The 113,307-nt window shown below is 72.6% G+C and carries 110 protein-coding genes and 2 tRNA genes (2 of these 112 cut by a window edge); 41 read left to right on the top strand and 71 right to left on the bottom strand.

Annotated features, from left to right (window positions below; genetic code table 11):
* From QQX13_RS02520 to QQX13_RS02535, 4 genes are all read right to left on the bottom strand, one after another.
* Positions 1-2,095, bottom strand: partial view of a protein kinase domain-containing protein gene (locus QQX13_RS02520; RefSeq protein ID WP_301152403.1) — the 5' portion only. 110 nt of this gene lie to the left of the window's left edge; only the first 2,095 of its 2,205 coding nucleotides appear in the window; it begins with the start codon at positions 2,093-2,095; the stop codon falls past the left edge of the window.
* 91 nt (positions 2,096-2,186) lie between these two features.
* Complete coding sequence (locus QQX13_RS02525; RefSeq protein ID WP_301152405.1) at positions 2,187-2,633, bottom strand: helix-turn-helix domain-containing protein; 447 nt, start codon at positions 2,631-2,633, stop codon at positions 2,187-2,189.
* Between the two features lie 666 nt (positions 2,634-3,299).
* Positions 3,300-3,500, bottom strand: coding sequence for a hypothetical protein (locus tag QQX13_RS02530; RefSeq protein WP_301152407.1), 201 nt, complete (start codon positions 3,498-3,500; stop codon positions 3,300-3,302).
* A gap of 259 nt (positions 3,501-3,759) precedes the next feature.
* Positions 3,760-3,833: transfer RNA gene (locus tag QQX13_RS02535), tRNA-Ile, on the bottom strand.
* Positions 3,834-3,933: 100 nt separating this feature from the next.
* Here QQX13_RS02535 and QQX13_RS02540 point away from each other — a divergent pair.
* Positions 3,934-4,009, top strand: a tRNA-Asn gene (locus QQX13_RS02540).
* 48 nt (positions 4,010-4,057) lie between these two features.
* Here QQX13_RS02540 and QQX13_RS02545 read toward each other — a convergent pair.
* The 7 genes from QQX13_RS02545 to dnaG form a co-directional block, all read right to left on the bottom strand.
* Positions 4,058-4,462, bottom strand: a complete 405-nt coding sequence (locus QQX13_RS02545) for a hypothetical protein (protein ID WP_301152409.1) — start codon at positions 4,460-4,462, stop codon at positions 4,058-4,060.
* A gap of 49 nt (positions 4,463-4,511) precedes the next feature.
* Positions 4,512-4,937 carry a VOC family protein gene (locus QQX13_RS02550; RefSeq protein ID WP_301152411.1) on the bottom strand — a complete coding sequence of 142 codons (426 nt, stop codon included), beginning with the start codon at positions 4,935-4,937 and terminating at the stop codon, positions 4,512-4,514.
* Positions 4,938-4,978: 41 nt separating this feature from the next.
* Complete coding sequence (gene phnE, locus QQX13_RS02555) at positions 4,979-5,860, bottom strand: phosphonate ABC transporter, permease protein PhnE (protein WP_301120389.1); 882 nt, start codon at positions 5,858-5,860, stop codon at positions 4,979-4,981.
* On the bottom strand, positions 5,857-6,663 hold the full coding sequence (gene phnE / locus QQX13_RS02560) for a phosphonate ABC transporter, permease protein PhnE (RefSeq protein WP_301152413.1): 807 nt from the start codon (positions 6,661-6,663) through the stop codon (positions 5,857-5,859). The genes phnE (QQX13_RS02555) and phnE (QQX13_RS02560) overlap by 4 nt, the downstream gene beginning before the upstream one ends.
* Positions 6,660-7,430, bottom strand: coding sequence for a phosphonate ABC transporter ATP-binding protein (gene phnC / locus QQX13_RS02565; RefSeq protein WP_301152414.1), 771 nt, complete (start codon positions 7,428-7,430; stop codon positions 6,660-6,662). Before phnC ends, phnE (QQX13_RS02560) begins: the two co-directional genes overlap by 4 nt.
* Before the next feature lie 82 nt (positions 7,431-7,512).
* On the bottom strand, positions 7,513-8,538 hold the full coding sequence (gene phnD / locus QQX13_RS02570; protein ID WP_301120383.1) for a phosphate/phosphite/phosphonate ABC transporter substrate-binding protein: 1,026 nt from the start codon (positions 8,536-8,538) through the stop codon (positions 7,513-7,515).
* A gap of 179 nt (positions 8,539-8,717) precedes the next feature.
* Complete coding sequence (gene dnaG, locus QQX13_RS02575; RefSeq protein ID WP_301152415.1) at positions 8,718-10,718, bottom strand: DNA primase; 2,001 nt, start codon at positions 10,716-10,718, stop codon at positions 8,718-8,720.
* A 118-nt stretch (positions 10,719-10,836) separates the two neighbouring features.
* Between dnaG and QQX13_RS02580 the strand changes: the two genes are divergently transcribed.
* The 4 genes from QQX13_RS02580 to QQX13_RS02595 are packed head-to-tail and all read left to right on the top strand — an operon-like array spanning position 10,837 to position 13,086.
* A complete protein-coding gene (locus tag QQX13_RS02580; protein ID WP_301120379.1) occupies positions 10,837-11,292 on the top strand; it encodes a DUF6941 family protein in 456 nt (151 codons plus the stop codon).
* A 3-nt stretch (positions 11,293-11,295) separates the two neighbouring features.
* Entirely contained in the window at positions 11,296-11,718 is a 423-nt protein-coding gene (locus QQX13_RS02585; RefSeq protein WP_301152416.1) for a hypothetical protein, read from the top strand.
* Positions 11,715-12,122 carry a hypothetical protein gene (locus QQX13_RS02590; protein WP_301152418.1) on the top strand — a complete coding sequence of 136 codons (408 nt, stop codon included), beginning with the start codon at positions 11,715-11,717 and terminating at the stop codon, positions 12,120-12,122. Before QQX13_RS02585 ends, QQX13_RS02590 begins: the two co-directional genes overlap by 4 nt.
* The gene (locus QQX13_RS02595) at positions 12,115-13,086 is read left to right on the top strand and encodes a DUF368 domain-containing protein (protein WP_301152420.1); all 972 of its coding nucleotides are present in this window, start codon (positions 12,115-12,117) and stop codon (positions 13,084-13,086) included. Before QQX13_RS02590 ends, QQX13_RS02595 begins: the two co-directional genes overlap by 8 nt.
* Here QQX13_RS02595 and QQX13_RS02600 read toward each other — a convergent pair.
* The 5 genes from QQX13_RS02600 to QQX13_RS02620 form a co-directional block, all read right to left on the bottom strand.
* Positions 13,083-14,360 carry a deoxyguanosinetriphosphate triphosphohydrolase gene (locus tag QQX13_RS02600; protein WP_301152421.1) on the bottom strand — a complete coding sequence of 426 codons (1,278 nt, stop codon included), beginning with the start codon at positions 14,358-14,360 and terminating at the stop codon, positions 13,083-13,085. The two genes, QQX13_RS02595 and QQX13_RS02600, sit on opposite strands and share 4 nt — an antisense overlap.
* A 9-nt stretch (positions 14,361-14,369) precedes the next feature.
* On the bottom strand, positions 14,370-14,936 hold the full coding sequence (locus tag QQX13_RS02605) for a dihydrofolate reductase family protein (protein WP_301152423.1): 567 nt from the start codon (positions 14,934-14,936) through the stop codon (positions 14,370-14,372).
* Between the two features lie 161 nt (positions 14,937-15,097).
* On the bottom strand, positions 15,098-16,261 hold the full coding sequence (dusB, locus tag QQX13_RS02610; protein ID WP_436968546.1) for a tRNA dihydrouridine synthase DusB: 1,164 nt from the start codon (positions 16,259-16,261) through the stop codon (positions 15,098-15,100).
* 261 nt (positions 16,262-16,522) lie between these two features.
* Entirely contained in the window at positions 16,523-17,710 is a 1,188-nt protein-coding gene (locus QQX13_RS02615) for a YibE/F family protein (protein ID WP_301120365.1), read from the bottom strand.
* Between the two features lie 13 nt (positions 17,711-17,723).
* A complete protein-coding gene (locus QQX13_RS02620; protein WP_301120359.1) occupies positions 17,724-19,109 on the bottom strand; it encodes a glycine--tRNA ligase in 1,386 nt (461 codons plus the stop codon).
* A 158-nt stretch (positions 19,110-19,267) separates the two neighbouring features.
* Between QQX13_RS02620 and QQX13_RS02625 the strand changes: the two genes are divergently transcribed.
* From QQX13_RS02625 to QQX13_RS02645, 5 genes are read left to right on the top strand one after another with little or no spacing between them, the layout of a single operon-like run.
* Complete coding sequence (locus tag QQX13_RS02625) at positions 19,268-20,200, top strand: metal ABC transporter substrate-binding protein (RefSeq protein ID WP_301152427.1); 933 nt, start codon at positions 19,268-19,270, stop codon at positions 20,198-20,200.
* Complete coding sequence (locus QQX13_RS02630) at positions 20,193-21,020, top strand: metal ABC transporter ATP-binding protein (RefSeq protein ID WP_301120355.1); 828 nt, start codon at positions 20,193-20,195, stop codon at positions 21,018-21,020. The genes QQX13_RS02625 and QQX13_RS02630 overlap by 8 nt, the downstream gene beginning before the upstream one ends.
* Positions 21,017-21,853 carry a metal ABC transporter permease gene (locus tag QQX13_RS02635; RefSeq protein WP_301120353.1) on the top strand — a complete coding sequence of 279 codons (837 nt, stop codon included), beginning with the start codon at positions 21,017-21,019 and terminating at the stop codon, positions 21,851-21,853. The genes QQX13_RS02630 and QQX13_RS02635 overlap by 4 nt, the downstream gene beginning before the upstream one ends.
* Positions 21,850-22,266, top strand: coding sequence for a Fur family transcriptional regulator (locus QQX13_RS02640; RefSeq protein WP_301152428.1), 417 nt, complete (start codon positions 21,850-21,852; stop codon positions 22,264-22,266). Before QQX13_RS02635 ends, QQX13_RS02640 begins: the two co-directional genes overlap by 4 nt.
* Positions 22,266-22,802, top strand: coding sequence for a DedA family protein (locus QQX13_RS02645; RefSeq protein WP_301152429.1), 537 nt, complete (start codon positions 22,266-22,268; stop codon positions 22,800-22,802). Before QQX13_RS02640 ends, QQX13_RS02645 begins: the two co-directional genes overlap by 1 nt.
* 154 nt (positions 22,803-22,956) lie before the next feature.
* On the opposite strand, the gene QQX13_RS02650 is transcribed toward QQX13_RS02645, so the two are convergent.
* From QQX13_RS02650 to QQX13_RS02670, 5 genes are all read right to left on the bottom strand, one after another.
* On the bottom strand, positions 22,957-23,844 hold the full coding sequence (locus QQX13_RS02650; RefSeq protein WP_301152431.1) for a fructose bisphosphate aldolase: 888 nt from the start codon (positions 23,842-23,844) through the stop codon (positions 22,957-22,959).
* Positions 23,845-23,949: 105 nt separating this feature from the next.
* Complete coding sequence (locus tag QQX13_RS02655) at positions 23,950-24,708, bottom strand: isoprenyl transferase (RefSeq protein WP_436968547.1); 759 nt, start codon at positions 24,706-24,708, stop codon at positions 23,950-23,952.
* Positions 24,709-24,718: 10 nt separating this feature from the next.
* Positions 24,719-25,393: an HAD family hydrolase gene (locus QQX13_RS02660; RefSeq protein WP_301152433.1), complete on the bottom strand. Its 675-nt coding sequence runs from the start codon at positions 25,391-25,393 to the stop codon at positions 24,719-24,721.
* A 71-nt stretch (positions 25,394-25,464) separates the two neighbouring features.
* The gene (gene recO / locus QQX13_RS02665; RefSeq protein ID WP_301120343.1) at positions 25,465-26,211 is read right to left on the bottom strand and encodes a DNA repair protein RecO; all 747 of its coding nucleotides are present in this window, start codon (positions 26,209-26,211) and stop codon (positions 25,465-25,467) included.
* A 51-nt stretch (positions 26,212-26,262) separates the two neighbouring features.
* Positions 26,263-26,934, bottom strand: coding sequence for a TetR/AcrR family transcriptional regulator (locus tag QQX13_RS02670; RefSeq protein ID WP_301152434.1), 672 nt, complete (start codon positions 26,932-26,934; stop codon positions 26,263-26,265).
* A 111-nt stretch (positions 26,935-27,045) separates the two neighbouring features.
* Between QQX13_RS02670 and QQX13_RS02675 the strand changes: the two genes are divergently transcribed.
* Both QQX13_RS02675 and QQX13_RS02680 read left to right on the top strand, forming a co-directional pair.
* Positions 27,046-28,134: an NAD(P)-dependent alcohol dehydrogenase gene (locus tag QQX13_RS02675; RefSeq protein WP_301152435.1), complete on the top strand. Its 1,089-nt coding sequence runs from the start codon at positions 27,046-27,048 to the stop codon at positions 28,132-28,134.
* A gap of 40 nt (positions 28,135-28,174) precedes the next feature.
* Complete coding sequence (locus tag QQX13_RS02680; RefSeq protein WP_301120333.1) at positions 28,175-28,918, top strand: DUF4386 domain-containing protein; 744 nt, start codon at positions 28,175-28,177, stop codon at positions 28,916-28,918.
* 55 nt (positions 28,919-28,973) lie between these two features.
* Here QQX13_RS02680 and QQX13_RS02685 read toward each other — a convergent pair whose 3' ends face one another.
* Complete coding sequence (locus QQX13_RS02685; protein ID WP_301120331.1) at positions 28,974-29,504, bottom strand: hypothetical protein; 531 nt, start codon at positions 29,502-29,504, stop codon at positions 28,974-28,976.
* Positions 29,501-31,264: a 2-isopropylmalate synthase gene (gene leuA, locus QQX13_RS02690; protein ID WP_301152437.1), complete on the bottom strand. Its 1,764-nt coding sequence runs from the start codon at positions 31,262-31,264 to the stop codon at positions 29,501-29,503. The genes QQX13_RS02685 and leuA overlap by 4 nt, the downstream gene beginning before the upstream one ends.
* Before the next feature lie 256 nt (positions 31,265-31,520).
* On the opposite strand from leuA, the gene QQX13_RS02695 reads away from it, so the two are divergent.
* Positions 31,521-31,676: a hypothetical protein gene (locus QQX13_RS02695; RefSeq protein WP_301120327.1), complete on the top strand. Its 156-nt coding sequence runs from the start codon at positions 31,521-31,523 to the stop codon at positions 31,674-31,676.
* An 80-nt stretch (positions 31,677-31,756) separates the two neighbouring features.
* Here the strand turns inward: QQX13_RS02695 and era are convergent, their stop codons facing one another.
* From era to hrcA, 8 genes are read right to left on the bottom strand one after another with little or no spacing between them, the layout of a single operon-like run.
* Entirely contained in the window at positions 31,757-32,656 is a 900-nt protein-coding gene (gene era, locus QQX13_RS02700) for a GTPase Era (protein WP_301120325.1), read from the bottom strand.
* On the bottom strand, positions 32,649-33,965 hold the full coding sequence (locus QQX13_RS02705; RefSeq protein ID WP_301152439.1) for a hemolysin family protein: 1,317 nt from the start codon (positions 33,963-33,965) through the stop codon (positions 32,649-32,651). Before QQX13_RS02705 ends, era begins: the two co-directional genes overlap by 8 nt.
* 4 nt (positions 33,966-33,969) lie before the next feature.
* On the bottom strand, positions 33,970-34,425 hold the full coding sequence (gene ybeY, locus QQX13_RS02710; RefSeq protein WP_301120321.1) for an rRNA maturation RNase YbeY: 456 nt from the start codon (positions 34,423-34,425) through the stop codon (positions 33,970-33,972).
* A complete protein-coding gene (locus tag QQX13_RS02715) occupies positions 34,426-35,421 on the bottom strand; it encodes a PhoH family protein (RefSeq protein ID WP_301120549.1) in 996 nt (331 codons plus the stop codon).
* A gap of 38 nt (positions 35,422-35,459) precedes the next feature.
* Positions 35,460-35,795 (bottom strand): HIT domain-containing protein, encoded by a 336-nt coding sequence (locus QQX13_RS02720; protein WP_301120319.1) that lies wholly within the window; start codon positions 35,793-35,795, stop codon positions 35,460-35,462.
* Positions 35,792-36,553, bottom strand: coding sequence for a 16S rRNA (uracil(1498)-N(3))-methyltransferase (locus tag QQX13_RS02725; RefSeq protein WP_301120317.1), 762 nt, complete (start codon positions 36,551-36,553; stop codon positions 35,792-35,794). Before QQX13_RS02725 ends, QQX13_RS02720 begins: the two co-directional genes overlap by 4 nt.
* A gap of 3 nt (positions 36,554-36,556) precedes the next feature.
* Positions 36,557-37,693 (bottom strand): molecular chaperone DnaJ, encoded by a 1,137-nt coding sequence (dnaJ, locus tag QQX13_RS02730; protein ID WP_301152441.1) that lies wholly within the window; start codon positions 37,691-37,693, stop codon positions 36,557-36,559.
* On the bottom strand, positions 37,694-38,701 hold the full coding sequence (hrcA, locus tag QQX13_RS02735; RefSeq protein WP_301120313.1) for a heat-inducible transcriptional repressor HrcA: 1,008 nt from the start codon (positions 38,699-38,701) through the stop codon (positions 37,694-37,696).
* Positions 38,702-38,907: 206 nt separating this feature from the next.
* Between hrcA and QQX13_RS02740 the strand changes: the two genes are divergently transcribed.
* Together QQX13_RS02740 and QQX13_RS02745 are read left to right on the top strand one after the other, a co-directional pair.
* Positions 38,908-39,285, top strand: coding sequence for a DUF4870 domain-containing protein (locus QQX13_RS02740; protein WP_301120311.1), 378 nt, complete (start codon positions 38,908-38,910; stop codon positions 39,283-39,285).
* Between the two features lie 83 nt (positions 39,286-39,368).
* Complete coding sequence (locus QQX13_RS02745) at positions 39,369-39,824, top strand: DUF4870 domain-containing protein (RefSeq protein ID WP_301120309.1); 456 nt, start codon at positions 39,369-39,371, stop codon at positions 39,822-39,824.
* A 73-nt stretch (positions 39,825-39,897) separates the two neighbouring features.
* Here QQX13_RS02745 and QQX13_RS02750 read toward each other — a convergent pair whose 3' ends face one another.
* The 3 genes from QQX13_RS02750 to lepA form a co-directional block, all read right to left on the bottom strand.
* Positions 39,898-41,916 carry an acyltransferase family protein gene (locus tag QQX13_RS02750; RefSeq protein ID WP_301152443.1) on the bottom strand — a complete coding sequence of 673 codons (2,019 nt, stop codon included), beginning with the start codon at positions 41,914-41,916 and terminating at the stop codon, positions 39,898-39,900.
* Between the two features lie 133 nt (positions 41,917-42,049).
* A complete protein-coding gene (gene hemW, locus QQX13_RS02755) occupies positions 42,050-43,237 on the bottom strand; it encodes a radical SAM family heme chaperone HemW (RefSeq protein ID WP_301120305.1) in 1,188 nt (395 codons plus the stop codon).
* 40 nt (positions 43,238-43,277) lie between these two features.
* Positions 43,278-45,131: a translation elongation factor 4 gene (gene lepA / locus QQX13_RS02760; RefSeq protein ID WP_301120303.1), complete on the bottom strand. Its 1,854-nt coding sequence runs from the start codon at positions 45,129-45,131 to the stop codon at positions 43,278-43,280.
* A 160-nt stretch (positions 45,132-45,291) separates the two neighbouring features.
* Here lepA and QQX13_RS02765 point away from each other — a divergent pair, with 160 nt between their 5' ends.
* From QQX13_RS02765 to QQX13_RS02780, 4 genes are all read left to right on the top strand, one after another.
* Complete coding sequence (locus QQX13_RS02765) at positions 45,292-46,992, top strand: putative bifunctional diguanylate cyclase/phosphodiesterase (protein WP_301120301.1); 1,701 nt, start codon at positions 45,292-45,294, stop codon at positions 46,990-46,992.
* Entirely contained in the window at positions 46,989-47,513 is a 525-nt protein-coding gene (locus QQX13_RS02770) for a type II toxin-antitoxin system PemK/MazF family toxin (protein WP_301120299.1), read from the top strand. The genes QQX13_RS02765 and QQX13_RS02770 overlap by 4 nt, the downstream gene beginning before the upstream one ends.
* A gap of 75 nt (positions 47,514-47,588) precedes the next feature.
* Positions 47,589-47,849, top strand: a complete 261-nt coding sequence (gene rpsT / locus QQX13_RS02775; RefSeq protein WP_062299184.1) for a 30S ribosomal protein S20 — start codon at positions 47,589-47,591, stop codon at positions 47,847-47,849.
* 123 nt (positions 47,850-47,972) lie between these two features.
* Positions 47,973-48,653, top strand: coding sequence for an EAL and HDOD domain-containing protein (locus QQX13_RS02780; protein ID WP_301152444.1), 681 nt, complete (start codon positions 47,973-47,975; stop codon positions 48,651-48,653).
* Between the two features lie 21 nt (positions 48,654-48,674).
* Here the strand turns inward: QQX13_RS02780 and holA are convergent, their stop codons facing one another.
* From holA to leuS, 5 genes are all read right to left on the bottom strand, one after another.
* Positions 48,675-49,664 carry a DNA polymerase III subunit delta gene (gene holA, locus QQX13_RS02785; protein ID WP_301120292.1) on the bottom strand — a complete coding sequence of 330 codons (990 nt, stop codon included), beginning with the start codon at positions 49,662-49,664 and terminating at the stop codon, positions 48,675-48,677.
* Positions 49,665-49,669: 5 nt separating this feature from the next.
* Positions 49,670-51,994: a ComEC/Rec2 family competence protein gene (locus QQX13_RS02790; RefSeq protein ID WP_301152445.1), complete on the bottom strand. Its 2,325-nt coding sequence runs from the start codon at positions 51,992-51,994 to the stop codon at positions 49,670-49,672.
* Positions 51,991-52,671, bottom strand: coding sequence for a ComEA family DNA-binding protein (locus QQX13_RS02795; RefSeq protein ID WP_301120288.1), 681 nt, complete (start codon positions 52,669-52,671; stop codon positions 51,991-51,993). Before QQX13_RS02795 ends, QQX13_RS02790 begins: the two co-directional genes overlap by 4 nt.
* A gap of 135 nt (positions 52,672-52,806) precedes the next feature.
* Positions 52,807-53,667: a DegV family protein gene (locus QQX13_RS02800; RefSeq protein WP_301120286.1), complete on the bottom strand. Its 861-nt coding sequence runs from the start codon at positions 53,665-53,667 to the stop codon at positions 52,807-52,809.
* Between the two features lie 3 nt (positions 53,668-53,670).
* Positions 53,671-56,172 (bottom strand): leucine--tRNA ligase, encoded by a 2,502-nt coding sequence (gene leuS / locus QQX13_RS02805; RefSeq protein WP_301152447.1) that lies wholly within the window; start codon positions 56,170-56,172, stop codon positions 53,671-53,673.
* A gap of 218 nt (positions 56,173-56,390) precedes the next feature.
* Between leuS and QQX13_RS02810 the strand changes: the two genes are divergently transcribed.
* Both QQX13_RS02810 and QQX13_RS02815 read left to right on the top strand, forming a co-directional pair.
* Positions 56,391-57,782 carry an S-layer homology domain-containing protein gene (locus QQX13_RS02810; protein WP_301120282.1) on the top strand — a complete coding sequence of 464 codons (1,392 nt, stop codon included), beginning with the start codon at positions 56,391-56,393 and terminating at the stop codon, positions 57,780-57,782.
* An 80-nt stretch (positions 57,783-57,862) separates the two neighbouring features.
* A complete protein-coding gene (locus tag QQX13_RS02815; protein ID WP_301152449.1) occupies positions 57,863-59,569 on the top strand; it encodes an S-layer homology domain-containing protein in 1,707 nt (568 codons plus the stop codon).
* Between the two features lie 28 nt (positions 59,570-59,597).
* Here the strand turns inward: QQX13_RS02815 and QQX13_RS02820 are convergent, their stop codons facing one another.
* The 4 genes from QQX13_RS02820 to QQX13_RS02835 are packed head-to-tail and all read right to left on the bottom strand — an operon-like array spanning position 59,598 to position 66,413.
* On the bottom strand, positions 59,598-63,023 hold the full coding sequence (locus QQX13_RS02820; RefSeq protein WP_301152450.1) for a glycosyltransferase: 3,426 nt from the start codon (positions 63,021-63,023) through the stop codon (positions 59,598-59,600).
* Positions 63,024-63,058: 35 nt separating this feature from the next.
* The gene (locus QQX13_RS02825) at positions 63,059-63,895 is read right to left on the bottom strand and encodes a transglutaminase family protein (RefSeq protein ID WP_301152451.1); all 837 of its coding nucleotides are present in this window, start codon (positions 63,893-63,895) and stop codon (positions 63,059-63,061) included.
* Positions 63,892-64,815 (bottom strand): alpha-E domain-containing protein, encoded by a 924-nt coding sequence (locus tag QQX13_RS02830; RefSeq protein WP_301120274.1) that lies wholly within the window; start codon positions 64,813-64,815, stop codon positions 63,892-63,894. The genes QQX13_RS02825 and QQX13_RS02830 overlap by 4 nt, the downstream gene beginning before the upstream one ends.
* Positions 64,809-66,413, bottom strand: a complete 1,605-nt coding sequence (locus QQX13_RS02835; RefSeq protein ID WP_436968548.1) for a circularly permuted type 2 ATP-grasp protein — start codon at positions 66,411-66,413, stop codon at positions 64,809-64,811. Before QQX13_RS02835 ends, QQX13_RS02830 begins: the two co-directional genes overlap by 7 nt.
* Positions 66,414-66,526: 113 nt before the next feature.
* On the opposite strand from QQX13_RS02835, the gene QQX13_RS02840 reads away from it, so the two are divergent.
* Genes QQX13_RS02840 through moaA form a run of 9 tightly spaced genes read left to right on the top strand, consistent with a single transcriptional unit; the run spans position 66,527 to position 73,716 of the window.
* A complete protein-coding gene (locus tag QQX13_RS02840) occupies positions 66,527-67,147 on the top strand; it encodes a PH domain-containing protein (protein WP_301152452.1) in 621 nt (206 codons plus the stop codon).
* Between the two features lie 38 nt (positions 67,148-67,185).
* Positions 67,186-68,778, top strand: coding sequence for a helicase HerA-like domain-containing protein (locus tag QQX13_RS02845; RefSeq protein WP_301152453.1), 1,593 nt, complete (start codon positions 67,186-67,188; stop codon positions 68,776-68,778).
* 40 nt (positions 68,779-68,818) lie between these two features.
* Positions 68,819-69,220, top strand: a complete 402-nt coding sequence (locus QQX13_RS02850) for a TOBE domain-containing protein (protein WP_301120268.1) — start codon at positions 68,819-68,821, stop codon at positions 69,218-69,220.
* A complete protein-coding gene (gene modA / locus QQX13_RS02855) occupies positions 69,217-69,987 on the top strand; it encodes a molybdate ABC transporter substrate-binding protein (protein WP_301152454.1) in 771 nt (256 codons plus the stop codon). The genes QQX13_RS02850 and modA overlap by 4 nt, the downstream gene beginning before the upstream one ends.
* Positions 69,984-70,748, top strand: coding sequence for an ABC transporter permease (locus QQX13_RS02860; RefSeq protein WP_301152456.1), 765 nt, complete (start codon positions 69,984-69,986; stop codon positions 70,746-70,748). Before modA ends, QQX13_RS02860 begins: the two co-directional genes overlap by 4 nt.
* Positions 70,745-71,803 (top strand): sulfate/molybdate ABC transporter ATP-binding protein, encoded by a 1,059-nt coding sequence (locus tag QQX13_RS02865; RefSeq protein ID WP_301152457.1) that lies wholly within the window; start codon positions 70,745-70,747, stop codon positions 71,801-71,803. Before QQX13_RS02860 ends, QQX13_RS02865 begins: the two co-directional genes overlap by 4 nt.
* A gap of 10 nt (positions 71,804-71,813) precedes the next feature.
* Positions 71,814-72,305 carry a MogA/MoaB family molybdenum cofactor biosynthesis protein gene (locus QQX13_RS02870; RefSeq protein ID WP_301120260.1) on the top strand — a complete coding sequence of 164 codons (492 nt, stop codon included), beginning with the start codon at positions 71,814-71,816 and terminating at the stop codon, positions 72,303-72,305.
* Positions 72,305-72,724, top strand: a complete 420-nt coding sequence (locus tag QQX13_RS02875; RefSeq protein WP_301120258.1) for a molybdenum cofactor biosynthesis protein MoaE — start codon at positions 72,305-72,307, stop codon at positions 72,722-72,724. Before QQX13_RS02870 ends, QQX13_RS02875 begins: the two co-directional genes overlap by 1 nt.
* Positions 72,721-73,716 (top strand): GTP 3',8-cyclase MoaA, encoded by a 996-nt coding sequence (gene moaA / locus QQX13_RS02880; protein ID WP_301152458.1) that lies wholly within the window; start codon positions 72,721-72,723, stop codon positions 73,714-73,716. The genes QQX13_RS02875 and moaA overlap by 4 nt, the downstream gene beginning before the upstream one ends.
* Before the next feature lie 5 nt (positions 73,717-73,721).
* Here moaA and QQX13_RS02885 read toward each other — a convergent pair whose 3' ends face one another.
* On the bottom strand, positions 73,722-74,939 hold the full coding sequence (locus tag QQX13_RS02885) for a mechanosensitive ion channel family protein (protein WP_301152459.1): 1,218 nt from the start codon (positions 74,937-74,939) through the stop codon (positions 73,722-73,724).
* Positions 74,940-75,116: 177 nt separating this feature from the next.
* Here QQX13_RS02885 and QQX13_RS02890 point away from each other — a divergent pair, with 177 nt between their 5' ends.
* Positions 75,117-76,694, top strand: a complete 1,578-nt coding sequence (locus tag QQX13_RS02890; RefSeq protein WP_301152460.1) for an HNH endonuclease signature motif containing protein — start codon at positions 75,117-75,119, stop codon at positions 76,692-76,694.
* Positions 76,695-76,734: 40 nt separating this feature from the next.
* On the opposite strand, the gene QQX13_RS02895 is transcribed toward QQX13_RS02890, so the two are convergent.
* From QQX13_RS02895 to QQX13_RS02995, 21 genes are all read right to left on the bottom strand, one after another.
* Positions 76,735-76,998, bottom strand: a complete 264-nt coding sequence (locus QQX13_RS02895) for a MoaD/ThiS family protein (RefSeq protein WP_301120251.1) — start codon at positions 76,996-76,998, stop codon at positions 76,735-76,737.
* Positions 76,995-77,252: a DUF6457 domain-containing protein gene (locus tag QQX13_RS02900; protein ID WP_301152462.1), complete on the bottom strand. Its 258-nt coding sequence runs from the start codon at positions 77,250-77,252 to the stop codon at positions 76,995-76,997. The genes QQX13_RS02895 and QQX13_RS02900 overlap by 4 nt, the downstream gene beginning before the upstream one ends.
* Positions 77,249-77,836 (bottom strand): molybdenum cofactor guanylyltransferase, encoded by a 588-nt coding sequence (gene mobA, locus QQX13_RS02905; protein ID WP_301152463.1) that lies wholly within the window; start codon positions 77,834-77,836, stop codon positions 77,249-77,251. Before mobA ends, QQX13_RS02900 begins: the two co-directional genes overlap by 4 nt.
* Positions 77,833-78,306: a cyclic pyranopterin monophosphate synthase MoaC gene (gene moaC / locus QQX13_RS02910; protein ID WP_301152464.1), complete on the bottom strand. Its 474-nt coding sequence runs from the start codon at positions 78,304-78,306 to the stop codon at positions 77,833-77,835. The genes mobA and moaC overlap by 4 nt, the downstream gene beginning before the upstream one ends.
* Positions 78,303-79,502 (bottom strand): molybdopterin molybdotransferase MoeA, encoded by a 1,200-nt coding sequence (locus QQX13_RS02915; RefSeq protein WP_301152465.1) that lies wholly within the window; start codon positions 79,500-79,502, stop codon positions 78,303-78,305. The genes moaC and QQX13_RS02915 overlap by 4 nt, the downstream gene beginning before the upstream one ends.
* Before the next feature lie 5 nt (positions 79,503-79,507).
* Positions 79,508-80,227: a HesA/MoeB/ThiF family protein gene (locus QQX13_RS02920; protein WP_301120239.1), complete on the bottom strand. Its 720-nt coding sequence runs from the start codon at positions 80,225-80,227 to the stop codon at positions 79,508-79,510.
* The gene (locus tag QQX13_RS02925) at positions 80,217-80,909 is read right to left on the bottom strand and encodes a sirohydrochlorin chelatase (protein WP_301120237.1); all 693 of its coding nucleotides are present in this window, start codon (positions 80,907-80,909) and stop codon (positions 80,217-80,219) included. Before QQX13_RS02925 ends, QQX13_RS02920 begins: the two co-directional genes overlap by 11 nt.
* Complete coding sequence (locus QQX13_RS02930) at positions 80,906-82,021, bottom strand: uroporphyrinogen-III synthase (RefSeq protein ID WP_367281252.1); 1,116 nt, start codon at positions 82,019-82,021, stop codon at positions 80,906-80,908. Before QQX13_RS02930 ends, QQX13_RS02925 begins: the two co-directional genes overlap by 4 nt.
* A 24-nt stretch (positions 82,022-82,045) precedes the next feature.
* The gene (gene cobA / locus QQX13_RS02935; RefSeq protein ID WP_301120234.1) at positions 82,046-83,260 is read right to left on the bottom strand and encodes a uroporphyrinogen-III C-methyltransferase; all 1,215 of its coding nucleotides are present in this window, start codon (positions 83,258-83,260) and stop codon (positions 82,046-82,048) included.
* Complete coding sequence (locus QQX13_RS02940) at positions 83,257-83,640, bottom strand: nitrite reductase small subunit NirD (protein ID WP_301120232.1); 384 nt, start codon at positions 83,638-83,640, stop codon at positions 83,257-83,259. The genes cobA and QQX13_RS02940 overlap by 4 nt, the downstream gene beginning before the upstream one ends.
* Entirely contained in the window at positions 83,637-86,207 is a 2,571-nt protein-coding gene (nirB, locus tag QQX13_RS02945; protein ID WP_436968554.1) for a nitrite reductase large subunit NirB, read from the bottom strand. The genes QQX13_RS02940 and nirB overlap by 4 nt, the downstream gene beginning before the upstream one ends.
* Positions 86,207-87,700, bottom strand: a complete 1,494-nt coding sequence (locus QQX13_RS02950; RefSeq protein WP_301152468.1) for an FAD-dependent oxidoreductase — start codon at positions 87,698-87,700, stop codon at positions 86,207-86,209. Before QQX13_RS02950 ends, nirB begins: the two co-directional genes overlap by 1 nt.
* Positions 87,697-89,895, bottom strand: coding sequence for a molybdopterin oxidoreductase family protein (locus QQX13_RS02955; RefSeq protein WP_301152469.1), 2,199 nt, complete (start codon positions 89,893-89,895; stop codon positions 87,697-87,699). The genes QQX13_RS02950 and QQX13_RS02955 overlap by 4 nt, the downstream gene beginning before the upstream one ends.
* A 1-nt stretch (position 89,896) precedes the next feature.
* Positions 89,897-91,297 carry an MFS transporter gene (locus QQX13_RS02960; protein WP_301120224.1) on the bottom strand — a complete coding sequence of 467 codons (1,401 nt, stop codon included), beginning with the start codon at positions 91,295-91,297 and terminating at the stop codon, positions 89,897-89,899.
* 490 nt (positions 91,298-91,787) lie between these two features.
* The gene (gene hemL, locus QQX13_RS02965; RefSeq protein WP_301152470.1) at positions 91,788-93,092 is read right to left on the bottom strand and encodes a glutamate-1-semialdehyde 2,1-aminomutase; all 1,305 of its coding nucleotides are present in this window, start codon (positions 93,090-93,092) and stop codon (positions 91,788-91,790) included.
* A complete protein-coding gene (gene hemB, locus QQX13_RS02970; RefSeq protein WP_301152471.1) occupies positions 93,089-94,060 on the bottom strand; it encodes a porphobilinogen synthase in 972 nt (323 codons plus the stop codon). The genes hemL and hemB overlap by 4 nt, the downstream gene beginning before the upstream one ends.
* Positions 94,060-94,857 (bottom strand): uroporphyrinogen-III synthase, encoded by a 798-nt coding sequence (locus QQX13_RS02975; protein ID WP_301152473.1) that lies wholly within the window; start codon positions 94,855-94,857, stop codon positions 94,060-94,062. The genes hemB and QQX13_RS02975 overlap by 1 nt, the downstream gene beginning before the upstream one ends.
* Positions 94,854-95,771 carry a hydroxymethylbilane synthase gene (hemC, locus tag QQX13_RS02980; protein WP_301152475.1) on the bottom strand — a complete coding sequence of 306 codons (918 nt, stop codon included), beginning with the start codon at positions 95,769-95,771 and terminating at the stop codon, positions 94,854-94,856. The genes QQX13_RS02975 and hemC overlap by 4 nt, the downstream gene beginning before the upstream one ends.
* 26 nt (positions 95,772-95,797) lie before the next feature.
* Positions 95,798-97,018 carry an MFS transporter gene (locus tag QQX13_RS02985; RefSeq protein WP_301152477.1) on the bottom strand — a complete coding sequence of 407 codons (1,221 nt, stop codon included), beginning with the start codon at positions 97,016-97,018 and terminating at the stop codon, positions 95,798-95,800.
* Between the two features lie 7 nt (positions 97,019-97,025).
* Positions 97,026-97,694, bottom strand: coding sequence for a metal-dependent transcriptional regulator (locus QQX13_RS02990; protein WP_301120212.1), 669 nt, complete (start codon positions 97,692-97,694; stop codon positions 97,026-97,028).
* 2 nt (positions 97,695-97,696) lie between these two features.
* Positions 97,697-98,311, bottom strand: coding sequence for a copper resistance CopC family protein (locus QQX13_RS02995; RefSeq protein ID WP_301120210.1), 615 nt, complete (start codon positions 98,309-98,311; stop codon positions 97,697-97,699).
* 117 nt (positions 98,312-98,428) lie between these two features.
* On the opposite strand from QQX13_RS02995, the gene QQX13_RS03000 reads away from it, so the two are divergent.
* From QQX13_RS03000 to QQX13_RS03010, 3 genes are read left to right on the top strand one after another with little or no spacing between them, the layout of a single operon-like run.
* Complete coding sequence (locus QQX13_RS03000; protein ID WP_301120208.1) at positions 98,429-99,550, top strand: glycosyltransferase family 4 protein; 1,122 nt, start codon at positions 98,429-98,431, stop codon at positions 99,548-99,550.
* Entirely contained in the window at positions 99,547-100,671 is a 1,125-nt protein-coding gene (locus QQX13_RS03005; protein WP_301120206.1) for a glycosyltransferase, read from the top strand. Before QQX13_RS03000 ends, QQX13_RS03005 begins: the two co-directional genes overlap by 4 nt.
* Positions 100,668-101,462, top strand: a complete 795-nt coding sequence (locus QQX13_RS03010; RefSeq protein ID WP_301120204.1) for an SGNH/GDSL hydrolase family protein — start codon at positions 100,668-100,670, stop codon at positions 101,460-101,462. The genes QQX13_RS03005 and QQX13_RS03010 overlap by 4 nt, the downstream gene beginning before the upstream one ends.
* Before the next feature lie 21 nt (positions 101,463-101,483).
* Here QQX13_RS03010 and QQX13_RS03015 read toward each other — a convergent pair whose 3' ends face one another.
* The 3 genes from QQX13_RS03015 to QQX13_RS03025 all read right to left on the bottom strand — a co-directional run bounded on the left by QQX13_RS03015 (position 101,484) and on the right by QQX13_RS03025 (position 103,514).
* Positions 101,484-102,038 carry a DoxX family protein gene (locus tag QQX13_RS03015; protein ID WP_301120202.1) on the bottom strand — a complete coding sequence of 185 codons (555 nt, stop codon included), beginning with the start codon at positions 102,036-102,038 and terminating at the stop codon, positions 101,484-101,486.
* A 170-nt stretch (positions 102,039-102,208) separates the two neighbouring features.
* Positions 102,209-102,790 (bottom strand): DoxX family protein, encoded by a 582-nt coding sequence (locus QQX13_RS03020; RefSeq protein WP_301120200.1) that lies wholly within the window; start codon positions 102,788-102,790, stop codon positions 102,209-102,211.
* A gap of 133 nt (positions 102,791-102,923) precedes the next feature.
* Positions 102,924-103,514, bottom strand: coding sequence for a TetR family transcriptional regulator (locus QQX13_RS03025; RefSeq protein ID WP_301120543.1), 591 nt, complete (start codon positions 103,512-103,514; stop codon positions 102,924-102,926).
* Positions 103,515-103,639: 125 nt separating this feature from the next.
* On the opposite strand from QQX13_RS03025, the gene QQX13_RS03030 reads away from it, so the two are divergent.
* The 3 genes from QQX13_RS03030 (at position 103,640) to QQX13_RS03040 (ending at position 108,000) form a co-directional block, all read left to right on the top strand.
* Positions 103,640-105,883, top strand: coding sequence for a glycoside hydrolase family 3 N-terminal domain-containing protein (locus tag QQX13_RS03030; protein ID WP_301120198.1), 2,244 nt, complete (start codon positions 103,640-103,642; stop codon positions 105,881-105,883).
* A gap of 29 nt (positions 105,884-105,912) precedes the next feature.
* Positions 105,913-107,154 carry an MFS transporter gene (locus QQX13_RS03035; RefSeq protein WP_301120196.1) on the top strand — a complete coding sequence of 414 codons (1,242 nt, stop codon included), beginning with the start codon at positions 105,913-105,915 and terminating at the stop codon, positions 107,152-107,154.
* A 75-nt stretch (positions 107,155-107,229) separates the two neighbouring features.
* Positions 107,230-108,000, top strand: coding sequence for a fructosamine kinase family protein (locus QQX13_RS03040; protein ID WP_301120194.1), 771 nt, complete (start codon positions 107,230-107,232; stop codon positions 107,998-108,000).
* A 36-nt stretch (positions 108,001-108,036) separates the two neighbouring features.
* Here the strand turns inward: QQX13_RS03040 and QQX13_RS03045 are convergent, their stop codons facing one another.
* The 3 genes from QQX13_RS03045 to QQX13_RS03055 all read right to left on the bottom strand — a co-directional run bounded on the left by QQX13_RS03045 (position 108,037) and on the right by QQX13_RS03055 (position 110,770).
* Positions 108,037-109,662, bottom strand: a complete 1,626-nt coding sequence (locus QQX13_RS03045) for a SulP family inorganic anion transporter (protein WP_301120192.1) — start codon at positions 109,660-109,662, stop codon at positions 108,037-108,039.
* Between the two features lie 11 nt (positions 109,663-109,673).
* The gene (locus tag QQX13_RS03050) at positions 109,674-110,027 is read right to left on the bottom strand and encodes an ArsR/SmtB family transcription factor (RefSeq protein ID WP_301120190.1); all 354 of its coding nucleotides are present in this window, start codon (positions 110,025-110,027) and stop codon (positions 109,674-109,676) included.
* A 98-nt stretch (positions 110,028-110,125) separates the two neighbouring features.
* Positions 110,126-110,770 carry an MBL fold metallo-hydrolase gene (locus QQX13_RS03055; protein ID WP_301120188.1) on the bottom strand — a complete coding sequence of 215 codons (645 nt, stop codon included), beginning with the start codon at positions 110,768-110,770 and terminating at the stop codon, positions 110,126-110,128.
* A gap of 129 nt (positions 110,771-110,899) precedes the next feature.
* On the opposite strand from QQX13_RS03055, the gene QQX13_RS03060 reads away from it, so the two are divergent.
* The 4 genes in view from QQX13_RS03060 to QQX13_RS03075 are tightly spaced (at most 10 nt apart) and all read left to right on the top strand, a layout consistent with a single transcriptional unit that may run on beyond the window.
* Positions 110,900-112,087, top strand: coding sequence for an LLM class flavin-dependent oxidoreductase (locus tag QQX13_RS03060; RefSeq protein ID WP_301120186.1), 1,188 nt, complete (start codon positions 110,900-110,902; stop codon positions 112,085-112,087).
* A gap of 10 nt (positions 112,088-112,097) precedes the next feature.
* Positions 112,098-112,568 carry a MarR family winged helix-turn-helix transcriptional regulator gene (locus tag QQX13_RS03065; protein WP_301120184.1) on the top strand — a complete coding sequence of 157 codons (471 nt, stop codon included), beginning with the start codon at positions 112,098-112,100 and terminating at the stop codon, positions 112,566-112,568.
* Positions 112,565-113,266 carry a CE1759 family FMN reductase gene (locus QQX13_RS03070; protein WP_301120164.1) on the top strand — a complete coding sequence of 234 codons (702 nt, stop codon included), beginning with the start codon at positions 112,565-112,567 and terminating at the stop codon, positions 113,264-113,266. Before QQX13_RS03065 ends, QQX13_RS03070 begins: the two co-directional genes overlap by 4 nt.
* Positions 113,266-113,307, top strand: partial view of a GNAT family N-acetyltransferase gene (locus QQX13_RS03075; RefSeq protein ID WP_301120161.1) — the beginning only. 246 nt of this gene lie beyond the right edge of the window; 42 of the gene's 288 nt are visible here — the first part of the coding sequence; it begins with the start codon at positions 113,266-113,268; its stop codon lies off the right edge, out of view. The genes QQX13_RS03070 and QQX13_RS03075 overlap by 1 nt, the downstream gene beginning before the upstream one ends.

Below are 113,307 nucleotides of genomic sequence, written 5' to 3' on the forward strand. Positions count from 1 at the left end.
TGCTCGCTCCGCTTGCTGTCGCACGAGGCGCAGGTCGCGCTCCACCTGCAGCACGATTGGTTGCGCCTCCGGCATGCACGCCCAGAGGGATGCAAGCCGGGTCGTCCTCCTTGTGTCGTTTCTGGACGTGCAGGCCCTTGTTCTCGTAGAACTCAACCTGTCCGTAGGTCAGGAAAGGTTTGCCGCAGCGATCGCAAACGCGGCTCTCATCCACACTTCGGCGCTTCTCCTGCCGGCACCTCCCGCAAAGCCCGTTAGTGAGCTCACTGGATTGCTTCGGCCGGTGGCAGTTGGCGCAGGTCGGAAGATCCTGCATGCAGTCGATGCAGATCTTATGCTTGATGAAGTCCTGCTTCGTCTCGGACCATGTTCCGCACATCGAGGTCTTGCACTTCGCGCACCTGTATAGGGGAGCGCCGTCCTTGGCCTTGTTCCTGGTCGGAAACACATCGTTCGACATCGGGTCGTAGAGCGAGCCGTCGGCCAGCAGGTTCTTATAGCGGTGGAAGGCCTCCAGCCACTCCGCGATCGTCGGACGGTTGTTGTAGCGCGTGCCGTCTCGGTGGAAGGTGTTCCAGAACAGTTCCTTCACCTTGAACGGGATGTGGCTCCACATGTACTTCCAGGCACCCAGGGGCTGGTCCTGCTTGGATCGGCCATCAAACTGGAAGGCGAAGTAGCCCTCCTTGATCAGTTGCGTGCGCTCGCCGGGGCCTCCGACCCGCGAGTAAGGGAATGTACCCGTCACGAGAATCTCGAAGAGCATGGTCGCGATCGCGAACCTCTCGTGATCTAGGCTCCGAAGGAACTCCGGGTAGCGCTTGTCGATGATCTCGGGCGCGGTGAAGTCTGGCCAGCCGACCGGGCAGGGGTAGCCTTCGAGCTGCCACGAGTCGCAATCGATGATCGTGACCTGCTTCTGATCGTCGACGAGCAGGTTCTTGGGGTTGATATCGCCTACGACGATGTTGAGTGAATGCAGATACGCGACCTTCTCGAGGAACGAGATGCATACGTCGACGAGATCCGCCTTGGTCCACGCAGGTGAGGCCTCGCGCAGAATCCGCGGCCGGAAGATGGTCCGGTGGAGCTCCTTGCCTTGGGCCCTTGGCATCATGTAGCCCACGAAGTCGCCGTCGCTGTTGGTCACGATTGCGCTTGGGAAGCAGATGCCGGGCGAGGAATATTCTCTCTGGACGAGCAACTTGACCTTGGCCTTGCGGTGCTCAGTCAAGTGGTGCTCATCGAAGACCTTCACCACCTGTCCGTCGCCGACATCGTAGACGCGACCTTCGCCGCCCTTGCCGACTATGCCTAGCAGGGTGACCTCGCCGCTCGCCGACGGAGACTGGTAGCGCACGACGTCGCCCGTTCCGGGAAGTTCGTCGATCTCAACCACATTGTCAGGGCCCTTGAACGAAGGCTTCTTGCTGAACGGCCGGAATCCCGAATTGACGTCGCGGGGCTTGCGCGCGGTGTTGCGGGGCCGCGTCGGCTTAGTGGTCGGGTTGTGCGAGGGGAACGGCCCGGCGAGTCGCAGGAACTCCGGCAGCAAGCTCTCAAGCTTTGCGATCTCGTGGGCATCCTTGCGCGAGCGCGTCTCCCGCTGCTTGAGGTGGTTGAGCTTTCGGCGCGCCTTCCGGTAGAGCTCCTGGTCGCCAGTGATCGCGACGAGGCCTTCGCGTGTGAGCCCGCCCGCGACGAGCAGTCGAGCGTGACGAGCATTGATGATGCGGACGCTGAGCTGCACGGTGATGTCGAGCGTGAGGACGCACATGTCGTACTTGTCGCCGAACGCGTCGAGAACCAGATCGAAGGAGTCGTCAGCCTCGCGCATGCCGTCGTCGCCGAGATCGGTGCGCACCAGGCGCTGCTGCTGAGGGTCATCGAGGAGTGCGAGGACCTTGCGTGCGCGCTCAATCTGAAGGACGGCGCGTGCGTCCGTCAGGGCATTGACATCGCGCCGGCTGTTATAGGTCAGTTCGTCGATGACCTTCCTCGCGACTACCAGGCGATTGCCATGCTCGAGGATCGGACCCTTGATGCGCTGGAAGAGTCCGTAAAGACTGCCTTCGTTCTTAGGGTCTGGGTCCATGAAGACGTTGGTATCGATGAACAGCCTTGCGCCTGGCGCTACGAACGTAGTCGGGTCAAGCACCTCGAGTGATCCCCCCTCGGTCACAGGACTACTTCCCTTCCTCTGGTGGGTTTGCCGCTTCGCTACGGCTGCCGAATCTGACGTTGCTTCGGAATGCTGCGGTGGCGTCTGAGGCGAACGCGTTGAGCGACTCGGCCGCGCTGCTTCGGCTCTCGTGGCGCATCAGTTGGTACTCGCGTATCGCCGATGCCGGTATCCGGTGATGCGTTCCGACCATCACGTGCTCGATGTCGCCCATGTCGATGAGCTTCATGAGGGTTGGGCGTGACACGCCAAGCAAGTTAGCGGCCTCGGTCGTCGTGAATAGTTCCTTGAGGGGCACTACTACGGCTCCCACGGACTGCTCGATGGTTAGCAGTGTGAGCACCTTCTCTGCGGTCTCGCGAGGCAGTTGGAGTGAGGCCTCGACGCTCCCGCTCGATGCGTCGAGCGCGGCGCGCAGGGAGTCGGCACTCCTCGCAAGTTCGTCTGACACAACTGCCTCCAACTGAAGCGTCAATGTGTAACTGAAATAACCGTAACCGATGGTCGTCGTTCTGGCTAGCCTGATTCCGCACCGTCCTTCCTGGCCCTCGCGCGCGTGAGGTGTGTGCCGCGTCGTGACAGGGCGGCAGGCGCACGGGCTGGTGCGGCAGGGGTCGCCGGCTGGCTCGACTGCGGGCCAGGGGCGGTATGCGTGCGCGGCGTGGCCAGTCTGAATCTGGCGCGTTCCATCGTGGCGTGGCCCTTGGGTCGGCAGGACGCCTTCGCGGGCTCCGCCGCCTCCGTGCGGTCCGTCGGAGAGCCTCCGTGCGCGTGACTGGCGTGCGTGGGAGTCTGAGGCCCGTCATCCACACCTCCATCCACACGAGGTCGCGAACGACCGGTGACAACACCGGCCAACCATGGAGGACTGAGCACGGCGGAGTCGAACGACCGTGGACGACCACAAGTGACCAAAGTGGGCCAACGTTAGCCAAATACAAGGAATAACGCTCTCCCAAAGCAGTTCTCAGCGCTTCAGCTCCATCCGCCACTGCACACCGGGTTGGCGTAGTCGCCAGAACCGTCCCGCCGACTCAGGTGCCGCCGATCTCGCAAGCGCACGCGTCCGACTCCGCGCCGGCCCGCTATTGGCCGCGGCACGCCGGAACGCGGAGTGCTATTCGGAGTCGTCGCCCCTGTAGCTCGCGACGAGCTCGCGAACCGCGTCAGCGTCCTTCGCCGCGCGTTCGATCGCCTTGACGTCAGCCTCCACCGAGAGCGACGCCCCCATGTAGATGACGCGGTCGGCGATGGTGCGAGCGATGTCCGCGCGCTCGGCAACGGCGACCTCGAGGGCTTTCTGCACGGTGTCGTGCATAGCCATGTACCTCAGCAGTGCGACGGCATCCGACTCGTTCACAAGTCGTTCTAACAGGGCGTCGTACGCGGGGGCTGCATTGGACATCATGATCGCCCTCTCTCGGCCTCGACTCCCGCCTGCGCGCCGCGACGCGCTGCGGCCTGTGGCGACGCTGGTTCACCAAGCCTCGCAAGACCGCCGGGGCGGCTTGGCTACAGCTTTGGCTACAGTCGACTCCGACATTTGGGATATTTCGAGAAAGATTGCAGGTAAATCGTGGGCCAGGCGGGACTTGAACCCGCGACCGATGGATTATGAGTCCACTGCTCTAACCGGCTGAGCTACTGGCCCGCGGCCCCCGAGGAGGCCGCCGGACAGTCTAGCCGGGGCCGCGGGCGCCCCTGCGGTGTCATCACCACGCCCGAAGATCCGGTACAGTATTCGAGCGCGATCCTCCGTAGCTCAATTGGCAGAGCAGCCGACTGTTAATCGGCAGGTTACTGGTTCGAGTCCAGTCGGGGGAGCCACCGGAGCCGGTCCTCATCGAGGGCCGGCTCCTTCTGTTTCCAGGCCTTTCACCGCGCCAGGCGATGCGCCCGCTCGACCAGCGCATCGGCCACCGTGTTGCGGTAGACGGTGAGGAGCTGCTGCCGCTCGACCCGCTCGCGGCGGTTCAGCCGCGGCTCCGCGAGCACGCCCCACCCCAGCAGCGCGGCACCGACCAGCCCCACGCCGGGGTCGCCGAACACGATCGCGTATGCGAGCACCAGGGGCGCCGCAAGGATCAGCAGCGGCGAGCGGTCCCACCACGGGCGCAGGGAACCCTCGTCCCGCATCGCGCGGCGCACCACCCCCGGCGCGTGCCGGGTCAACGCCGCGACGCGCACGTCGCGCAGGGCCCGGGTCGAGGGCACGAGCGACTCGTCGAGCGCGGCCACGTCGTGGCGCGCCCGCGTGCGGACCGTGCGCACGGCGTCCATATTCGGGACGTTACCAGCGGCGCCCCCGAACGCAAGTGGAGCACCGGCGCTATCCCCCGAACGCCACCGTGCCGTCCAGGCCCACGGGCGAGAAGGGGTTCATCGCGACCTCCCACACGTGGCCGTCGGGGTCGGCGACGTACCCGCTGTAGCCGCCCCAGAACACCTTCTCCGGTCGCTTCAGCAGGGTCGCGCCGGCGGCCAGCGCCTGGTCGACCACCGCGTCCACCTCGGCCTCCGTCGGGTAGTTCTGAGCGAGCGTCATGGCGCCCGTCCCGAGAGCGGCGCCGGGCCTCCCCTGGTCCGCGGCGAGATCCTCGCGCCCGAACAGCCCGATCACCACGCCGTTCGCCTGGAAGAAGACGATGCCCTCCTGCGCCTGCGCGGGCCTCCAGCCCCAGGCCTCGTAGAAGGCACGGGAGCGGGCGAGGTCGGCGACCCCCAGGGTGATGAAGGACACGCGCGGGGCAGGCATGCGGGCTCCTCTCGAGGCTGCTCCCACCCTACGCGCGCGACCTACAGCGTGGCGGCGTCCTGCTCGACCTTCGCGTCCGAGGTCCCGGTGCCGGAGATGATCCGGTGACGGACGGCACCGGACACCGTGTCGACCAGCACGGTCACCACGATGATCACGAACAGCAGGATCCCGATGAAGTCCCATTCGCGGTACCGGAAGGCCTGCGACAGCACCGAGCCGATGCCTCCCGCGCCGATGATGCCCAGGATCGCCGAGGCGCGGATGTTGATCTCGAAGCGGTAGAGCCAGAACGCGAGCACCTCGGGCAGCACCTGCGTCCAGTACGTCCAGCGCAGGATGGCGCTGCCGGGCGCGCCCGATGCGCGGGCCGCCTCCACGGGGCCGGGGTCGATGCCCTCCAGCGCCTCCGCCGTGAGCTTCCCGAGCGTCCCGACCGCTCCGATGCCGAGCGCCAGCGCGCCCGCATTGGCGCCGAAGCCGAAGATCGGGAGCAGCAGGATGATCGCGAACACCAGCTCGGGCAGCGTGCGGATCGCGTTGAGGATCACGCGCGTGACCTGCACCACGACGGGATGCGAGACGTTCCGCGCGGCGAGGAAGCCCATCGGGATCGACAGCGCCGCCCCGATCATGGTGCCGATCCACGCCATCGAGATCGACTCGAGCATGCCGCCCAGCGCGGCGGACCAGTACTCGCTGTACGGCTCGGAGAACGGGTTCTGCACGAGCCCCTTGAGCATCAGGTAGAAGTACCGCCAGCCCTCGGTGAAGATGTCCGGCAGCTTGCCCCAGTCGGCGTTGGACAGCCAGCCCCCGCCGACGACGAGCAGGACGAGCACGATCGCGCCGATGGTGGCGCGGGCCTTGCCGGGCTCCTCGGGGCGGACGGTACGCGTCGGCGACGCGGTCTCGGCGCTCACACGAGCCTCCTTCGCAGGTACTGGGAGACCTGGTCGATGATCAGCACCACCACGAACATGCTGATGACGATCGCCGAGACGTTCTCGTAGTTGAAGCGCGCGAACTGCACCTGGATCAGCTGGCCGATGCCGCCACCGCCCGCGTAGCCGATGACCACAGACGAGCGGATGTTGAGCTCGAAGATGTAGAGCGCGTAGGACAGGAAGTTCGGCAGGATCTGCGGCTGCACCGCCCAGCGGGCGCGCGAGAACGTGCCCGCGCCGGAGGCGTCCGCGGCCTCGAGCGGCCCGGGCTCGACGGCGTCGATGGTCTCCGCCGTGAGCTTGGCCGCGATGCCGATGTTGAAGATGAACAGCGCGAGGATGCCGGCGAGCGAGCCGACGCCGACCAGCGCGACGAAGATCAGCACGTACGCCACGTCGGGCAGGGACCGCAGCACCGCGAGGAACCACTTGGTCGCCCGGTAGAGGGCGTTCGACCGGTTGGTCACCTTCGACGCCATGTACGCGAGCACCAGGCCCACGATGATCCCGAAGAAGCTCGCGACGAGCGCGATCGAGATGGTCTCCACCCACGCGTTCCACGACCTGCCGAGGTACGCCCAGTTGGGGCGCAGGAACTGCTCGACCACCACCCAGCCGTTGGCGAAGTCGGTGAACAGCGGGCGGAGCGTGAAGTCGATCTCCCACGCCGCCCACACCGTGATGGCCGCCGTGATGAGCAGGCCCACGACCAGCGGCCGGCTCACCGGGGGCTTGCGGGGACGCGACGGCGCCGGGGCGCCCGCGGACGTGGCCGTCATGCGTGCCCGGGCAGGACGTCGTCGGCGGTCAGCGAGCGGCCGTAGATGTCCTCGAACACCGCATCGTCCGCCTCGGCGCCCGTGCCGTCGAACACCATCTTCCCGGCGCGCATCCCGATCACCCGGTCGCCGAACTGGCGGGCCAGGTCAAGGAAGTGCAGGTTCACGAGCGTGGTGATGCCCAGCTCGCGGTTGATGCGCTGCAGGTCCTTCATGACCATCTGCGCGGTGGGCGGGTCCAGCGACGCGACCGGCTCGTCCGCGAGCATCACGCGCGGGTCCTGCGCGAGGGCCCGGGCGATCGCCACGCGCTGCTGCTGACCGCCGGACAGCTGCGAGGCCCGCGTCCAGGCCTTCTCGACGATCCCGACGCGCTCGAGCGACTGGTAGGCGCGCTCCTTCTCGTCGGCGGTCCACGCGCCGAGCAGCGAGCGGTACGCGGGGATCCCGTGCATCTGGCCCATCATGACGTTGTTCATGACGGAGGTGCGCTTCACCAGGTTGAACGACTGGAAGATCATCCCGATCCCGGAGCGGACGTCGCGGAGCTTGCGCTGCGAGGCGCCGGCGACCTCGACCCCGTCGACCTTGAGGCTGCCCTCGGTGACGGGCACCAGCCCGTTGATGGTGCGGATCAGCGTCGACTTGCCGGCACCCGACAGGCCGACGACGACCACGAACTGGCCGTCGGGGATGGTGAGGGACACGTCGTCCAGGCCGACCACCCCGTTGGGGTAGCGGACGGTGACGCCTGAGAGCTCGATCATGTGACTTGCCTATCAAGAAAGGGGCGCCGGCGGCCAGCCACAGGGCCGACCGCCGGCGCGTTGGACGGACGAACGCTTCTGCTTACTCGGAGCCGAAGTTCTCGTACGTCGGAGCGACGAAGTTCTCGAACGCGTCCTGGTTCGCAGCCTCGAGGCCCTCGATGTCGTACACGGCGGCGAGGGCGGCGAGGCCGTCCTCGGTCGCGGCGACGTCGAGCAGCGCCTGGGTCAGGGTCTCCTGGACCGAGGCGTCGAGGTCGCCGGAGAGGACCACGCCGTCGTTCGGGATGTTGTCGGTGTAGGCGAACACCACGACCTTCTCGCCGACGTCCGAGAACTCCTCCGCGAGGTTGGAGCGGGCGTCGTTGTAGGAGAGGCCGATCGCCGCCTCGCCGTCGTAGACCGCCTGGACGGTCTGCGAGTGGCCGCCGGCGAAGAAGCCGCCGGTGAGGTCGTTGATCGGGTCCACGCCGAGGATGGTCGCGAGCTGGGTCGCCGGGAAGTAGTAGCCGGAGGCCGAGGTGGCGTCGGTCCACGCGATGCTCGCGTCGGCCGGGACGAGCGCGAGCGCGTCCTCACCCTGCGGGCCGGAGTAGCCGGTGGCGCCGTTGCAGTACGAGTAGTTGATGCCCTCGTCGTCGGCCTCGGTGGTGACGTCGTCGAGGCAGTAGGTGCCGGGGTCGTTGGTGAACCACTGGCCCACGTACTCCGACGAGCCGTAGCGCAGCGCCTGGAGGACGATCTCCGCGCCGGCCTCCTCGTGCGCCTGCCACATGGCGATCGGGCCGAGGAAGCCGATGTCGGCCTGGCCCGTCTGCAGCGCGACGACCACCGCGTTGTAGCTGTCGGGGACGAACACCTCGACGGGGATGCCGAGCTCGTCCGACAGCACGCCCGCGAGCGCCTCGCCGTCGGTCGTGATCTGCTCGACGTCGTCCGACGGCACCAGCGCCAGGGTGAGCGACTCGGGCAGGCCCGAGCCCGCGTCCATGGTCGCGTCCGCGCTCGCGGTGGCCTCGTCGGTGGTGTCGCCCGAGCTCGAGCAACCCGCGACGGCGATCGCGAGGCCCGCCGCGACGGCGGCCGAGGCGAAAATCCGGTTCTTCACAGCTTCAACCCTCCAGGTCAATCCTGAGCCGCCCTGCCGGCGGCGAGGCCGCCCGGGGACGGACGGCCTCCTGGCAGGCTAATCGGGTTGAGGCGCCGAGTGCCGCTATGTCGTCAAGAGTTCTTCGCATGGTTACATGCCGTTCATCGGCACTTTGCCATTTCGAGACAATTGGCGAGTCACCCTGCGTCGCGGAGCTCCCGCCGACGCTGCTCGAGACGGATCATCTCGGCGAAGGCCTCCTGGGCGCCCTCGCTTCCCGCCCCGGCCCGCTGCATCCGGCCGCGCAGATCCGCGATCTGACGGGTGAGGCTGTGGTCCAGCAGCCGCGCCAGCACCGAGCGCGCGTACGCGCCGAGCTCCGACGGCTTGTCGTGCGGCAGCGGGGTGACCGCGAGCTGCGACACGGTCGCGGCCACGTCCGGCCCGGCCTGCTCGAGCACCGCGCCGACCCAGTCCCCGTCGACGCCGCCGGGTCCGCCGGCCGCCTCGATCGCGTCGTAGATCAGGCCGTACTGCGGCACGGTGAAGGCGTCGCGCGACAGCTCGAGGTAGATCTGCACGCACGCCGGGTCCTCGGCGATCTGACGATCGGCCTGCAGCAGGACGCCCAGCGACAGCGCCTCGGCGCGCACCACGGGATCCCGCGGGTTCGGCCGAGCCGCGCCCACCGTCGCGATCTGGCCGGTCTCCGGGTCCATCGGCGGCGGGCCGTCGTCGTACGGCCGCGGTGCCTCCCCCGCTCCGGCGGGGGACGATGCGGCGCCCCGGCCCGCGGGGGCCGTCCCCGCTCCGGGAGGCCGCGCACCGGTCCCGCCCCGCGCATCGTCCCTCCCGGAGGATCGCGAGACTGCCCGCAGCACGTCGGCGGGCTCCATCCCGAGCCATCCGGCGAGACGGCGCGCGTACTCGGGCCGCAGCGCGGTGTCGCGGATCCGGGCGACGATCGGCGCGGCCGTCCGCAGCGCGGCCACACGCCCCTCGGGGGTCTCGAGGTCGTGCGCCGCGAGGGAGGCCTTGATGACGAACTCGAACAGCGGCACCCGCCGGTCCATGAGCTGCGCGACCGCCGTGTCGCCGTAGAGCTGACGCAGGTCGCACGGGTCCTTGCCCTCGGGGTCGACGGCGACGAAGGTCTGCGCGAGGAACTGCTGGTCGAGCGCGAAGGACTTGAGCGCGGCGTTCTGCCCGGCCTCGTCCCCGTCGAACGTGAAGATCACCTTCGCCCCGGTGGAGCCGACCTTGAGCTGCGCCTGGCCGGTGTCGCCCATGAGCCGGCGCACCACCTTGACGTGGTCCTCCCCGAACGCGGTGCCGCAGGTCGCGACCGCGTTCGTCACACCCGCGAGGTGGCACGCCATCACGTCCGTGTAGCCCTCGACCACCACGGTGGTCCGCTCCGACCGGATGGCGCCCTTGGCGAGGTCGATCCCGTAGAGGACGTGGCTCTTCTTGTAGATCTGCGTCTCAGGGGTGTTGAGGTACTTGGGTCCCTGGTCGTCCTCGTGGAGGCGCCGGGCCCCGAACCCGATGACGTCACCCGTGACCTCGCGGATGGGCCACACGAGCCGGCCGCGGAAGCGGTCGTAGACGCCGCGCTGACCCTCGGAGACGAGCCCCGAGGCCTTCAGCTCGGCCTCCGTGAAGCCCTTGCCGCGCAGGTGATCGGTGAGGTGCGACCACCCCTGAGGGGCGTAGCCGCAGCCGAACGTCCGCGCCGCCTCCCCGTCGAAGCCCCGCTCCCTCAGGAAGTCCCGGGCGATGCGGGCCTCGGGGCTGGCCAGCTGCTCGGCGAAGTACTCGGCCGCGACGCGGTGCGCCTCGAGCAGGCGGCGGCGCATGCCCGCGCCCGACTCGGAGCCCCGGCGCCCCCCGGACTCGTAGCGGAGCGTGACACCCGCGCGATCCGCGAGGTACTCCACCGCCTCGGCGAACGGCAGGCCGTCCATCCGCATGACGAACTCGATCACGTCGCCGCCCTCGCCGCACCCGAAGCAGTGCCAGCGCCCGACGGCGGGGCGCACGTGGAAGGACGGGGAGCGCTCGTCGTGGAACGGGCACAGGCCCTTGAGCGAGCCGACCCCCGCGGGCTTCAGGGACACGTGCTGGCCCACGATGTCCTCGATGGGTGCGCGCTCGCGGACCGCCGCGATGTCGTCCCTGTTGATCGTGCCCGCCACGGGCCAAGGGTACCGGCGCGGGAGCGGGCCGCAGCGCTCCTCACCGCAACGCTCGGGAGGAGCATGGCACCGCAGGCCGCTACCCTGGTACGAGCATCCCGATGGAAGGACATCAGCTGTGAGAGTGGACGCATTCCTCGCCGACTCGGCCGAGGTCGTGCAGAACAAGATCTACGCGCTGGGCGCGGGATGGAACATCATCTTCGTCCGCGGCTTCCCCGCGGTCCACCGCCGCCTCTCGGTCGGCGCCGTGGTGCACGTCCCGTTCACGGAGACCAACCGCACCCACAACTTCGAGCTCAAGCTGCTCACCGAGGACGGCGTCGAGTACCCGATCGGCGTGCGCCCGGACGCGGACGGCAAGCCCGCCCCCGTGCGCGCGATGGGCGGCGAGTTCACCGTCGGCCGTCCCCCGCACCTGGTGGACGGCGACGAGCAGGTCGCGAGCTTCGCCTTCACCATCGACGGCCTCCGCTTCGACAAGGCGCGGCTGTTCTCCTGGGTGATCTCGATCGACGGCGAGGAGATGACGCGCCTGCCGATGCGCGTCCAGCAGGCGGCTCAGCAGGCCTGACGCGTGGAGATCTACACCGGGGTGATCTACCCCCTGGTGCTGATCGTCGCCGCCGTGCTGGCGGTGACCGGCATCGTGACCCTGCTGTACCCGCCGGCGCACCGCGTGCTCCAGTGGGCGGTCTCGGCGACCTGGGGAGCGGTCGGCGTGCACCTGGTCGCCGTGGTGCTCCTGCTGCTGTCGGGAAGCTCCGCGGGGCTGGTGCTCACCCTCGGCTACCTGCTCGCCTCGGTGGCGCTGCTGCCCCTGCTGGGGATCGGACGGCTGGGCACGCCGGAGGCGGCGGCCGCCGATCCCGACCCCGAGCGCCCCGTCCTGTCGCCCGCCCAGATCGCGCGCGTCGACGCCGCGTCCGCCGCGATCGTCGCGATCGCGCTCGCCGTGCTCGCATGGCGCGTGCTCATCATCCTGGAGACCGCCGCATGAACCCCGTGGCGCGCATCGCGCTGATCGTCGCCTACGCCGTCCTCGGGCTCGCGGCGACCGGCCGCTCGGTGGTCCAGATCACCACCAAGTTCTCCGAGGCCCCGCTCGCGTACTCCGTCTCGGCGGTCTCCGCCGTGCTGTACGTGATGATCGCGGTGGCGCTGTGGAAGCGGTGGAGGAGCCTCGCGGTCGCGGGCACCGTGATCGAGCTCGCCGGCGTGCTGATCGTCGGCACGCTCGGGTACGTCGAGTCCTCGTGGTGGCCCGACGAGACGGTGTGGACCGGCTACGGCTCCGCCTACGGCTGGGTGCCGCTCGCGCTCCCGATCGTGGCGCTGACGCTCCTGCTGCGCGGCCGTCGGGCCCGGGCGACGGCGGACGATGCGGTGGTGACCGATGGTTGACACGCACCTCGAGCATGGCCGCCGCACCCCCGCCCAGGCGGCGCTGGACGTGGTCCGTGGCGCGCTGATCGGCACCGCCGAGACCGTGCCCGGCGTCAGCGGCGGCACGGTGGCGCTCATGACGGGCGTCTACGAGACGCTGCTGACCTCCGCCGGCCACGCGATCGCCGGCATCCGTGAGGGAGCCGTCGACCTGGTCCGCGGACGCGGTCTCGCGCGGGCACGAGCCCAGTTCGCGAACGTCCGCTGGGCGGTGCTCCTGCCCGTGCTGATCGGCATGGGCATCGCGCTGGTGTCGATGGCCCACGTCATGGAGACGCTGGTCACCGAGCATCCGGAGACGATGCGCGGGTTCTTCCTCGGCCTGGTGCTCGCCTCCCTCGCCGTGCCCTACCGGCACGCCACCGCATCGTCCGCCCCGCGCCGGGGGCCGGGGCGGCTGGGCGCGCGCGAGTGGGCGATCGCGGCGGCCGCCGCGGTGGTCGTCGCGGTGATCCTCTCGCTGCCGGTCGCCCAGCTCGAGCCCGCGCCCTACGTGCTCGTGCCCGCGGGCGCGATCGCGGTCTCCGCCCTGGTGCTCCCGGGCCTGTCGGGTTCGTTCCTGCTGCTGACCATGGGACTGTACGAGCCGACGCTCGAGGCGCTCAACGACCGCGACCTGGGCTACCTCGCGCAGTTCGCGGTGGGCGCCGTGATCGGCCTCGTGTCGATCGTCAAGCTGCTGCAGTGGCTGCTCGAGCACCACCGGCGGCTCACGCTGGTGATCCTGACCGGCGTGATGGCCGGGTCGCTCGTGGCGCTGTGGCCGTGGCAGGACGACGCGCGCGGCTACCTCGCGCCGACCGGGAGCGTCGCGGGCCCGCTGCTCGCGGCGCTGGGCGGCTTCGCGATCGTCGTGATCGTGCTGATCGCCGAGCATCGGCTCCTCGCACGCCGCGAGGCTCGCGAGCAGGACGCCGCCTAGGAGATCGCGGTCCGGCGGCGCACCACGTAGCGGTGGTGCCAGTCGTAGGCGGACTTGTCGGTGAGCGACGCCACCTGGTCGATCGCCACCCTCAGCCGCGCTGCATCGTCCGCCGCCTCGCGATGCATGACGGCGAAGTGCGGCTCGAGCGCCTCCTCCCCCAGCTCCACGAGGGCGCCGACCAGGTCGGCGAGACGCTGCCGCTGCTGCGTGTACGCCGGCTTGCGCTCGCGCGGCGCCATGAGGAAGTGCACGGCGATGCCCTTGAGCATGAGGATCTCGTCGGCCGTCTCCTGCGGGATCACCAGCTGGGCGTGGTGCCGCGTGAGGGCACCGTCGCCGTAGCGCTGGCGCGTGGCCGTGGCCACGGTCTCGACGGTGCGGCCGATCAGCTGGCTCGTCATGTCCTTGAGGGTGGCGAGCGCACGGAACGAACCGTCGTACTCGTCCATCCACCACGGCTCCGCCTGGAGCCTCGCGAGCGCGGCGAGCAGCGCGTCCGGGTCTCCTCGCCCATACCACTCACGGGCGTGGGCGACGATCTCGCGCGCGCGCCCGGGATCCCGCAGCACCCCGAGCGACACCGTGTGGTGCACCACCGAGTCCTCGACGTCGTGCACCGAGTAGGCGACGTCGTCGGCGAGGTCCATCACCTGGGCCTCGAAGCTCTGGCCGCGGTCCGGGGCGTCCTCACGCAGCCAGCGGAACACCGGAAGGTCGTCGTCGTAGACGCCGAACTTGCGGGTGGGCCGGCCGTCGGGCCGGGTGGGGGTCGCGTCCTCGCGCCACGGGTACTTCACGCTCGCGTCCAGCGTGGCGCGCGTGAGGTTGAGCCCGACGCTCTCCCCCGTCACCGGGTCGAAGGACTTGGGCTCGAGCCGGGCCAGGATGCGCAGCGTCTGCGCGTTGCCCTCGAAGCCGCCGATGTCCTTCGCGACGGCGTCGAGCGCGCGCTCGCCGTTGTGCCCGAACGGCGGATGTCCCAGGTCGTGCGCGAGGCAGGCCGCGTCGACCACGTCCGGGTCGCACCCCAGCACCTTGGCGAGCCCGCGGCCCACCTGCGCGACCTCGAGCGTGTGAGTGAGGCGCGTGCGCACGAAGTCGCCCGTGCCGGCGCCGAGCACCTGGGTCTTCGCCCCGAGGCGCCGCAGGGCCGAGGAGTGGACGATCCGGGCGCGGTCCCGCTCGAAGGGCGTGCGGTTCTTCTGCTTCGGAGGCTCCTGGACGTAGCGCAGCGCATCAGCCTGGGCATAACCGTCCGGAAGCGCGCTCACGCTCCGACTCTAGCGGGCGGCCAGATGCACCTGGATGAACCCCTCCCCGAACCTCGCGACCTTCTCCACCGTGAGCTCGCGGCGCTCCGACAGGCCCGCGAGCAGGGACGTTCCTCTGCCGAGCACCGTCGGCACCATCGTCGCGACCAGGTGATCAAGCACCCCGGCGGCGAGCGCGCTGCGGACGGTCGCGGCGCCGTCGACGTAGACGTCGGCGTCCCCCGCCGTCGCCTGGGCGGACGCCACCAGCGCCTCGATGCCGCCCGCCGCGGCGCTCACGCCCGCGCGGGATCCCGTCAGGGGGCGGTGGGTCGCGACCAGCATCGGGGTGTCCCCGTACGGCCAGTCGGCGAAGGACGTGACGATGTCGAAGGTCCGCCGGCCCATGAGGATGCACCCGACCCCCGCGAGGAAGTCGTCGAAGCCCAGGGGATCGCCGTCCGGCCCCTCCGACCACGGCCCGACGGCGACCGGGGCGGCGCCCGCGGCGCGCGGGTCGAGCCAGGACAGGTCGTCGCGCTCGCCGGCCACGAAGCCGTCGAGCGACATCGCAAGGTACGCGCGGACCCGACCCACGGCATCACCGTATCCCGGCGCGCTGCGGCGGTGCCGAGCAGGACTGAGCGTCCCGCACGGCGCGCGTGGAGCCGCGGAGCAGAACTCAGTGTCCCCGCGGGAGGGGGTGAGGGAGAGAGAGGGCGGGAGGGTTGGGAGGGCGGGAGGGGCGGGAGGGCGTGTCAGCCGCCGGAGACGCTGAGCTCGGCCTCGCGCAGCCGCAGCTCCAGGTCCGGAGTGATGTCCTGGGTGTCGAGCCAGCCGTCCGGGCACGAGGGGACGCGGGGCGAGCCCTGCCGGCCGCGGGGGCCCTCGGCCTCGGCCCCCGGGTACGGCGAGTCGAGATCGAGCGTGTCGAGGATCGACCGCAGCTCGGCCAGGGTCGACACGAGCCCGAGCGACCGGCGCACCTCGCCGCCGACCGGGTAGCCCTTGAGATACCAGGACATGTGCTTGCGGATCTCCCGCATCGCCTTGTCCTCGTCGTCGCCGAAGTGGGCGACCATGAGCTCGCCGTGGCGGTAGATGGTGTCCGCGACGGTCCGCAGGCCGGGCCGGACCCGCTCGGGCCGTCCCTCGAACGCCGCCTGGAGATCCGCGAACAGCCACGGCCGGCCCATGCAGCCGCGGCCGACCACCACGCCGTCGCAGCCGGTCTCCTCGACCATGCGGATCGCGTCCTCGGCCTGCCAGATGTCGCCGTTGCCCAGCACGGGGATGGTGCGGATCGCGTCCTTGAGCCGGGCGATCGAGGACCAGTCCGCCTCGCCCGAGTAGTACTCGGCGGCGGTGCGCGCGTGCAGACCGACGGCCGAGACCCCCTCGCGCTCGGCGGTGCGCGCCGCATCGAGGTACGTGAGGTGGTCGTCGTCGACGCCCTTGCGCATCTTGACCGTCACGGGGATGTCGAACCGCGAGGCCTCGCGAACGGCGGCGCGGACGATGTCGCGGAACAGGTCGCGCTTCCACGGCAGCACCGCTCCCCCGCCCTTCCGGGTCACCTTGGGCACGGGGCAGCCGAAGTTCATGTCGATGTGGTCGGCGCGGTCCTCCTCGCAGATCATCCGCACCGCCGCTCCGATCGTCGCCGGGTCCACGCCGTAGACCTGGACCGAGCGCGGAGTCTCGTCCGGGTCGTGCGCGATGATGCGCAGCGACTCGGGCGTGCGCTCGACCAGCGCGCGGGACGTCACCATCTCGGCGACGTACAGGCCGCCGCCGTGCTCGCGGCACAGGCGGCGGAACGCAGCGTTCGTGATCCCCGCCATCGGCGCGAGCACCACCGGGGTGTCGACCTCGAGGGGGCCGATGCGCAGGGGCGGGAGCAGGCGGGTGGTCGAGGTCATGGCGTCCATTCTCTCAAAGCGCCACCGCGCCGACGCCCGTCCCCGGACACACTCGCGCCCGGGCCGCTGAGGGAAAGCCCGGGCGCGAGGCGCCGCGGCGCAGCGATCAAGCGCGCAGCCGCAACGATTCTGGTGAAGGCGGGACACTCCCCTCCTCAGCAGGAGCGCCCCCCGACGTTCCTGTTTTCCCGCCTGACCTCAGCGTGGTCCCTGGTGAGGCGCCCGTCAAGGGCAAAACGGACATTTCATTGAAAAGCGGTGCTATTCGAGGGAATCCTGCGCCGCGGACTGCGGGCGCTCCTCGTCGTCCGCCGGTTCCGCGAGCGCCTCGCCGCCGAGCCCGACGATCAGCGCACCGATGCCCGTGGTGAGCGGCACGGCGAGCACCAGCCCGATCGAGCCGACGAGGGTCCGCACCACCTCGCCCGCGAGCTCCGAGGACGTCACCGCGGTGCTGAGGGGGTTGTCGTAGACCGCGATCAGCATGATCAGCGGAAGGGAAGCCCCCACGTAGGCGAAGGCGATGGTGTAGACGGTCGACGCGATGTGGTCGCGACCGATCCGCATGCCACGCACGAACAGCTGCCACGGGCCCAGGTCCGGCCGGGCAGCGCCGAGCTCCCAGACCGCCGAGGCCTGGGTGATCGTGACGTCGTTCAGCACGCCCAGCCCCGCGATCATCAGCCCGCACAGGGCGAGGCCGGACAGCGACAGCCGGCCCTCGACGAACGCGATGTTGATCTGCGCGTCGTCGGGCACGCCGGGGATGCGCGCGGCGTCCACCGCCCAGGTCCCGAGCACGGCCGTGACGAGCAGTCCCGCGATGGTGCCCAGGTAGGCCGTGGTGGTGCGCGCGTTGGGCCCGTGGGCGACGTACAGCAGCACGAACAGCGCGCCCGCGCTGGTCACGAGCCCGATGATCGCGGGCGATCCGCCGTCGAGCAGGGCCGGGATCGTGTAGAAGCCGACGATGCCGAAGGCGGCCACCAGGCCGAGCAGGGCGCCGAGCCCGCGCCACCAGGCCACCGCGAGCACCAGCACCACGTAGAGGATCAGCAGGGCGAGCAGCGGCCCGCCGCGCTCGAAGTCGGAGAAGACCACCGCGCCGTCGTCGAGCTCGATCGCACGGATCCGGTCGCCCTCCTCGAAGGTGAGCGACGGGATCCCGGTGGGAGACATCACCGTCTGCTGCTCATGCCCCTCGGTGGTGACCTCGACGGTGATGTCGCCCGTCGCATCGTCGACCGCGAGCACCGTCGCGTCGACGCGCGAGGCGCCCTCGTAGAGCATCGGCTGGGAGCCGAGCATCGCGAACGTGGACGGCCACGTCACCGCCGCGCCGACCACCACGGCGGCGAGGACCGCGCCGACCAGCGCCCACAGCAGGCGCGTGGTGCCGGGCGTGGCCGCGGGCCGACGCTCCGTCAGATGCGAGTGCCCGGCACCCATGAGCCCGCGGCCGTCACGCGCCGATCAGGCGCTGGGCGAGGTAGCCGCTCACCTGCGAGAGCGCGACGCGCTCCTGCTGCATGGTGTCGCGATCGCGGATGGTCACCGCCTGGTCGTCGAGCGTGTCGAAGTCGATGGTGACGCAGAAGGGAGTGCCGACCTCGTCCTGACGGCGATAGCGCTTGCCGATGGACTGGGTCACGTCCACGTCGATGTTCCACGCCCCGCGCAGCTCCTTCGCGAGCGCCTCGGCCGTCGGCACCAGATCCGCGGACTTCGACAGCGGCAGGACCGCGGCCTTGACCGGCGCGAGGCGCGGGTCCAGGCGCAGCACGGTGCGGGTCTCGGTGCCGCCCTTCGCTGTCGGGACCTCCTCCTCCGTGTACGCCTCGACCAGGAAGGCCATCAGCGAGCGCGACAGGCCCGCCGCGGGCTCGATCACGTACGGCACGTAGCGCTCGTTCGTGGCCGGGTCCAGGTAGCTGAGGTCCTTGCCGGAGTGCTTCGCGTGGGTGCTCAGGTCGAAGTCGGTGCGGTTCGCGATGCCCTCGAGCTCGCCCCACTCGGAGCCCTGGAAGCCGAAGCGGTACTCGATGTCCGTGGTGCCCTTCGAGTAGTGCGAGAGCTTCTCGAGCGGGTGCTCGTACAGGCGCAGGTTGTCCTCGGCGATGCCGAGGTCGGTGTACCAGTTCTTGCGCGTCTCGATCCAGTGCTGGTGCCACTCCTCGTCGGTGCCGGGCACCACGAAGAACTCCATCTCCATCTGCTCGAACTCGCGGGTGCGGAAGATGAAGTTGCCCGGCGTGATCTCGTTGCGGAAGGACTTGCCCACCTGCGCGATGCCGAACGGAGGCTTCTGGCGCGAGGTGCGCATGACGTTCTCGAAGTTCACGAAGATGCCCTGCGCGGTCTCGGGACGCAGGTAGTGCAGCCCCGAGTCGTCGGACGCGGCGCCCAGGTAGGTGCGGAGCAGGCCGTTGAACATCTTGGGCTCGGTCCACTGGCCGCGCGTGCCGCAGGCGGCGCAGGCGATCTCGGCGAGGCCGCCCTCGGGGGCGCGGCCCTTCTTCTCCTCGAACTCCTCGAGGAGGTGGTCCTCGCGGTAGCGCTTGTGGCAGGACAGGCACTCCACCAGCGGGTCGACGAACGCGGCGATGTGGCCGGAGGCCTCCCAGACCTGCGGCGGGAGGATCACGGAGGAGTCGAGGCCGACGATGTCGTCGCGCGAGGTGACCATCGCGCGCCACCACTGGCGCTTGATGTTCTCCTTGAGCTCGACGCCCAGCGGCCCGTAGTCCCACGCGGAGCGCGTCCCTCCGTAGATCTCGCCGCACGGGAACACGAAGCCGCGGCGCTTCGCGAGCGAGATGACGTTGTCGAGACGGCTGGGTGCGGCCACGTGAATGCTCCTTGTGGAGGGGTCGGGATAGCTCGGGACAGTCTATCGGTGCGCGAGGAGGGACGATGCGGGCCCGGCGCCCGCGTGCGGGCGCCGCCAGGCGGTCGGGACGATCGTCCTTATTGCGAACGATTATCAATTGCACTACAGTGATGCTCATGAACAAGACGTCCGCGCTGATCGCCGCCGCCGCAGCCTCCTCCCTCGCCCTGACCGCCTGCTCCTCGGGCACCTCGGGCACCTCCGCATCGTCCGACGCCTCGTCGGCGTCGCTCACGGTCGCGACCGCGTTCTACCCGCTGGAGTTCGTGGCCGAGCAGGTGGGCGGCGACCTGGTGTCGCTCGTGTCCATGACGCCCGCGGGCGTGGAGCCTCACGACGTGGAGCTGTCCCCCGCGACCGTCCGCCAGCTGGGCACCGCGGACCTCGCGCTGTACCTGTCCGAGTTCCAACCCGCCGTCGACGACGCGATCTCGACCACCGGCGTCGAGGCGCTCGATGCGGCCGCCGTGGTCGAGCTGCACGAGGCCGAGGAGCACGACCACGAGGAGGAGGGCGAGGATGAGCACGACCACGGCTCCGAGGACCCGCACTTCTGGCTCGACCCGACGCTTCTCGCGGCCTACGGCGACTCGGTGGGCGAGGCCTTCGCAGCCGCCGATCCCGACAACGCCGAGACCTACACGGCGAACGCCGCCGCGTTGCACGCCGCCCTCGACGAGCTCGACGGCCAGTTCTCGAGCGGCCTCGCCCAGTGCGAGCGCGACACGATCGTCACGAGCCACGAGGCGTTCGGGTACCTGGCCGAGGCGTACGGGCTCCACCAGGAGGGCATCGCCGGGCTCGACCCGGAGAACGAGCCCTCGCCCGCCCGCATCCTCGAGCTGAAGGACATCATCGTCGAGACGGGCGCGACCACCATCTTCACCGAGGACGCTGTCAGCGCCTCCGTCGCGGAGGCCCTCGCCTCGGACGTCGGCGTCGAGACCACCGTGCTCAGCCCCGTGGAGACGGTGGCCGACGGCGACGACTACATTGCTGTCATGACCAGGAACCTCGCGGCGCTGGAGGACGCGCTGAGCTGTGAGTGATCCCTCCCTGCACGCGGACGTCCCGCCCTCGCTGGTCGAGGCGCGGGACGTGCGCGTCTCCCTGCAGGGCACGGAGATCCTCCATGGCGTCTCGCTGCGCGCGTCGGCGGGCGAGGTCGTCGCGCTCATGGGCGGCAACGGCTCCGGGAAGTCGACGTTCGTGCGCGGCATCGTCGGCGCCGTGCCGATCGCGTCGGGCGCGATCGATCTGTTCGGCAGCCCCGCCGCCCCGCTGACCCGCGCGCGGCTCGGCTACGTGCCGCAACGCATCACGGCCGCCGGCGGTGTCTCCGCCACCGCGATCGAGGTCGTGACCTCGGGCCTGCTCGGGGCGCGCGAGACCGCCGGCCGCACCGGGTCGCGGCTCCGTGGCCTGGTGCCGCCTCACGACGCGCGAGCGCGCGCCCGCGCCGCCCTCGCCTCGATGGGCGTCGAGGACCTCGCGAAGCGCGACGTGTCGCGCCTGTCGGGCGGCCAGCAGCAGCGCGTGCTGATCGCCCGAGCCCTGGTGCGCGAGCCGCGCCTGCTGATCCTCGACGAGCCGATGGCGGGCGTCGACCTGCAGTCGCAGGTCGCCTTCGCCCACACCCTGGGCCACCTCAAGGAGGACGGCGTCGGGATCCTCGTGGTCCTCCACGAGCTCGGCGCGCTCGCACGGCACATCGACCGCGCCGTGGTGCTCGAGCAGGGCTGCGTGACCTACGACGGCGTCCCGCCCAAGGACCTGGGCGTGCACGCGCTCCCCGGCCACGACCATGAGCACCCGCACACCGACCCGCCCGTCCGCGAGGGCGGCTCGCTCGGATTGGAGGGGCCGTGAACCTTCTCGCGGAGCCGCTGATCCAGCGCATGCTCATCGTCGGCCTGCTCGTCGGCATGGCGGCACCCGTCATGGGCACCTACCTGGTGCAGCGCCGCATGGCGCTGCTCGGCGACGGCATCGGCCACGTGGCGCTCGCGGGCGTCGCGGCGGGATGGCTCGCCGGCGCCGCCTTCGACCTCGCGCGGCAGGACGCGCTGGCCATCCCCGGCGCCGTCGTGTTCGCGATCATCGGAGCCGTGGTCATCGAGCGCATGCGCTCGCGAGGAACGGCCGCGGACATCGTCATGGCGATCCTGTTCTACGGCGGCATCGCGAGCGGTGTGCTGCTGATCGGGCTCGCCGGCGGATCCAACGCCAACCTGCTCGGCTACCTGTTCGGGTCGATCTCGACCGTGACCTGGGGCGACGTGTGGATGAGCGCCGGCCTCGCGGCGCTGATCCTGGTCGTGGGCCTCGGGCTGCGCGCGGCGCTGTTCACGGTCACCCATGACCAGGAGTTCGCGCGCTCGACGGGGCTGCCGGTCGACGCGCTGAACATGGTGGTCGCGGTGCTCGCGGCCGTCACCATCACGGTGGCGATGCGCGTGGTCGGCGTGCTGCTCGTCAGCGCGCTCATGATCGTGCCGGTCGCGATCGCGCAGCTGCTGACGCGATCCTTCGCGCGCACCATGCACGTCGCCATGGGCCTCGGCGCGGCCCTGACACTCACCGGGATCTGGATCACCGTCTTCCAGGACATCCAGCCGGGCTCGCTGATCGTCGTCATCGGGGTGGTCGTCTACGTGGTGGTCGCGCTGATCACCTCGCTGCTGAAGGGGTCCCGACGATGAGCGGCGACGCGGCCCCACGGCCCCGCATGACCCGCCAGCGCCTCGAGATCCTCGACGCGCTCGACACGCGGGACTTCCGCTCCGCCCAGGCGTGGCACGAGCGGCTGCGGGCCGACGGCTCGACCGTGGGCCTCGCGACGGTCTACCGGACGCTGCAGGCGCTCGCCGAGACGAGCGACGTCGACTCCGTCGTGTCCGAGTCCGGCGAGATCCTGTACCGCCGCTGCGAGGCCGGCGAGGAGCACCACCATCACCTCCGCTGCCGCGTGTGCGGCAAGGCCGTCGAGATCGACGTGCCCGCGTTCGAGGAGTTCGCCCATCGGATCGGAGCCGACCACGGGTACGGGGAGATCCGGCACACGATCGAGCTGACGGGCGTCTGCCCGGAGTGCGCCGCCGCGGGCCGGGGCTGATGGCCGGCGTCCCCTCGTTCGTGCTCGACGGCCCCTGGTGGGGCCTGTTCGTGTTCCTCTGCGGCGTGGTCTTCCTCCGCACCCAGGCGACGTACTGGGTGGCCCGCTGGGCGCGCACCGGGGCCGACGCGGTCGCGGACCGTGCGGAGGAGCACAGCAGCCCCCGCGCGCGCCTCGCGCGCCGGTTCTCGGGACCCGGGATGGAGCGGGCGCGCGAGTTCATCGAGCGCTGGGGCTTCCTCGCGATCCCCGTGTCCTTCCTCACGGTCGGGTTCCAGACCATGGTCAACGCGACGGCCGGCTACACGCGCATGCGCTGGGACCTCTACACGCTGGCCATGATCCCCGGGTGCTTCGCGTGGGCGACCGTGTACACGCTCGTCCTGCTCGGGCTGTGGGAGGCGTGGGTGCGCAGCCCGTGGCTGCTCGCAGCGGCGGTGCTCCTGATCGTGGCAGCCGCGTTCGGGCTCAACCGGTGGCGGCGGAGCCGCCGCCCCGCCGCGCCCGCCGACCCCACGTCGCCCTACGCGTTCTGACCGCACCGCGCCGCACCGCGCCGCACCGCGCCGCACTGCGAAATGGCGGATCGGTGCACGAAACCTCGCGGTTTCGTGCACCGATCCGCCATTGGGGCGCGGGAAGGCGCGGGGGCATGGGGGCGTGGGAGGCGCGGCGCGAGCGGCCGCGCCCTCAGGTGATCGACGCCCGGTAGATCGCCTCGATCGACGCATCGAGGGCCGCGTCGAACTCCTCCGCCGACTGGTCGACGCTGAGCCCCTCCAGGAGCGCGCGGCTGAAGCTGGCGATCAGCCCGGGGTTGCGCGCCAGCCTCTCGACCGCCTCCGCCCGGCTGTACCCGCCGGACAGCGCGACCACCCGCGCGATGCTCGGGTGCTCGGTCAGCTCCGTGTAGTAACCGTCCACGATCGGGATGGTGAGCTTGAGCGCGACCTTCCGGTCGCCGAGCGCGTCGAGGTGGCGCCGCAGCGCGGACTTCAGGACCTCCTCGGTCCGTCGGCGATCCGGCGCGTCGATGCCGATCTCCGGCTCGATGATCGGCACCAGCCCCGCCGCGAGCACACGCTCCGCGACCTCGAACTGCTGTGCGACCACGCTCCGGACCCCGTCGTCGGTGCCCGCGCCGATGACCGAGCGCTCCTTGGTGCCGAACACGCCGCGCGCCGCGGCGTCGGCCAGCGTCGCGTCCAGACCCGGGATGTCCTTCATGAGCCGGACGCCGTCCTGCTCGTCCTCGAGGCCCTTGTCGATCTTGAGGAAGGACAGGATCCCCTTCTCCCGCCACAGGTAGTCGACCACGGGCATCCCGGCGACCGTCCTGTCGACGGTGCCCTGGAACAGGATCGCGCCGAGGATCCGGTCCGAGTCGAAGACCGGGCTGGTCATGACGCGCGTGCGCGCGGTGTGGATGAGGTCGAACATCTGCGCCTCGTCGGCGTAGTGCGACTCGTCGATGCCGTAGGCGCGCAGCGCCCGCGGCGTGCTGCCGCCGCTCTGATCGAGCGCGGCGATGAACCCGCGGCCCGTCGCGAAGCGGGCCATCTTCTCTGCATCCGGCATGGCGATCATCTCCTTCGACAACCGTGCGCGGGGACCCACCTCCAGCCTAGGAAGGTCGGGCCCGCGCGGCGACCGGAGGGACGATGCGCGGGCGCGCGGGGCGCGTCAGGCGGCGCCGAAGCGGCGGTTGCGACGGGCGTACTCCTCGATCGCCGCCCACAGGTGCGTGCGGTCCACGTCGGGCCACAGCACGTCGCTGAACACGTACTCGGCGTAGGCGGCCTGCCACGGCAGGAAGTTGCTCGACCGCTGCTCGCCGCTCGAGCGCCAGAACAGGTCGACGTCCGGCATGTCCGGCTCGTCGAGGTGGGCCGCGAGGGTCTTCTCGGTCACCTTCGACGGGTCCAGCTCCCCCGCCGCCACCTTCACCGCGATGGCTCGCGCGGCGTCCGCGATCTCGGCTCGACCCCCGTAGTTGACGCACATCGTGAGCGTGAGGACCGTGTTGTCCTGCGTCATCTCCTCGGCCTTCTCGAGCTCGGTGATGACGGAGCGCCACAGCCTGGGTCGGCGCCCGGCCCAGCGCACGCGGACGCCCCACGAGTGCATCTCGTCGCGGCGGCGGCGGATGACGTCGCGGTTGAAGCCCATGAGGAAGCGCACCTCCTCGGGGCTGCGCTTCCAGTTCTCGGTGCTGAACGCGTAGGCGCTGATGTGGCCGACGCCGGCCTCGATCGCGCCCGCGACGACGTCGAGCAGAGCGGCCTCGCCGCGCTCGTGGCCCGCGGTGCGCGGGAGCCCGCGCTCCTTGGCCCAGCGCCCGTTGCCGTCCATCACCACGGCCACGTGCCGCGGCACCGCGTCCCGGGGCAGATCGGGCGGGGTCGCGCCCGAGGGGTGGGCGAAGGGCGGCTGCGGCGTCACGACTGCCAGCCTAGTGGCCGGCCCCGGGCGCCCCGGCGGCCTCCGCCCACGCGACGATGCCGTCGTACAGCTCGGGCAGCGTCGCCGCCGCGAGCGTCGCGCGGTCCGCCCAGGACTCCCAGGTCGTGCCCACGATCGCGGTCGCGGCGCCGAGCGCGATCGCCGGCTCGAGGTCGTTGACGTAGACGTCGCCCACGCTCATCACGGGTCCGCCCTCGAGCTCGGCGGCGATGACGGCCGTGAGCCCCGCGGGCTTGCGTGCCGAGCAGACACGGCGGGTGATCGCGGTCGCCTCGAGCACCTCGAGCGCCTCCGTGATCCGGATGTCCGGCGAGTTGGTCACCAGCAGGAGGTCCGCATGGGCGGCGAGCCTTTCGAGGAACGCGCCGAGACCAGCGGGAGCCTCGATGGGCGCCCGCCCGGTCGCCAGGTGCTCGCGGCTCGCACGATAGCCCGCCTCGAGCGCCGCGCCGTCCGCACCGTGCGCGAGGGCGACCCGGCGGACCGCGTCGTAGCCGTCGATCACCGTGGCGTCCCCCGCCTCGAAGCGGGCGAGCGCGGCGCGCGACTCGACCGCGATCTCGGGCACGCCCGCCGCGTCCGCCACGCCCTGGGCGTACGCGTGCAGCGGGCCGTCGCCGAGGGCGATGGTGCCGTCGAAGTCGAAGATCACGGTGGGGCGCATCGGTTCCTCTCCCGTCGCCCGGTGCGGCGACGGGTCAAGCGTACGGGCTGGCAGAAGGCGTCGGGCGTGGGTCAGCCGACCTGCGGCTCGGACCGGTCGACCAGCGGCAGCGACCGGATCCGGCGCTCCAGGTGGAACTGCGAGTAGGCGGCCGTGAGGCCCGCGGCCTCGCGCCGGTGGCGGCCGTCGGAGGCGTCCGCGACCGCCCAGTCGCCCTCGAGGAGGGAGGCGAGGAGCCGCATCGTCTCCTCCGCTGGTGCGGCGGAGCCCGACGGACGGCACTCCTCGCACGCGGCACCGCCCTCCGCGATCGCGAACGCGCGATGCGGTCCGGGGCGGCCGCAGCTGGCGCACTCGTCGAAGCTGGGCGCGTAACCGGCGATCGCCAGGGACCGCAGCAGGAACGAGTCGAGCAGCATGCCCGGGTCATGCTCGCGGCGGCTGAGCGCACCGAGCGCGCCGTGCAGCAGCCGGTACTGCTGGTGCGCGGGCTCCTTCTCGTGGTCGACCAGCTTGTCCGCGGTCTCGACCATCGCGGTCGCGGCGGTGTAGAGGGCGTAGTCGACGGCGATGCGGCGGGCGTACGGCTCGCGCGTCTCGACCTGGCTGACGATGTCGAGGTTGCGGCCCTCGTACAGCTGCACGTCGACCAGCATGAACGGCTCCATGCGGGAGCCGATGCGGCTGGTGGTGCGCCGCACCCCCTTGGCGACCGCGCGCACCTTGCCGTGGTGGCGCGTCAGCAGCGTGACGATGCGGTCCGCCTCCCCCAGCTTGTGGGTGCGGAGGACGATCGCGTCGTCTCGGTACAGGGGCACCGGGCCATTGTCCCCCGGCCGGGACCGCGGGAGGGGCAGGCGCGGCGTCGGTCAGGCGTCGGCGCCGGGCCCCCGCGCCGCCTCGAGCCCGTCGAGGATGATGCCGAGCCCGACCTCGAAGGACGAGCCGAACGAGTAGCCCGGCTGCATCACGTGGTCGACGGTGAGGCGGACCAGCTGCGGGTAGGCCTCGGCGTCGAAGGCGGCCGCGATCTCCTCGGCCACGTCCGCCATCCCCTCACCGCCCTGCGCCGGCAGGGTCGCCTCCTCGAGCGCGAAGCCGAAGACGAAGCTGTCGAGGATCGCGTACGCGTGCGCCATCAGCGGCAGCGGCAGACCGCCGCGGTCGAGGGTCGCGAGCATCGACTCGTGATGGCGGAGCAGCTCGGGACCCGGCGTGCTGCGGGACTCGAGCAGCGGAACCGACCACGGGTGGCGCACCAGGACCTCGCGCGTGGACTGGCAGCGCCGGATGATCGCCTCGCGCCACGGAAGGTCCTCCGGCGGCGCCACCATCTCCGCGAAGATCCGGTCGACCATGAGGTCGAGCAGCGCCTCCTTGCCGGCGACGTGGTGGTACAGCGTCATGGGCTTCGTGCCCAGATGGTCGGCGAGCGCCCGGATGGTGAGCGCCTCGATCCCGTCGCGGTCGGCGAGCTCGATCGCGGCCGTCGCGATGCGCTCGGGAGTGAGCCTGACCTTGCGAACCACCTGCTCAGACACCGTTCTGCTCCGAATCTCCCCCGCGGGGGTTGCGCGTCGTACTTAGTACGTCTACAGTCGAGCCTATCACTCGTACTAAGTACGAATGATCACGACACGGGGAGGAACACCATGACCGCCAGCACCACCGCCCAGGCCGCAGCCGCCGCCTCGGCCGCCACCATCGCCGCCGCCGCTTCCGCGAGCGACGCATCGCCCAGCACCGCGACCGCCACCATGCAGGCCGCCGTTCAGCGCCGCTACGCCGGCCCCGAGGAGATCTGCGTCGACACCGTCCCGGTGCCGCAGCCCGGCGACGGCGAGGTCCTCATCGAGGTTCACGCCGCGGGCGTCGACCGCGGGGTGTGGCACCTCGCCACGGGCCGCCCGCTCGTCATCCGCGCCATCGGCTTCGGCCTGCGCCGGCCCAAGCAGCCGGTCCAGGGCTCCGACGTCGCGGGCGTGGTCACCGCCGTGGGCGCCGGGGTCACCCGGTTCGCCGTGGGCGACGAGGTGTTCGGCACCGCCGACGGCTCGTTCGCGCAGTTCGCGATCGCCAAGGCCGACCGTCTGGCCGTGAAGCCCGACGCCGCGGACTTCACCGGGGCGGGCGCCATGCCCGTCTCCGCCGTCACCGCGCTGCAGGCCGTCGAGGACTGCGCCGGGGTCGAGGCCGGCCAGCGCGTGCTGGTCCTCGGCGCGTCCGGCGGGGTCGGCTCGTTCGCGGTGCAGCTCGCCGTCGCGGCGGGCGCCCACGTGACGGGCGTCGCCAGCGCCGCCAAGGCGGACCTGGTCCGCGGGCTCGGAGCGGAGCGCGTGATCGACTACCGGACCACCGAGGTGACCGCGCTCGACGAGTCCTTCGACGTGATCATCGACGCCGGCAGCCTCACCTCGCTGCGCCGCCTGCGTCGCATCCTGTCCCCCACCGGCACGCTGGTCATGGTCGGCGGGGAGGGCGGCGACGCCCTCGTGGGCGGCGCTGGCCGCACCCTGTGGGCGCCGCTGGTCTCGCTCTTCACCTCGCAGCGGCTGATGGGATTCGTGTCCGCCACCACCACGGAGCGCCTCGAGCGCGTGAGGGACCTGGTCGACGACGGTGCCATCCGCGCCGCGGTCAGCCGCGCCTACCCGCTCGACCGCGCCGCCGACGCCGTCACCGACCTGGCCGCTGGCCGCGTCGCCGGCAAGGCCGTCGTCATCGTCCGTGACGCCCGCTGAGCGCGCCCGACACCGCATCGTCCCGACAGGAGAATCCGACATGACCATCCGCACCGACCTCTCGCCCCGATCCGCCGCACGCCTCGCAGGCCTCGGCTACATCGCGATCGTGCTCCTCGCCATGGGCGCGAACTTCCTGGTCCGCAACCAGCTGGTCGTCCCCGACGACCCGGCCGCGACCATGGCGAACATCGCCGAGAACGCGACCACCTTCCGTCTCGGGATCGCGGGCTTCGCCGCGATCGCGATGATCGACATCGGCATCGCCTGGGCGCTGCACGTCCTGCTGCGCTCCACCGGGGAGCGGCGCTCGCTGCTCGCCGCCTGGCTCCGCCTGGCGTACACCGTGGCGTTCATCCCCGCCATCACCTTCATGCACCTCGCGCTCCAGCTGGCGACCGGCGGCGACCTGGTCGCCGGGCTCGACGCCGGCCAGCGCGAGGCCTGGACCGGGCTCGCGATGGAGGCCTTCGACGTGACGTGGCTGCTCGCGCTGGTCGCGTTCGGCCTGCACCTGATGGTCCTCGGCCGCATCCTGGTCGCGTCACGCGTCGGACCGCGCGTGCTCGGCTACGGCCTCGGGATCGCCGGCGTCGCGTACGTCGCCGACACCTTCGCCCACCTCCTGCTCGCCAACTACGCCGACTTCGGCGGGGCGTTCCTCGCAATCGTCGCCACGGCGTCGATCGTGACCGAGGTGTGGTTCACCGTCTGGCTCCTCACGCGCGCCCCGCGCGCGGTGGCGGCCCTCCCCGGCCGGGAGCCGGACCTGGTCGCGGCCTGAGCCGCGTCCGCACCGCCCCGTCGTGCCCCTCCGGGCGCGGCGGGGCGGCCGCGCGTCAGGCGTCGACCAGCGAGGCCGGCTCGGAGAACAGCAGCACCTCGATCGGGGCGCCGGCGATCGCCTCCGCCACCTGCTCGTCCGTCGCGTCGTCCGGGAGGTCGGCCGTCATCGAGGCGGGATCGGTCACGGCGATCACCGCGGACACCACCGTGCCGTCAGTCAGGTCGCCGACCACGACCGCGCGGCAGGCGCTGCCCTCGGTCTCGGTGAGCGCATCGTCCCAGCACAGTGCGCTGGTCGCGTCGGTGCCCTCCTCGCCCGCGTCCTCCATCAGGAGGGCGAGGATCGCGTCCGCGGTCGCGACGAACCCGTCGTCGGGAGCCCCCGTCCAGCACGCGGTCTCGGAGCCCGCGGGCGGCGAGGCCACCACGTCGGCCATCTGCGCGGTCTCGGCGCAGTCGACGGCGCTCAGGTCGAGCGACGTGAGGTCCGGCAGCTCGACCGCAGGCGCGCCCGAGCACGCGGCGAGCGCGAGGGCCGTGACCCCCGCGCCCGCCGCCGCGATCAGGTGACGTGCGAGCGTCATCGGCCCTCGCGGTTCACCGCGGAGATGATCGCCTTGAGCGTCGCGGTGGTGATCGACGGGTCGATGCCGACGCCCCACAGGATGTCGTCGCCGATCTGGCACTCGACGTACGCGGCGGCCACGGCGTCGCCGCCGCCGCTCATCGCGTGCTCGTGGTAGTCGAGCACCTCGACCCGCACGCCGCGGGTGCCGAGCGCGGCGACGAAGGCCGCGACGGGGCCGTTGCCCGAGCCCTCGACCGTGACCGGCGCTCCCCCGTCGGTGACGTCCGCCGCGAGCGTGTCGGGGCCCGAGTCCGAGGATGTGGTGCGCGTGCCCACCAGGGAGAAGCGCCCCCACTGGAGCTCCGGGTCGGTCGCCGGCAGGTACTCGTCCTGGAAGATGGTCCACAGGCGCGCCGCGGTCATCTCCTCGCCCGTGGCGTCGGCCTCGCGCTGGACCACGCGGGAGAACTCGATCTGGAGCCGGCGCGGCAGGTCGAGATTGCGCTCCGTCTTGAGCAGGTACGCGACGCCGCCCTTGCCGGACTGCGAGTTCACGCGGATGACAGCCTCGTACGAGCGGCCCACGTCCTTGGGGTCGATCGGCAGGTACGGCACCGCCCAGACCAGGTCGTCGACCGCGACGCCCTGCTTCTCGGCCTTGCGCTCCATCGACTCGAGACCCTTCTTGATGGCGTCCTGGTGGGAGCCGGAGAAGGCGGTGAACACCAGGTCGCCGCCCCACGGGTGGCGCGGGTGGACGTCGATCTGGTTGCAGTACTCCACCGTGCGACGGATCGCGTCGATGTCGGAGAAGTCGATCTCGGGGTCGATGCCCTGGGAGAACAGGTTCATGCCGAGCGTCACCAGGTCGACGTTGCCCGTGCGCTCGCCGTTGCCGAACAGGCAGCCCTCGATGCGGTCGGCGCCCGCCAGATAGCCCAGCTCGGCCGCGGCGACCGCGGTGCCGCGGTCGTTGTGCGGGTGCAGGCTCAGCACCACGGAGTCGCGGTAGTCCAGGTGGCGGTTCATCCACTCGATCGAGTCGGCGTACACGTTCGGGGTCGCCATCTCGACCGTCGCCGGCAGGTTGATGATGACCTTGCGATCGGGCGTGGGCTTGAACACGTCCAGCACCGCGTTGCAGACGCGCACGGCGTACTCGAGCTCGGTGCCCGTGTAGGACTCGGGGCTGTACTCGTAGAAGACCTTGGTGTCGGGGATGGTCTCCTCGAACTTCTGGCACAGCATCGCGCCGTGGGTCGCGATGTCGACGATCTCGTCCTCGGTCGCCCGGAACACCACCTCGCGCTGCAGGATCGAGGTCGAGTTGTACAGGTGCACGATCGCCTGCTTGGCGCCGCGCAGCGACTCGTACGTGCGCTCGATCAGGTGCTCGCGCGCCTGGGTCAGCACCTGGATGGTGACGTCGTCGGGGATGCGGTCCTCGTCGATGAGCTGGCGGACGAAGTCGAAGTCGGTCTGGCTCGCGCTCGGGAAGCCCACCTCGATCTCCTTGTAGCCCATGCGGACCAGGAGGTCGAACATCCGCAGCTTGCGCTCCGCGTTCATGGGCTCGATGAGGGCCTGGTTGCCGTCGCGCAGGTCGACCGCGCACCAGCGCGGGGCCTTCGTGATGGTCGCGCCGGGCCACGTGCGGTCCGGGAGGTCCACCCGGATCTGCTCGCTGAACGGCACGTACTTGTGCAGGGGCATGGGGGACGCGGTCTGCTCCCCGCCGGTGTAGTGCGCGCTCTGCGCGGTGTGCTCGCTGGTCATGAGGGCTGTTCCTTAGGTCGGTCGCTGTCCTGAAGGCCGGCACACCAACCGCCGCGACGAGGATCCGGCCTGGATCAGGCCTCGTCGCGGCACAGAAGGAGCAGCGAGCGTGCACGCATGCGTCCACCATAGCCGACCGGGGACGATGCGGCGGTCGCGCGCGGACGGATCGCACCCGTTGACTTTCGTACTTAGTACGAATAAGGTGGAGTCCACCCATCGGTACTAAGTACGAAGAACGTCAGGGGAGAACACCATGACCACCATCGAGACCACCACCCAGCCCGCTGCCGCGAAGAAGGAGCTGCCCTTCTGGGCCGTGCCGGCGGTGCTCGCCACCCTCATGCTCAGCAGCGGCGGGTTCCTCCTGCTGCTCGCCCAGAGCCTCAAGATCCTGTCGTCGATCGGCTGACGCCCGCCGCGCCGACACCGACGCCCCGGTCACCCTCGCGGTGGCCGGGGCGTCGCGCGTCGTCCCCCTCCGGGACCGCCTCAGAAGCCGAGCCGGCCCAGCTGCTTGGGATCGCGCTGCCAGTCCTTGGCCACCTTGACGTGGAGGTCGAGGAACACGCGACGGCCGAGCAGATGCTCGATCCCCTGCCGCGCGGTCGCCCCCACCTCCTTGAGCCGCGATCCGCCCTTGCCGATGATGATGCCCTTCTGGCTCTCCCGCTCGACGAAGACGTGGGCGCGGATCTCCAGCACGTCGCGTCGCGCGTCCTCCGAGTCGGGCTCGACGATCTCCTCGATCACGACGGCGATCGAGTGCGGCAGCTCGTCCCGCACCCCCTCGAGCGCGGCCTCGCGGATCAGCTCGGCGATGCGGACGTCCTCGGGCTCATCCGTGATCTCGCCGCCGGGGTAGAGCGGGGGCCCCTCCGGCAGATGCCGCACCAGCACGTCGGTCAGCACGTCCATCTGGATGTCCGTGACGGAGCTGACCGGCACGATCTCGGCCCACTCCGCGAGCTCCGACACCGCGAGCAGGTGCTCGGCGACCCGCTCCCGCGGGACCTTGTCGACCTTGGTGACGATCGCGACCACGGGCGCCTTGGCCTCCGCGAGCTCGCGCGCGATCCACTTGTCGCCCGGCCCGATCTTCTCGTCCGCCGGCAGGCAGAAGCCGATCACGTCGACCTCGAAGAGCGTCTCGCGCACCAGGTCGTTGAGCCGCTCCCCCAGCAGCGTCCGGGGCCGATGCAGGCCGGGCGTGTCGACGATCACCAGCTGGGCGTCGTCCCGGTGGACGATCCCGCGGATCGCGCGGCGCGTGGTCTGCGGCCGGGAGGACATGATCGCCACCTTGTCCCCCACCAGCGCGTTCATCAGCGTCGACTTCCCCGCGTTGGGGCGTCCGACGAACGCGGCGAAGCCGCTCCGGTGCTCAGTCATCGTTGTCGTTCCTCCTGCCTCGGCGGCGGGGCACGGGCTCCGCCTCCTGCGTCTCATCCTCGCCCTCGACGGGGCGCTCGCGCTCGACGACGAGCGACACCAGGCGGCGCCGGCGTCCCTCGGCGCGCTCGGCGATCAGCACCAGGCCGTGTGCGCTCGCCTCCGAGCCGGGGATCGGGACCTTCCCCAGCGCCTTCGCCAGCAGCCCCGCGGCGGTCTCGACGTCCTCGTCATCGATCTCGACGTCGAACAGCTCACCCAGCGAGTCCAGGTCGTAGCGCGCCGGCACACGGTAGCGGCCGTCGCCCAGGTCCTCGACGTCCGGGGCGGAGCGATCGTGCTCGTCCACCACCTCGCCGACGATCTCCTCGAGCGCGTCCTCGATGGTGACCAGCCCGGCCACGCCGCCGTACTCGTCGACGACGATCGCCATGTGGAACACCTCGTCCTGCATGCGGCGCAGGAGGTCGTCCGCGGGCACGGACTCCGGCACGAACACCGGCTCGCGCACCAGCGCGTCGATCGGCTCCTCGAGCCTCGCGGGGTGGTCCCAGGTCCACCGCACCACGTCCTTGAGGTACAGCACGCCCACCGTGTCGTCCACGCCGTCGCCGATGACGGGCACCCGGGAGAAGCCCGACCGCATGAACAGGATCATCGCCTTGCGCGCCGTGGTGCCCGCGTGGATGGTGATCATGTCCGTGCGCGGCACCATCACCTCGCGCGTGAGCGTGTCGCCCAGCCCGACGACCGAGCGCAGCAGCTCTGCGTCCTCCTCCTCGAGCGCGTCCTCGGCCTGGTCCATGAGGTCCTCGGCCTCGCGCAGCTCGGGGTACTGCAGCGCCGGCACCACCGCGCGGATCGGGGTGGTCACCCAGATGAGGAACCACGCGAGCGGCGCGAGCGCGCGGAGCGTGTTCTCGGGGTGGGCGCGCGCGATCCCGCGCGGCACCGCGCGGACCACGAGCAGCGACACCGCCGCCCCGACGCCCGCGGCGGCGGTCACGGTCGGGATCCAGCCCCAGTCCACGTCCTCCGCCAGCTCCCACGCGACGAAGGCCCAGCTCACCAGGGCGACCGCCTCGGCGATCGCGTACACGACCGACGAGGCGTTGTCGGCCTGATCCGGCAGGGCCGCGAGCCGTGCCGCCGCGGTGGGACGTCCGTCGGGGCGGCGCGCGGCCTCGATCTCGCGCTCACGGGCGTAGGGCAGCTGCTCGAACGCCGCGACCACCGCGTGCATCACCGCCGCGGCCAGCGCCGCGATCACCACGATGCCGATCAGCGTGGCCCAGGGGAACGCCTCCATACGGTCAGGACGCGCGGCTGGCGAGGAAGGTGAGGAGCAGGTTTCGCTGGAGCGCGAACATCTCCTTCTCCTCCTCCGGCTCGACGTGGTCGTAGCCCAGCAGGTGCAGCAGGCCGTGGGTGGTGAGGAGCAGCATCTCCTCCTCCGCCGTATGGCCCGCGGTGGTCGCCTGCCGCGCCGCGACCGACGGGCACACGACGATGTCCCCGAGCAGGCCCGGCGGGGTCGGGCTCTCGGCGGTGCCCGGCCGCAGCTCGTCCATCGGGAAGCTCAGCACGTCGGTCGGGCCGGGCTCGTCCATCCACTGCACGTGGAGCTGCTCCATGGCCGGCTCGTCGACGAACAGGATCGCGAGCTCCGCACCCTCGGCGACGTGCATCTTCGCGAGCACGTAGCGGGCGAGCTCCGCGAACTCGACCTCGTCGATCGCGGCGTCGGTCTCGTTGTTGACCTCGATCACCTAGGACTCCTCCCGGTCGAAGCGGCGACGCTGGCCGGTCGGCCGCGACGGGCGGTCGCCGCGGGACTCGTCGTCCTGCGCGTACGCGGTGATGATGTCGCTCACCAGGCGGTGCCGGACCACGTCCTCGGCGCCCAGGTGGCAGAAGGCGATGTCCTCGACGCCGCGCAGGATCTCCGAGGCGGCCCGCAGCCCCGACCGGGTGCCGCCCGGCAGGTCCACCTGCGTGATGTCGCCGGTGACCACCATCGTCGCGCCGAAGCCCAGGCGGGTGAGGAACATCTTCATCTGCTCGCGCGTGGTGTTCTGCGCCTCGTCGAGGATGATGAAGGCGTCGTTGAGCGTGCGGCCGCGCATGTACGCGAGCGGCGCGACCTCGATGGTGCCGGACTCCATGAGCTTCGGGATCGACTCCGGGTCGACCATGTCGTGCAGCGCGTCGTAGAGCGGCCGCAGGTACGGGTCGATCTTGTCGGAGAGGGATCCCGGCAGGAAGCCGAGCCGCTCCCCCGCCTCGACGGCGGGCCGGGTCAGGACGATGCGGTTGACCCGCTTGCCCTGCAGCGCCGCGACGGCCTGCGCCATCGCGAGGTAGGTCTTGCCCGTGCCGGCGGGACCGATGCCGAACGTGATGGTGTGACGCTCGATCGCCTCGACATAGTCCGCCTGGCCCCGGGTCTTGGGCCGGATGGTCCGCCCGCGGGTCGACAGGATCGAGCGGGACAGCACGCCGGCGGGCCGCTCCTGAGGCGGTGCGGCGGGCGACGCCGCCGTGCCCTGGAGCATGCGCACGGACTCGCGCGCGACGTCGGCGGTCAGGGGCACGCCCGCACCCAGCACGTCCCGCAGCTCCGCGACGGCGCCCGCGGCGGCGTCGACGGCGTCGGGATCGCCGGTCAGCGTGATGCGGTTGCCGCGCACGGCGAAGTCGACGTCCGGGTAGGCGCGCTCGACCTCGCGCAGCACGCCGTCCCCCGAGCCGAGGAGCTCCGGCATGCGTGCCGCGTCCTCGACCTCGACCACCCGGGTGACGCTCACTCGCTCCACCCGAGCGAGCCGCCGTTCATCACGTGCCCGTGCACGTGGAAGACCGTCTGACCGGCGGACGGGCCGGTGTTGAAGATCCAGCGGAACTCGCCGCCGCTCTCCGCGTCCGCCACCTGCTGCGCCACGATCGCCATCTCCGCGAGGATCTCGGGGATCTCCCGGGCGGCGGCCGCCACGTTCGGGACGTGCGTCTTCGGGGCGACCAGCACGTGCAGCGGCGCCTTGGGCGCGATGTCGCGGAACGCGACCACGTTGTCGGTCTCGACCACCACGTCCGCGGGGATGCCGCCGGCCACGATGGTGCAGAAGATGCAGTCGCTCATGCTCCCAGCGTATTCCACGTGCCGCGGCACGCCGCGAGCGCGGCGAACGCGGCCGGGCCGGCCGACGAGGCGCGCAGCACGTGCGGGCCGAGCAGGACCGGCTCGGCGCCCGCCTCGGTCAGCGCGGCGACCTCGGCGTCGGAGATCCCGCCCTCCGGGCCGACGATGCACCACACGCCCTGGCCCGCGTCGTCCCAGGTGAGGGCCGTGAGGGGGGCCGCGGACTCCTCGTGGAGCACCAGCACCCGCTCCCCCGCCGCGACGGCGTCGCGCACCAGGCCCGCGAGCTGCCGCGTGGTGGCCACCGGCGCCACCGCGGGCACGGTCGCACGGCGGCTCTGCTTCGCGGCGGCGCGGGCCAGGGACTCCCACTGCCCGCGCGCCTTGTCCGCCTTGGCCCCGCGCCACTGGACGATGCTGCGGTCGGCGGCCCAGGGCACGATCCGGGTCGCGCCGAGCTCGGTGGCGGCCTCGAGCGCCTGCTCGTCGCGGCCTCCCTTGGCGAGCGCCTGGACCAGGGTCAGCGGCGGGTCGTCGTCGCGCGAGACGGCCTCGACCCGGATGGCGAGGCTGCGGTCGCCCGTGGACACGATGGGCCCCCGGGCGCGAAGGCCGGCGCCGTCGACCAGGTCGACCACCTCGCCGACGCGTCTGCGCTGGACCGTGACCGCGTGCCGCGCCTCGTCGCCGTCGAGCTCCAGCACGTCCCCGACCGCCGCGAAGGCCGCGGCGGGCGCGAGGAATACCGGCGCGCTCACGTCCTAGCCGCGCCCCATGAACGCGTCCTTGAGGCGGGAGAACACGCCGCCGCCGATCGGCGCGAGGCGCGCCTCGGGAGCCTCCTCGCCGCGCAGGGCCGCGAGCTGGCGCAGCAGCTCCGCCTGCTCGTCGGTCAGCTCGGTGGGCGTGGTGACGTCGAGGTGCACGAACAGGTCGCCGCGGCCCTGGCGCTGGAGGCGCCCGACGCCCAGGCCGCGGAGCCGCACGGTCGAGCCCGCATGCGTGCCGGCCTTGACGTCGACCTCCTGCGGCCCGTCGAACGTGTCCACCGTCAGCACGGTGCCCAGCGCCGCCGCGGTCATCGGGACCTCGAGCGTGCAGTGCAGGTCGTCCCCGCGGCGCTCGAACACCTTGTCCGCGCGCTCGCGGATCTCGATGTACAGGTCGCCCTTGGGGCCGCCCGCCACGCCGGCGTCGCCACGGCTGGTCATGCGGATCCGCGTGCCCGTCTCGACGCCCGCCGGGATGTCGACCTTGACGGTGTGGCGCGAGTGGGTGCGCCCCTGCCCCGAGCAGTCCGCGCAGGGCGACTCGATGGTCGAGCCGTAGCCGCCGCAGGTCGGGCAGGGCGCGGTGGTCATGACCTGGCCCAGCAGGGACCGCGCGATGCGCTGCACCGAGCCGGTGCCGTTGCACTGGCGGCAGGTCTGCGGCTGGGTGCCGGGCGCGCAGCAGCTGCCGTGGCACGTGCCGCACACGTCGGCGAGGTCCACCTGGATCTCGCGGGTGATGCCGAAGACGGCCTCCTCGAGCGTGACATCCGCGTGCACCAGGGTGTCGCCGCCGCGCTGCGTGCGGGACGCGGGCCCGCGCTGCTGCTGGCCGAACGGGCTCGCGCCGCCGCCGAAGAACGTCTCGAAGATGTCCTCGAAGCCGAAGCCCTGGGCGCCGCCTGCGGCGCCGGACGCGGACCGGGGGTCCACGCCGCGGTCGTACTGCGCTCGCTTGTCGGCGTTGCCCAGCACGTCGTAGGCCGCGGCGACCTCCTTGAAGCGCTCCTCGCCCTCCGCGCCGGCGACGTCGGGGTGCAGCTCGCGCGCGAGCTTCCGGTACGCCTTCTTGATCTCCGCCTCGGATGCGTCCCGTGGGACGCCGAGGACGCCGTAGTAGTCCTTCACCTAGAGCTCCACCACTCTCGACAGATAGCGGGCGACGGCGCGGACCGCGGCCATCGTCCCTGGGTAGTCCATTCGTGTCGGCCCGAGCGCTCCCACCAGGGAGAGCGTGTCGCGCCCGTAGTTCGCGGCGACGATCGACGTGCTGCGCAGCGCCTCGTGGTGAGTCTCGGCGCCGATGCGGACCGAGACATCGTCCCCCTGGTCGGCCATCTCGTGCAACAGCCGCAGCAGCAGCACCTGCTCCTCGAGCGCGTCGAGGACCGGGGCGATGGTGTCCGCCTCGAGGCCCGAGCCCGCTCGCGCCAGGTTCGAGGTGCCCGCGAACATCACGCGCTCGACGGTGCCGGCACGGGTCGCTCCGACGACCACGTCCGCAAGCGTGGCCGCCCACGGGACCTGGCCCGGCTGCGCCGCCCAGGCGCCGAGCGCGGTCGCGAGCGTCGCGCCGCTGAGGCCCTGACCGACCTCGTTGACCTCGCGCACGGCCCTCTCGAACGCCTCGTCCGCGGTCGCCTCGCCGAGCGGGATGGTCTGCTGCTCGACGCGCGCGTCGGCCGAGACCACCACCACGAGCGCCCGCTCGAGGCCGAGCCGCACGAGCTCGACCCGGCGCACGGCCGACTCCCGCAGCGACGGGTACTGGACGACCGCGACCTGGCGGGTCAGCTGGCTGAGCAGGCGCACCGAGCGCTCGACCACGTCGTTGAGGTCGACCGCGTCGGACAGGAAGGTGGCGATCGCGCGCTTGTGCGGGTCGGGGATCGCGGAGGCGGCGAGGTGGTCGACGAAGGACCGGTAGCCGGCATCGGTCGGGATGCGGCCCGCCGACGTATGAGGCTGGGCGATCAGCCCCTCCTCCTCGAGGATCGCCATGTCGTTGCGGATGGTCGCGGAGGAGACGCCCAGGCCCTTGGAGTCCGCGAGCGCCTTGGAGCCAACGGGCTCGTGCGTGGCGACGTAGTCCTCGACGATCGCGCGGAGCACGGCCTGCCGACGTTCCTCGCTCACGCTCGCCTCCTCCGCGCTCTCCCCACCATCCCGTGGGACCAGCCCCGCGGCTGGCACTCTCCGTGGTCGAGTGCCAATAGTAACGCGCGCTCGGGGGGCGGTCGCCGGGCACGCCACGCGGCGCGCGAAACGTGGGCAGGTGCTGACGTACGGGCGGCTTCTGTGTAGATTGCGAGCGTCCGTTCCGCACTCACCTTGGAGGAACCATGACCGACTACCCGCCGCCGCCTCAGGCGCCTCAGCCGCCCGCCGCGCAGCCCCTGTCCGAGTCCGACGAGAAGCTCTGGTCGATCATCGCGCACGTCGGCGTGATCCTGTTCGGGATCATCCCGCCGCTGGTGGTCTGGCTGGTCTTCCGCGACCGGTCCGCGTTCGTGAACGAGGAGGCCAAGGAGGCGCTGAACTGGTCGATCCTCGCGACCATCGGGTACGTCGTCGGCTTCATCACCACGTTCCTGCTCATCGGCTTCCTGATCCTCGCCGTGGTCGGCATCGCCGTGCTCGTCTTCGGCATCATGGCCGCCGTCAAGGTCAGCTCGGGTGAGCACTACCGCTATCCGCTCAACTGGCGCATCGTGAAGTAGGGGTCGCACCCCGACGAAGATCAGGGCCCCGCTCCCCCTCCGGGTGGATGCGGGGCCCTGGCGTCTGTTGGGACGCTGGGAGCATGAACGACACCGACCAGACCCCGGGCTCCCCGCAGCCCGAGCCCGCGCCCGCCGCGGGCGCCGTCCCTCCCTACGCCGCCCCGGCCCCGATGCTCGAGCGCGACGCCCGCACCATGGCCATGCTGGTGCACATCATCGCCGCCGCGGCGATGGTCCTCTCGGCCGGCACGCTCGCCTTCCTGGTGCCGCTGGTGATGTGGCTCGTGTACCGCGAGCGCAGCGCCCTGATCGACCACCACGGCCGGCTCAATCTGAACCTCCAGCTCACCATGCTCGCCGTGATCGTGGGCGGCGTGATCCTCGGGCTCGTGACCATCGGGCTCGGCTTCATCGTCACCATCCCGCTCATGATCGTCTACGGCATCTACGCGCTGGTGATGTCGATCATCGCGGGAGTCCAGGCGAACAACGGCGAGTACTCGCGGATCCCGCTGGTGATCCCGTTCGTGCGCTGACGTCCGCCGCTCGGTGCCCCGCCCCCGCTCGGGTGGCGGGGCACCGTCGCGTCCCGGTCCCGACTCGGGTGGCTCAGAGCGCGGCGGCGCGCTCGAGCGCGTCCTCGATGACGCTCACGAAGAGCTCGACGCCGCCGGCGCGCGGGTGGATGCCGTCCGGGCCCAGGACCGATGTGTCCTGCGCGACGGCCGCGTTCCAGTCCGCAAGCACCACCGTGGGGTGCGCCTCCGCCGCGGCGCGCAGGTCCGCCACAGCGCCGGGGATCCATGACCGGTCGCCGTACGGCGTGACGAGCACGACCGGCCGTTCGCCGGCCGCCGCGAGGAGCCGCTCGAGGTTCTCCGCGCCGACCCTCCCGTTGGTGCCCAGCGCCACCACGAGGTAGTCGCGGAGCCGGTCCTCACCCGCGAGCCGCGCGACCTGGTCGACGCCCGTGGCGAACTGCTTGCCCACCTCCGCGGTGATGCGGATGCCGGGCAGCGCCTCCGCGAGCGCTCCCGCCGACCCGACCGTGACCGAATCGCCGATCACCTGGACGCGGGCGCCGTCCGGCACCTCCACGACGGGGGCCGGCGTGGGGGACGATGCGCCGCTCGCGGGAGACGATGCGCCGCTCGAGGGGGACGGGGCGGCAACGGCCGTCGACGCGGCGGTCGGCGTGGCCGCCGGCGCCGCGGACGCCGAGGTCTCCGCCGCCACCTTCGCGCCCTCGTCGAGCTGCGTCTCGAGGGTGGTCTGCTCGGGTGCCTCGGCGACGGCTGACGCGGCGAGCGCGAGGACCGCCGCCACCGTGCCGCCGAACACGGCGGCGCGGCGCCTGCGCGCGGCCTGGAGGCTCGACCGGTCGTGCTCGACGGGGTAGAGCCAGTCGACGAGCCCGCGGAGCGCGGCGCGGAACCCGCGCCTGCGCACGGGCACCTCGAGCCAGCGGTAGCAGGCGGCCGAGACGGCGACGGTGATGACGCTCGCGAGCACGAGCGTCGGCCACGAGGCGTCGCGGAGGCGACCGCCGTCGATGCCGGTCGCCAGGATCACGAAGACCGGCCAGTGCCAGAGGTAGATGCCGTACGAACGCTCGCCGATCCAGCGCAGCGGGCCGGCGTCGAGGGCACGTCCGGTCGCCGGCACCGTGACGAGCGCGACGATCACGGCGGCGGTCGCGACCGAGGCGAGCAGCAGCCCGCCGCGGTACGGCAGCGCCGTGTCCCACGGCATCAGCGCCGCGAGGGCGGCGATCGCCAGCGCCCCGCCGAACCCGGCCGCGAGCGCCGGCCGGCGACCGGGCCACCACGCCGGCCGCGTGCCCTGCCGGCTCGCGTTCCACCAGAACGCCAGCGCCGCGCCGATCATGAGGCCGAACGCGTGGGTGTCCGTGCCCACGTAGACGCGCGTCGGATCGCTGCCGAGGTCGAGGAGCAGCGCCATCGCGCCCGCCGACCCGAGCGCCAGGGCCGCCGCGCCGTAGGCCGCCTTGCGCACGGCGAGACCGGCACCGATCACGCCGACCACGACCAGCGGCCACACCAGGTAGAACTGCTCCTCGACCGCGAGCGACCACAGGTTGCCGAACAGGTGCGGCGAGCTGGCGGCGGCGTAGCTCTGCTCCGTGAGCACCGTCAGCCAGTTGCTGGTGAAGGTGGCGGCGGCGGCGATCTGCGCCCCGACGCCCACGAGCAGATCGCTCCACAGCGACCCCTGCGCGGAGGCGCCTCCGATGCGATCGATCCCGAGAGCGACCGCCACCGCCGCGACGCACACGACCACGACGGCGGCGAGCGCCGGCAGCAGCCGGCGGGCACGATGACGCCAGAACCTGCGCAGCGAGACGCCGCCGGTCGCGTCGCGCTCCGCCAGGAGGATGGTCGTGATGAGGAAGCCCGAGAGGACGAAGAAGACGTCGACGCCGAGGTAGCCGCCCGGCAGCGGCACCGGTGCGAAGTGGTACAGGACCACCAGCAGCACGGCGATCGCGCGCAGGCCGTCGAGACCCGCGATCCGCCCCGTCCGGGCGATGCGGGTCTCCGAGGTGCGCGGCAGGTCCCGCGTGGCCGGCTGACTGATGATGCGATCCCCGGCGGCCCGGGCGGCCACCGCTCCTTCCCTGGCGGTCAGGATAGGCAGGAGCGCGGCGCGTCCCGGGGAGGCTGGCGAACCGCGACGTCCCGTCGGCGAGTCGTTCCGGACAAATCGCCCCCACGCATGGTGGCGGCGGCGTCCGCCCCGCTCAGAAGGCGAGCGCGCGGACGGCGAGGTCCGCGAGGAGGCGCCCGCGGCGGGTCAGCCGGAGGGTGCCGGCGACGGCCGCCGCGCCGTCGAGCAGGCCGTCCGCGACGAGCCGCGCGACGGCCTCCGGACGGTCGGCGACCTCGGCGGCGTCGACCCCCTCGGACAGGCGCAGCCGCAGCATCACCCTCTCGAGGCGGAGGTCGTCCGCGCCCAGCTCCTCGCCGTCGGCCTCGGGGCTCTCGCCCGCGCCCAGCCGGGCGGCGTACGCCCGCGGGTGCTTGACGTTCCACCAGCGCCTCGCCGGGACCTCCGCCCCGTCGGCGCCGATGCGCGGACCCAGGTAGGAGTGCGCGCCCGGGCCGACGCCCCACCAGTCCTGGCTGCGCCAGTACGCGACGTTGTGGCGGCACCGCTGGTCCGGGCTCCGGGCCCAGTTCGAGACCTCGTACCAGGCGTAGCCCGCCCGCGACAGCAGCGTGTCGGCGAGCTCGTACATCTCGGCCTGGGTGTCGGGGTCCGTCGGCTGGACCTCGCCGCGGCGCAGCTGCCCGCCCATGCGGGTGCCCGGCTCGATGACCAGCGCGTACGCGCTCACGTGGTCGGGCTCGAGCGCGATCGCCGCCTCGAGGCTCGCGCGCCAGTCGGACAGGCTCTCCCCCGGGGTGCCGTAGATGAGGTCGAGGCTGACGGCCAGCCCCGCCTCGCGGGCCATCGCCACCGCCCGCGCGACGTTCGCGGGGTTGTGGGTGCGGTCGAGCGTCGCCAGCACGTGCGGCACGGCGGACTGCATGCCGAGGCTCACCCGCGTGAACCCGGCGCGCGCGAGCGCCTGCAGGGACTCCCGCGACACCGAGTCGGGGTTCGCCTCGGTGGTCACCTCCGCGTCGGCGGCCAGCCCCCAGGTGCCGCGCACCGCCTCGAGCAGCGTGGTGAGCGCGGCGGAGTCGAGCATCGTCGGGGTGCCGCCGCCGAAGAACACCGTGCGGACCGTGCGGTCGTCGCCCTGCATCGTCCGGCGGGCCAGCGCCATCTCCTCGAGCGCCGCCTCGACGTAGCCCTCTCGGGTGGCACCCTCGACCTCACCCGGGGCGTACGTGTTGAAGTCGCAGTAGCCGCAGCGGACGGCGCAGAACGGGACGTGGATGTAGATGCCGAGGTCCCGGCGCGCGCCGACGAGGGTGGTCACACGGCCAGACTAGGGTCTACCAGCGCCGAGGCGCCCGCCGTCACTTCTTCTTGCCCTTGTCGGAGCCGTCGTCGGCGGTCGACAGCGCCGCGATGAACGCCTCCGGGGGCACCTCGACCGAGCCGATGTTCTTCATCCGCTTCTTGCCCGCCTTCTGCTTCTCGAGCAGCTTGCGCTTGCGCGAGATGTCACCGCCGTAGCACTTGGCGAGCACATCCTTGCGGATCGCACGGATGGTCTCGCGCGCGATCACGCGGGAGCCGATCGCGGCCTGGATCGGGATCTCGAACTGCTGGCGGTCGATGAGGCCCTTGAGCTTGCCCACCATCATGACGCCGTAGCTGTACGCCTTGTCCTTGTGGACCACGGCGGAGAACGCGTCGACCTGCTCGCCCTGGAGCAGGATGTCCACCTTCACCAGATCGGCGGACTGGTCGCCGGCGGGCTCGTAGTCGAGCGACCCGTAGCCGCGCGTGCGCGACTTCAGCTGGTCGAAGAAGTCGAAGACCACCTCGGCGAGCGGCAGCGTGTAGTGCATCTCCACCCGCGTCTCGCTCAGGTAGTTCATGGTGCCCATGATCCCGCGGCGCTCCTGGCACAGCTCCATCACGGTGCCGATGAACTCGCTCGGCACCAGGATCGACGCCTTCACCACGGGCTCGCGCACCTGGGCGATCTTGCCGCCGGGGAACTCGGACGGGTTGGTGACGACGTGGACCTTGCCGTCCTCCATCTCGACCTCGTAGACCACGTTGGGCGCGGTCGAGATGAGGTCGAGCCCGAACTCCCGCTCGAGGCGGTCGCGGACGATCTCGAGGTGGAGCAGCCCCAGGTACCCGCAGCGGAAGCCGAAGCCGAGCGCCACGGAGCTCTCCGGCTCGTAGACCAGCGAGGCGTCGTTGAGCTGGAGCTTGTCGAGCGCGTCGCGCAGCACGGGGAAGTCGGAGCCGTCCACCGGGAACAGGCCGGAGTACACCATCGGCCTCGGGTCGCGGTAGCCGCCGAGCGACTGCTGGGCGCGACGGCCCGCGAGGGTGACGGTGTCGCCCACCTTGGACTGGCGCACGTCCTTCACGCCGGTGATGAGGTAGCCCACCTCGCCCACGCCCAGGCCCTTGGTGGGGATCGGCTCGGGGCTGATGACCCCGATCTCGAGCAGGTCGTGGGTCGCGAGCGTCGACATCATCGCGATCTTCTCGCGCGGCTTGAGCGAGCCGTCGACCACGCGCACGTAGGTCACCACGCCGCGGTAGGTGTCGTAGACCGAGTCGAAGATCATCGCGCGGGTCGGCGCCTCGGCGTCGCCGACCGGCGCCGGGATGTCGCGGACCACGCGGTCGAGCAGCTCGGGCACGCCCGCGCCGGTCTTGCCCGACACCCGCAGCACGTCGTCGACGTCGCAGCCGATCAGCTGCGCGAGCTCGGCGGCGTAGCGCTCGGGGTCGGCGGACGGCAGGTCGATCTTGTTCAGCACCGGGATGATCGTGAGGTCGTTCTCCATCGCCAGGTACAGGTTCGCCAGGGTCTGCGCCTCGATGCCCTGGGCGGCGTCGACCAGCAGGATCGCGCCCTCGCACGCCGCGAGCGAGCGCGACACCTCGTAGGTGAAGTCCACGTGCCCCGGGGTGTCGATCATGTTGAGCGCGTAGGGCTCGCCCTCGACCTCCCACGGCATGCGGACGGCCTGCGACTTGATGGTGATGCCGCGCTCTCGCTCGATGTCCATGCGGTCGAGGTACTGCGCCTTCATCTGCCGCGGCTCGACCACGCCCGTGAGCTGCAGCATGCGGTCCGCGAGGGTCGACTTGCCGTGGTCGATGTGCGCGATGATGCAGAAGTTGCGGATGAGCGCCGGCGTCGTCGAGGCAGGCTCGATGCGGGGGTCTCCAGACACGGTGATGGTGTTCCTCGGCTCGGACGGTGGGCGGACAAGACCTCCATGGTCCCACGAACTGCGGGCCGAGCGCCGCCCCGGGATTCATGTGACGCACATCACTGCCGATACATAAGGGCGGAGGGGGCGTCACCGTGGCGCCACGGCAGAGAGGGATGTCATGTCCGAGACCCCGCTGTACGGGCCCGTCTTCGACGGCTCGCCCATCGGCGTGGCCGTGCTGGGCGCCGACGGCGCCATCATCGAGGCCAACCCCGCCTTCGCGCGCCTCCTCGGGCGCTCGCCCATGAGCCTGCGGACCTACCGGCTGCGGGACCTCACGCATCCCGACGACGTCTCCCGCGACGAGGAGCTGCTCGCTCAGCTCGCCGACGGCGGGCTCCCCTACTTCCAGGCGCAGACGCGGCTGGTGCACCGCACCGGCGACGCCGTGTGGACCCGGCTGTCGGTCTCACCCGTCGCCGAGCCCGGCGGTCCCGCGCGGTTCGTCGCGCACATCGAGGACGTCACCGAGGTCCGCCGCGCCAAGGACCTGCTCGAGCGTCGCGCGCTCTACGACCACCTCACGGGCCTCGCGAACCGCACCCTGCTGCTCGAGCAGCTCGGCGCCGCGCTCGAGCTGCGTGGCGGCGACACCACGACCGTGGCGTGCATCTTCCTCGACGTGGACCACTTCAAGCTGGTGAACGACTCGCTCGGGCACGAGGCAGGCGACACCCTGCTCCAGGAGATCGCCCGCCGGATCCGGGTCGCGGTCCGCCCGGGCGACCTGGTCGCCCGGTTCGGCGGCGACGAGTTCGTGGTGGTGCTCGAGGCGGCCGCCAGCGTCGCCGCCGCCGAGGCGCTGGTCACCGTGATCGCGGCCGAGGTGCAGGCGCCGGTGGTGGTCTCCGGCCACGAGGTGGTGCCGACCGTGAGCGCGGGCCTCGCCTTCGCCGAGCCGGGCGTCACGCCCGAGACCCTGGTGCGCAACGCCGACACGGCGATGCACGCGGCGAAGCGCCGCGGCCGGGCGCGGGTCGAGGTGTTCTCCCCCGACCTGCGCCATCACGCCCTCACCAAGCTGTCGATCGAGTCGGAGCTGCGCACCGCGATCCGCGAGGGCGAGCTCGTGGTGCACTACCAGCCGATCGTCCGGCTCGACACCCGCGAGACCGTGGCGTTCGAGGCGCTCGTGCGCTGGCAGCACCCGAACCGAGGGCTGCTCATGCCCGAGGAGTTCATCGAGGTCTGCGAGGAGGCGAACCTCGTGGTGCCCCTGGGCGCCTTCGTCATCATGGAGACGTGCGAGCTGCTCGCCGCCCACCCGGAGTTCCCCGGACGGATCTACGTCAACGTCTCGACGCGTCAGATCGGCTCCGCCGACCTGACGCGCGTGGTGATGCACGCGCTCGAGACCACCGGCGTCGACCCGTCCCGGCTCGGGCTCGAGATCACCGAGTCCGGGATGCTCATCGCCACCCAGGCCGCGCGCACGGACCTCGACGGCCTGACCCGGCTCGGCGTCGACCTGGTGATCGACGACTTCGGGACCGGCTACTCGTCGCTGAGCTCCGTGCTGCTCAACCCCGTGGCGGGGCTCAAGCTGGCCCGCGAGTTCACGCTCCGGCTCGGCGACCGCTCGACCGGCGATCGCATCTCGGGGACCGTCGCCCAGCTCACGTCGAACCTCGACCTCTACGGCGTGATCGAGGGGATCGAGTCCGAGGCGCAGCGGGCGATGGCCATCGAGCACGGGTGGACCCACGGCCAGGGCTTCCTCTTCGGGCACGGTGTGCCCGCGGAGCGACTGGCGTTCTCCCCCGACGGCCACGTGTCCCTCACCGACGACGAGCACGGCACGATACCGTCGGCCGGGTGAGCCGCACCTCCTGGACCGACCTGCTCCGGCGCATCGTCGCCGCGATCCGCACCACACCGGCGCCGGGGAGGCGCGCCGGGGCGCAGACCCCTGCGGCGCGTGCCGCACGCACCGCGGCCTACCCCGGCGACTTCACCGGTCGACCGCGCGTCGCGTACCGCCCGCAGCTCGACGGCGATCCCGACCCCGGCGAGGTCGTGTGGACCTGGGTCCCGTTCGAGGAGGACCACGCGCAGGGCAAGGATCGCCCCGTCCTCCTGATCGGGCACGACGGCCCGTGGCTGCTCGCGCTCATGCTGTCGAGCAAGGACCATGACGCCGACGCCCGCGACGAGGCGCGCTGGGGCCGGTACTGGATGGACATCGGGTCGGGTCCATGGGACAGTCGGGGGCGCCCGAGCGAGGTCCGGCTCGACCGGATCATCCGGGTCGACCCTGGGGCCGTGCGGCGCGAGGGCGCGGTGCTCGATCGCGCGACCTTCGATCGGGTCGCGGACTCGCTCAAGAGGCACCATCCCTGATATGATTTCCGTTCGTGTGTGAGCGCCTGCTCGCGCTCCACCCCGAAACTTTCCCAGAAACGCAGAAGGAACGCTGTGGCAAACATCAAGTCGAAGATCAAGCGCATCGGCACCAACGAGAAGGCGCGCCTGCGCAACGTCGCCGTCAAGTCCGAGCTGAAGACCAACGTCCGCAAGGTGCGCGAGGCCATCGCCGCCGGCGACAAGGCCTCCGCCGAGACCGCCCTCAAGACCGCCTCCGTCAAGCTCGACAAGGCCGTGTCGAAGGGCGTCATCCACAAGAACCAGGCCGCGAACCGCAAGTCCGCGCTGGCGAAGCAGGTCGCCGCGCTCTGACGGTTCGAGCACCCGACGCCCCGATGCGCCCCTGGCGCGCCGGGGCGTTCGTGCGTTCGGGCTGAGGAGCATCGTCCGAGGCAGATGCTTTCATCCTCGACCTTCGTGGACTAGTGTCAAGGTGTGGCCTCCCCCCACGGTCTCCGCCTCTGGCACCCCCCGCACCTGCCGCGCCACGGCACCGGCAGCGCGATCGGCCGCCAGCCGATCGTCACGGCCGGCCGCGCCGTCCGCGGCTACGAGCTGCTCTACCGAGCCCCCGGCCACCACGGGCTTCCCGTCGACCGGTGGCCGGCACGGTTCCAGGACCGCGCGACGGAGCACGTGATCGCGTTCGACGCCCGGGACGGGCGCGCCGTCGCGGCACCGCACCCGTCCTTCATCAACTTCTCGCGCTCCTACCTGCTGAACGAGCCCGGCACCATGGGATGCGATCCCGCGCGCGTGGTGATCGAGGTGGTCGAGTCGGCCCACGCCGACGCGACGCTCGTGCGCCGGCTGATGGCGCTCCGGGACCTGGGGTTCCGCCTCGCCCTCGACGACTTCGTCGGCACCGAGTCGCAGCTGACGCTGCTGGGGCTGGTCGACTTCGTCAAGATCGACGTGCGCGACCTCACCCGCCAAGGGACGCGCCTGGCCGACTCGGCACGCCTCCACGGCGCGACGCTGATCGCCGAGCGGGTCGAGGACCAGCCGATGCTCGAGCTGTGCGCGCGCTCGGGCTTCGACCTGTTCCAAGGGTTCCTGTTCGGCGAGGTCGAGGTCATCGAGCGTGCCGGCGTGGCCGACGAGGGGGCGGCGTAGCGCCCCGTCCCGACCGGGGCGTCAGCGCCCCGACGCGAGGGAGGCCACGGTGCGGACCGCCCGCTCGAGCGCGAAGCCGGGCGCGCGCGACGCCCCTTTGATCTCCGCGTCCGCCTGCGCCACGGCCTGGACGGCGAGCGCCAGGGACTCGGCGTCCCAGCGCTGCAGCTCGCGACGGGCCCGATCCACCTGCCACGGCTGGATCCCGAGGTCCTTGGTCGGGTCGAGGCGCCGTCCGCGCGCGGCGCCGACCTTGATCAGCGTGCGCAGCTTGCTCGCGAGCGCCGCGACCAGGGGCACGGGGTCGGTGCCGGTCGACAGGGCGTGACGCACGAGGGCGATCGCCTCACCGCCCTTGCCGGCGATGGCCGCGTCCGCGACGGCGAAGCCGGTGGCGTTGACCCGCGTGCCGTAGTAGCGGGCGACCACCTGCTCGTCGATCGGCCCCGACACGTCGCTGATCAGCTGGGCGCACGCCGCCGCGATCTCCGCGACGTCCGAGCCGATCGCGTCGACCAGCGCACGCACCGCGCGCGCGCCCGTGGGCCTGCCCGCGCGCTCGAACTCGCCGGCCGCGAAGTCGACCAGGTCCGCGTCCTTCTTGATCGCCGGGCACGTGTACTCGGGCGCGTTCCCCTTGCGCAGGGTGTCGAGCAGCTTCTTCCCCCGCACCCCGCCGCCGTGCAGCAGGACGACCACGCACTCGGGATCCGGTCCCGCCACGTACGCGAGCGAGTCCTGCAGGAAGTCGTCGCTCATCGCCTCGACCGCCTCGACGATCACGAGGCCCGGCTCGGCGAACAGGGAGGGGCTGGTGGCCGCCTGAAGCTGGCCTCGCGAGTACCCCGCGGCATCGAGCCGGGTGATCTCGATCTCCCCTCGCTTGCGCATCGCCGCGACGATGCGCTCGACCGCACGCGAGGCGAGCACCGCCTCGGGGCCGGACACCAGCACCACGGGAGCGGGCGCCGCACGATGCCACGTCGCCTCCACCGCCTGTCTCGCCGCCACGGGGACTAGCCTGCCACGCCGCTCGGACACGGCCGGACCAGCCCGACTCCCCCGCCGACCGGCGCGAGCAGGATGTCGCCGCAGAGGTCGGTGCGCAGCACCGGAGTGCCGGCGAGCAGCGCCAGGGTCGCGGGCGCGGGATGGCCATGGCGGTTGCCCTCCCCCGCGGAGATCACGGCGACGCGTGACGCGACCGCCGCGACGAGCCTCGGGTCCTGCACCGCCGAGCCATGGTGGGCGACCTTCAGCACGTCGACCGACAGCGCCGCGGAGGTGGTCGCGAGGCCCGACAGCAGCCGCGCCTGCCCGTCGAGCTCGAGGTCGCCCAGCGCGAGCGTGGCGAGCCCGCCCGCGCCGGAGGAGGCCTCGATCAGGGTCACGATGCTCGAGTCGTTGAGCGCGGTCCCATCGCGGCTCGCGGGCACGGGGCCCGCCTGCAGCACCGTCACGGCGACGCCGCCGAGCACGGTCCTCGTGCCGGCGTCCGGCGCCGGCCTCGCGTGTGCCGCGCCACGTGCGTCGGCCACCGTGGCGGCGCTCGCCCCGGGAGGGAGCCAGACGTCCCGCACCGCCACCCGCCTGGTCAGCTCCTCGACTCCGCCGACGTGGTCGTCGTGATCATGGGTGAGGATCAGGAGGTCCACCGCGCGCACGCCGAGCCGCCGCAGGCAGTCCCCCGACCCGTCGCCCGGCGGTCCCGCATCCACCATCACCACGGCGCCCCCGGCGCTCACCACCAGCGCGTCACCCTGGCCGACGTCGCAGGCGGCGACCATCCACCCGCGCGCGGCGCCTCCGAGCGCGGGCGGGAGCAGGCCGGGCGCCACGACCAGGGCGATCAGCCCGAGGTGCGCTCCGAGCGCCAGGCGCGGCGCGACGCCCGCGAGGGCAAGAGGCGCGGCGGCGACCAGCGCCAGCACGGCGCCGGCGACGCCGCCGGGCCATCGCAGGTCGCCTCCCGGGGCCGCGGCGAACGCCCGCGCGGCGAGCGCGATCGGCCATGCCGCCCAGGAGGCGAGCTGTGCACACGCGGCTGCCGCGACCGGAGCGGCCGGAGCGACCACGAGCGCGGCGAGGCCGAGGAGGGTCACCGGCGCGGCGAACGGCGCGGCGACAGCGTTGGCGGCGACCGCCCACGGGCCCACATCCGCACCGATCGACGCGAGCAGCGGGAGGCAGGCCGCCTGCGCGGCGACCGTCATCGCGATCGCGTGCGCCAGCCACCCGTGGAGCCGCCGCGACAGCGGCACGGCGAGCGCGGGCGCCACGACCCCGATCGCGAGGACCGCGGCCACGGACAGGGCGAAGCCCAGGTCCGAGGCGAGCCGGGGCGAGACCACCACCAGCACTGTGACCACGGCGGCGAGCGCGGGAACCGCCCGCGACGGGCGGCCGACGGCCAGCGCCGCGGCGGCGACCGCGGCGGTCCCGACCGCGCGCGCCACCGACCCGCCTCCGTCGACCACGGAGGCCAGCGCGAGGGCGCTGCCGACCACCGCCACGGCGATGACGGCGCGGGCCGCGCGTGCCCGCCGTGCGACGGCCACCACCGCGCCCGCCACGATGGCGAAGTGCGCGCCGGAGACCGCCGTCAGGTGGGCGAGGCCGCTCACCCGGAGCTCGGCGAGCTGCGCGGCCGGCACCGCGGCGTCGTCGCCCGTGACCATGCCGTGCACGAGCCCGCGGGTCGGCTGCGGGAGACCCGAGGCGGCGAGCGCGAAGCCGGACCGCGCCCGGACCACCGCGGCGGACCACCCCGCGGGCGGGTCCCGCGCGAGCACCACCGCGTCGCGCACCAGCGCGGCACGACGCGGCGTGGCGCCGGAGACGACCCTGCCGGCCACGACGAGGGTGTCGCCCACCGCGGCCTCCACCACCGCCTCGCCCGGCACGCCGCCCGCGGCGTCGTCGAGCGCCACGCCCACCGCGCCCGACGCGGCCGCCCGCGATCCCTCCGCCTCGCGACCCCACGACGCGGCGGAGAGCTCGACCCACGTCGAGCCCGCTCCTCCGCGCACCTCGAGGACGCGTCCCTCGAGGACGATGCGGTCGCCCACCGGCGCCCATGCGCGCGCATCGGCCGCGGCCACCGCCGTGGCCATGGCGGCAGATCCGGCGACCGCCGCCACGACCGCCGCCGCGGCGGCCGCGCGGGTGCGGCCGGCCGGCTCTCCCGGCCGCCGTCTCCGCAGACCCGCCGCGCCGATCACCAGGACGACGGCCAGGCCGACGATCGCCCACCGCCGGGGCGCGGGCCCCGCCACAGCGAGCAGCGAGCCCGACCAGGCCGCGACCGCGGCGGGCACCAGGCGCGCATCGTGGCCGTTCACCCGACGGTCGCGACGTCGGCGATGCCCGCGAGGATCGCGGGCCCGACCCCGGGCACCCGTCCCAGGTCCTCGACCGTCGTGAACGGCCCGTTGGCCTCCCGATCGGCGGTGATCCGCGCGGCCAGCACCGGGCCGACCCCCGGCAGCCCCTCGAGCGCGGCAGGGTCGGCACGGTTGAGATCGATCCTCCCGTCGGCGACCGCCTCACCCTCGACGGCGACCACGACGTGCTCGCCGTCCTGGACGGGCCGGGCGAGGTTCACGCTCGACTCGTCCGCCGCCGCCAGCATCCCGCCCGCGGCCTCGACCGCGTCCGCCACCCGTGCGCCTGCCGCGAGCTCGACGAGCCCGGGCGCGGCGACCGACCCGCTCACATGGACCAGCACCCGCGCGTCGGCGCCGGCGGAGGAGGACGGCACGAGCGCCGGCGAGGAGACCGAGGCGTCAGGGAGGGGGACGGCCCCGGGATCGCGCAGGCCCCACCACGCTACTGCGCCGACGAGCACGATCACGACGACGGCGGTGGCCGCGGCACGCGGCTCGATGCGCCAGCGGGCGCGACCGGCCGCCGCGCCGCGCGACTCGGGCTCGACCCCATGCGTGCGCGCGTAGGCACGCTGCGCCGCCTGCTCGAGCCCTCGTGCCCATCGCGCCTCGACGGCGTCCGCATCGTCCATGCGGCGACGCTAGGGCGGCGTCCCCGTCGCCGGGCCCTGCGGCACCCGACACGGGGATCGCTCGGTGCAGCGCGACGGCCGGGGACATCTCACCCGGTCGCGCGCGGCGCTCAGCCACGCCGCGCGAACGAGCGGTCAGCCGGGCGGCGCGTCGAGCGTCGCCAGCGGCGCCACCATCGCGGCCACCGTCCCCGGGCCGGTGTGCGCCGCGAGCACCGCGCTGACGGGTCCGTCGACCGCCAGATCCGCGGCCGAGCCGTCGACATCGAGCTCCCAGTGCGCACCCGCGTGCAGGACCGCGAGCCCCACCGGCGCCCCGAGGCCGCGCGCCGATGCGAGCGCCGCCCCGATCTCCTGGGCGATCGCCGACCTGGCGCGCGCGCCGGAGCGGGCTCGCGACCGCGGCGCGATCCGGCCGTCCTCCACCGCGAGCACCGGGCGGATCCCCAGCACCCTGCCGGCGGCGGCCACCGCGGGGCCGATGCGTCCCCCGCGGCGCAGATGGTCGAGGGTCTCGACGGTGAACAGGCAGGTCGACCGCTCGGCGGTCCACCTCGCGGCGGCGGCGACCTGGGCGAGCGTGCCGCCCGCGGATGACGCGCGAGCCGCGGCGATCGCCGCGAGCCCCTGCGCCATCGCCACCGTGCGCGAGTCGACGACCTCGACGGCGAGGCCGCCGGCGGTCGACGCCGCGACCGCCGAGGCGTAGGTCCCGGACAGCTCGGACGAGAGCGTCACGACCACCACGCCGCTCGCCCCGGCGGCCGCCTCGGAGCGGATGGCCTCCAGGAACGCCTCGGACGACGGCTGCGACGTGGTGACGTCGCACCCGGCCTCCAGGTGCGCGATCACCTGGTCGGGCGTGATGTCGACGCCCTCGAGGAAGGGCTCGCCGTCCACGATGATCTGCATCGGCACCACCCGGATGCCATGGCGTGCCGCGACCTCGGCGGGCAGCGAGGCCGCCGAGTCCGTGACGACGCCGATGCCAGCCATGGGTCAGGCCGTGACGATGTTGACCAGCTTGGGCGCGCGCACGATGACCGTGCGGATGCCCGCGTCGCCGATCGCACGCACCGCGCCCGGTGCCGCGAGCGCGAGCTCACGGAGCTCGTCCTGGCCGATGCCCGGGGGAACCTCGAGGCGGTCCCGCACCTTGCCCATCACCTGGACGATGCAGGTGACGGTCTCCTCGACCAGCAGCGACTCGTCGACGGCCGGGTAGGTCGCCAGCGCCACGTCCTGGTGGCCGAGCATGCTCCACATGTCCTCGGCGCAGTACGGCGCGAAGAGGCTGAGGAGGATGGTGACCACCTCGGAGGCCTCGCGGACCGCCGGGTCCGCGGGCCCGGCGCCGCCGTCGATGGCCTTGCGGGTGGCGTTGACCAGCTCCATGACGCGCGCGACCACGACGTTGAACTTGAAGCCCTCGACCAGCTCCTGCGACTCGGCCAGGGTCCGGTGCGTGACGGCCCGCAGCGCGGCGTCCCCGGTCGCCGGGTCGACGCCCGGCTCGGAGGTCACATCGCGGGCGAGGCGCCACGCGCGGGCGAGGAACTTCGCGGACCCGGCCGGCGAGACGTCAGCCCAGTCGATGTCGTCCTCCGGCGGCCCGGCGAACGCCATGGTGAGGCGGATCGAGTCGACGCCGAACTCGTCGAGCTGCTCGGACAGGCGCACCAGGTTGCCGCGGGACTTCGACATCGCGGAGCCGTCCATCTGGACCATGCCCTGGTTGAGGAGCGCGGAGAAGGGCTCGCCGAAGTCGATCATCCCCATGTCCCTGAGCGCCTTGGTGAAGAAGCGCGCGTACAGCAGGTGGAGGATCGCGTGGGTCACACCGCCGACGTACTGGTCGATGGGCGCCCAGCGCTTCGCCTGGACCGGGTCGAACGGCCCGTCGGTCTTCTGGGGAGACAGGAACCGCAGGAAGTACCAGGACGAGTCGACGAAGGTGTCCATGGTGTCGGTGTCGCGCAGGGCGGCACCGCCGCAGGTCGGGCAGGTGGTGTTCACCCAGTCCGTGGCGGCCGCCAGCGGCGACTGCCCCTTGGGCTTGAGGTCGAGGCCCTCGGCCGGCGGCAGCGTCACGGGGAGCTGGTCGTCGGGGACCGGGACCTCGCCGCAGGTCTCGCAGTGGACGATCGGGATGGGCGTGCCCCAGTAGCGCTGGCGCGAGATGAGCCAGTCGCGCAGGCGGTAGTTCGTGGAGGCGTGGCCGGTGCCGGCCGCCTCGAGCTCGGCCGTGATCGCGGCGATCGCCTCAGCCTTCGCGAGGCCGTTCAGCGCCTCCGAGTTGACCAGCACGCCGTCGCCCGTCGCGGCGACGCCCGTCTCGACGGGGTCGCCGAACGGCTCGCCCGCATCGTCCCGGCAGTCGAGGACCACCCGGACCGGCAGGTCCATCGCGCGAGCGAAGTCGAGGTCGCGCTGGTCGTGAGCCGGCACCGCCATGATCGCGCCGTGACCGTAGTCCGCGAGGACGTAGTCCGACGCCCAGATGGGCAGGCGCTCGCCGTTGACCGGGTTGATGCCGTAGCGCTGCAGGAACACGCCGGTCTTCGGCCGGTCGGTGGAGAGGCGGTCGATCTCGTTCTCACCCTTGACGCGCTCGACGTACGCCGCGAACTCGGCCCGGGTCGCGTCGTCCGCGCCCTCGGCCAGCTCGGCCGCGAGGTCGGAGTCCGCCGCGACCACCATGAACGTCGCGCCGTACAGGGTGTCGGGGCGCGTCGTGTAGATGGCGATCGGCTCGTCGCGGCCCTCGATCGTGAACGACACGTCGGCTCCCGCGGAGCGGCCGATCCAGTTGCGCTGCATCGCGATCACCTTGGACGGCCACGAGCCGCGCAGGTTCTCCAGCTCGTCGAGCAGCTCGTCGGCGTACTCGGTGACCTTGAAGTACCACTGGGTGAGCTTCTTCTTGGTGACCGCGGTGTCGCATCGCTCGCACAGCCCGTTCACGACCTGCTCGTTCGCGAGCACCGTCTGGTCGTTCGGGCACCAGTTGACCTGGCTGGGCTTGCGGTAGGCGAGGCCGCGCTCGAACAGCCGCGTGAAGATCCACTGGTTCCAGCGGTAGTAGTCGGGACGATGCGTCATCAGGACGCGGTCCCAGTCGAAGGAGCACGCGTAGCGCTTCATCGACGCCTTCTGCTGCGCGATGTTGTCCTCGGTCCAGCCGGCGGGGTCGACCCCGCGCTTGATCGCCGCGTTCTCCGCGGGCAGGCCGAAGGAGTCCCAGCCGATGGGGTGGAGGACGTTGTAGCCCTTCTGCACCCAGTGGCGCGAGATCACGTCGCCGAGGGCGTAGGCCTCCGCGTGGCCCATGTGAAGGTCGCCCGAGGGGTACGGGAACATGTCCAGCACGTACTTGGTGGGACGCGCATCGTCCTCGCGGCCCGAGCGGAAGGGCTGGCGCTCCTCCCACACGGGGAGCCAGCGGTCCTCGATGGCGCGGAAGTCGTAGCGGTGCTCGTCGGTCTGGGGCGTCTCGGTCACCCCAGGATTCTAGCGAGCGCTCGGGACCCCTCGATATGACCCCGTCGGAGGCCTCGGGAGCGCCCTCGCCGCGTGACATTCCTCACACGTGTCGCACAGTTCGGGCCGGACGTGGCCAAAGTCACACCGTTATCGGCTTACATACCAGCGCCAATGTGCCGTTAATGGTGCCGGACAGATCGCCCAATCACTCTCCAACCGGGCGTGAAGGAGGCACCATGCAGCACACGTTCCGCACGCGTTCGACGCGGCTCCTGGCCGCCTTCGGCGCGCTCGCCCTCGCGGTGACCATCCCCGTGGCCACGGCGCCCGCGGCGCAGGCGCTCACCCCCTCGAGCCTCCTGCTGGACCTCACGAACGACTACCGGGCCTCGAAGGGCCTCTCGGCGCTGCACTGGAACACGGGCGCGGCGAAGGTGGCGCAGACGTGGAGCGAGAAGATGCTCGCCGAGGGTCGGATGTATCACAACCCGAACGTGTTCTCGCAGATCCCGTCGGGCTGGACGGGCGCGGCGGAGAACGTCGGCTTCGCGTGCGGCTACTCCTCCGCCGCCGCCGCGGCCAAGGCGATCATGAAGGCCTGGATCGCGTCGTCCGGGCACGAGAAGAACCTGCGCGGCTCGTACACCGACATCGGCATCGGCTTCGCCTGGGACTCGTCGACCCGATGCGCGTACACGACGCAGGACTTCGCCAAGTACTCCGGCACCCCGTCGACCTACTCGATCTTCGGCACCGTGAAGAACAGCTCCGGCGGCGCCGCCGCGAACGTGAAGGTGTACGCGCGCAAGGGCACGTCGACCTACACGGCCACCACCGACTCGACCGGCAGCTACTCGCTGACGGGGCTGCCCAAGGGCACCTACACCCTCCAGTTCTCCCCCGCGTCCACCTCGCAGCGGGGCGAGTTCTACACCGATGCCACGGCCAAGGCCTGCGCCTCCCGGATCTCGCTGTCCAAGGACAAGGTCGGGCTGACCACGAAGCTCTCGAGCTCGTCCGCGCCGACGGTCGACGGCGAGGTGCTGATCTGCGACATCGCGGCCGACAAGTCGTCGACGTACTACTCCGCCTTCGCCGACGAGATCCAGTGGCTGGCCGACGAGGGCGTGACCACCGGTTGGGACAACGGCTACGGCGCGAAGGTCTACAAGCCCCTGTCGAGCGTGACCCGCGAGGCGATGGCCGCCTTCATGTACCGCCTGGCGGGCTCCCCGAAGATCACCGGCTCCGACAACTTCGTCGACATCTCCGGCACCGCGTTCGAGGACGAGATCACCTGGCTCGCCGGCCAGGGCATCACCAACGGCTGGAGCAACGGCGACGGCACCGCGGACTTCCAGCCGAAGTCGAAGATCTCGCGCGAGGCGATGGCGGCGTTCCTCTACCGCTACGCGGGGTCCCCGTCGTACACCGCACCCTCGACCTCGCCCTTCGTCGATGTGAAGCCCTCCTCGATGTTCTACAAGGAGATCTGCTGGCTCGCCTCGACCGGGATCAGCACGGGCTGGAGCCTGTCGAACGGCAAGAAGGAGTACCGCCCGTCCTCGTCGATCACCCGTGACGCGATGGCCGCGTTCCTCAGCCGCTTCGACGCCAAGGGCCTCTGAGCATCGCGACCCGCCTCCGCCCGAGGCCGCGGTGACGCGATGCTGATCGACCGGCCTCGTGCCGCACGGGGAACGTGCCGATGACAAGGATGCGCCACGCGACCGCTGGCGCCGACCAGGAAGGGAGCTCCGCGAACGTGAAGCCGGCGCAGCCGCAGTGGCGATGGGTCCGCGCCCAGGCGCGGACCCTCACCGTGCTGGCGGCCTCCTGCGCGCTTCTGATCGGCACGTTGCCGAGCGGCGCCGAGGCCTCCGACGGACCTCTCGACCCGGATGCCGCCGCGAGCGCCTCCCCCGCGGCGGAGCCCCAGGCCTCGTCCACCCCCGCGCCCTCCGCCTCGACCGAGCCGGACACGGGCCTCACCTCGGCACCGGAGCCGGCGGCGACCGCATCCCCGACGCCGTCGCCCGAGCCCTCCGCATCCGCCTCCCCTGATCCGACGGAGGCGCCGACCGAGGACGCCCCGGCCGAGCAGGTCGAGCCCGAGCCGGAGCCGGCCGACGACTCGCCGCTGGTCGGCGTGCTCTCCGCGACGTCCGCCGTGTTCACCGACGTGTCCGCGATCCAGGGCGCCACGACGTACTCCCAGTTCGCGACCGAGATCGCGTGGATGGCCGAGACCGGGATCTCGACGGGCTGGGTCACGGCCGACGGAAGCGCCCAGTACCGGCCGACGGAACCGGTCAGCCGCGACGCGATGGCCGCGTTCCTCAACCGCTTCGCCGGCTCCCCCGCGTTCGCTCAGCCGTCGGTGTCGCCGTTCGTGGACGTCCCCACCTCCCGGCAGTTCTACCGCGAGATCACCTGGCTGCGCTCGGCCGGCGTGACCACGGGCTGGACGACGGCGACCGGCGTGGAGTACCGGCCGACGAAGTCCATCACGCGCGACGCGATGGCGGCGTTCCTGTACCGGCTCGCGGGCTCGCCCGACTTCACCTTCCCGACGACCTCGCCGTTCGTCGACGTCACGGCGAGCACGCCGTTCGCCAAGGAGATCGCGTGGCTCGCCTCGGCCGGCGTGACCACAGGCTGGTCGACGTCGAGCGGGGCGCAGTACCGGCCCCTCGCCTCGATCACCCGCGATGCGATGGCGGCGTACCTGTACCGGCTGGACGCGGCGGGGATCATCGACCTGTCGGCGGCGCTCGGGACCACGCTGCGGCACACCACGGTGTACGTGTACGTGGCCACGACGCTGAACCTCCGCACCGGTCCGGCGACGACCTTCGACGTCGCGCGACAGGTCGCGGAGGGGACCGCCCTCGTGCCGACCGGCACCACCCAGGACGGATGGATCCAGGTCACCGTGGACGGCGAGCTGCTGTGGGCCTCGAGCTACTACCTCGTGGGCCGTCAGGGCGCCGCGGTCACGCGGATCACCTCCCTGTACGAGAACGGCCGGCTTCCCGAGGAGGAGCTGTGCACGCTGTCCTGGGACGCCGTGGAGTCGCTCGAGTGCGACGCGGCCTTCGACCTGGAGATGCTCAACATCGAGTTCAGGAACCAGTTCGGGTTCGACCTGCCGCTCAACGACTCCTACCGCGACTACGACACGCAGGTCCTGTTCAAGGCCGTGTACGGCGATCTCGCGGCCAAGCCCGGCACCTCCAACCACGGGTGGGGCATGGCGATCGACGTGTCGACCTCGCGGCTCCCCGGCGGCACGGGCGGCGCGGCGTACGCCTGGCTCACCCAGCACGTCGGCGTCTACAACTGGGTCCTGCCGGCGTGGGCGCGCCCGACGGGGACCAAGCCCGAGGCCTGGCACTTCGAGTACACCGGCTGACGGGGCCGGGTCGCCCTCCGCGGGCCGGTCAGGGGAGCTCGGCGAGCACCTCGAGCCAGACTCTCCGGGCCCCGAGCTCGGCGGGGATCTCCAGGCGGTAGGCACCGGGATCCCTGAGGAAGTCGCCCAGCTCCGGCAGCTCGAACAGCTGCGCCTTCTGGCGGAAGTACGCGCTGGCGCCCATCAGGTAGGCGGGCACCCCCATGAAGCTGGCGAAGAGCGCCGTGTGGTACGACGAGGACAGCGCGAGATCCACGTCGAGCACGGGTCGCAGCGCGTCGGGAAGCCCCGCGCCGAACCGGTACTCCAGCGACGCCTTCGCGATGTCGATCACCTCGAAGCGGGAGAAGGGCATGTCCTCCGCCAGCGCCGCGACCGTGTCCAGCGTGTCCCGGACGTCGAGGCGCGGGTCGTCGTAGGCATGCAGGAGCAGGAGCTCGCAGCCGGGCAGCTCCTCCGCGACCTGGCGCAGGACGTCGCGCCACAGGTCGAGCGCCACGTCTCCCCCGGCGTAGTCCGAGGTGTTCATGTGGACGGCGACGCGCGTGGGGCCGTCGCGGCGCACGTGACCGTCACGGGCGCGCGCCCAGTCCTGGAAGGTCTCGGTCAGGTCGTCGAAGGTGAAGCGCACCGGCACGTCGAGCGCCTCCGTCGCGAGAGCATGCGAGACGTGGTCGCGCAGCCCGACGCTGACGATGCGGTGGTGGCGGGCGAGCTCCGTGAAGCCGGCGAGCGCCGGCACGTCCACCTGCAGGCCCGAGAACAGGATCGGGGCGCCGCAGCCCGACGCGACCGCGTCGATGACCGGGAAGTGCTCGCCGCCCCAGCGGGCGTTGAGATAGCCGCCGCCGACCACGTGCACGAGCGTGCCACCGGCAGGCGCGGGGATCTCGACGAGGCCAGCGCCGCGGACGTCGACCGCGGTGGTCGAGACGAAGACGACGTCGTCGGCCGGGTACCAGGCCTCGAGCTCCGCGGAGCGCCCGGCGGGAAGCGCCGCGTACGCGGGCATCACCAGCGTGGTGCGGCGGCCCGCGCGACCCGCCCAGTACGCGAGGATGTTCTTGGTCTGGAGGATGTCGCCGAAGTTCGAATGGCCGTTGGACCCCGTGTACACGACGACATCGGCGTCGCGCGCCGCCAGCCGCTCCGCCGCCTCGGGCGACGCGAACCAGCGCACGCCGAGCCGCGCCCACGCACCGGGCCCGGTCACGCGCGGGAGGTAGCCCGGCAGCCGCTCGAGCGTCCGGTCGAAGGCGGCGCGCGACGAGGTCTGCTCCAGGCGGGAGCGTGCCGCCGCGGCGCGCGCGGCGACCTCGTCGGGCGCGTCGCGGAGCAGGTGGACGCGGTCGAGGTAGCCGGCGATGCCCTCCTCGGGATCGACCGGGAGCCCGGTGTCCGCGTCGAGCGCCTCCCCCACTCCGCCGACCAGCGGCGCGATCACCGGCAGGCCCGACGCCATGGCCTCCAGCATGACCATGGGCACACCCTCGTAGTCGGAGGTCATCAGGAGCGCGTCGTAGCGCTCCGGGTGGGCGCTCGGGAAGCCGTCCCGGTAGGCCTCTCCCCGCACCGCGACGCCGGCGAGCGCGCGGTCGAGGTGGTCCTGCCAGTCGGGATCCGAGCCCACCAGGGGCTCGCCGATGATGGTGATCTCGACGTCCGCGCCTTCCGCGGCGAGCGCCTCGGAGATGTCCGCGAGCCGGTCGAGTCGCTTCTGGAGGTCGAAGCGGCCGACCCACAGGAGGCGCAGGGTGCGTCCCGCCGGGGCGGCCATGCCCGCGCGGGCCTCCGCCGAGGGCGCGAGCGCCGCCGTGTCGACCACCGTGTGCACGGTGAACAGCTCCCGCGGGATCCCCTGGGTCTCGACGACGTGGTCGACGAAGGCCTCGCTGTCCGTGAGGATCCCGGTGAAGCGGTCGAAGTAGTCGCGGGAGCGGTTGTAGAGGAAGGACCACTCCGAGCCGTCGTCGAAGCGGTCGACCACGAAGGTCTGGGCGTAGACGCGGCTGTGCCGGGCGATCTGGACGCCCCAGCGCTCCATCATCCAGAAGCCGCGCTCGGCATTGTTGATGTGGATGGTCTCCGGCCGGAGCTGCGCGCAGACCATCGCGAGCACCTGCTCGAGGAACTCGGGCCACAACCGGAAGCGGCCGAGCTCGACCACGGTCACGCCCTCGGGCAGCAGGTGGAGGTGCTCGGAGGGCTCCTCCTCCGTGGTGATGAGCGCGATGGAGGCGTCGGGCCGAAGCCGTCGCACCGCGTGGATGTGCTCGAGGAGCATCCGGTCGCCGCCGCTCGCCCGCACCCACAGCCCCACGAAGAGCACGTCGACGCGCTCGGGCAGCTCGTCGATCGCGGTCCAGTACGCGGCCCGGTCGGGCACGGATCGCTCGTCGTGGTCGGCGCCGTCCACGACGTAGGAGGCGAGATGGCGCTCGACGGGGGTGCGCAGCAGCGGCTGAAGACGATGCGCGTCCTGCCAGTCGGCGACCTCCTCGGGCGCCAGGGCGGCCAAGGGCGCGGGCACCGCCGCATCGTCCGCCGGCCGCACCACCCTCGCGGCCGCGCGCGCGGCCCGCCCGGCGAGCCCGACCGCGCGATCGACGACGGGCGACGCGCCACGCACCGCGCCGATCACGGAGCGGGCTCCGCGCCCGGCCGGCGTTGCGCCGCCGAGCCGCGCGGCGAGGCGGGGCGCCTCGGCCGCGGCCAGCTCCTTCGACCGGAGCAGGTCGTTGCGCGGCAGCAGCGATCCGCGGTGTGCCTCCGCGAGCGACGCGGACGTGCGCGACCAGTAGTAGAGGGACGTCCCCGGAACGGTGAGGTGAGGCACGCCCGCGGCGACGGTCTCGCAGTTCCACGCCCAGTCCTCCGGGCCGAACCCCTCCCAGGGGCGGCACTCGCGGTACGGATGCGCCTCCCAGACCTCGCGGTCCATGAGCGCGAAGGCGTCCCAGGCGTTGCTCCAGGCGAGGGTGCCCGGCTGGAAGGCGGGCGAGTCGGTGCCGGTGAGGGGCCACACCTCGAGCCGCTCACCGAACCGGATGATGCGCTCGGGATGCACGATCGCGGGCTCTCCTGCCGCCGCGAGGCGCGCGAGGCCCGCCGTGATCCAGGCGGCGGACGGGAGGTTGTCCGCGTCGAGCACGCCCACCACCGGGGCGCTCGACGCGGCGATGCCGGAGTTGCGGGACAGCCCCAGGTCGCCGTGATCGACGTCGACCACCAGCGTGGCGGTCGCGAGCTCCAGCGCCCCCTCCGCCACCAGCGAGTCCACCTGCTCGACGGTGCGGCGGTCGGCGCGGTCGCGCACGATCACCACCTCGACGCCGATGCCGTGCTCATGGGCATGCGCGATCGCGCGCGCGAGACCCCGCACCGTCGGGATCATGAGCCGCCCCTCGCGATGGGTGGTCACGACGACGGCTGCGGCGGGCACGGGGGAGGTCACCGAAGAATGCTACCGGCGAGCCCGTCGACGTCGCCTCAGGCGGTCTGGGTGATCGCGACCTTCACGTCGAGCTCGGTGGTGCTGCCCGCCACCACGCCGGTCAGCGGCGGGATGTCCGTGTACTCCCGGGCGCGCGCGACGATCACGTGGTGGTCCCCCACCTCGCGATCGTTGGTCGGGTCGAAGCCGTACCAGTCCCCGGTCCACCACTCGACCCAGGCATGCGACTCCCCGACCACCGTCTCGCCGATGTCGGCGTCGCGCTTCGGGTGCAGGTAGCCCGACACGTAGCGCGCCGGGATCCCGATGGACCGCAGCGCGCCGATGGCCAGGTGGGCGAAGTCCTGGCAGACCCCCGAGCGCGCGTCCCAGGCCTCGAAGGCCGGGGTGTGCACGGTGGTCGCGCCGGGCACGTACTTCATCTCCTCGTGGAGGAAGTCGCAGATCGCGTGCGCCGCGCCGTCGGGGTCGAGGCGCCCGGCCGCGTCCTTCGCGAACGCCGCGAGCTCCTCGGTGGGCTCGACGGTGGGGCTCAGGCCGAGGTACTCGCTGAGCAGGTCCTGGAACCGCGGTCCGGCGAGCGTTTCCCACGACGCGCGGTCCTCGCGCGCCGGCTGCCCGGTCACCTCGACGATGCTCGAGCTGGACACCGTCAGGCTGTCGTGGGGCTGGAGCACCTCGAACACCGCGACCTCCGCCTCCCAGTAGTCGCGGTACGTCGACCGCCACGTGAGCGGGGAGATCTCGATCTTGGAGTCGAGGACTCGCTGACGCGGCAGCCACGCCGGCGTCAGCCGGGCCTCGTTGTACGAGGACACGATGGGAGTGGCGTAGCGGAAACGGGTCCGGTGCTCGATCTTCAGCGTGCTCACAGCGCCTCCTGGCTCCACAGCACGGTCGACGCCGGCAGGAAGTAGCGGTCTCGGATCAGGTCGGAGGCGGTGGCGCAGGCGCGCTGCACCTCCTGCATCTGCGCGGGAAGGTCGTCGAGGACCTCGCGCACGTCGCGGTACTCGAGGTTGGTGCGGGCGCGGCCCAGGGCGAGGCGGGCCCGGTCCGACAGCGCGCGCGAGTTCGACGCGCCCTCGATCAGCCCCAGCGTGTCCTCCGCCTTCTGGAGGCTGTAGGCGATCGAGCGCGGGAACAGGTGGTCCACCAGCAGGAACTCCGCGGCGCGCTCCTCGGTCACCAGCGCGCGCACGGTGCGCAGGTAGGCCTCGTGTGCGGAGCACGACCTCAGGAGCGTGGTCCAATTGGGGCCGGTGGTTCCCTCGAAGTGACGGGTCATGAGGAGGCGCGCGATCATGTCGGCGCGCTCGAGCGAGCGGCCCAGCTCCATGAAGTGCCAGGCGTCGTCGCGCGACGTGGTCGCGGAGTGGAGCCCCCACACCACCGCGGCCCGCTCGCGCGCCCACACGAAGTACTCGTGCGGACGGGCCGCGGCCGTCCAGCGGGGCAGCTGGTTGCGCGTGGTGTTGAGCGACTCCCACACCTCGGTGCTGATGACCTCGCGCGCCCGGCGCGCGTTCTCGCGCGCCGCCGCGAGCGTCCACGCGATGGACGACGACTGCTCGGGGTCGAACGCGAGGGTCGCCAGCACGTCGGGGCGCGACACGGGCGTCTCGAACACGCAGTTCATCACCGACAGCAGCGATGCGTTGGCGCTGGGCTCGTCGACCCACGGGTCCTCGAGCAGCACGTTGAGATGGACGTCGAGCAGGCGCGCGGTGTTGTCGGCGCGCTCGACGTAGCGCCCGATCCAGAAGAGCGACTCGGCGATGCGGCTCAGCATGATGCGCCCCCGTCCTCCGCCTGCTGCTGTTGCTGCTGCTGTTGCTGCTGGCCGTGCTCGATGTCGTCGGGGTGGGCCGCCTGCGGGACGGCGCCGATCCCGGCGAGCTCGACGCGGGACTCGGGCGGCGGCGACGCCTTGCCGCGCTGGCGCACCCCGCCGAGCACCCACGTGTCCTTCGAGCCGCCGCCCTGCGACGAGTTGACGATCAGCTGGCCACGCGCGAGCGCCACGCGGGTCAGGCCGCCCGGGAGCACCCAGACGTCGTCGCCGTCGTTGATCGCGAACGGCCGGAGGTCGACGTGACGGGGCTCGAGGCCGTCGTCCGTGAGCGTCGGCACGGTGGAGAGCTGGATGACCGGCTGGGCGATCCACCCGCGCGGGTCCTCGCGGATCTGGGAGCGGACCTGGTCGAGCTCCTCCTTCGAGGCCTTGGGGCCGATGATCACCCCCTTGCCGCCGGCGCCGTCGACGGGCTTCACCACCAGCTCGTCGAGGCGGTCCATGACCTCCTCGCGCGCGTCCGGCTCCTCGAGCCGCCAGGTGTCCACGTTGGGCAGGATCGGCTCCTCGCCCAGGTAGTAGCGGGTCAGCTCAGGCATGTACGTGTAGATCAGCTTGTCGTCGGCGACGCCGTTGCCGATCGCGTTGGCGATGGTGACGTTGCCCATGCGGGCGGCGTGGACGATGCCGGGGGCGCCGAGGGCGGAGTCCGGCCGGAAGGCCACGGGGTCCAGGTAGTCGTCGTCGACGCGGCGGTAGATGACGTCGACGCGCTTGCGCCCCGCGGTGGTGCGCATGTACACGCGGCCGTTGTGGGTCTCGAGGTCGCGCCCCTCGACCAGCTCGACGCCCATGGTGCGCGCGAGCAGGGAGTGCTCGTAGTAGGCCGAGTTGAAGACGCCGGGCGTCAGCACCACGATCGTCGGGTCGTCGACCCCGTCGGGCGCCGACTTCGCGAGCGCCGCGCGCAGCCGCTGCGAGTACTCGAGCACGGGGCGCACGCCCATCGCGCCGAACATGTCGGGGAACATCTGCGACATCGCGCGCCGGTTCGACAGCACGTAGCTCACGCCGGACGGGACGCGCACGTTGTCCTCGAGCACGCGCCAGATGCCGTGCTGGTCGCGCACCAGGTCGATGCCCGACACGTGCACGCGCACGCCGTTGGCCGGGTCGATGCCCGATGCGGCGCGGTAGAAGTACTGCGAGGTCGCGATCAGACGGCGCGGCACCAGGCCCTCGTTCACGCAGTGCTGCGACCCGTACACGTCCGCGAGGAACGCCTCCAGGGTCTTGACGCGCTGCGCGACGCCGGGCGAGATGATGTCCCACTCGTCGGCCCCGACCACGCGGGGCACGATGTCGAGCGGGAACGGCCGCTCCTCGCCCGCATGGTCGAAGGTCACGCCCTGCGCGAGGTACGTCGACGCGAGCGCCTCGGCCCGCGAGTAGAGATCGTCGCCCGAGAGGCGATCGATCTCGTCGTACACACGGGCGTAGGGCTCTCTGACCTTGCCCTCGATGTCCATGGCCTCGTCCCAGGCCTGGACAGGGGCGTATCCGGTCCACGGAGTTGGCGATTCCTTGCCGCTCATGGCCCCACCCTATCCGCGGCATGTTTCGTGTCCATGTGCGCGGCGTTTCACCGTCGCACGCCCCTCATCGCCCCCCCTATGCCGCGGACCGCACGCGCCGATACGCTCGGACCATGGCCTACCCGCGCAACCTGCTCTCCCCCGGCGAGACCGTCGTCATCGACAGCCACCCCCATTGGAAGGCGCTGCTCGGGCCCGTGATCATCGCGCTGCTGGCGGTGGCCGCGATGATCACCACGGCCGTGTGGACCGGGAACGCCGCGATGAGCGACACCGCCCGCACCACGATCCTGATCGTGGTGGCGGTGGTGCTCGGGATCATCGTCATCTGGTGGGCGCTGTCCCCGTTCATCCGCTGGTTCACCACCCACTTCGTGGTCACGGACCGCCGCGTGATCTATCGGTCGGGCGTCTTCACCAAGAGCGGCATCGACATCCCGATCGCGCGCATCGCTACGGTGCAGTTCCGCCACGGGATGATCGACCGGATGTTCCGCACCGGGAAGCTGATCGTCGAGTCGGCCTCGGACGACCCGCTGGAGTTCGACGACATCCCCGACGTCGAGAAGGTCCACGCGCGCCTGTACGAGATCATCATCGACACGATCGAGTCCGACGACGACCGGCGCGGCTCGCGCGAGACGCCGACCGCCCCGCCGGTCGCGCCGCCGGCGGCGCCTCAACGGCCGGCGACACCGCCGGCACCGCCGCAGGAGCCGGGCCCGACCGCCTGACCGCGCGCCGCGCATCGTCCCTGGTTAGCCTGAGGCGCATGGACGCCTCCTCCCCCGAGTACGCCGCGCTTGTCGCGGAGGGCTACACGTTCGACGGTCCCGCGATCACGCTGGGCGCGCTGGTCCAGGGCGAGGACGCGACCGAGAGCGCCCAGGTGCGTCTGCCGCTCGCGATGATGAACCGGCACGGGCTCATCGCGGGCGCCACAGGCACCGGCAAGACCCGGACGCTGCAGGGCATGGCGGAGGCGCTGTCGGACGCCGGCGTGCCCGTGTTCGTCACCGACATCAAGGGCGACCTGTCCGGCATGGCCCGCGAGGGCGAGCCGAAGGACTTCATCGCGACGCGCGCCGCCGACATCGGCCAGGAGTGGGAGCCGCGGGCGTACCCGATGGAGTTCTACGCGCTCGGCGCGCCCGACCTGAGCGCGGGGATCCCGCTCCGCACCACGGTGACGGACTTCGGGCCGCTGCTGATGGCGAAGGTGCTGGGGCTCACGGACATCCAGGAGTCCGCGCTCGGGCTGGTGTTCCACTGGGCCGACACCAACGGTCTGGCACTGCTCGACCTCAAGGACCTGCGCGCCGTCATCCAGCACCTCACCTCCGACGAGGGCAAGGCGGAGCTGAAGGGGATCGGCGGGGTGTCCTCGCAGACGGCCGGCGTGCTGCTGCGCGAGATCGCCAACCTGCAGGCGCAGGGCGGCGACGAGTTCTTCGGCGAGCCCGCCTTCGACACCATGGACCTGCTGCGCACCACGCCGGAGGGCCGCGGCGTGATCTCGGCGCTCGAGCTGCCGGATCTGATCAGCAGGCCGCAGCTGTTCTCGACGTTCCTCATGTGGCTGCTCGCGGACCTGTTCGCGGATCTGCCGGAGGTGGGCGACGCGGACCGCCCGCGGCTGGTGTTCTTCTTCGACGAGGCGCACCTGCTGTTCGCGGACGCGTCCAAGGAGTTCCTCCAGCAGGTGGTCCAGACGGTGCGGCTGATCCGGTCGAAGGGGGTGGGCATCTTCTTCTGCACGCAGACCCCGAAGGACGTGCCGGCCGACGTGCTCGGGCAGCTCGGATCCCGCGTCCAGCACGCCCTGCGCGCGTTCACCCCCGACGACGCGAAGGCCATGAAGGCGACCGCGCGCACGTTCCCGAACTCCCCGTACGACCTCGAGGAGGTGCTCACCACCATGGGCATCGGCGAGGCCGTGGTGACGGTGCTCTCCGACAGGGGTGCGCCGACCCCCGTGGCGTGGACGCGGCTGTGCGCGCCGCGCGGGCTGATGGATCCGGCTCCCGCGGGGGTGATCGCGGACACGGTGAAGGCGAGCACGCTGTCCGCACGGTACGGCCAGGACGTCGATCGCGAGAGCGCGCACGAGCTGCTGGCCGCCCGCGCGGAGAAGGCGGCCGCCGCGGCGGCCGAGAAGGAGGAGGCCGCCGGGCAGGGCGGGCAGCGAGACGATGCGCGGGCCGGGTCGGGATCGCCGTCCCGGTCGCGCTCCGGCTCGCGTGCGGAGAGGTCGGGCGTCGAGAAGGTGCTCGAGTCTGCGCCCGTGCGCGACTTCGCTCGCACCGCCGGCCGGGAGATCGGGCGGTCGGTGATGCGGTCCATCCTCGGAGTCCTCAAGCGCTGACCCTTGCCCGCGCCGCAGATGCGGCAGTAACGTCCGCATCATGCCGGATATGAGGATCTCCGAGGCGGCCGAGCTGCTTGGAGTGAGCGACGACACGGTGCGCCGCTGGGTGCAGGCGCAGGGCATTCCCACGTGGAAGGACGAGTCGAACCGGACGGTGATCCCGAGCCTCGCGGTCGCCCAGCTCGCCCGCGAGTCGCGGCGGGTGGCCGAGGACGCCGGAGTGCGCCGGTCCGCGCGCAACCAGTTCGTCGGCATCGTCACCGCCGTGACGGTCGACACCGTGATGGCGCAGGTGGAGATGCAGTGCGGGCCGCACCGCGTGGTGTCCCTCATGAGCGCGGAGGCGGTCCGCGAGCTGGGGCTCGAGCCCGGCTCCGTGGCGACCGCGGTGGTGAAGGCGACCACCGTCATCGTCGAGACGCCGGCGGCGAAGGCGTGAGGCGGGTCGCCGGGATCGTCGTCCTGGTGCTGCTCGTCGCGACCATCGGTGCGGTGCTGGCGGGCTCGTTCATCGACCGCGGCGAGGTGGGGCCGGCGCACGACGGCATCACGGTGTTCGCGGCGGCGTCGCTCACGGACGTGGTCGAGCAGGTGGTCGAGGAGATCCACGCCGATCTGCCGTGGGCCGACATCACCGTGACCTACGGGGGCTCGTCGGATCTGGCGGCGCAGATCCTCGAGGGCGCGCCGGCTACCATCTTCCTGTCCGCCGACGAGGCCCAAGGAGACGCCGTCGCCGACGGCTTGGGCCTGGACGAACCCGCCGCGTTCGCGACCAACACGCTCACCATCGTGGTCCCGGAGGGCGATCCGGCCGCGGTGGAGGGTCTCGCGGACCTCGAGCGCGGGGACGTCACGAGCGTGATCTGCGCGCCGCAGGTCCCGTGCGGAGCCGCGACGGCGGAGCTCGCGTCCCTCGAGGGCCTGACGCTCTCCCCCGCGTCCGAGGAGCAGTCGGTCACGGACGTGCTGAGCAAGGTCGCCGCAGGCCAGGCCGATGCGGGGGTGGTGTACGTGACCGACGTCGCGCGGGCGTCGGGCGTGGAGGAGGTGCCGATCGCGGGAGCGGAGCGCGTGGTGAACACGTACGTCGCGGTCGCGATCCCCGGCGACCACGATCCCTCCCTCGCCGCGCGGTTCTGGGACGACCTCATGGGAACCCCCGGGCGGGCGATCCTCGCGGACGCCGGGTTCGGGCTGCCGTGACGGGTCCGCGCTGGCTCGCGCCCCTCGCCGTGCTCGGCGGGCTGCTGGTGCTGCTGCCCCTCGTGGGTCTCGCCTCGCGGGTGCCCTGGGAGGACTTCTGGTCGCTGGTGGCGTCGGACGCGTCCCTGACGGCGCTCGGGCTGTCGCTGCGCACCGCCGCTGTCGCGACCGGGCTCGTGGTCGCGCTCGGGGTGCCGCTCGGATTCGCGCTGCACCGCCTGCGAGGGCCCGTGCGCGGACTGGTGCGCGCCGTGGTGCTCGCGCCCCTGGTGCTGCCCCCCGTGGTCGGCGGCCTCGCGCTGCTGTACGCGTTCGGACGCCGCGGGCTGCTGGGCGAGCAGCTCGGCGGGGCGATCGCCTTCTCGACGGTCGCGGTGGTGATCGCGCAGACGTTCGTCGCGATGCCCTTCATGGTCGTGAGCGTGGAGTCGGCGCTCGACGCGCGGTCAGGGCGTCACGAGGCGATGGCCGCCACCCTCGGGGCCTCGCGCACGCGAACGTTGCTGGCGGTCACGCTGCCCGCGCTGGGGCCGGCGCTCGCGACGGGCGCGGTGCTGGCCTTCGCCCGGGCGCTCGGGGAGTTCGGCGCCACGCTGACCTTCGCCGGTTCGCTCGCCGGCGTGACCCGCACCGCGCCGCTCGAGATCTATCTCGCACGGGAGACCGACCCGGCCGCGGCGGCGGCCCTGTCCCTGGTGCTCGTGGCCGTGGCGATCGCCGTGGTCGCCCTCGCCTACCGGCCGCTGCGGGGCGCACGTTGACCGGGCTCGACGCGCGCGTGGCCGTCGCCTCCCGGGGGGTCGACGTGCGGCTCGGCGTGACCACCGGACGCACCCTGGTCCTGCTGGGCCCGAACGGATCGGGCAAGTCCACGCTGCTCGAAGGGATCGCCGGGATCCTGCCCGGCGCCGTGGGCGAGGTCCGGCTCGACGGGGCGGCGCTGGGCGAGGCCCGCACCCGCGGGGTCGGACTGCTGTCGCAGGACGATGCGCTGTTCCCCACGATGAGCGTCCTGGGCAACGTGGCCTTCGGGCCGCGCGCCCGCGGCGCGGCCCGCCTCGAGGCCGACGCGGTCGCGCGACGCTGGCTCGACCGCGTCGGGCTCGCGGGGCTCGAGGACCGCCGGCCCGGCGCGCTCTCGGGCGGTCAGGCGCGTCGCGTCGCGATCGCTCGGGCGCTCGCCGCGGATCCGCGCGTGCTGCTCCTGGACGAGCCATTCGCCGGCCTCGACGTGCCCGCCGCGAGCGGCGTCCGCGCGCTTGTCGCCGAGCTGCTGCAGGAGCGCACCGCGATCATCGCGACCCACGAGGTGCTGGACGCCTACGCCTTCGCCGACGACGTCGCCGTGATGGACGCGGGTCGCGTGGTCGAGCACGGAACGGCCTCCGAGGTGCTGTCGCGACCGCGGACGCCGTTCGCGGCCCGCATGGCAGCGAGGGTGCTGCTCACCGGCGAGATGCGGGGCGGGACGCTCGCCCTCGGCGGCGGGATACGCCTGCCGGTCACGGGCGGACCGGGCGCCGGCGAGGCGGCGGCGGTCGCCGTGCGGCCCGCCCAGGTCGTCGTGGGCGGCGCGGCGGATCCGCGTCTGACCTGGGTGGACGATGAGGTGGTCACCGTCGAGCCGCGCGGTGACGAGCTCCGCGTCACCGGACGGGTGGCCGCGGCGGACGTCGACGTGTCCCGCGCGGGCGAGCTCGTGGTCGGCGGACCGGTGAGGTTCGGGCTCCCGCACGGGCTGGACGCCTACCCGCTCACCGCTCCCGAGCCGCGCGCGCCAGGCGACGGCAACCCCGACGAAACACCCGCTTCGTAGACTCGGGTCCATGTCCCCGGATCTCGCCGGCGTCCCCGCGCACGTGATCACCGTCTCCGATCGGAGCGCGGCGGGCGCGCGTCCGGACGCATCGGGCCCGATCCTCGTCCAGGCCCTGATGACGCTCGGCGCGCAGGTGACCGCGCGCATCGTGCCGGACGGGATCGACAGCGTGAGGGGCGCGATCCGGGCGGCGGTCGAGGCCGGCGCCCGCGCCGTGGTGACCACGGGCGGCACCGGGCTCGCCCCGCGCGACCTCACGCCGGAGGCGACGGCGCCGCTTCTTGCCCGACCGCTGCCCGGGGTGGCCGAGCGCCTGCGCGCGGTCGACGCCGAGGCCGTGCCGACCGCGGCGCTGTCGCGCGGGCTCGCGGGGGTGACCGAGGAGGGCGTCGTGGTCGTCAACGTCGCGGGCTCGACGGGCGCGGCCCGATCGGCCGCCGTGGTGCTCGGGGCAGTGCTCCCCCACGCGCTCGCCCAGCTGGCGGGAGGGGACCACTGATGCCCGCGCTTGCGGCGGTCACCGCATCGTCCCTGTCGCTCGACGCGCATGTCGCGGCGGTCTCCTCGCCGCGCCACGGCGCGGTGGCGACGTTCGTCGGCATGGTGCGCGATCACGACCCCAGCGTTGTGGGTGAGGTGACTCACTTGGAATATTCGGCGCATCCGGATGCGGAGGCGGTGCTGGCGCGGATCGTCGCCGAGGTGGAGGACGCGTACGGCGCGGTGCTCGCCGTCACGCACCGGGTCGGGCTGCTCGGCGTGGGCGACGTCGCGATCGTCGGTGCCGCCGGCGCCGGGCACCGCGCGCAGGCCTTCGAGGCGTGCCGCGAGGCAGTGGAGCGAGTGAAGGCGGAGGTGCCGATCTGGAAGCGCGAGATCCTGGCGGACGGCAGCCACACGTGGGTGGGTCTGCGATGAGGGGGCTTGTCGACGGCTTCGGGCGCGTGCACCGCGACCTGCGGATCTCGCTGACCGACCGCTGCTCCCTGCGGTGCACGTACTGCATGCCCGCCGACGGGGTGCCGTGGCTGCAGAAGGACTCGCTGCTCAGCACCGAGGAGCTGGTGAGGCTCGCGTCGGTGGCGGTCGGGCTCGGCGTGACCGAGATCCGCCTGACCGGCGGGGAGCCGCTGCTGCGCCCGGACGTGGTCGACGTGGTCGGGCGGCTGGCGTCGCTGACGGGACCCGCCGGGCCGGTGGAGCTGTCCCTCACCACGAACGCCCTGCGGCTGCCCGCACTGGCCGCGCCGCTGGTCGACGCCGGCCTGCGCCGCGTGAACATCTCGCTCGACACCCTGCGTCGCGATCGCTTCCTCGAGCTGACGCGGCGCGACCGGCTGGTCGACACGCTCGCGGGCATCGCGGCGGCCGACGCCGCCGGCCTGTCCCCGATCAAGATCAACGCCGTCGCGATGCGGGGGGTGAACGACGACGAGATCGTCGACCTCACCGCCTACGCCGCCGACCGCGGCTATCAGATGCGGTTCATCGAGCAGATGCCCCTCGACGCGGGCCACACGTGGGACCGCGCGTCGATGGTGACGCGTGAGGAGATCCTCGACGCCCTCGGCGACCGGTGGTCGCTCTCCCCCGTCGACGCCGATCCTCACGCGCCCGCCCGGCTGTTCTCGCTCGACGCCGGGCCCGCGACCGTCGGCGTGATCGCGTCGGTGACGCGACCGTTCTGCGGGACCTGCGACCGCATCCGCCTCACGGCCGACGGGCAGATCCGCAACTGCCTGTTCGCGCGCGAGGAGTCGGACCTGCGGGCGCTGCTGCGGTCCGGGGCGGACGACGAGGCGCTGGCCGCGGCCATGCAGGCCGCGCTCCGGCTCAAGAAGGCCGGGCACGGGATCGACGACCCCGGCTTCCTCCAGCCGGACCGCCCCATGAGCGCGATCGGAGGCTAGGGGCCTCAGGACCTCGCGGCGGACTCGTCCGGCGCCGGCTCGACCACCGCATCGTCCCCGCCGCGCGTCTCCCTCGGCGTGCCGTGGGTGAACTGGCTGGCCCGCTCCTCGGCGGAGGCGCTGCCGGTGAACAGGCCGGACTCCCCCGCCTGCTCCGCGGCCTGCCGGGCGCCTCGGCGACCGGGACGACCGGCCGCCTGCTCCGTGACCAGGACGCGCTGGGCGGGGGCCGCGTCGGGCATCACGCTCTGGATCCACAGGACCATGGCCTCGCGCACGAAGCACCGCAGGTCGTACAGGGTGGGCGCGTCGTGGGCGGTGACCAGGATGCGGACGCGGACGTAGCCCTGGGTGGCCTCCGTGACCTGCAGGACGGACGCGCGGCCGTCGTAGAGGGGCGTCTCCGTCAGGACCTGCTCGAGGTGCTCGCGCATCCGCTGCGGGGACACGCGCCAGTCCAGGTCGAACTCGACGGAGCCGAGCAGCTCGGAGCCCTGGCGGGTCCAGTTCTCGTACGGCGTGGTGGTGAAGTAGGTGCAGGGCAGGACCAGGCGGCGGTCGTCCCACAGGTCGAGCACCACATAGCTCAGGGTGATCTCGCCCACGCGACCCCACTCGCCCTGGGCCACGATCACGTCGTCGACACGCAGCGCGTCGCTGAAGACCAGCTGGATCCCCGCGAACATGTTGCCCAGCACCGACTGCGCCGCGAGGCCCGCGACGATCGAGGCGATGCCCGCGGACGCGAGGACGCTCGCTCCGAGCGCGCGCACCTCGTCGAACGTGAAGAGCGACGCTCCGACCGCGATGACGACGATCAGGGCGATCGCGAGGCGCTTGACGATCAGGGTCTGGGTGCGCAGCCGCCGGGCGAGACGGTTGTCGGGCACGTCGATCCGGTTGTGCTCGAGCGCCAGATCGGCGAGGAAGCGCACGAAGCCGATGAGCAGCCACGCGAGGGTGGCGATCACCGCGATGGTGAAGATCCGCATGACGGCGGCCCACCAGTCGATGCCCTGGAGCGGCGCGCGCACCCCGATCCACAGGCCGAGCAGGATGCTCAGCATCCAGAAGGGTCGACGCGCATGGACCATCAGGGAGCGCGCCCAGGCCGTGCGCTTGGCGATGAGGCGCATGACGGTCTCGACCGCGAGGGCGACGAGCACCGCCACTCCCAGCCCGACGCCCGCGGCGACTCCGAATCCGAACCAGTCCTCGAGCATGTCTCTCCTCTCGGGGTGGAGGTGGGATCTCGACCGTACGTGAGGGGTGTTTCAGGCGTGTGACCGCCGGCCACCGCGACCGATGTCCCCAGGCACGATCGGAACGCACACAATTCACATGTCTACCAGGGTGGATGATCCGTCGGCGATGTCAGACGGTGGTGATCTGATGGTGTCATGAGCCTCTCGACCTCTCGATTCGCCTCCGGCGTCAGCGGCGTGCTGACGTTGGACGGGGTCGACGTGCGCGACCTCGCGGGAGGAGAGCTCGTGAGCGCGAACAGGACCTTCGCCGAGGTGTTCGTCGAGCTCAAGAGGCTCTATGCCCCCGTCGCGGCTCAGATCGCCGCTCGGTCCGCGCCGGGAGCAGGAGGGCTGGCCCGGAGTCAGGGCTTCGGCTCGCCGGAGCAGATGGTCGCGGCCGGCCTCGGCGGCACGCTCGCCGAGGCTCGGATGCTCATCGAGGCCGGACGCACCGTCCTGGACGCGGAGCCCGAGAATGACGATGACGACGAGGATTCAGGCGGCGAGGACGCGCCCTCGTACGACGACGAGGAGCTCGCGGAGGCCGAGCGCGAGCGGCAGCGCCTGGAGACGGAGCGACGCGAGGCCGAACGCGAGCGGGCGCGCGAGGAGCGCGCGCGTGCTCGCGAGGCAGCACGGCGAGCCGCGCTGACACCGCTGGCACGCGCGCTCGAGGACGGCGAGATCACGGCGGACGCCGCGGCGGTGATCCGCACGACCCTCGAGGGGCTGATCGCGGACACGGACGACCTGCGGGCACGCAAGGCCGACGTCGAGGCGACCCTCGTGCGTCGCGCCCTGCGATCGAACCTCGGACGGCTCCGCAGCGCGTGCGACCGTGCTGCGGCCGGCTTCGACGCGGCGCAGACGCACGCCCGCGCGACGCGGCTGTTCGAGGGACGCGGGGTGTTCCTCACCCCGCAGGCCGACGGCTCCGTCCGCCTGTCGGGCTCGCTGGACCTCTCCACCGCGGCCGGCGTGATGGCATTCTGCACGGCCTACGTCACCCGCGAGTTCCGCGCCGCGCGCGACCTGGACATCCCGGAGACGCGAACTGCCCCGCAGATGCGAGCCGATGCGCTCGCGCTGATGGCGGAGCACCTGATCGGCTGCACGGCGGCGCCCACCGGGGTCACCACCACGATCCTGGTCGAGGTCGATCTCGACAGCCTGGTCGCGCGCGGCGGGCTCGCGACCAACCACACCACCGGCACCACCATGGACGCCGGGCACCTGCGGCGGTGGTGTGCGGAGACGGGGGTCATCCCCGCCGTCCTGGGCGGCCCGTCGCAGCCTCTCGATCTCGGCCGGGCACAGCGCCTGGCATCGCCTGCGCAGAAGCTCGCGCTCGTCGCGCGCGACGGTGCCTGCGTCTGGTGCGGAGCGCCGCCGGCCTGGTGCGATGCCCACCACCTTCGTCACTGGTCGGACGGCGGCGACACCGATCTCGACAACATGGCGCTGCTCTGCTGGTCCTGCCACACGCGCATCCACACCACGGACTGGACCATCACGCGCCGTCACGGCAGGACGTGGATCATCCCACCGGCGCACATCGACCCGGATCGCACGCCGATGCCGGCCGCCCGCGAGCGCACCGGGACCGACGGGAACAGACCGGGAGCACCCCCGCCCGCCGCCTCGACGCAGGACGCCGATGCCCGGCCGGGCGGTGACGGGGCACCTGAAGAAGAGAGATCACCCAGTGATGGAGGCGCCCACCTCTTCTAGCCGCGATGGCCCGTCCATGCCCGGAACGGAGGCGACGAGGTCAGCCGCCCGCGAAGGGAGGGAGCACATCGACGGTCGCGCCCGGTTCGATCACGGCGCCCTCCTCGAGGCGCCCACCCCCGCTCATCATCGAGCACTGGGTGAGCACCCGCTCGAGCTCGGCGCCGTAGCGGTCGGCGAGCGCGGCGCGCAGGTCGGCGACCGTGCCGGCCTCGGCGAGGGTCTGGTCCTCGCCCGCCGCCTCCGCCGCGCCGGCGAAGAAGCGCACGGTGACGCTCCCACGGACCGTGGCCGAGGGGATCATCCGGGCATCTCCTCGGTCCACCTCGCCGCCAACCGCTCGACGGCGGCGACGCCCTCGTCGACCGTCACCCTCCCGGTGCCGACCGCCCACCCGACCAGGAAGGTCGTCAGAGGTGCCGCCGGACGCGCCACCGCGTGCGCGGCGTCGCGCGCGACGTCGAGCAGCGCGCCGGTGTGGCCGAGCGACTCCTCCTCGATGCCGAGCTCCCGCGCGAGCGCGGCGCTCCACGCGTCCAGCTGTGACGGCTCGCTCATGGTGCCTCCCCTCCCGCCCGGGCCAGCGCCTCGGGCGTGTCGATGTCGATCGCGGCGGCGCCGCACGGCACCTCCACCAGGGTCATGGAACGGGTCAGCGCGCGCATCGCCGCTCCGGCGGGCTCCCCGAGCGCCGCCAGCGCGTCGCTCAGCGCCCGTGTGCGATACACCGCGAGCAGCGGCTGGCGTCGGCCCTCGGTGTCGACCGCGCAGGCGCCGTCGATCCCGTCGCTCGAGGCGATTGCGGCCACGAGCACCGCGAGGGCGTCTCCCGCGAAGGGCATGTCGGCCGCGACCACGGCGACCAGGTCCGCCTCGTCGAGCCGCGACAATCCGGCGGCGATCGCCGCGACCGGACCACCGAATGGCGGCTCCTCCCACGCGCCGACGGTGCCGGGCACCGCGTTCTCGGGCGGGCCGACCACGACGATCGGCTCCGCGCCCGCCGCACGGCATGCGTCGACCGCGCGGCCGACCAGGGTGGCACCGCCGATCGACGCGAGGGTCTTGTCCGATCCGAACCGGCGCGCGCGCCCTCCCGCCGGCACGATCGCGGCGATCGACGCGCGGGCGGCATCCCTCACGGCTCGCGCCTCCACGACCCGGACTTGCCGCCCTCCTTGGCGATCAGCCGCACGCCCTCGACCGAGACCGACTTGTCGATCCCCTTGACCATGTCGACCACGTTGAGCGCCGCGACCGAGACCGCGGTGAACGCCTCCATCTCGACCCCGGTCCGGTCCGCGGTCCGCACCGTCGCGACGATCCTCACCCCGCCATCCTCAACCGCGAGATCCACGACCACGCCGTGGACGCCGATCACGTGGGCGAGCGGCAGCAGCTCGGGGGTGCGCTTGGCCGCCGCGATCCCCGCCACCCGCGCGACCGCGAGCACGTCCCCCTTGGGAACCGTGCCGTCCCGCAGCGCCGCGACCACGTGAGCGTGGCACGCGACGAAGCCCTCGACGGTGGCCGCCCTGACAGTGGGCTGCTTCTCGGTGACGTCCACCATGCGGGCGTGACCCGAGTCGTCCAGGTGCGTGAAGCGGGTCATGGGAGGAACCTCATGAGGCCCACGCTATCGCCCGCCTCGACGCGCTGGACGTCGGGCGGGACGATCGCCCAGCCCTCCGCCACCGCGAGCCGGAGCCCGAGGTGCGAGCGCGAGCCGCCCGCGTTCGCGGGACGCACCACCGGCGCCGCCGTGCCGCCCGGCACCGGGGGCTCGATCACCACCGGGATCCGCTGCTCGCGTCCCGGCGGAGACACCCAGCCCGAGCCCGCGACCGCGGCCTCGGGCTCGCGCGCGGGCAACCCGAGCATCGTCCGCAGCATCGGCTCGACGAAGGCGGTGAACGATGCGGCGACGGAGACCGGGTTCCCGGGAAGGCACGCGATCGGGACCCGACCCACGCGTCCCAGCCCCTGCGGCTTCCCCGGCTGCATCGCGACAGGGACGAACTCGACGCCGGCGTCGGCGAGCGCAGCCTTGACCACGTCGTAGGCGCCCACGCTCACCCCGCCGGCGGTGAGGATCAGGTCGCACCCCGCGGACGCCGTCTCGACCGCCGCGAGGAAGGCGACCGGGTCGTCGCCCAGCCGCAACGCCGCCGCGACCTCCCCACCGGCCTGCTCGACCAGCGCCGCCATCAACGTCGAGTTGGAGTCGAAGATCTGACCGGGTGCGAGCTCCTCGCCGGGCGCGCGGAGCTCGTCGCCCGTGCTCACCACCACCACGCGGGGCCGGGCCCGCACCGACACCTCCGCGTGGCCGGCCCCCGCGATCGCGGCGAGCCTCGGCGGCGTGAGGACCGTCCCGGCGCCGAGCACCAGGTCCCCCGCCCGCGCGTCCTCTCCCGCGAGCCGGATGTGCGCACCCGGCGCCGGAGCCACGGTGACGCGGACCCGCTCCAGGCCGTCGTCGGTGACCTCGCGCGGCACCACCGCATCGGCCCCCTGCGGCACCGGGGCGCCGGTCATGATCCGCGCGGCGGTGCCGGGCGCCAGCGGAGCCGGGAACACCCCCGCGGGGATGTCGGCCGAGACCGGCAGGATCGCGCCGGCCGCGGCCTCCGCGACGCGCACCGCGTAGCCGTCCATCGCCGAGTTGGTGAAGGACGGCACGTCGACCAGGGTCCTCACGTCATGCGCGAGCACCCGACCGAGGGCCGCGGCCGCCGGAACCTGCTCGCTCCGCGGCGCGCCCGCGAGCGTGAGCGCGGCGGCACGATGCTCGACGACCGATCGCATGACGCTCAGCGTCCCACCGCCTGCCGGCTGCGCGCGACCGCGATGTCGCGCCACCGGCCGGAACGGCCGTCGAGCATCGCGATGGTCCCGGCCAGGGTCTCGCCCGCTCCGGTCACCGCCTTGATCGCCTCGGTGGCCATCGCCGACCCGACCTGCGCGCAGACGGGGCCCATCACGGCGCCGCCCTCGCATGCCCCCAGCTCCGCGCGGGGCGGCTCGGGGAAGACGTCGCGCAGCCCCACGGCCGTGTCGAACACGGTGACCTGCCCGTGCCAGCCCTGCACCGCGCCCCAGACCACGGGCACGCCGGAGGCCGCCGCCGCGTCCGCGACCGCGTACCTCGCCTCGAAGTTGTCGGTGCAGTCGAGCACCGCGTCGGAGCCGCAGAGCAGCCCCTGCGCCGACGCCTCCGTCAGCCGCTCGCTGACCGCCGTCACCCTCAGCCCCGGCGCGATCCGGCGAAGGGCGCGCTCGGCCGCGACGACCTTGAGGGAGCCGACGTCGTCGGGACCGTACAGCGTCTGCCGGTGAAGGTTGGTGATGCTCACGTGATCCGAGTCGACCAGCACCAGCTCGCCCACGCCGGCGGCCGCGAGCGCGAGAGCGGCCGGGCAGCCCAGGCCGCCGACGCCGACGACGACGACGGCCGCCTCGGACAGCGCCCGCTGACCCTCGGGGCCGAAGCCTCCGAGCGCCCGCTGCCGCACGTAGGGGTCAGGCCCCATAACCGTCGTGATAGCGCTCGAGGATGATCTCGACCAGCTTCGGGTGCGGCGCGAGCGAACCCGTCACCTGGTCGGCGCCGGAGTCCTCGAGCCGCTTCTGGAAGAAGCCGGGAGCGAGCAGGAACGATGCGACCGCCACCGGCTCCTCCTCGCCGAACTGCCGCGCCTCGGCGACCGCCTCCGCGACCGTCGGGCTGATCCCCGCCGCGTATCCCACGCGCACCGGGCCGTCCCACCGGGCGCGGAGCATCTCCGCCGCCTCGGCCGTGTCCGCCTGGCTCCGCGGGTCCGAGGACCCGGCCGCCGCCAGGATCACGGTCGACGTCGGGTGGACGCCCGCCTCGTGGATCCTCTCCATGACGATGTCGATGAGCCGCGGGTCGGGGCCGAGGGCGGGGGCAGGCGAGATGTCCTCCCTGCTCTCCACCGCCTTCGCGATGTCGTGATAGACGTGATAGCCGCCCGCGAGCAGCAGCGGCACCACCACGGCGGCCGTGCCGAGGGAGGAGGGCGTGACCTCGTCGACCACGTCCTGCAGCTCGGGACCGTGCACGTCGACATACGCCTCGCGCACGTCGACGTCCGGCATGGCAGTCCGCACCGCCTCGATCACCGCGTGGATGGTGGCCTGCCCGTCGGGGTCGCGCGTGCCGTGCGCGCACGCGATCAGCACCGGCTTCATGCGGCCGTCACCGCCAGCGCGTAGCCCCGCTTGACCACGGTGCGCACCAGCGTGGGCGCACCCGAGTTCTCGCGCAGGCGGTTGATGGCGGCCTCGACGGCATGCGGACCGGCCTGCGCGCCGGGGAGCACCGCGCCGAGCTGCTCGCGGGTGAGCACGTTGCCCTTGGCGCGGGCGAGCGCGCGCAGGATCTCGAGCCCGGTCGGCGTCAGCGGCAGCACCCTGCCCTCGAGCACGGCGGCCGTGGCGCGCATGACGAGAGGACCGTCGGGTGTCGGCACCCCCACCGCGCTGTCCGTGAACTGCTGGACGAGCATCCGCACCAGCGCGCCGAGGCGCCACCGGTCCGGGAACGCCACGAGCAGGCCCGCCTCGCGCAGCGGCGCCGCCGTGACCGGACCCACCGCGGCGAGCACCAGCTCGCCCGCCGCCGCCCGTGCGGCGATCGTCGCGAGCACGCCCTGCGCTCGCGCCTCCGCGAGCCAGGACTCCGCGCCCGGGGCGGAGGTGAAGAGCACGGCGTCGCAGCCACCCGCCGCCGCCTGACCGACCCACTCGCGGTGCAGGTCGGCCTGGAGAGGCTCGCCCCAGCCGTAGACGAGGAGGCTCTGGACGTCGGCGCCCGCCTGGGTGAACGCCTCGTCGAGGCCGTCCGAGCCGTTGCCGTGGTGCTGGACCGCGACCCGCAGCCCCGCGACCCCCTCCGCGAGCAGGTAGTCGCGGAGCTCGGCCGCGGTCTCCGACTCGGCGACCCAGTCAGCCTCGAGCCCCGCCTGCTGGATCGCGCCCCGAGCCTTGGGGCCGCGCGCGACCAGGCGCGCACCGCGCATGGCATCGATGAGGTCCTCGGCGAGCCCCGCGGCATCGGCCGCCTCGATCCACCCCCGGAAGCCGATGCCGGTGGTCGCGACCACGATGTCCGGAGGGCTCGCGATGAGCGCACGGGTGTCGGCGATCAACCGCTCGTCGTCCATGTGCGGGATGGTGCTGAGCGCCGGCGCGTGACGGACGATCGCCCCACGCCGCTCCAGCGCCGACGCCAGCTCACGCTTGCGCCGATCCGCCGTGATCACCATCACGCACCCCGCGAGTGGCTCCCCCACCACGCTCACCGGGACCTCCTTGGGCTCGTCGGGCTAAGGCGTCGCGGCGATCTCGGAGGCCAGGAGCTCCGGTCGTGCCACGTCTCCGATGACGATAACGGCGGGAGGTTTCACACCGGTTTCCGTTGCATTGTCGGCGATGTCCGCAAGGTTTCCGCGCGTGACCCGCTCCCCCTGCATCGTCCCCTTCTCGATGATCGCCACCGGTGTCTCGGGGCTCGCGCCCCCGGCGAGACCGGCGGCCACGATCTCCGGCAGCGCCGAGACGCCCATGAGGATCACCACCGTCGCCCCCGACACCATCGCCGCGACCGCGGCGCGATCCGCACCCGCGTGCCCCGACGTCACCAGGACCGACGTCGCCACGCCGCGCTGCGTCACGGGGATCCCCGCCCGTGCCGGGACCGAGAGCGCCGACGTGACGCCCGGCACCACCTCGACGTCAACGCCGGCGACGATGCACGCGTGCGCCTCCTCGCCGCCACGGCCGAACACGAACGGGTCGCCGCCCTTGAGCCGGACCACCGTGCGGCCCGCCAGGGCGTGCTCGACCAGGATGCGGTTGATCTCGGCCTGCGGGACCGGGTGGTTGTCGGGAGACTTGCCGACGTTGATCACCTCGACGTCGTAGGGCACGGTCACGAGCAGCTCGGTGGCGCCCAGGCGATCGGTGACCACCACGTCGGCCTCCGCGAGCGCCTGCCGACCTCTCACCGTGATCAGACCCGGGTCGCCGGGACCGGAGCCCACCAGGATGACGCGACCGGTCCCGTCGCGGTGACGGCGCAGATCCACGGCGCCCGCGTCGACGTGCGCGGCGAGCGCGTCGCGCACCGCGCGGATGCGGGCCGGGTCGGGCGCGTCCGTGCTGATGACCCCGATCGCGAGGTCGCCGTGCGTCGACGCCGCCGCCTGACGCGCGGTGCCGCGCGACGCGTCGGAGGCGTCGATGCAGAACACTCGCCGAGCCTCGGCCCACGCCGCGACCTGGTCGTTGAGCCCCGCATCGTCCGTCGCCGCGAGCACGAACCAGGCGTCGTTGAGGTCCTCCTCGACGATCCCCCGGTCACGCCACTCGAGGTCGCCGTGCTGGGCGTGGCGGCGCAGGTCGTCGCTCGCGTCCGGGGCGACCACGACCACGGCGGCCCCCTCGCTGAGGAACCTGCGCACGCGCCGGGACGCGACGGTGCCTCCGCCGGCGACCACCACGCGGCGGCCGCGCAGGTCGAGTCCGAAGAGAGCCGTCACCTGTCACCCGCAAGATCGATCCACACGGCGCCATTGTCGAGGCGAACCGTGTGAACGACCAAGTCGGGCGCGTGTCCGGGCTTGGGCGACTTGTCCATGGTGACCAGGCACGTGCCGTCGACCAGCGAGAACACCTGCTTGTACAGCGGCGAGGCGATGGTCGGGACCTCGCCGCGCGAGCCGGTGATGCCGCGCGACAGCACGTACGCCCCCGAGAAGGGGTCGAGGTTCTGGACGCAGTGGACCGAGCCGTCTCCCAGCAGGAAGATCGCGACCTGCTCCCCTCCCACGAGGGCCGCGACGCCCAGGTCGGGGGTGAGGTCCTCCACCCGGCACACGAGAGTGGCGGCGGACGATGCGACGTCGGGCGCGGCGGTCATGAGCGGACCTCCAGGGTGGTCGGGGCGATGAGGACGGGGCCGTTCTCCCGCTCCGCGGGGGTGGCGGGGCGGCGCTGGCCGCGCTGCTCGACGTACGCGAGCGACGGGTCCGGCTGGTCGGGGGCGTTGACGAAGGAGGCGAACTGGCGGAGCCGCACCGGGTCGCTCAGCACCGCCTTCCACTCGTCCTCGTAGGTGTCGATGTGGCGGGACATGTGCGCGTCGAGCTCCTCGCCGAGGCCGAGCGAGTCGTCGACGACGATCTCGCGGATGCGGTCGAGGCCCCCCTCGTGGTCCTGCTGCCAGGGCGCCGTGCGCTGCAGGCGGTCCGCGGTCCGGATGTAGTACATGAGGTAGCGGTCGATCACGCGGAACACCTCCTCGTCGCTGACGTCCTCCACCAGCAGCTGCGCGTGGACCGGCGTGAAGCCGCCGTTGCCGCCGACGTAGACGTTCCAGCCGTTGTCCGTGGCGATGACGCCGACGTCCTTGCCGCGGGCCTCGGCGCACTCGCGCGCGCAGCCGGACACTCCGAGCTTGAGCTTGTGGGGGCTGCGCAGGCCGCGGTAGCGCAGTTCGAGTGCGATCGCCATGCCGACGGAGTCCTGGACGCCGTAGCGGCACCAGGTGGATCCCACGCAGGACTTCACCGTGCGGAGCGACTTGCCGTACGCGTGGCCGGACTCGAAGCCCTCGTCCACGAGCCGCTTCCAGATCTTCGGGAGCTCCTCGAGCCGGGCGCCGAACATGTCGATCCGCTGACCGCCGGTGATCTTCGTGTAGAGCCCGAAGTCGCGGGCCACCTCGCCGATGGTGATGAGGCCCTCGGGGGTGATCTCGCCGCCGGGGATGCGCGGGACCACCGAGTAGGTGCCGTCCTTCTGCATGTTCGCCATCACGCGGTCGTTGGTGTCCTGCAGGGCCGCCCGGTCGCCCGCGAGCACGTGCTCGTTGTACAGCGAGGCGAGGATCGAGCCGACCGTCGGCTTGCAGATGTCGCAGCCCCGGCCGGTGCCGAAGCGGTCGATGATCTCGGTGAACGTGGTGAGCTCGGAGACCTTGATCGCGTTGAAGAGCTGCGCCCGGGAGATCGAGAAGTGCTCGCACAGGGCGTTCGAGACCTCGATGCCCGACTTCTCCAGCTCGGTGGCCATGATCTTCTTCACCAGCGGCAGGCAGGAGCCGCAGGAGGTGCCGGCCTTGGTGCAGGCCTTGACCGCGCCCAGGTCGTGGCAGTCGTGGTCGTTGACGGCGCCGCGGATGGAGCCGGCGGAGACGTTGTTGCAGGAGCAGACCCCCGCCTCGTCGGGAAGGTCCACGTTGGGGCGCTCGATCGCTCCCTCGGGGAGCAGCCAGCCCGCCGGGTCGCCCGGCAGGTGGGCGCCCACCATGGGGCGCAGCGAGGCGTAGGCCGAGGCGTCGCCCACGAGGATGCCGCCCAGCAGGGTGCTCGCGTCGTCGGTCAGGACCAGCTTCTTGTACACGCCGTTGACCGGGTCCGCATAGACCATCTCGAGCGCGCCGGGCGTGGTGGCGAAGGCGTCGCCGAAGGAGGCGACGTCCACGCCGAGCAGCTTGAGCTTGGCGGCGGTGTCCGCGCCCGGGAAGGTCGAGGCGCCGCCGAGGAGGCGGTCGACGGCGATCTCGGCCATGGTGTTGCCGGGCGCGATCAGGCCGATGCAGGCGCCCTGGATGCAGGCGACCTCGCCGATCGCGGAGACCGCCGGGTCGGCCGTGAGGCACGTGTCGTCGACGACGACCCCGCCGCGGGCGCCCATCTCGAGACCCGACTCCTTGCCGAGCTCGTCGCGCGGGCGCACGCCGGTGGCGAAGACGACCACGTCGCACAGCTGCTCGGCGCCGTCCGCGAACAGCAGGCTGCCGACGTGGCCGTCCTTGCCCGCCTTGATCTCCTGGGTGGCGGTGCTGCAGCGCACCGTGACGCCGAGGTTCTCGATGAGCCGCTTGAGGGCCTCGCCGCCGCCCTCGTCCACCTGCAGGTTCATCAGCCGGTCGGCGAACTGGATGACGGTGCTGGTGGCGCCGAGCTCCTGGAGCGCGCCCGCGGCCTCGAGGCCGAGGAGGCCGCCGCCGATCACGGCGCCGCGCACCGTGCGGCCGAGCTTCTCGCGTCGCTCCTGGACGTAGTGCCGCAGCGCCGCCACGTCGTCGAGCGTGCGGTAGACGAACACGCCCGGCAGCTCGCTGCCCGCGGTCGGCGGGGTCCAGGCGTACGAGCCGGTCGCGAGGACCAGGTGGTCGTAGCCGAACTCGCGGCCGCCCTCGACCTCGACGACCTGACGGTCGCGGTCGATGCCGGTCGCGCGGGTGTCGCGGTGCAGCGTCACGAGGGGGTCGTGCCACAGGGCGGGGTCGCCCAGGTGCAGGTCCTCGGGGCTCGCTCCCTTGAAGTAGCTGGTCAGCGCGACCCGGTCGTACGGCGCGCGCGGCTCCTCCGCGAGCACCTCGACCGAGAAGCGCCCCTCGGCGTCGCGCGCGCGCAGCGCCTCGGTGAACCGGTGGGCGACCATGCCGCCGCCCACGACGACGATCCGCTCGGTGGTCATCATGCCTTCTCCCCCGCCCCCGCGAGCGCGGGGACCTTCTCGGCCGAGGCGTTCGCCCCGACCTGCGTACCGATCAGCTCCTTCACCAGCGGCTTGCAGTCGCCGCAGCCGGTGGATGCGCGTGTCGCGCGCGAGACGTCCTCGAGGGACGAGCAGCCGTCCGCGATCGCGTCGCAGATCCGGCCCTTGGACACGCCGTTGCACTGGCAGACGGTGTCGTCCGGCTCCAGCTCGGCCGCGCTCCTGCGCGCCGGCGCCGCCCCCGGGATGGGGCGGACGATCAGGTGGGCCGGGTCTGTCGGCACCGGCAGCATGCGCGTGTAGAGCGCGGAGAGCTCGGTCGCGGTGGCCTTGTCCCCCACGACCGTCGCGCCGACGAGGATCCCATGCGAGACGACCACCTCGACGAAGCGTCCCACCGCGGGGTCCGAGATCCGCACCGCGCGCAGCTCGCGCTCGCCGTGGTCGAACTTGCCCGACAGCCCCATGGTGACCACCTCGAGCCCGGGCGACTTCACCCGGACCACGTTGGTGATGTCGTGCTCCGCATCGTCGCCGTGCGGGCGCGCGGTGGTGGTGCCCGCCCACGCGTCGACCAGCCGCGCCGCCTGGTCCCAGCCCTGCGCGACGAGACCCGTGCCGCCCTCGGGCGGCTGCGCGCAGTCGCCGATCGCGAAGACGTCGGGGTCGGCGGGCGAGGCGAGGTCCTCGCCCACGAGCACGCCGCGCTCGCACGGCAGGCCGGCGCGGCGCGCGAGGGCCGTCTCGGGGATGGTGCCGGCGCACATCACCAGCAGGTCGGTCAGGAGCTCGGATCCGTCGCTCAGCTGGACGGCGCTGATCCGTCCGCGACGCTCGATCACCCGGCTCACCGAGCTCTGCGTGTGCACCGTGATGCCGAGGCGGTTGAGGGAGCCGGTGGCGATCTGCGAGGCGACCGAGCCGAGCTGGCGCTCCATCAGGCGGTCGGCGTGGTGCACCAGCGTGACGGCGACGCCGCGCGACGCGAGGCCGGTCGCCACCTCGAGGCCGAGCACGCCCGCGCCGAGCACGACGGCGCGGCGCGTGCGCGGCAGCCCCTGGACGATCCCGCGGGCATCGGCGAGGTCCTTGAGCACGCTCACGCCCGGGACGAGTGCATCCGGGCCGGCGACGTGCTGGATCTGGGGGATGCGCGCCGCGGAGCCGGTGGCGAGCACCAGGCGGTCGTAGCGATACGTCTCGCCGTCCGAGCCGGTCACGGCGCGCGCCTCGCGGTCGATGGCCACGGCGTGGACGCCCTGACGGACCTGCAGGCACGGCACCTCGGGGGCCTCGAGGGCGATCGACCGCTCGTCGGTCTTGCCTGCGACCACGCTGGAGAGCAGCACGCGGTTGTAGGGCGCGCAGTCCTCCTTGCCCAGGACGGTGACCTCGGCTCCGTGGACCCGGAGGGCCGCCTCCTGCGCGAAGCGCGAGCCGACCATGCCGTTGCCCAGCACGACGATCCTCATCGCACCGCTCCTTCCAGCTGCGGGGTGGTGCGCAGCTGGTGGGCCGCGCGGATCTCGACGGCCGTGACCTTGAACTCGGGCATCGCCGAGGTCGGATCCGTGACGTCGTTGGTGAGGCGGTTCGCGGAGCCCGCGCCCGCCCAGTGGAACGGCATGAACACCGTGTCGACGCGGATGTCCGTGGTGAGGCGCACCCGCGCCATGGCCTCGCCGCGCTCGCTCGCGAGGAACGCGACCGCGCCCTCGGACAGCCCGTACCGCTCGGCGAGAAGGGGGTGCATCTCCACGAACGGCTCGGGCTGCGCCTGCACCAGCTCCTTCACCCGGCGCGTCTGCGCCCCGGACTGGTAGTGCTGGAGGACGCGCCCGGTGACCAGGTACGTGGTCATCCCCGGGCGGACGTCGTCGGCGGGGCCGTGGTGGGCGACGGCGTGCATGGTGGCCCTGCCGTCGGGCGTCGGGAAGCGGTCGAGGAACGGACGTGGCGTGCCGGGGTGCGGTGCGTCGCCCGCGGGGGCCGCGGGAACCGGCCAGAAGAGCTCCTCGCCTGCGTCGAGGCGAGCGTAGGTGACGCCGCTGTAATCGGCCTTGCCGCCTGCTGACGCGCGGGCCATCTCGTCGAACATCACCTCGGGCTCGTCGGAGAACACCGCGTCGCAGCCGAGCCGGCGGGCCAGCTCGCCCAGGATCCAGAGCTCGGACCTGGCCTCGCCCGGGGCGTCGACCGCCGCGCGGCGGCGGATGATCCGGCCCTCGAGGTTGGTCATGGTGCCGTCCTCCTCCGCCCACTGCGTGACGGGGAGGATCACGTCGGCGAGCAGCGCGGTCTCGGAGGGGACCAGGTCGCAGACCACCAGCAGGTCGAGGGCCTTGAGGCGCTCCTCGACGCGGGTCGCGTTGGGGGCGCTCACGACGACGTTGCTGCCGTGGACCATCAGCGCGCGCGGCCCGCCGGGGGTCCCGAGGGAGCTCAGCAGCTGGACGGCGGGCACGCCGGGCCCGGGGATCCGCGCGGGGTCGACGCCCCAGACCGCCGCCACGTGCGCGCGGGTCGCGGGGTCCGTGATCATCCGATAGCCGGGCAGCTGGTCCGACTTCTGGCCGTGCTCGCGGCCGCCCTGGCCGTTGCCCTGGCCGGTGACCGGGCCGTATCCCGAGCCCTCGCGGCCGACCAGGCCGAGCGCGAGCGCGAGGTTGATCGCGGCGCTCACGCACGCGGTGCCCTGGGACATCTGCTCGACGCCGCGTCCCGTGAGGATGTACGCCCCCCGGCCGCCGCGCGAGGGGGAGGCGGCGGCGAGGAGGCGCGCGACCTCGCGGAGGGTGTCGGCGGGGATGCCGGTCTCCGCCTCGGCGCGCTCGGGCCACCACTGGGCGACGGAGCGGCGGACCGCGTCGAGGCCGTTCACGCGGGCCTCCAGGTAGTCGAGATCGGCGAGGCCCTCGGCGAGGACGATGTGCAGCAGCGCCAGCAGCACGACCATGTCCGACCCGGGGACGGGGGCCAGGTGGACGCCGGCGCCGTTCGCCGCGAGCTTCGCGGTGACGGTGGCGCGCGGGTCGACCACGATCAGGCCGCCGCGCTCGCGCACCCCCGCGAGGTGCTGGACGAAAGGCGGCATGGTCACACCCATGTTCGACCCGAGGATCAGGATCGCGTCGGCGCCGCCCAGGTCGGACAGCGGGTACGCCAGGCCGCGGTCCATGCCGAGCGTGCGGTTCGAGGCAGCCGCCGCCGAGGACATGCAGAACCGGCCGTTGTAGTCGATGAGGCGGGTGTGAAGCGCGAGCCGCGCGAACTTGCCCAGCGCGTAGGCCTTCTCGTTGGTGAGGCCGCCGCCGCCGAAGACGGCCACCGCATCGTCCCCCGACTCGGCCTGGATCTGGCGGATCCGGCCCGCGACCAGGTCGAGCGCCTCGACCCAGGTCGCGGTCCGGAAGCCGCCGTCCGCCGTGCGGATCCGGGGGGTGGTGATGCGGTCGGAGGCCCGCAGCACCTCGGCGGAGGTCCAACCCTTCTGGCACAGGCCGCCCCGGTTGGTGGGGAACTGCCGTCCGCTGACCGCGACGGGGAGGCGCTCCCCCGGTGTCGAGGTAAGCGTCTGCGCGCACTGGAGCGCGCAGTAGGGGCAGTGGGAGGCGACGGCGGCGCCGGGAGCGGATCCCGGCGCCGCCACGCCCTGAGGGGTGGTCATCTCAGACGTTCCGCATCGTCGCGTTCTTGCGGAGGTAGGCCACGTACGTGACGAGGGCCATGACCAGGAAGACGCCCACGTAGATCTGGAGGGCCGGGACGATCGTGCCCGACATGTCCTTCGAGAGCTTGTAGACGAACGGGATCGCGAAGCCGCCGAAGGCGCCGATCGCGGAGATGATGCCGACGGCGCCGGCGGACTGGCGCTTGAAGTCGAGGCGGCTGGCCTCGGTGTCCTCGCCCTTGGACTTGTGGAGGCGGGCGAAGATCGACGGGATCATGCGGTAGGTCGAGCCGTTGCCGATGCCGGTCGCGAGGAACAGCACCATGAAGCTGACGAAGAACAGCGGCAGCGACTTCTGCTGGACCCCGAGCACCGCGGTGAAGCCCGCGCCGGCCATCACCAGGAAGGACGCGAGCGTGATGACGGAGCCGCCGACACGGTCGGCGAGCTTGCCGCCGTACGGGCGGGCCAACGAGCCGATGAGGGCGCCGAGGAAGCCCCAGCCGAGGGCGATGTCGGCGCGCTCGAAGACCACGGTGAGCAGCGTGGGGAACGCCGCCGAGTAGCCGATGAACGAGCCGAAGGTGCCGATGTAGAGGAACGCCATCAGCCAGGTGTGGCCGTGCTGGAGCGACTTGGCGGTGGGCTTCGGGTCGGCCTTCGCCTCGCGAAGGTTGTCCATGAACAGGAACGCGAGGATCGCCGCCGCGAGGGACAGCGGGACGTAGACGAGGCCCGCGGCCGAGAGGCCCAGGGCGCCGATGCCGATCGCGAGGGGCACGATCTTCTGCGCGACCGCGACACCGATGTTGCCGCCAGCGGCGTTGAGTCCGAGCGCCCAGCCCTTCTCCTTCTCCGGGTAGAAGAAGGTGATGTTCGCCATCGAGGAGGCGAAGTTGCCGCCGCCGAAGCCGGCGGTCGCGGCGATGAGGACCAGGATGCCGAACGGCGTGGTCGGGTCCTGCACCACCCAGGCGAGGCCCAGGGTCGGGATCAGCAGCAGGAGCGCCGAGATGACGGTCCAGTTGCGGCCGCCGAAGATCGGCACCGCGAAGGTGTAGGGGATGCGCAGGAACGCGCCGACTCCGGAGGCCACCGCGAGGAGCGTGAAGCCCTGGCTGGCCGTCAGCGCCCAGCCGTTCGCGCCGGCGGCGACGAGCTCGCCCGTGGCGGCGTCGTAGGTGCCGTACATGCGCACGACGACGATCGACCAGAGCAGCCACACGGAGAATCCGATGTGCTCGGCGATGATGGAGAACACGAGGTTGCGGAACGCGATGGCCTTGCCGCGGGCCTCCCAGAACAGCTCGTTCTCGGGCTCCCAGCGCTCGATCCAGCGCCCCTTGCCGACGACGCCCGGCTCGACGGCCGTGAGGTCGGTCTTGTCAGTGGTGGTCATAGCCCCTCCCAGGACTTGGGTCCGACCGGGGCGGGGACCCCGATGCGAATCGGACATTCCTGAAGGTAGGGAGCGAGTGTTTCGCCACCAGGCGCGCCAGATGAAACTTGGGAGAACTTTCCCTCACACCTCGAGGGCCGCCCAGGTGAGAACTTCTGCACCCGGGACCAAGGTCCGTGAAGAAGGATATCTACCAGGGATGATGATGCTCACCGCGCGCGACCGCTCGGTGTGAGCAGACAGTAACCCCGTAACATCCCCCGCCGCCCACCATCTCGCCCCCATCTCGCCGGGACGCTCAGGACCGATCTTCGGCGCCGGTTGCGCGCCACGGGACAGTCAGTACCGGAGGGAGATCCGGCACCGCCCAGCTCCACGCCCGCCGCGAGAAGTACTCACAGTCCCGTGCCGCGCAACGACCTCGAGAAACCAGTACTGAGTGTCCCGGCGGGGGGGGAGGGTGGGAGGGAAGAGGGAGGGAGGGCTGAGGTCAGGCCGACTCGGTCGCCGCCCAGGCGTCGACCGCCGCGACGATCGCCTCCACGTCCGCCGCGGTGTGCGCCGCGGTGAGGAACCACGCCTCGTACGCGCTGGGCGGCAGGGAGATCCCCGCCTCCCGCAGCGCGTGGAACATCCGCGCGAACCGCGCCGTGTCCTGCGCGGACACCTCGTCGAAGGTGGTCGGCACCTCCGCGAGCCCGAGGAAGAACGAGAACAGCGTCCCCGCCCGGCCCACCGCGTGGACGATGCCGTGCCGGGTGAGCGCCTCGCTCACCCCCGTGACCGTCGCGTCCGCCAGCGCCGCGAGGCGCTCGTGCGCGGCCTGGTCCAGCAGGCCCATGGTCGCGATGCCCGCGGCCACCGCGACCGGGTTCCCCGACAGCGTGCCCGCCTGATAGACGGGTCCGAGCGGCGCGAGCTGCTCCATGAGGTCACGGCGTCCGCCGATCGCGGCGACCGGCATGCCGCCGCCGATGACCTTGCCGAACGTGACCAGGTCGGGTTTCCACGGGTCGAGGCCGGCCTCGAGGTCGTGGGCGCGCTCGACGCCCCACCAGCCGGCGGGCCCCGCGCGGAAGCCGGTCAGCACCTCGTCGAGGATCATGACAGCGCCCTCGTTGCGGCACAGCGTCGCGATCAGGCGGTTGAAGCCCACCGGCGGTCGCACCACGCCCATGTTGCAGGGCGCCGCCTCGGTGATGACGGCCGCGATGCGCGAGCCGTGCTCCGCGAAGGCGTCGGTGAGCGCCGCCTCGTCGCCGTAAGGCAGCACCAGCGTGTCCTGCGCGGCCCCCCGCGTCACCCCGGCGGAGTCGGGCACCCCCGCGGTCGCGAGACCGGAGCCCGCAGCCACCAGGAGCGCGTCCGAGTGGCCGTGATAGCAGCCCGCGAACTTCACGATCACCTCGCGACCGGTCGCGGCGCGTGCCAGGCGGATCGCGGTCATGGTCGCCTCGGTGCCCGTCGAGACCAGCCGCACGCGCTCGGCCGGGGCGTACCGGTCGCGGATGAGCTCCGCGAGCTCGACCTCCGCCTCCGTGGTCGCCCCGAAGGACAGCCCTCGGGCCGCGGCCTCCTGGACCGCCGCGATGACCTCGGGATGGCCGTGCCCGAGGATGGCCGGACCCCACGAGGCCACCAGGTCGATCAGCTCGCGCCCCTCGGCGTCGACCACCCGGGCGCCGCGCGCCGCCGCGATCGGCACCGGCTCTCCCCCGACGCCGTTCCACGCCCGGACGGGCGAGTTCACGCCGCCGGGCAGGATCGCGCGGGCGCGCTCCGAATAGCTGCTCACAGGTCCTCCAGCCAGGCGGCGAGCTCGAGCGCCGCGTAGGTCACCACGATGTCCGCGCCTGCCCGGCGCATCGACGTCAACGCCTCGAGGTGCGCGGCGCGCCGGTCGATCCAGCCGTTCGCCGCCGCCGCCTCGATCTGCGCGTACTCCCCGCTCACGTGGTAGGCCGCGACGGGCACCCGCGACTCCGCGGCCACCTCCGCGACCACGTCGAGGTAGGGCAGCGCGGGCTTGACCATGACGATGTCGGCACCCTCGAGCGCGTCGAGCTCCGCCTCGCGCAGACCCTCGCGGCCGTTGGCGGGATCCATCTGGTAGGTCCGCCGGTCGCCCTCGAGCTGGCTCTCGACCGCGTCGCGGAAGGGCCCGTAGAACGCCGAGGCGTACTTGGCGGAGTACGCGAGCAGCGACACGTCGGCGAGGCCGGCCGCGTCGAGCGCCGCGCGCACGGCCGCGGTCTGGCCGTCCATCATGCCGCTGAGTCCGAGCACGTGCGCGCCGGCGCGGGCCTGAGCGACGCCCATCCGCGCGTACACCTCGAGCGTCGCGTCGTTGTCGACCGAACCGTCCTCAGCGAGCACGCCGCAGTGGCCATGATCGGTGAACTCGTCGAGGCACAGATCGGCCATGACCACCAGCCGCTCCCCCGCCGCCGCGGCGGCCACCTCGATCGCGCGGTTGAGGATGCCGTCCACGGCGCAGGCGCCCGATCCCTCGGCGTCACGCACGGACGGGATCGCGAACAGCATGATCCCGCCGATGCGCGCCTCGACGCAGGCCGCGACCAGCTCCGGCACCGCGCTCAGCGGGTGCTGGGACACGCCCGGCAGCGACGTGATGGGACGCGACTCCGTGAGGTCCTCGTGGATGAAGACCGGCAGCACCAGCTCGGCGGCGTGCGGGCGCACCTCGCGCACCAGGCGCCGCATCGCGGGCGTGGTCCGCAGGCGGCGGGGACGATGCTGCATCACGCGTTCTCCTCGGGTTCCTGGGCGTCGATCGCCGCGTCGAGCGCGGCCCGGATCCCACCGTACGACGGCTCGGTCGCCACGGCGTCCACGCGCAGCCCGGCGGCCCGCGCCGAGGCCTCCGTGGTGCGCCCGATCGCGACGATGCGCGTGCCGGGTCCGACCACCGGGCATGCCGCGGCGACCCGCTCCGCGACCGAGCCCGACGTCAGCAGGATCGCGTCGACCTCGCCGGCGGCGACGGCGGCGACCACCGCATCGTCGATCCCCGGGCCGTCGACGGTCCGGTAGGCCTCGACCGCGTCCACCGCCCAGCCCTTCCGCGCGAGGCCGCGCGCCAGCACGGGCGACGCGAGGTTGCCCAGGGGCGCGAGCACGCGGCCCGTCCCCTCGGGCATCTCGGCCACGATGCCACGGGCGTCGGCGCGCGACGTCGGCACCAGGTCCACCGTCAGTCCGACGGAGGCGCACACGCCGCGGGTCGCCTCGCCCACGGTGGCCACCCGCGCGCCGGGCTGCGGCTCGCCGAGCGCGCGGCCGTGCGATCGGGCGATCCGGTCCATCGCGATCACGGCGTTGCGGCTCGTCACCGTCATCCAGTCGTACGCGCCGTCGAGCCAGGCGAGGGTCGCCTCCGCGAGAGCGGCGGGGTCCTCGGGCGGCGCGATCGCGATGAGCTCGACCGCGTCCACGGCCGCGCCCTCCGCCTCGAGCTGCTCGGCGAAGGCCCGGCGCTCCGCGGTGACGGGGACCACCAGGCGTCGGCCTGCGAGCGGTCCGGCGCCCGGCGCGGTCACGAGCTCCTCATGAGGCGCTCGGCGCCGCGGCCCAGCAGCGAGTAGCCGGAGGACCGGCCCAGCGAGGCCGCCTCCGACGGCACGCCGATGTTGCGCTCGTTGAGCGCCAGCCGCCCGTCGGCGCCGATCACGCGGGTATGAAGCGTCAGGCGTCCGCGCGCGACGGTGCCGTACGCGGCGACCGGGGCCGCGCATCCCGCCTCGAGCGTCGCGAGCGCGGATCGCTCCGCGGTGACGGCCGCGCGGGTGTCCGCGTGATCGAGCGAGCCGAGCAGGTCGCGCAGCGCGGGCGCGGCGTCGCTGCGGATCTCGACCGCGAGCGCACCCTGGCCCGGCGCGGGGACCATCCGGTCGACGCTGAGCGGTTCCGTCGCCTCGGCACCGCGGCCCAGGCGGTTGAGCCCCGCCGCCGCCAGCACCACGCCGTCGAGCTCCTCGCCGACCTTGCCCAGGCGGGTGTCGACGTTGCCGCGGATCGGCACCACCTCGAGGTCCGGGCGCAGCGCGAGCAGCTGGGCGGCGCGACGCGGCGAGCCCGTTCCCACCCGCGCGCCGTGCGGCAGCTCCTCGAGCGACTCGCCCTCCGTGCAGAGCACGTCGCGAGGGTCCTCACGCTCGGGGATCGCGACCGTCTCGAGCCCGTCGAACGGCGCGGTCGGCATGTCCTTGAGCGAGTGCACCACGAAGTCGCACTCGTCGGCGAGCAGCGCCTCGCGCAGGGCGGTCACGAACACGCCGGTCTGGCTCAGCCCGACGAGCGAGCCCTTGTCCACGTCGCCCTTGGTGGTCACCGTCACCAGCTCGACCGAGACCTCGACACCCTGGGCGGCGCCGGCGGCGACCACGGCGTCCGCGAACTGTCCCGCCTGAGCCGTGGCGAGCGCGGATCCTCGGGTGCCCAGGCGCAGATTCATGCGGTCCAGGGTAGTGGGCGTCGCGGTCACCGCGCGCCGCGGTACCCGGGTCCCAGGAACGCGAGCACGAGCGCGACGAGCGCCAGCGCCATCGCGATCCAGGCGGGCGCCAGGTAGCCCAGGCCGGCCCCGATGACCACCGCGCCCAGGCCGGTGCCCACCACCGTCGCCGCGTTCAGCGAGGAGTGCGCGAGCGCGGCGCCGAGGGACGGCGAGGTGTGCACCACGTCCATGAGATGCGCCTGCGCCGCCTGCGAGAACGTCTGGATGCACACCCCGAGCAGCACGAGCGCGGGCACCACCGGCCAGCCGTCGTCGCCCACCACGCCGAGCACGGCGAGCATGATCGCGATGCCCGCCAGCGACAGGCGCGCCGTGCCGACCACCGACCAGTCCGTGAGGCGCCCGCCCACGAAGGCGCCCGCGGTCATGCCGACGCCGAACACCGCGAGCACCAGGGTGACGGTCGACGTCGCGAACCCGTTGGTCTCCTCGAGCAGCGGCACCATGTAGGACTGCACGGCGCCCAGACCCGCGAAGCCGACCGTCACCGTGACGATCGCCGTCCACAGCAGCCGCCCGCGCAGCGCGGCCATCTCGAGCCGGAACCCGCCCCCCGCCGCCCCGGGGACCGAGGGCACGAAGGCCCACATGAGCCCGAACCCGGCGAGGCCCACCACCGTCACCACCACGTACGAGAGGCGCCAGCCCGCGGCCTCGGAGAGCCATTGCATGCCCGGCACCCCGATCACCGTCGCGGCCGTCAGCCCGTACATCACGGTCGCGATGACCTGGCCGCGGCGCTCCTGGCCCAGCACGAGCACCCCGACGTACAGGGCGGTGCCGAGCAGCGCGCCGTGCGGCAGGCCCGCCAGGAAGCGGATCACGAGCAGCGCCTGCACCGACGGCGCGATCACCGTGAGCAGGGAGGTGACGACGAACACCGCGGACATCGCGAGCAGCAGCCGGCGCCGGTTCCACCGGGCCAGCCCGACCATCAGGACCGGGGCCCCGACCACCACGCCGAGCGCGTACGCGACGATCGTGTAGCCGATCATGTCCACCGTGGTGCCGAAGGACCTGACCTGGTCCTGGATCACGCCGGCGGCGCCCTGCTGCGACAGCCCGATCGCCAGGCCCGCGATGACGAACCCCGCCAGCACCAGCCCGGGGTGGGCCGCGTGAGCGGTCCGGGGCAGCAGCCAGCGCGGGGCGCCGGCCTCGGAGGCCGGGGGCAGAGCGGTCATGAGCGTCCTAGCGGATGAGCCAGACGGCCACCGCGGTGGCCGGAGGGATGGTGGCGGTCTCCGCCTCACCATCGACGGCGACCTGGACACCCTCCGAGGTCCTCCCCAGCACCCGGATCGTTGCGTCCGGCACCAATCCTAGGGCCGAGAGGTCCCGCAGAACCGCGGGGTCGGCGTCGGACAGGCGGGTGACGCGCCACTGCCCCGCGTCGGCTGCGTCGAGGCCGGTGCCGTCGAGCACCTCGATGCGCCCGGAGCGGGTCGGGATCGGGTCGCCGTGCGGATCCCGGGTCGGGTGGCCCAGCATGCGGTCGAGCGCATCGATCATGCGGGTGGAGCACGCGTGCTCGAGCACCTCCGCCTCGTCGTGGACCTCGTCCCAGCCGTAGCCGAGCTGCGTGACCAGGAACGTCTCGATCAGGCGGTGCCGCCGCACCATGTCGAGCGCGCACCGCTCGCCGTCGGCGGTGAGCGTGATCGCCCCGTAGGGCTCGTGATCGAGCAGGCCCGCGGCCGCCAGCTTGCGCACGTTCTCGGACACGGTCGGGGCGGACACCCCGAGGCGCTCCGCGAGCATCTTGGTGGTCACGGGCGCGTCCGACCACTCGGTGGCGCCCCACACGATCTTCACGTAGTCCTGCGCCGTGGCGGAGAGGGTCTGCGGGTCGATCGGCATCGTCACCCCCGTCCCGCGCCGCGACCTCGCATCAGGATCACCGCGGTGGCGACCACGGCGATGGCGCCCGCGCCCCCCAGGATCCAGCCCCAGCCGGGCACCCCCGCGGTCGCGGCGACAGCGTCGGGCGTCGCCGACGGGGTCGGCGAGGACGACTCCGGGGTCTCCGAGGCCGAGGGGGACGATCCGGGCGTCGCCGTCGCCGTCACCGTCACCACGGGCGCGGGGCTCGGCGTGGGCTCCTCGGGCGCGTAGGTGAACGCGATCGATCCCTCGATCGGGTGGCCGTCTGCCGACACGACGCGGAACCGCAGCGTGTTCTCCCCCGGCGCGATCGCTCCCTCCGGCACGGGCGCGGTGACGGTCTCGGTCACGTCACCGATCTCGAGCTCGGTGGGGGTGCCGTCGGGCGCCACCAGCACCAGCTCGTTGCCGATGTCGAGCAGCTGCTCGGTGAACTCGAGGGAGACCTCCGTGAGCTCTGTGACGGTGTCGCCGTCGGCGGGGCTGGAGGAGACGAGCGCGGTGTGGGCGGCCGCCGGCGCCGCGAGCGCGAGCGCGGCCAGCAGCGCCGCCGCCGCGGCGAGGCCGTGACGGACCAGAGCAGTGACGGACATGGGGCAAGTCTGGCACGGGCCGCATCGGCGGCCTCGTCACCGGATGGTCACCCGATGGTCACCGGCGCTCAAGCGGGCGGTCACCGTTCCGTCGTCCGCGGCTGTCACCGTGAGGGTGTGAAGATCGCGCTGGTCGCAGAGTCCTTCCTCCCCCACACCAACGGGGTCACCCACTCGCTCCTGCGGGTCCTGGATCACCTCGCCGCCCGCGGCGACGACGCCGTGGTGATCGCACCCGAGGCACCCGGGGCGCCCGACCGCGTGGGCGACGCCCCGGTGGTCCACGTGCCCGCCGTCGGCTGGCCGGGCTACCGCGACGTGCGGGTCGCCACCCGCGGCGTCCGCACCCTCGCGCGGGTGCTCGAGCGGACCGCGCCGGACGTGGTCCACCTCGCGTCGCCGTTCGTGCTCGGCTGGGCCGCGGTGCGCGCGGCCGCCGCGGTCCGCGTGCCGGCTGTCGCCGTGTACCAGACGGACGTGCCGTCCTACGCGGCGGCGTACGGCGCCCCCTGGGGCGAGCCGCTCCTCTGGAATCGCGTGCGCAGCATCCACACCGCAGCCGACCTCACCCTCGCGCCGTCGACCGCGGCGATCGCCCAGCTCGGGGCTCTCGGCGTCGACCGGCTCGCGCTCTGGCCCCGCGGCGTGGACACGGTGCGGTTCGACCCGTCCCGCCGCGACGCCGCGCTCCGCGCGCGGTGGGCGCCGGGCGGCGAGGTCGTCGTGGGCTACGTCGGGCGCCTCGCCCCCGAGAAGCGCGTGGGCGACCTGGCGAGGATCGCCCGGATGCCGGGCGTCCGGGTGGTGGTGATCGGCGAGGGACCCGAGGGGGCCCGCCTCCGCCGCCGGGTCCCCGAGGCGGAGTTCGCAGGGTTCCTCGGTGGCGGCGAGCTCGCCCGCGCCGTCGCGAGCCTCGACGTCATGGTGCACCCGGGCGAGCTCGAGACCTTCGGGCAGTCGGTGCAGGAGGCGCTGGCCGCCGGGGTGCCGGTGATCGCGCCTCGTGCCGGCGGCCCGGTGGATCTCATCCGGCACGGTGAGAACGGGTTCCTCTACGCGCCGGGACGGCTCGACCAGATGGCTCACGCCGTCCAGTCCCTGGTGGACGACCCGTACCTGCGCCTCCTGATGGGCGCTCATGCCCGCGTCTCGGTGGAGGGCCGCACCTGGCCGCGCGTGTGCGCCACCCTGGTCGACCACTACCGCGCCGTCACGGCGCCCACGGGAGCGCACCGATGAGGATCGCCCAGGTCGCCAACTTCCACGGCCCCCGCTCCGGCGGCCTGCGGACGGCGCTGCGCGCGCTGGGACGCGGCTACGTCGACAGCGGCGACGACGTGCTGCTCGTGGTGCCGGGCGACCGCGATCACGCCGAGGACACGCCGCAGGGGCACCTCGTGACCCTGCACAGCCCGGCGCTGCCCGGCTCCGGCGGCTATCGCGTGATCACGAGGCTCGCCGCCGTGAAGGAAATCCTGGCGAGGTTCGCTCCCGACGCGCTCGAGGTCCACGATCGCACCACGCTGATCCCGCTCGCGGACTGGGCGCGACGGCGCCGCGTCGTGACCGCCTTCGTCGCGCACGAACGGGCCGACGGGGTCCTCGCCGGCCTCGCGCCGCGCGCCGGGGTGGCAGCCGCACGGCGGCTGGCCGCCGCTCACTCCCGCGACGTCGCCCGCCGGTTCGACCTCGTGGTCGCCACCACCTCGTTCGCCGGCGAGGAGCTCGCTCGGGCGGGCGCGCGCGTCGACACCGTCCCGTTGGGCGTCGACCTCCTGACGTTCGATCCGCGGCGGCACTCGCCCCTCGCGCGCCGCGCACTTGCGCGCCCCGAGGAGACGCTCGTGGTGCTCGCGTCCCGGCTGTCCTCGGAGAAGCGGCCCGAGATCGCGGTGGAGGCCGTGCGCGAGCTCGCCGCGCGAGGGCGCCCCGTCCGGCTCGTCGTCGCAGGCTCCGGCCCGCTGGACCGTCGCCTGCGCCGCCGGGCGCGCGACCTGCCGGTGGAGTTCGTCGGCTTCGTCGACGACCGCCGCACCTATGCCGCCCTGCTCGCCAGCGCGGACGTGCTGGTCGCACCGGGTCCCATCGAGACCTTCGGGCTCGCGGCGCTCGAGGGGCTCGCCTCGGGCACCCCGGCGGTGGTGAATCGCGCGTCGGCGCTTCCCGAGGTGGTCGGCGCCGCCGGGATCGGCGCCGAGGGCACGCCCGACGCGTTCGCCGACGGCGTCGAGGCGATCCTCGCGCGGGACGGGCGCGAGCGCCGGCTCGCCGCACGCTCGCGCGCGGAGGAGCTGCCGTGGCACGCGACCGTCGCGCGGATGCGGGCGCTCCACGTCGGCGCGCTGGCGGGCCTGCGATGACGGGGCCCCGCGTGGTCGCGCTCGGCGACTCGATCACGCTCGGCGTCGGTGACGGGGTGCAGGACGCGCGCGGCGACGTCGGATGGGCGGCGCTGGCCGCCCGCGCGCTCGGCGCGGCCTCGTTCCTGAACCTGGCCCGCAACGGCGCACGCGCGCGCGATCTCCGCGACCGTCAGCTCCCCGCCGCGCTGGCGGCCATGCCCGACCTCGCGCTCATCACCGTCGGCGGCAACGATGCGCTGCGGGGCGACTTCTCCCCGGTCGAGCTGGAGACCGCGCTCGGGCAGGTCATCGACGTCCTGGAGGATGCGGGCTGCCGCGTGGTGACCGTCTCCCTCGACCGGATCGGGCTGTTCGACCTCGCCCCGAAGGCCGTCGCGGAGGCCATGGCGGCGCGCATCGGCGCCGTGAACGGGGCGATCGCGCGGGCGGTGGCACCCACCGACGCGGTCGTGATCGACGGGGCGACGCTCCTGGCGTCGCTGGGTCGCCGCGCGTGGCACGTCGACCGGATCCATCCCTCGCCGGCCGGACACCGCGCGCTCGCTCGCGCCGGCGCGCGGGCGGTCGAGGGCGAGTGGCCCGCCGTGGAGGGGATCCCCGCGGCACCGGCGCCGCCCGGCGCTCTCGCCGTGGTCGCGTGGCTCGTGGTCAACGGCCTGCCGTGGGCGGTGAAGCGCTCCCGTGACCTGCTGCCCCAGGTCACCCTGGTGGTCGCGCGCGAGCTGAGGCACGAACGGCGGGCGCGCCGCGAGGGGCGCACCCGCCGTACGTTGCCCGGAGCCGGCTGAGGAGGCCCCGGGCGGCTGGGCTCAGACCAGCCAGCTCTTCTCGCCGACCATCCCGCGCCACCATCGGCCGAGGCCGATCGACTGGTGCTCGAGCTCCACCAGCACGATCGCAGGGATCGCGAGGCCCATGATGATGTGGTCGTCCAGGAACGGGTTCGTGGTCGGCCACAGGTGCGACGTGTACATCATGAGCAGCATGAGCGGCGCCGTCCACGCGGCGACCTTGGTGCCGATGCCCAGCATCAGCGCGAGCCCGATGCCGGCGAGACCGATCATGAAGATCCAGTCGGTCCACCTGTACTGTCCGAGGTTCGAGTAGAAGTCGGCGAGGGGCCCGGTGGCCGAGCCGAGGTAGCCCTCGGTCACGTGACCGCCGGAGAGCCAGGCGCGGTCGCACATGACGGTGGTGACGCCGGTCTCCGAGTCCTTGCAGGTCGAGTAGCCGAGCCCGATCAGCTTGTCGAAGAACGGCCAGAGGAAGTAGAAGCCCAGCGCGATGCGCGTGATGCTGAGGAGCGCCCATCCCGCGCGGCTGCGCGTGACCTCGCTCGTGGTGGTCGGTTCCGCTGTTGCCATGACTGCATCCCCCTTCATGAGACGGCACGGCGCCAGGTGCGACACCGGTGTCCGCAAGGTCCACGGTACTCCGCGTACACGGATTTTCCAGGGCACACGCGACCGCCACACGCGACGAGCCCCCGGTCCGCCGCGGAGGGTGGCGGACCGGGGGCTCGACGAGCGGTCGGCTAGACCAACCAGCCGTTCTTCTGCACGACCGGCAGCGAGCGCCACCAGCGGCCGAGGCCGACCGACTGGCGCTCCTTCTCGACCAGCACGATCGCGGCGATCGCGAGGATGTAGATGAGGTGCTCGTCGAGGATCGGGTTGGTGACCGTCGGCATCTGCGTCAGGTACATGAAGAACAGCATGAGGCCGGCCGACCACGCGCCGATCTTGGTGCCGATGCCGAGCATCAGGGCGACGCCGACGCCGGCGAGGCCGAGCATGAACGGCCAGTCGGTCCAGCGCTCGGCGCCGAGGTTCACGAAGAACTCGTGGAACGGGCTGTTGACGTTGCCGCCGTAGACCAGGTAGCCCTCGGTCACGGACCCGCCGTTGACCCACGCCCTCTCGCAGAAGGCGTCGATCGTGAAGGTCCCGTCCTCGGCGACGGTCCGGCACACGGAGTAGCCGAGGCCCAGGAGCTTGTCGAGGAAGGCCCACAGGAAGTAGAAGCCGAGCGCGATGCGGGTGACGCTCAGCAGCGTCCAGCCGACCTTCGAGCGGGTGACGACCGCGGCCTCCGCGGTCTGAACGGTGTCTGCCATTGTTCTCTCCAGATGAGGTGCGGGCCGGGGCCCGGCGGCGCTGGGGGTAGCGCCTGCGGCCAACTTATTGATGCATCATCCAGTTATCGCGGGACCTCCGTCCCGACTTCTGGACGTCCGTCGAAAAGGGTCGTCAACCAGGAGTGACGATGTGAGCGCTCACCTGCGCCGCCACGCCCGCCGCCATGTCCACCGAGCGGTCGAGGAGCCACTGGACCTGGAGCCCGTCCATCACGGCGACGAGGCGGCGCGCCGCGTCCGCCGGGTCGACGCCGGGCGTCAGCCGGCCGTCCTCCGCGAGCTCGCGGTAGGCGCGCTCGACCATCCCGAGCAGGCTCGCGTAGCGGGCGACGAAGAAGTCGTGGGCGGGATGGGACGGCGCGGTCGCCTCGCCCGCGAGCGTGGCGAACAGTTCGACGATCCCGGGCGCCGCGGCGTTGCGGGCGGCCGTCTCGACCAGGTGCGCGAGCAGGTCCTCGCCGTGGAGCGCGTCCATGCCGCCGCCCGGCGCACCCACGCTGTCGCGGCGCTCGAGCACCGCCATGAGCAGCGCCGCCTTGGTCGGGAAGTGGTAGAGCAGCGCCGGATGCGTGAGCCCGCAGCGCGCGGCGATCTCGCGGACCGAGGCCGCGGCGTAACCGGACTCGGCGAAGGCGTCGACGGCCGCGTCCAGGATGAGCGCCCGCGTCCCCGCGCCCCTCGCGCTGAGCTCGTGCCCGCCCATCTCCACCCCCGCATCGTCCGTCGCGCCGAGCGCGTCGCGGACCGCTGTCGCAACGTTTCGACTTCTGTTTTACCATGTGGTAGAACTCTGACACCAGCAGCCCTCACCGCGCGAAAGGACCCGCCGTGACCGCACCCCAGTACCTGGACGCCTCGCTCCCCGTCGCCGACCGCGTCGCCGACCTGCTGGAGAGGATGACGCTGCCCGAGAAGGTGGGGCAGATGATCCAGATGCACACCTATTCGGGCGTCCCGCACCTGATCGAGGAGCTGCACGTCGGCTCGATCCTCCACGCGTCGCCCGAGCGTCTCGAGCTCGCCCACGCGCTGGTCGAGCAGACCCGGCTGCGGATCCCGCTGCTGATCGGCGAGGACTGCATCCACGGCCACTCCTTCTTCAAGGGCGCGACCATCTTCCCGACCCAGCTGGGCATGGCGGCGACCTGGGACCCGGCGCTGGTCGAGCGGGTCGCCCGCGCCACGGCGGTCGAGGTCTCGGCGACCGGGATCCACTGGACCTTCTCCCCCGTCCTGTGCATCGCGCGCGACCTGCGCTGGGGACGTGTCTCCGAGACGTTCGGCGAGGATCCGTACCTGCTCGGCGAGCTGGGCGCCGCGATGGTGAGCGGCTACCAGGGCGACGGGCTGTCGGACCCGACGGCGATCCTCGCGACCGCCAAGCACTTCGCGGGCTATTCCGAGACGCAGGGCGGACGCGACGCCTCCGAGGCCGACATCTCCCCGCGCAAGCTCCGCTCCTGGTACCTGCCGCCGTTCGAGCGCGTCGCGCGCGCCGGCTGCGGGACGTTCATGCTCGGCTACCAGGCGATCGACGGGGTCCCGATCACCGTCAACGAGTGGCTGCTCAAGGACGTCCTCCGCGACGAGTGGGGCTACGGCGGCACCCTCATCACGGACTGGGACAACGTCGGCAACCTGGTCCGCGAGCAGCGCCTGTTCCCGGACTACGCGCACGCCGCCGCCGCCGCGGTGAACGCCGGCAACGACATGATCATGACCACGCCGGCCTTCTTCCAGGGCGCGCAGGACGCGGTCGCGCAGGGGCTCCTGGAGGAGTCGCGCATCGACCAGGCCGTCGCGCGCATCCTCACCCTGAAGTTCGAGCTCGGGCTCTTCGAGGACCGCCGCGCCGCCGACCCCGAGCGCCAGGCCGCGGTGATCCAGGCTCCCGCCCACCGCGAGCTCAACCTCGAGGTGGCGCGCCGATCGCTGGTGCTGCTCGAGAACGACGGGCTGCTCCCTCTCCCCGACGACCGTCCGCTCACCCTCGCCGTCGTGGGCCCCAACGCCGACGACGCGGACTGGATGCTCGGCGACTGGGCGGGCCGCTCGGGGCAGGCCGACTGGCTCGCGGAGGGCCACCCGCGCGAGCTGACGACGACCGTCCTCGACGGCCTCCGCGCCGCCGCTCCGGCCGGCAGCGAGGTCCGCCACGCACGCGGCGCCGAGATCATCACCACCGGCCCCGACCCGAAGGGCGCGTTCTTCCCCGACGGGCAGCCGCGCCCGCACATCGCGATGCCCGTCGAGCCGGACAGCGAGATGATCGACGCGGCCGTCGCGGCGGCCGCGGGCGCGGATGCCGTGGTCGCGGTGCTCGGCGACCGCATCGAGCTGGTGGGCGAGGGCAAGTCGACGGCGACGCTCGAGCTGCTCGGCGGTCAGGTCGCGCTGCTCGACGCGCTCGTCGAGACCGGCACCCCGGTGATCCTGGTGGTCCTCGCGTCGAAGCCGCACGTGCTGCCCCCGTCTGCCGAGCGTACGGCCGCGGTGATCTGGGCGGCGAACCCCGGGATGGCCGGCGGCACCGCCCTCGCCGAGCTGCTGCTCGGCGCGATCGAGCCCTCGGGCCGCCTGCCGATCTCCTGGCCCCGCCACGTGGGCCAGCAGCCGACGTTCTACAACCAGATCGAGGCGCAGCACGGATACCGCTACGCCGACCTCACGCAGGAGCCCCGCTGGGTGTTCGGCGAGGGCCTGTCGTACTCGAGCGTCGCCTACGCGGACCTCCGTCTCGCCGCCGGCAGGCTGACCCTCGCGGACACCATCCAGGCGACCGTCACCGTCACCAACACCGGCACCCGTCCCGTGCGGGAGACGGTGCAGGCCTACGTCCGCGACGTCACCACGTCCGCGACCTGGGCCGACCGCGAGCTCAAGGGCTTCACGCAGGTCGACCTCGCCGCCGGCGAGAGCGTCGAGGCGACCGTCGCGATCCCCGTGGCGGACTGCACCATGGTGACCGCGCGCGGCGAGCGCATCGTCGAGCCGGGCGCCTTCCAGGTGCTCGTCGGCCCGTCCTCGCGCCCGGACGCCCTGCTGGTCGCCGACGTCGAGATGGTCGCGTGACCCACGGACCGCGCCGGTAGGGTCTCGCTGTGACCGCTCCCCGCGAGCGGGGCATGGTCGCCCCGCACCTCCGCCGCGCCCGCCTGGGCGTGACGCTGCTGTTCTTCACCAACGCCGTCGCCTGGGCGAACCTGGTGCCCCGCCTGCCCGAGGTGAGGACCGAGCTCGGGCTGAGCTACACGCAGTTCGGCCTCGCCATCGCGATGATGCCGGTGGGCGCGCTCACGCTCGGCCTCGCCGCCGCACCGCTGATCCGCCGCTTCCACTCGGGCAACGTGGCGACGGCGGGCGCGATCGCGCTCGCGGTGGCGTCCGCGCTGGCGGGCGTCGCGCCCACGGGGATCCTGTTCGCCGGAGCCCTGTTCCTCGCCGGCGCCTTCGACTCGCTCACCGACGTCGCGCAGAACTCCCACGGGCTGCGGGTGCAGCGCGGCTACGGGCGCTCGATCCTCAACGCGATGCACGGCGTCTGGTCGATGGGCGCGGTGGTCGGCGGCCTCACGGGCGGGGCCGCGGCGGGGCTCGGGCTGCCGCTGAGCGCCCACCTGGGCGTGGTCGCGGCGCTCGTGGCGATCATCAACGTCGCGGGTCACCGCCTGCTGATGCGCGGACCCGATCCGCGCGGGGACGTCAGCGCCTCGACCCCCGAGGCGCACGGCTCCCCGTCGGACGCGCCCGCCGGGCCGGGCCCGCGCGGCGCTCGGACCTCCGTCTCGGGCCGGACCTGGGCGCTGCTGGTGGCGCTCGGGATCATCGCCATGTCGGGCACCTGGGTCGAGGACGCGGGCGCGACGTGGGGCGCGAGCTACCTGCGAGACGAGCTGGGCGCCATCGCCTCGATCGCCGCGCTCGGCTTCGTGTCGCTCCAGGCGATGCAGATGGTCGGCCGCCTGACGGGAGACCGCATGGTGGACCGCTGGGGGCAGCGGGCCGTCGCCCGCGCCGGCGCCGCGATCGGCCTGGCCGGCATGGGCACGGCGCTCGCCTTCCCGACCGTGTGGGGCACGGTGATCGGATTCGGCGCCGCCGGCTTCGGGGTCGCGACGCTCATCCCGTCCGCGATGGCCGCGGCCGACGACCTCCCCGGCTTCAAGCACGGCTCCGCGCTGACCTACATGGGCTGGCTGCTGCGCGCGAGCTTCCTGGTCTCGCCCCCGCTGGTGGGTCTGATCGCGGACGCCACGGGAATCCGCTACGGCCTCATGCTCATGCCGCTGTCCGCGGTGGCGGTGCTGATCCTGGCGCGCGTGCTGCCGCGCGCCGCCACCTGACCCCCCCACCAACCCGCCAAGACACTCAGGACCGCTGAGAGCGCCGCGGCGCGCGCTGCGGGACACTGAGGACCGATGGACACTCATCTCAAGACCGACCCCGGCGCCCCATCGGGCTTCTACGAGGCCGAGGCGGCGGGCCTCGCCTGGCTCGCCACGGCTCCCGGCGGCGCGCGCACCGTGACGGTCGTCGAGGTCGCGCCGGGGCGCATCGTCCTGGAGCGCATCGTCCCGGCACGGCCGTCGCCGGCCGCCGCCCACGCCTTCGGCGGTGCCCTCGCCCGCACGCACGCCGCGGGGGCGCACGCGTTCGGCGCCCGCCCCGCCGGCTGGGACGGACCGCTCTTCATCGGCAGCCGGGAGATGCCCACGACCGCCGCGGACAGCTGGGGCGCGTTCTACGCCGAGGCACGTGTGCTGCCGTTCCTCGCGCCGGCGCTCGCCGCCGGCTACCTGCACGACGGCGAGGCGCGCATCGTCCGCGACGCCTGCGACCTGATCGCCTCGGGCGCGTTCGACGACCCCGCGCCTCCCGCACGGATCCACGGCGATCTCTGGTCGGGCAACGTGCTCTGGTCGCCCGACGGCGTGGTGCTGATCGACCCGGCCGCGCACGGCGGGCACCCCGAGACCGACCTCGCGATGCTCGCCCTGTTCGGGCTGCCGTTCCTGGACGATGCGGTGGCCGGCTACGCGGAGGCGGCGCCGCTGCGGGCAGGGTGGAGGAGCAGGGTCCCCGTGCACCAGCTGCATCCCCTCGCCGTCCACGCGGCGGGGCACGGCCGCGCCTACGGGGCGGCCCTGGCCGACGCGGCGCGCGCGACCCTCGCGCTGCGTGACGCCTAGCTCGTGACGCCTAGCTCGCGGCGCCGACCACGCGGATCAGCCCGCGGACACGACCGCCCTGGCCTTCGCGACCGCGGCATCGAGATCGTCGACCAGGTGGTCGGTGTCGGCGAGCGCATCGAGCGCGCCCGTGTGCTCGAGCAACGGCAGATGGCGAGGCTGGACACCCTTGACGAGCACGGTGACGCCTCGCCTCTCCAGCGACGCCACCACCTCGCCGAGCACCTGTGCGCCCGTGGTGTCGAGCATGCGCACCTGCGACATGCGCAGGATCACCACCTCGACCCCGTGGACGCGAGCCACGCGCTCGAGCACCCGGTCCGCGGCGCCGAAGAACAGGGCTCCGTCGAGGCGAAGGAGCGCGATGCGCTCGTCGCCGTGCGCCGCGTCACCCGGGAGCTCCTCGCGGTGGACTCCCGCGGCCCGCGCAACCGCGCGCAGCGCGAACAGCGCCGCACCGGCGACGCCGATCGCGATCGCATAGATCAGGTCGACGCTCACCGTGACGAGCGCGGTCACGACGAAGAGGACGGCATCCTGTCGCGACGCCCGCATCACGGAGCGCACCACGGCCGGGCGGACCATGGTGACCGCGGTGACCATCAGCACCCCCGCGAGCGCCGCGAGCGGCACCCGCGCGACCGCCGCGGAAGCGACCACCACCACGCCGAGCAGCACCAGGGCGTGCGTCACGGCCGCGAGCCGCGTCCGCGCGCCGGATCGCACGTTGACCGCGGTCCGCGCGATCGCACCCGTGGCGGGCATCCCGCCGACGAGGCCCGAGGCGATCGAGGCGAGCCCCTGACCGACGAGCTCGCGGTCCGCGTCGTAGCCGCTCACAACGGCGCGCGCATGCGCCACGCGCGCGGACAGCAGCGACTCGATCGCCGCGAGCGCAGCGATGGCGAGCGCCGGCATCGCGAGGGCCTCGAGCGCGCCCAGGCTCGTCTCGGGCAGAGCCGGCGCCGGCAGCCCCGCGGGCAGCTCGCCGATGACGGGAACCTCCCAGCCGAGCACCACGACGGCGCCGGTCGCGACGACGATCGCGACGATCGTGCCGGGCACCACCCGCGAGACCCGCGGCCAGACGGCCATGATGACCACCACGGACGCCACGAGCGCGAGCGTCCGCCACGCCGCCGACCAGTCGGCGTGCGTCACGGCCGCGAATGCCGCGGCCCACGCCTTCGCCCCGTGCGCGCCCTCCGTGCTCCCCACGGCGGCAGGGACCTGCTGCAGGAGGATGATGAGCGCGATGCCGAGCGTGAAGCCCTCGATCACCGGCCACGGGATCAGGCCGACGAGCCGGCCCAGCCGCAGCGCTCCGGCGGCGATCACGATCACTCCGGCCATGACGGTGACGAGCGCGAGCGCACCCGCGCCCTCCTTGGCGAGGATCGGGGCGAGCACCACCACCATCGCGCCGGTGGGCCCCGACACCTGGATGCCCGACCCGCCGAACACGGCGGCGACCAGGCCGGCGACGATCGCGGTGATCAGGCCCGCCTCGGCTCCCGCGCCCGAGGTCACGCCGAACCCGAGCGCGAGCGGCAGCGCCACGACGCCGACGCTGACGCCCGCCAGCAGGTCCCCTCGCCACGAGCGGCGCAACCCGGCGTAGTCCGTGGGACCGGGCAGCAGCCCGCGGATCCCGGCGATCATGGATCCTCCGGTCATCGCGCCGGCGTCACGGCGTCGGCACGGTCGAGCTCGGCGAGCGCGCCGCGCGCCTCGAGGACGTCGCGCAGGACGATGCGGGCGGCGGCGAGCAGACCGGCGACGGACGGGTGGGCCAACCGGTAGGACACGGAGCTCCCGGTGCGCTCGGACAGGACGAGTCCGTAGCCCCGCAGCACGCGCAGGTGCTGGGACAGGTGCGACGGCTCGAGCCCGGTGCGATCGAGCAGGTCGGCGACCGTGGTCTCGTCCGACTCGGCGAGCAGCTCGAGGACCCGGATGCGCACCGGATGGGCGAGCCCCTTGAACAGGTCCGCCTTGACCTCGTTGAGCGGCCGCCCCGTGTGCATGACCCACCTCGTCCCCGCGCCGCCCGGTGGCGCGACTTGATGATTTCATCATGCCACCAAGTCGGGAGTGCCATTGCCATGCCCTCGACCGCGCTCCGCTACAGCTCGACCAGCTCCCCGGGCGCGGGCAGCTCGAGCGGGATCTCCACGAGCCCGCCCGGCCGGAAGTGCGAGCCGAGCAGCCGCAGCCCGATCTCGCTCGTGGCACGCTCGTGGATCCCGATCACCCGCGCCGGAGCCACGGCCCGGACGTAGTCGATCGCCTCGGACAGCTTCATCCACGGACCCGAGACCGGGAGCAGCAGGACGTCGATCAGGACGCCGGGCACCTCGAACGAGTCTCCGGGGTGGAACACGGTGCCGTCGATGAGGTAGCCGACGTTCGCCACGCGCGGCAGGTCGCGATGCACGATCGCGTGCAGGCCCCCGTGCACGGTGACCTCGATCCCGTCGATCAGCAGGGCGTCGCCCGGCGCCACCACCTTCGCCTGGGCGGGCAGGCGCTCGGCCCACTCGCCCACGACCGCCTGCGGCCCGTAGACCCGCAGGTCCTGACGCGACTCGAGCGCCTCTCCGATCGCCCCCACGTTGGCGTGGTCCATGTGCTCGTGCGTGATGAGGATCACCGAGGTCCGCGCGATCAGCTCGTCGGCGTCCGGCGTGAAGCCGCCCGGGTCGATCAGGAGGTGCCCGTCGCCGGCGTCGATCTCCACGCACGCGTGGGCGTGCTTCGTGAGGCGCATGCGCGCTCCTCTCTTCCAGCCCAAGCCAACCACGCCGCGCCGGGAATGAATACCGCGACCTGGCGTTAGTTACATGCAAATGCATATAATCGGCGGCGAAGACCCCGCCCTCGCGTCAGGAGAGAGATCATGCAGTTCGGCATCATGTCCGTCTCGGACATCACCCGCGACCCCGTCAGCGGCCACACGCCCTCCGAGGCCGAGCGCATCGACGCGATCGTCAGGATCGCGGTGCACGCGGAGGAGGTGGGCCTCGACGTCTTCGCGATCGGCGAGCACCACAACCCGCCGTTCTTCTCGAGCTCGCCGACGACGCTGCTGGCGCACATCGCGGCGCTCACCGAGCGCCTCCAGGTGACCACGAGCACCACGCTCATCACCACCAACGACCCGGTGCGCCTGGCCGAGGACTACGCGATGCTCCAGCACCTCGCGAAGGGCCGCATGGACCTGATGCTCGGCCGCGGCAACACCGCGCCCGTGTACCCGTGGTTCGGCCAGGACATCCGCCAGGGGCTGCCGCTGGCGCTCGAGAACTACAACCTGCTGCACCGCCTGTGGCGCGAGGACGTCGTGGACTGGGAGGGTCAGTTCCGCACTCCGCTGCAGGGATTCACCTCGACCCCGCGCCCGCTCGACGACGTCCCGCCGTTCGTGTGGCACGGCTCGATCCGCACGCCGGAGATCGCCGAGCAGGCCGCGTTCTACGGCAACGGCTACTTCGCCAACAACATCTTCTGGCCCAAGGAGCACTACCAGCGCCTGATCCGCTTCTACCGCCAGCGCTTCGAGCACTACGGCCACGGCACCCAGAAGCAGGCGGTGGTGGGCCTCGGCGGGCAGTCGTTCATCGCGAAGAACAGCCAGGACGCGCATGCGCAGTTCCGCCCCTACTTCGACGAGGCTCCCGTGTACGGACACGGCCCGTCCATGGAGGACTTCGAGAAGATGACGCCGCTGAGCGTCGGCTCGCCGCAGGAGGTCATCGACAAGACGCTGACGTTCCAGGAGTTCTTCGGCGACTACCAGCGCCAGCTGTTCCTGGTCGACCACGCCGGCCTGCCGCTGAAGACCGTGCTCGAGCAGCTCGACCTGCTGGGCGAGCACGTGGTGCCGGTGCTGCGCGAGGAGCTCGAGAAGCGCCGCGACCCCGAGTCGCCCGCGAACCCGCCGTCGCACGCCGACCTGGTGAAGGCCAAGTACGGCGACGCCGGCGCCCGCCAGCCGCGCCCGAACGCCAACCGCGGCGACAACGTCACCGGAGGCTCGCCCTACCAGGACTCGGAGACCGAGGTCTCCGCCTACCCCACCCTGTAGGGACGATGCGATGACCGCCACCGCACCCGCCGCGGCCCCCGCGCGCGCACGCTCGCATCTCGCGAACGACGCCTGGGAGGCGACGATGGCCGCGCACGCGACGCTCATGCGCCGCTTCGCCGCCGAGGACCTGTGGTCCGACGTGTCGATGCGCGAGTACGACGTCCTGTACACGCTGTCCAAGTGCGACGAGCCCCAGCGGCTGTCCGAGCTGGGGCGCCACGTCCTGCTGAGCCAGCCGGCGCTGTCGCGCCTGGTCGACCGGCTGGTCGAGCGCGGGCTGGTGGCACGATGCGCGGATCCGTCCGATGCGCGTGCCGCCCACCTGACCCTCACCCCGACGGGCCGCGACCTCCAGCGCCGCATCGGGCGCCGGCACGGCGCCTCGGTCGCCAGGGCGATGACCGCGGCCCTCACCGAGGAGGAGCTCACGCTCCTCGAGTCCCTCACCCACAAGCTGTCCCAGGAGCACCGATCATGACCGACTTCCGGCTCGTCATCGTGAGCGCGGGCGTGTCCGACCCGTCGTCGACGCGCCTGCTCGCCGACCGCGCCACCCAACGAGTGAGTTCACTCGCTGAAAAGCGTGGCCACACCGTCACCACCACCGTCATCGACCTGCGGGAGCTCCTGCCCGAGCTGCCTGCGGCCATGTCCAGCCAGCTGCTCGGGCCGCGCTTCACCCGTGCGGTCGACGCCCTGGTCCGGGCGGACGGCCTGGTGGTCGCCTCCCCCGTCTACAAGGCGGGCCTGTCCGGCCTGTTCACCAGCTTCTTCCAGGTCATCGACAACGACCTGCTGATCGGCAAGCCGGTGATCCTCGGCGCCACCGCGGGCACCGCCCGCCACGCCCTGGTGGTCGACGAGGAGATGCGTGCCCTGTTCGCCTACCTGCGCACGCTGCCCGTGCCGACCAGCCTGTTCGCCTCCACCGAGGACTGGACGGACAAGGCGCTCGGAGCTCGGATCGAGCGCGCCGGACGCGAGCTGGTGCTGCTCATGGAGTCCGGCTTCGCCCGCGCCGTGCGCGACGAGTCGTGGGACTCGTATCAGCACTCCTACGGCTCCGCCGGCGGCACGGAGCTCGACATCGACCTGTCCTCGGACATGATGCGCCTCGCGACAGGCGGCTCGCTCCGCGACTCCGACGACGACCCGTTCGACCCGCGGCGGGCCTGATGGCGGACGTCACCTGGAACGAGGACGAGTCGCGCTACGAG

This window comes from Demequina lignilytica, from assembly GCF_030418375.1.
Lineage (GTDB): Bacteria > Actinomycetota > Actinomycetes > Actinomycetales > Demequinaceae > Demequina > Demequina lignilytica.

Bases quoted from the DNA above. Each gene is read 5' to 3' on its own strand.
- QQX13_RS02530 (WP_301152407.1), bottom strand. From the start codon at position 3,500: ATGCACGACACCGTGCAGAAAGCCCTCGAGGTCGCCGTTGCCGAGCGC.
- QQX13_RS02545 (WP_301152409.1), bottom strand. From the start codon at position 4,462: ATGGACGCCGTGCGCACGGTCCGCACGCGGGCGCGCCACGACGTGGCC.
- QQX13_RS02550 (WP_301152411.1), bottom strand. From the start codon at position 4,937: ATGCCTGCCCCGCGCGTGTCCTTCATCACCCTGGGGGTCGCCGACCTC.
- phnE (WP_301152413.1), bottom strand. From the start codon at position 6,663: ATGACGGCCACGTCCGCGGGCGCCCCGGCGCCGTCGCGTCCCCGCAAG.
- phnC (WP_301152414.1), bottom strand. From the start codon at position 7,430: ATGATCGAGCTCTCAGGCGTCACCGTCCGCTACCCCAACGGGGTGGTC.
- QQX13_RS02590 (WP_301152418.1), top strand. From the start codon at position 11,715: ATGAACCCCGTGGCGCGCATCGCGCTGATCGTCGCCTACGCCGTCCTC.
- QQX13_RS02595 (WP_301152420.1), top strand. From the start codon at position 12,115: ATGGTTGACACGCACCTCGAGCATGGCCGCCGCACCCCCGCCCAGGCG.
- dusB (WP_436968546.1), bottom strand. From the start codon at position 16,261: ATGACCTCGACCACCCGCCTGCTCCCGCCCCTGCGCATCGGCCCCCTC.
- QQX13_RS02615 (WP_301120365.1), bottom strand. From the start codon at position 17,710: ATGGGTGCCGGGCACTCGCATCTGACGGAGCGTCGGCCCGCGGCCACG.
- QQX13_RS02625 (WP_301152427.1), top strand. From the start codon at position 19,268: ATGAACAAGACGTCCGCGCTGATCGCCGCCGCCGCAGCCTCCTCCCTC.
- QQX13_RS02640 (WP_301152428.1), top strand. From the start codon at position 21,850: ATGAGCGGCGACGCGGCCCCACGGCCCCGCATGACCCGCCAGCGCCTC.
- QQX13_RS02645 (WP_301152429.1), top strand. From the start codon at position 22,266: ATGGCCGGCGTCCCCTCGTTCGTGCTCGACGGCCCCTGGTGGGGCCTG.
- QQX13_RS02650 (WP_301152431.1), bottom strand. From the start codon at position 23,844: ATGCCGGATGCAGAGAAGATGGCCCGCTTCGCGACGGGCCGCGGGTTC.
- QQX13_RS02660 (WP_301152433.1), bottom strand. From the start codon at position 25,393: ATGCGCCCCACCGTGATCTTCGACTTCGACGGCACCATCGCCCTCGGC.
- QQX13_RS02675 (WP_301152435.1), top strand. From the start codon at position 27,046: ATGACCGCCAGCACCACCGCCCAGGCCGCAGCCGCCGCCTCGGCCGCC.
- QQX13_RS02680 (WP_301120333.1), top strand. From the start codon at position 28,175: ATGACCATCCGCACCGACCTCTCGCCCCGATCCGCCGCACGCCTCGCA.
- QQX13_RS02685 (WP_301120331.1), bottom strand. From the start codon at position 29,504: ATGACGCTCGCACGTCACCTGATCGCGGCGGCGGGCGCGGGGGTCACG.
- leuA (WP_301152437.1), bottom strand. From the start codon at position 31,264: ATGACCAGCGAGCACACCGCGCAGAGCGCGCACTACACCGGCGGGGAG.
- QQX13_RS02695 (WP_301120327.1), top strand. From the start codon at position 31,521: ATGACCACCATCGAGACCACCACCCAGCCCGCTGCCGCGAAGAAGGAG.
- era (WP_301120325.1), bottom strand. From the start codon at position 32,656: ATGACTGAGCACCGGAGCGGCTTCGCCGCGTTCGTCGGACGCCCCAAC.
- QQX13_RS02705 (WP_301152439.1), bottom strand. From the start codon at position 33,965: ATGGAGGCGTTCCCCTGGGCCACGCTGATCGGCATCGTGGTGATCGCG.
- QQX13_RS02715 (WP_301120549.1), bottom strand. From the start codon at position 35,421: ATGCCGGAGCTCCTCGGCTCGGGGGACGGCGTGCTGCGCGAGGTCGAG.
- QQX13_RS02720 (WP_301120319.1), bottom strand. From the start codon at position 35,795: ATGAGCGACTGCATCTTCTGCACCATCGTGGCCGGCGGCATCCCCGCG.
- QQX13_RS02740 (WP_301120311.1), top strand. From the start codon at position 38,908: ATGACCGACTACCCGCCGCCGCCTCAGGCGCCTCAGCCGCCCGCCGCG.
- QQX13_RS02745 (WP_301120309.1), top strand. From the start codon at position 39,369: ATGAACGACACCGACCAGACCCCGGGCTCCCCGCAGCCCGAGCCCGCG.
- QQX13_RS02765 (WP_301120301.1), top strand. From the start codon at position 45,292: ATGTCCGAGACCCCGCTGTACGGGCCCGTCTTCGACGGCTCGCCCATC.
- QQX13_RS02795 (WP_301120288.1), bottom strand. From the start codon at position 52,671: ATGGACGATGCGGACGCCGTCGAGGCGCGATGGGCACGAGGGCTCGAG.
- QQX13_RS02800 (WP_301120286.1), bottom strand. From the start codon at position 53,667: ATGGCTGGCATCGGCGTCGTCACGGACTCGGCGGCCTCGCTGCCCGCC.
- QQX13_RS02810 (WP_301120282.1), top strand. From the start codon at position 56,391: ATGCAGCACACGTTCCGCACGCGTTCGACGCGGCTCCTGGCCGCCTTC.
- QQX13_RS02815 (WP_301152449.1), top strand. From the start codon at position 57,863: ATGACAAGGATGCGCCACGCGACCGCTGGCGCCGACCAGGAAGGGAGC.
- QQX13_RS02830 (WP_301120274.1), bottom strand. From the start codon at position 64,815: ATGCTGAGCCGCATCGCCGAGTCGCTCTTCTGGATCGGGCGCTACGTC.
- QQX13_RS02835 (WP_436968548.1), bottom strand. From the start codon at position 66,413: ATGAGCGGCAAGGAATCGCCAACTCCGTGGACCGGATACGCCCCTGTC.
- QQX13_RS02840 (WP_301152452.1), top strand. From the start codon at position 66,527: ATGGCCTACCCGCGCAACCTGCTCTCCCCCGGCGAGACCGTCGTCATC.
- QQX13_RS02845 (WP_301152453.1), top strand. From the start codon at position 67,186: ATGGACGCCTCCTCCCCCGAGTACGCCGCGCTTGTCGCGGAGGGCTAC.
- QQX13_RS02850 (WP_301120268.1), top strand. From the start codon at position 68,819: ATGCCGGATATGAGGATCTCCGAGGCGGCCGAGCTGCTTGGAGTGAGC.
- QQX13_RS02870 (WP_301120260.1), top strand. From the start codon at position 71,814: ATGTCCCCGGATCTCGCCGGCGTCCCCGCGCACGTGATCACCGTCTCC.
- QQX13_RS02875 (WP_301120258.1), top strand. From the start codon at position 72,305: ATGCCCGCGCTTGCGGCGGTCACCGCATCGTCCCTGTCGCTCGACGCG.
- moaA (WP_301152458.1), top strand. From the start codon at position 72,721: ATGAGGGGGCTTGTCGACGGCTTCGGGCGCGTGCACCGCGACCTGCGG.
- QQX13_RS02885 (WP_301152459.1), bottom strand. From the start codon at position 74,939: ATGCTCGAGGACTGGTTCGGATTCGGAGTCGCCGCGGGCGTCGGGCTG.
- QQX13_RS02890 (WP_301152460.1), top strand. From the start codon at position 75,117: ATGAGCCTCTCGACCTCTCGATTCGCCTCCGGCGTCAGCGGCGTGCTG.
- QQX13_RS02895 (WP_301120251.1), bottom strand. From the start codon at position 76,998: ATGATCCCCTCGGCCACGGTCCGTGGGAGCGTCACCGTGCGCTTCTTC.
- QQX13_RS02900 (WP_301152462.1), bottom strand. From the start codon at position 77,252: ATGAGCGAGCCGTCACAGCTGGACGCGTGGAGCGCCGCGCTCGCGCGG.
- moaC (WP_301152464.1), bottom strand. From the start codon at position 78,306: ATGACCCGCTTCACGCACCTGGACGACTCGGGTCACGCCCGCATGGTG.
- QQX13_RS02915 (WP_301152465.1), bottom strand. From the start codon at position 79,502: ATGCGATCGGTCGTCGAGCATCGTGCCGCCGCGCTCACGCTCGCGGGC.
- QQX13_RS02920 (WP_301120239.1), bottom strand. From the start codon at position 80,227: ATGGGGCCTGACCCCTACGTGCGGCAGCGGGCGCTCGGAGGCTTCGGC.
- QQX13_RS02925 (WP_301120237.1), bottom strand. From the start codon at position 80,909: ATGAAGCCGGTGCTGATCGCGTGCGCGCACGGCACGCGCGACCCCGAC.
- QQX13_RS02940 (WP_301120232.1), bottom strand. From the start codon at position 83,640: ATGACCGCCGCGCCCGACGTCGCATCGTCCGCCGCCACTCTCGTGTGC.
- nirB (WP_436968554.1), bottom strand. From the start codon at position 86,207: ATGACCACCGAGCGGATCGTCGTCGTGGGCGGCGGCATGGTCGCCCAC.
- QQX13_RS02950 (WP_301152468.1), bottom strand. From the start codon at position 87,700: ATGAGGATCGTCGTGCTGGGCAACGGCATGGTCGGCTCGCGCTTCGCG.
- QQX13_RS02955 (WP_301152469.1), bottom strand. From the start codon at position 89,895: ATGACCACCCCTCAGGGCGTGGCGGCGCCGGGATCCGCTCCCGGCGCC.
- QQX13_RS02960 (WP_301120224.1), bottom strand. From the start codon at position 91,297: ATGACCACCACTGACAAGACCGACCTCACGGCCGTCGAGCCGGGCGTC.
- hemB (WP_301152471.1), bottom strand. From the start codon at position 94,060: ATGCAGCATCGTCCCCGCCGCCTGCGGACCACGCCCGCGATGCGGCGC.
- hemC (WP_301152475.1), bottom strand. From the start codon at position 95,771: ATGAATCTGCGCCTGGGCACCCGAGGATCCGCGCTCGCCACGGCTCAG.
- QQX13_RS02985 (WP_301152477.1), bottom strand. From the start codon at position 97,018: ATGACCGCTCTGCCCCCGGCCTCCGAGGCCGGCGCCCCGCGCTGGCTG.
- QQX13_RS02990 (WP_301120212.1), bottom strand. From the start codon at position 97,694: ATGCCGATCGACCCGCAGACCCTCTCCGCCACGGCGCAGGACTACGTG.
- QQX13_RS02995 (WP_301120210.1), bottom strand. From the start codon at position 98,311: ATGTCCGTCACTGCTCTGGTCCGTCACGGCCTCGCCGCGGCGGCGGCG.
- QQX13_RS03005 (WP_301120206.1), top strand. From the start codon at position 99,547: ATGAGGATCGCCCAGGTCGCCAACTTCCACGGCCCCCGCTCCGGCGGC.
- QQX13_RS03010 (WP_301120204.1), top strand. From the start codon at position 100,668: ATGACGGGGCCCCGCGTGGTCGCGCTCGGCGACTCGATCACGCTCGGC.
- QQX13_RS03015 (WP_301120202.1), bottom strand. From the start codon at position 102,038: ATGGCAACAGCGGAACCGACCACCACGAGCGAGGTCACGCGCAGCCGC.
- QQX13_RS03020 (WP_301120200.1), bottom strand. From the start codon at position 102,790: ATGGCAGACACCGTTCAGACCGCGGAGGCCGCGGTCGTCACCCGCTCG.
- QQX13_RS03025 (WP_301120543.1), bottom strand. From the start codon at position 103,514: ATGGGCGGGCACGAGCTCAGCGCGAGGGGCGCGGGGACGCGGGCGCTC.
- QQX13_RS03040 (WP_301120194.1), top strand. From the start codon at position 107,230: ATGGACACTCATCTCAAGACCGACCCCGGCGCCCCATCGGGCTTCTAC.
- QQX13_RS03045 (WP_301120192.1), bottom strand. From the start codon at position 109,662: ATGATCGCCGGGATCCGCGGGCTGCTGCCCGGTCCCACGGACTACGCC.
- QQX13_RS03050 (WP_301120190.1), bottom strand. From the start codon at position 110,027: ATGCACACGGGGCGGCCGCTCAACGAGGTCAAGGCGGACCTGTTCAAG.
- QQX13_RS03055 (WP_301120188.1), bottom strand. From the start codon at position 110,770: ATGCGCCTCACGAAGCACGCCCACGCGTGCGTGGAGATCGACGCCGGC.
- QQX13_RS03060 (WP_301120186.1), top strand. From the start codon at position 110,900: ATGCAGTTCGGCATCATGTCCGTCTCGGACATCACCCGCGACCCCGTC.
- QQX13_RS03065 (WP_301120184.1), top strand. From the start codon at position 112,098: ATGACCGCCACCGCACCCGCCGCGGCCCCCGCGCGCGCACGCTCGCAT.
- QQX13_RS03070 (WP_301120164.1), top strand. From the start codon at position 112,565: ATGACCGACTTCCGGCTCGTCATCGTGAGCGCGGGCGTGTCCGACCCG.